This is a genomic window from Jiella endophytica, assembly GCF_004519335.1.
Classification (GTDB): Bacteria; Pseudomonadota; Alphaproteobacteria; order Rhizobiales; family Rhizobiaceae; genus Jiella; species Jiella endophytica.
The window spans coordinates 1-112,503 of record NZ_SOZD01000005.1; the positions used below are offsets into that span (position 1 = coordinate 1).

General features: G+C 66.2%; 102 protein-coding genes, 2 tRNA genes and 1 rRNA gene (1 of these 105 only partly in view). 61 read left to right on the forward strand and 44 right to left on the reverse strand.

Annotated features, from left to right (window positions below; translation table 11 throughout):
* Positions 1–454: 454 nt before the first annotated feature.
* From rrf to E3C22_RS15925, 9 genes are all read left to right on the forward strand, one after another.
* Positions 455–569, forward strand: a 5S ribosomal RNA gene (rrf, locus tag E3C22_RS15885).
* Between the two features lie 380 nt (positions 570–949).
* Complete coding sequence (gene ppa, locus E3C22_RS15890; RefSeq protein WP_134763321.1) at positions 950–1,492, forward strand: inorganic diphosphatase; 543 nt, start codon at positions 950–952, stop codon at positions 1,490–1,492.
* Between the two features lie 408 nt (positions 1,493–1,900).
* Positions 1,901–1,977, forward strand: a tRNA-Met gene (locus E3C22_RS15895).
* 306 nt (positions 1,978–2,283) lie between these two features.
* Positions 2,284–4,239, forward strand: coding sequence for a DNA primase (gene dnaG, locus E3C22_RS15900; protein WP_134763050.1), 1,956 nt, complete (start codon positions 2,284–2,286; stop codon positions 4,237–4,239).
* A gap of 335 nt (positions 4,240–4,574) precedes the next feature.
* Positions 4,575–6,569: an RNA polymerase sigma factor RpoD gene (rpoD, locus tag E3C22_RS15905; RefSeq protein WP_134763051.1), complete on the forward strand. Its 1,995-nt coding sequence runs from the start codon at positions 4,575–4,577 to the stop codon at positions 6,567–6,569.
* Positions 6,570–6,582: 13 nt separating this feature from the next.
* Positions 6,583–6,858: a DUF4160 domain-containing protein gene (locus tag E3C22_RS15910; protein WP_134763052.1), complete on the forward strand. Its 276-nt coding sequence runs from the start codon at positions 6,583–6,585 to the stop codon at positions 6,856–6,858.
* 13 nt (positions 6,859–6,871) lie between these two features.
* Positions 6,872–7,135: a DUF2442 domain-containing protein gene (locus E3C22_RS15915; protein ID WP_167591797.1), complete on the forward strand. Its 264-nt coding sequence runs from the start codon at positions 6,872–6,874 to the stop codon at positions 7,133–7,135.
* 52 nt (positions 7,136–7,187) lie between these two features.
* A complete protein-coding gene (locus E3C22_RS15920; protein ID WP_134763054.1) occupies positions 7,188–7,808 on the forward strand; it encodes a Uma2 family endonuclease in 621 nt (206 codons plus the stop codon).
* Positions 7,809–7,892: 84 nt separating this feature from the next.
* On the forward strand, positions 7,893–8,189 hold the full coding sequence (locus E3C22_RS15925) for an HlyU family transcriptional regulator (protein ID WP_134763055.1): 297 nt from the start codon (positions 7,893–7,895) through the stop codon (positions 8,187–8,189).
* A gap of 46 nt (positions 8,190–8,235) precedes the next feature.
* Here the strand turns inward: E3C22_RS15925 and E3C22_RS15930 are convergent, their stop codons facing one another.
* Positions 8,236–8,757, reverse strand: a complete 522-nt coding sequence (locus E3C22_RS15930; protein ID WP_167591798.1) for an RICIN domain-containing protein — start codon at positions 8,755–8,757, stop codon at positions 8,236–8,238.
* Positions 8,758–9,059: 302 nt separating this feature from the next.
* Between E3C22_RS15930 and rirA the strand changes: the two genes are divergently transcribed.
* Together rirA and E3C22_RS15940 are read left to right on the forward strand one after the other, a co-directional pair.
* Complete coding sequence (gene rirA / locus E3C22_RS15935) at positions 9,060–9,521, forward strand: iron-responsive transcriptional regulator RirA (protein WP_134763057.1); 462 nt, start codon at positions 9,060–9,062, stop codon at positions 9,519–9,521.
* Complete coding sequence (locus tag E3C22_RS15940; protein ID WP_134763058.1) at positions 9,518–9,826, forward strand: DUF1289 domain-containing protein; 309 nt, start codon at positions 9,518–9,520, stop codon at positions 9,824–9,826. Before rirA ends, E3C22_RS15940 begins: the two co-directional genes overlap by 4 nt.
* Before the next feature lie 68 nt (positions 9,827–9,894).
* Here the strand turns inward: E3C22_RS15940 and E3C22_RS15945 are convergent, their stop codons facing one another.
* Positions 9,895–11,127, reverse strand: coding sequence for an MFS transporter (locus E3C22_RS15945; RefSeq protein ID WP_134763322.1), 1,233 nt, complete (start codon positions 11,125–11,127; stop codon positions 9,895–9,897).
* A 200-nt stretch (positions 11,128–11,327) separates the two neighbouring features.
* Complete coding sequence (locus E3C22_RS15950) at positions 11,328–12,371, reverse strand: aldo/keto reductase (protein WP_134763059.1); 1,044 nt, start codon at positions 12,369–12,371, stop codon at positions 11,328–11,330.
* Between the two features lie 200 nt (positions 12,372–12,571).
* Between E3C22_RS15950 and E3C22_RS15955 the strand changes: the two genes are divergently transcribed.
* Both E3C22_RS15955 and E3C22_RS15960 read left to right on the forward strand, forming a co-directional pair.
* Positions 12,572–13,960, forward strand: coding sequence for a M20/M25/M40 family metallo-hydrolase (locus E3C22_RS15955; protein ID WP_134763060.1), 1,389 nt, complete (start codon positions 12,572–12,574; stop codon positions 13,958–13,960).
* Between the two features lie 501 nt (positions 13,961–14,461).
* Positions 14,462–15,292: a MipA/OmpV family protein gene (locus E3C22_RS15960; RefSeq protein WP_134763061.1), complete on the forward strand. Its 831-nt coding sequence runs from the start codon at positions 14,462–14,464 to the stop codon at positions 15,290–15,292.
* Between the two features lie 54 nt (positions 15,293–15,346).
* Here E3C22_RS15960 and E3C22_RS15965 read toward each other — a convergent pair whose 3' ends face one another.
* Positions 15,347–16,144, reverse strand: coding sequence for an SDR family NAD(P)-dependent oxidoreductase (locus E3C22_RS15965; protein WP_134763062.1), 798 nt, complete (start codon positions 16,142–16,144; stop codon positions 15,347–15,349).
* Between the two features lie 369 nt (positions 16,145–16,513).
* Here E3C22_RS15965 and E3C22_RS15970 point away from each other — a divergent pair, with 369 nt between their 5' ends.
* Both E3C22_RS15970 and dnaK read left to right on the forward strand, forming a co-directional pair.
* Entirely contained in the window at positions 16,514–18,760 is a 2,247-nt protein-coding gene (locus E3C22_RS15970) for a transglycosylase domain-containing protein (RefSeq protein WP_134763063.1), read from the forward strand.
* A 520-nt stretch (positions 18,761–19,280) separates the two neighbouring features.
* Entirely contained in the window at positions 19,281–21,212 is a 1,932-nt protein-coding gene (gene dnaK, locus E3C22_RS15975) for a molecular chaperone DnaK (protein ID WP_134763323.1), read from the forward strand.
* Positions 21,213–21,695: 483 nt separating this feature from the next.
* Here dnaK and purB read toward each other — a convergent pair whose 3' ends face one another.
* Positions 21,696–23,027: an adenylosuccinate lyase gene (gene purB, locus E3C22_RS15980; RefSeq protein ID WP_134763064.1), complete on the reverse strand. Its 1,332-nt coding sequence runs from the start codon at positions 23,025–23,027 to the stop codon at positions 21,696–21,698.
* 573 nt (positions 23,028–23,600) lie between these two features.
* On the opposite strand from purB, the gene E3C22_RS15985 reads away from it, so the two are divergent.
* Positions 23,601–23,690 (forward strand) — tRNA-Ser (locus E3C22_RS15985).
* Between the two features lie 208 nt (positions 23,691–23,898).
* Here the strand turns inward: E3C22_RS15985 and E3C22_RS15990 are convergent.
* Positions 23,899–25,446 carry a UxaA family hydrolase gene (locus E3C22_RS15990; protein ID WP_134763065.1) on the reverse strand — a complete coding sequence of 516 codons (1,548 nt, stop codon included), beginning with the start codon at positions 25,444–25,446 and terminating at the stop codon, positions 23,899–23,901.
* A gap of 618 nt (positions 25,447–26,064) precedes the next feature.
* Between E3C22_RS15990 and E3C22_RS15995 the strand changes: the two genes are divergently transcribed.
* Positions 26,065–26,346 (forward strand): usg protein, encoded by a 282-nt coding sequence (locus E3C22_RS15995; RefSeq protein ID WP_134763066.1) that lies wholly within the window; start codon positions 26,065–26,067, stop codon positions 26,344–26,346.
* Between the two features lie 3 nt (positions 26,347–26,349).
* Here E3C22_RS15995 and arsH read toward each other — a convergent pair whose 3' ends face one another.
* The 5 genes from arsH to E3C22_RS16020 are packed head-to-tail and all read right to left on the reverse strand — an operon-like array spanning position 26,350 to position 29,148.
* Positions 26,350–27,081 (reverse strand): arsenical resistance protein ArsH, encoded by a 732-nt coding sequence (arsH, locus tag E3C22_RS16000; protein ID WP_134763067.1) that lies wholly within the window; start codon positions 27,079–27,081, stop codon positions 26,350–26,352.
* Between the two features lies 1 nt (position 27,082).
* Entirely contained in the window at positions 27,083–27,490 is a 408-nt protein-coding gene (gene arsC, locus E3C22_RS16005; RefSeq protein ID WP_134763068.1) for an arsenate reductase (glutaredoxin), read from the reverse strand.
* Between the two features lie 23 nt (positions 27,491–27,513).
* Positions 27,514–28,221: an MIP/aquaporin family protein gene (locus tag E3C22_RS16010; protein ID WP_134763069.1), complete on the reverse strand. Its 708-nt coding sequence runs from the start codon at positions 28,219–28,221 to the stop codon at positions 27,514–27,516.
* Complete coding sequence (locus tag E3C22_RS16015; protein ID WP_134763070.1) at positions 28,218–28,742, reverse strand: arsenate reductase ArsC; 525 nt, start codon at positions 28,740–28,742, stop codon at positions 28,218–28,220. Before E3C22_RS16015 ends, E3C22_RS16010 begins: the two co-directional genes overlap by 4 nt.
* A gap of 43 nt (positions 28,743–28,785) precedes the next feature.
* Positions 28,786–29,148: an ArsR/SmtB family transcription factor gene (locus E3C22_RS16020; RefSeq protein ID WP_134763071.1), complete on the reverse strand. Its 363-nt coding sequence runs from the start codon at positions 29,146–29,148 to the stop codon at positions 28,786–28,788.
* A gap of 1,679 nt (positions 29,149–30,827) precedes the next feature.
* Between E3C22_RS16020 and E3C22_RS16025 the strand changes: the two genes are divergently transcribed.
* Entirely contained in the window at positions 30,828–31,328 is a 501-nt protein-coding gene (locus E3C22_RS16025; protein ID WP_245515056.1) for a fasciclin domain-containing protein, read from the forward strand.
* Between the two features lie 1,453 nt (positions 31,329–32,781).
* Here E3C22_RS16025 and sthA read toward each other — a convergent pair.
* Both sthA and E3C22_RS16035 read right to left on the reverse strand, forming a co-directional pair.
* On the reverse strand, positions 32,782–34,206 hold the full coding sequence (sthA, locus tag E3C22_RS16030) for a Si-specific NAD(P)(+) transhydrogenase (RefSeq protein ID WP_134763072.1): 1,425 nt from the start codon (positions 34,204–34,206) through the stop codon (positions 32,782–32,784).
* 112 nt (positions 34,207–34,318) lie between these two features.
* The gene (locus tag E3C22_RS16035; protein WP_134763073.1) at positions 34,319–34,681 is read right to left on the reverse strand and encodes a VOC family protein; all 363 of its coding nucleotides are present in this window, start codon (positions 34,679–34,681) and stop codon (positions 34,319–34,321) included.
* Between the two features lie 189 nt (positions 34,682–34,870).
* On the opposite strand from E3C22_RS16035, the gene gshB reads away from it, so the two are divergent.
* The 10 genes from gshB (at position 34,871) to E3C22_RS16085 (ending at position 45,410) form a co-directional block, all read left to right on the forward strand.
* Complete coding sequence (gene gshB, locus E3C22_RS16040) at positions 34,871–35,809, forward strand: glutathione synthase (RefSeq protein ID WP_134763074.1); 939 nt, start codon at positions 34,871–34,873, stop codon at positions 35,807–35,809.
* Between the two features lie 160 nt (positions 35,810–35,969).
* Positions 35,970–36,650: an SH3 domain-containing protein gene (locus E3C22_RS16045; RefSeq protein ID WP_167591799.1), complete on the forward strand. Its 681-nt coding sequence runs from the start codon at positions 35,970–35,972 to the stop codon at positions 36,648–36,650.
* A gap of 280 nt (positions 36,651–36,930) precedes the next feature.
* Entirely contained in the window at positions 36,931–38,241 is a 1,311-nt protein-coding gene (glyA, locus tag E3C22_RS16050) for a serine hydroxymethyltransferase (RefSeq protein WP_134763076.1), read from the forward strand.
* A 247-nt stretch (positions 38,242–38,488) separates the two neighbouring features.
* On the forward strand, positions 38,489–39,010 hold the full coding sequence (gene nrdR / locus E3C22_RS16055) for a transcriptional regulator NrdR (RefSeq protein ID WP_134763077.1): 522 nt from the start codon (positions 38,489–38,491) through the stop codon (positions 39,008–39,010).
* On the forward strand, positions 39,000–40,136 hold the full coding sequence (gene ribD / locus E3C22_RS16060) for a bifunctional diaminohydroxyphosphoribosylaminopyrimidine deaminase/5-amino-6-(5-phosphoribosylamino)uracil reductase RibD (protein WP_134763078.1): 1,137 nt from the start codon (positions 39,000–39,002) through the stop codon (positions 40,134–40,136). The genes nrdR and ribD overlap by 11 nt, the downstream gene beginning before the upstream one ends.
* Complete coding sequence (locus tag E3C22_RS16065) at positions 40,137–40,751, forward strand: riboflavin synthase (RefSeq protein WP_245515058.1); 615 nt, start codon at positions 40,137–40,139, stop codon at positions 40,749–40,751.
* Between the two features lie 140 nt (positions 40,752–40,891).
* The gene (locus E3C22_RS16070) at positions 40,892–41,341 is read left to right on the forward strand and encodes a 6,7-dimethyl-8-ribityllumazine synthase (RefSeq protein WP_134763080.1); all 450 of its coding nucleotides are present in this window, start codon (positions 40,892–40,894) and stop codon (positions 41,339–41,341) included.
* A gap of 2 nt (positions 41,342–41,343) precedes the next feature.
* Complete coding sequence (gene nusB, locus E3C22_RS16075; RefSeq protein ID WP_134763081.1) at positions 41,344–41,871, forward strand: transcription antitermination factor NusB; 528 nt, start codon at positions 41,344–41,346, stop codon at positions 41,869–41,871.
* Positions 41,868–43,106 carry an MFS transporter gene (locus E3C22_RS16080; RefSeq protein WP_134763082.1) on the forward strand — a complete coding sequence of 413 codons (1,239 nt, stop codon included), beginning with the start codon at positions 41,868–41,870 and terminating at the stop codon, positions 43,104–43,106. Before nusB ends, E3C22_RS16080 begins: the two co-directional genes overlap by 4 nt.
* Before the next feature lie 153 nt (positions 43,107–43,259).
* The gene (locus tag E3C22_RS16085; protein WP_134763083.1) at positions 43,260–45,410 is read left to right on the forward strand and encodes a sodium-translocating pyrophosphatase; all 2,151 of its coding nucleotides are present in this window, start codon (positions 43,260–43,262) and stop codon (positions 45,408–45,410) included.
* A gap of 654 nt (positions 45,411–46,064) precedes the next feature.
* Here E3C22_RS16085 and E3C22_RS16090 read toward each other — a convergent pair.
* From E3C22_RS16090 to ahcY, 4 genes are all read right to left on the reverse strand, one after another.
* Positions 46,065–46,811 (reverse strand): nucleotidyltransferase family protein, encoded by a 747-nt coding sequence (locus E3C22_RS16090; protein WP_134763084.1) that lies wholly within the window; start codon positions 46,809–46,811, stop codon positions 46,065–46,067.
* Positions 46,812–46,818: 7 nt separating this feature from the next.
* Entirely contained in the window at positions 46,819–48,411 is a 1,593-nt protein-coding gene (gene tsaE, locus E3C22_RS16095; RefSeq protein ID WP_134763085.1) for a tRNA (adenosine(37)-N6)-threonylcarbamoyltransferase complex ATPase subunit type 1 TsaE, read from the reverse strand.
* Positions 48,408–50,984: a sensor histidine kinase gene (locus tag E3C22_RS16100; protein ID WP_245515035.1), complete on the reverse strand. Its 2,577-nt coding sequence runs from the start codon at positions 50,982–50,984 to the stop codon at positions 48,408–48,410. The genes tsaE and E3C22_RS16100 overlap by 4 nt, the downstream gene beginning before the upstream one ends.
* Positions 50,985–51,249: 265 nt before the next feature.
* A complete protein-coding gene (gene ahcY, locus E3C22_RS16105; protein ID WP_134763086.1) occupies positions 51,250–52,650 on the reverse strand; it encodes an adenosylhomocysteinase in 1,401 nt (466 codons plus the stop codon).
* Between the two features lie 248 nt (positions 52,651–52,898).
* Here ahcY and E3C22_RS16110 point away from each other — a divergent pair, with 248 nt between their 5' ends.
* The 14 genes from E3C22_RS16110 (at position 52,899) to E3C22_RS16175 (ending at position 67,659) form a co-directional block, all read left to right on the forward strand.
* Positions 52,899–54,869 (forward strand): SEL1-like repeat protein, encoded by a 1,971-nt coding sequence (locus E3C22_RS16110; protein WP_134763087.1) that lies wholly within the window; start codon positions 52,899–52,901, stop codon positions 54,867–54,869.
* A 204-nt stretch (positions 54,870–55,073) separates the two neighbouring features.
* A complete protein-coding gene (locus E3C22_RS16115) occupies positions 55,074–55,679 on the forward strand; it encodes a 50S ribosomal protein L21 (protein ID WP_134763088.1) in 606 nt (201 codons plus the stop codon).
* 79 nt (positions 55,680–55,758) lie between these two features.
* Entirely contained in the window at positions 55,759–56,028 is a 270-nt protein-coding gene (rpmA, locus tag E3C22_RS16120) for a 50S ribosomal protein L27 (protein WP_134763089.1), read from the forward strand.
* A 130-nt stretch (positions 56,029–56,158) separates the two neighbouring features.
* Positions 56,159–56,746, forward strand: a complete 588-nt coding sequence (locus tag E3C22_RS16125; RefSeq protein WP_245515036.1) for a GNAT family N-acetyltransferase — start codon at positions 56,159–56,161, stop codon at positions 56,744–56,746.
* Positions 56,743–57,360: a DUF3833 family protein gene (locus E3C22_RS16130; RefSeq protein ID WP_167591800.1), complete on the forward strand. Its 618-nt coding sequence runs from the start codon at positions 56,743–56,745 to the stop codon at positions 57,358–57,360. The genes E3C22_RS16125 and E3C22_RS16130 overlap by 4 nt, the downstream gene beginning before the upstream one ends.
* A 104-nt stretch (positions 57,361–57,464) precedes the next feature.
* Positions 57,465–58,505, forward strand: a complete 1,041-nt coding sequence (gene obgE, locus E3C22_RS16135; RefSeq protein ID WP_134763091.1) for a GTPase ObgE — start codon at positions 57,465–57,467, stop codon at positions 58,503–58,505.
* A complete protein-coding gene (proB, locus tag E3C22_RS16140) occupies positions 58,505–59,704 on the forward strand; it encodes a glutamate 5-kinase (RefSeq protein WP_134763092.1) in 1,200 nt (399 codons plus the stop codon). Before obgE ends, proB begins: the two co-directional genes overlap by 1 nt.
* A 13-nt stretch (positions 59,705–59,717) precedes the next feature.
* Positions 59,718–61,004, forward strand: coding sequence for a glutamate-5-semialdehyde dehydrogenase (locus E3C22_RS16145; RefSeq protein WP_134763093.1), 1,287 nt, complete (start codon positions 59,718–59,720; stop codon positions 61,002–61,004).
* 101 nt (positions 61,005–61,105) lie between these two features.
* Positions 61,106–61,678: a nicotinate-nucleotide adenylyltransferase gene (locus E3C22_RS16150; RefSeq protein ID WP_134763327.1), complete on the forward strand. Its 573-nt coding sequence runs from the start codon at positions 61,106–61,108 to the stop codon at positions 61,676–61,678.
* Between the two features lie 42 nt (positions 61,679–61,720).
* A complete protein-coding gene (gene rsfS, locus E3C22_RS16155; protein ID WP_425364991.1) occupies positions 61,721–62,179 on the forward strand; it encodes a ribosome silencing factor in 459 nt (152 codons plus the stop codon).
* Between the two features lie 225 nt (positions 62,180–62,404).
* Positions 62,405–62,887, forward strand: coding sequence for a 23S rRNA (pseudouridine(1915)-N(3))-methyltransferase RlmH (rlmH, locus tag E3C22_RS16160; protein WP_134763095.1), 483 nt, complete (start codon positions 62,405–62,407; stop codon positions 62,885–62,887).
* Between the two features lie 332 nt (positions 62,888–63,219).
* The gene (locus E3C22_RS16165; RefSeq protein ID WP_245515037.1) at positions 63,220–65,034 is read left to right on the forward strand and encodes a murein hydrolase activator EnvC family protein; all 1,815 of its coding nucleotides are present in this window, start codon (positions 63,220–63,222) and stop codon (positions 65,032–65,034) included.
* Positions 65,024–66,370 carry a S41 family peptidase gene (locus tag E3C22_RS16170; RefSeq protein ID WP_134763096.1) on the forward strand — a complete coding sequence of 449 codons (1,347 nt, stop codon included), beginning with the start codon at positions 65,024–65,026 and terminating at the stop codon, positions 66,368–66,370. The genes E3C22_RS16165 and E3C22_RS16170 overlap by 11 nt, the downstream gene beginning before the upstream one ends.
* Positions 66,371–66,507: 137 nt before the next feature.
* On the forward strand, positions 66,508–67,659 hold the full coding sequence (locus E3C22_RS16175) for a divergent polysaccharide deacetylase family protein (protein ID WP_134763097.1): 1,152 nt from the start codon (positions 66,508–66,510) through the stop codon (positions 67,657–67,659).
* Positions 67,660–67,707: 48 nt separating this feature from the next.
* Here E3C22_RS16175 and pobA read toward each other — a convergent pair whose 3' ends face one another.
* The 4 genes from pobA to pcaC form a co-directional block, all read right to left on the reverse strand.
* Positions 67,708–68,910: a 4-hydroxybenzoate 3-monooxygenase gene (pobA, locus tag E3C22_RS16180; protein WP_134763098.1), complete on the reverse strand. Its 1,203-nt coding sequence runs from the start codon at positions 68,908–68,910 to the stop codon at positions 67,708–67,710.
* Positions 68,911–68,984: 74 nt separating this feature from the next.
* Positions 68,985–69,611: a protocatechuate 3,4-dioxygenase subunit alpha gene (gene pcaG, locus E3C22_RS16185; protein WP_134763099.1), complete on the reverse strand. Its 627-nt coding sequence runs from the start codon at positions 69,609–69,611 to the stop codon at positions 68,985–68,987.
* Positions 69,611–70,333 carry a protocatechuate 3,4-dioxygenase subunit beta gene (gene pcaH, locus E3C22_RS16190; RefSeq protein ID WP_134763100.1) on the reverse strand — a complete coding sequence of 241 codons (723 nt, stop codon included), beginning with the start codon at positions 70,331–70,333 and terminating at the stop codon, positions 69,611–69,613. The genes pcaG and pcaH overlap by 1 nt, the downstream gene beginning before the upstream one ends.
* Entirely contained in the window at positions 70,330–70,734 is a 405-nt protein-coding gene (gene pcaC / locus E3C22_RS16195; protein ID WP_134763101.1) for a 4-carboxymuconolactone decarboxylase, read from the reverse strand. The genes pcaH and pcaC overlap by 4 nt, the downstream gene beginning before the upstream one ends.
* 90 nt (positions 70,735–70,824) lie before the next feature.
* On the opposite strand from pcaC, the gene pcaQ reads away from it, so the two are divergent.
* Both pcaQ and E3C22_RS16205 read left to right on the forward strand, forming a co-directional pair.
* Positions 70,825–71,742 carry a pca operon transcription factor PcaQ gene (gene pcaQ / locus E3C22_RS16200; RefSeq protein ID WP_134763102.1) on the forward strand — a complete coding sequence of 306 codons (918 nt, stop codon included), beginning with the start codon at positions 70,825–70,827 and terminating at the stop codon, positions 71,740–71,742.
* A gap of 105 nt (positions 71,743–71,847) precedes the next feature.
* Positions 71,848–72,402: a hypothetical protein gene (locus E3C22_RS16205; protein ID WP_134763103.1), complete on the forward strand. Its 555-nt coding sequence runs from the start codon at positions 71,848–71,850 to the stop codon at positions 72,400–72,402.
* On the opposite strand, the gene E3C22_RS16210 is transcribed toward E3C22_RS16205, so the two are convergent.
* The 4 genes from E3C22_RS16210 to queF all read right to left on the reverse strand — a co-directional run bounded on the left by E3C22_RS16210 (position 72,377) and on the right by queF (position 75,638).
* Positions 72,377–72,793, reverse strand: a complete 417-nt coding sequence (locus tag E3C22_RS16210) for a hypothetical protein (protein ID WP_134763104.1) — start codon at positions 72,791–72,793, stop codon at positions 72,377–72,379. The genes E3C22_RS16205 and E3C22_RS16210 overlap by 26 nt on opposite strands.
* A gap of 216 nt (positions 72,794–73,009) precedes the next feature.
* Complete coding sequence (locus E3C22_RS16215; RefSeq protein WP_134763105.1) at positions 73,010–73,429, reverse strand: hypothetical protein; 420 nt, start codon at positions 73,427–73,429, stop codon at positions 73,010–73,012.
* 512 nt (positions 73,430–73,941) lie between these two features.
* Complete coding sequence (gene ribB, locus E3C22_RS16220) at positions 73,942–75,075, reverse strand: 3,4-dihydroxy-2-butanone-4-phosphate synthase (RefSeq protein ID WP_134763106.1); 1,134 nt, start codon at positions 75,073–75,075, stop codon at positions 73,942–73,944.
* Between the two features lie 104 nt (positions 75,076–75,179).
* Positions 75,180–75,638, reverse strand: a complete 459-nt coding sequence (gene queF, locus E3C22_RS16225; protein ID WP_134763107.1) for a preQ(1) synthase — start codon at positions 75,636–75,638, stop codon at positions 75,180–75,182.
* A 183-nt stretch (positions 75,639–75,821) separates the two neighbouring features.
* Between queF and E3C22_RS16230 the strand changes: the two genes are divergently transcribed.
* The 7 genes from E3C22_RS16230 to E3C22_RS16265 all read left to right on the forward strand — a co-directional run bounded on the left by E3C22_RS16230 (position 75,822) and on the right by E3C22_RS16265 (position 83,393).
* Complete coding sequence (locus tag E3C22_RS16230) at positions 75,822–76,706, forward strand: LysR family transcriptional regulator (protein ID WP_134763108.1); 885 nt, start codon at positions 75,822–75,824, stop codon at positions 76,704–76,706.
* 140 nt (positions 76,707–76,846) lie between these two features.
* On the forward strand, positions 76,847–77,338 hold the full coding sequence (locus E3C22_RS16235) for a formate dehydrogenase subunit gamma (protein ID WP_134763109.1): 492 nt from the start codon (positions 76,847–76,849) through the stop codon (positions 77,336–77,338).
* A complete protein-coding gene (locus E3C22_RS16240) occupies positions 77,335–78,888 on the forward strand; it encodes a formate dehydrogenase beta subunit (protein ID WP_134763110.1) in 1,554 nt (517 codons plus the stop codon). Before E3C22_RS16235 ends, E3C22_RS16240 begins: the two co-directional genes overlap by 4 nt.
* Positions 78,885–79,103, forward strand: coding sequence for a DUF4287 domain-containing protein (locus E3C22_RS16245; protein ID WP_134763111.1), 219 nt, complete (start codon positions 78,885–78,887; stop codon positions 79,101–79,103). The genes E3C22_RS16240 and E3C22_RS16245 overlap by 4 nt, the downstream gene beginning before the upstream one ends.
* 10 nt (positions 79,104–79,113) lie before the next feature.
* Positions 79,114–81,975 carry a formate dehydrogenase subunit alpha gene (gene fdhF / locus E3C22_RS16250; RefSeq protein WP_134763112.1) on the forward strand — a complete coding sequence of 954 codons (2,862 nt, stop codon included), beginning with the start codon at positions 79,114–79,116 and terminating at the stop codon, positions 81,973–81,975.
* A 313-nt stretch (positions 81,976–82,288) separates the two neighbouring features.
* Positions 82,289–83,113 (forward strand): formate dehydrogenase accessory sulfurtransferase FdhD, encoded by an 825-nt coding sequence (gene fdhD / locus E3C22_RS16260; protein ID WP_245515040.1) that lies wholly within the window; start codon positions 82,289–82,291, stop codon positions 83,111–83,113.
* A gap of 13 nt (positions 83,114–83,126) precedes the next feature.
* Complete coding sequence (locus tag E3C22_RS16265; protein WP_134763114.1) at positions 83,127–83,393, forward strand: formate dehydrogenase subunit delta; 267 nt, start codon at positions 83,127–83,129, stop codon at positions 83,391–83,393.
* 112 nt (positions 83,394–83,505) lie between these two features.
* Here the strand turns inward: E3C22_RS16265 and E3C22_RS16270 are convergent, their stop codons facing one another.
* The gene (locus tag E3C22_RS16270; protein ID WP_167591801.1) at positions 83,506–84,087 is read right to left on the reverse strand and encodes a DUF1353 domain-containing protein; all 582 of its coding nucleotides are present in this window, start codon (positions 84,085–84,087) and stop codon (positions 83,506–83,508) included.
* 300 nt (positions 84,088–84,387) lie between these two features.
* Here E3C22_RS16270 and E3C22_RS16275 point away from each other — a divergent pair, with 300 nt between their 5' ends.
* On the forward strand, positions 84,388–85,236 hold the full coding sequence (locus E3C22_RS16275) for a polysaccharide deacetylase family protein (protein WP_134763116.1): 849 nt from the start codon (positions 84,388–84,390) through the stop codon (positions 85,234–85,236).
* Between the two features lie 103 nt (positions 85,237–85,339).
* Here the strand turns inward: E3C22_RS16275 and E3C22_RS16280 are convergent, their stop codons facing one another.
* A complete protein-coding gene (locus E3C22_RS16280) occupies positions 85,340–86,221 on the reverse strand; it encodes an AraC family transcriptional regulator (RefSeq protein ID WP_134763117.1) in 882 nt (293 codons plus the stop codon).
* Between the two features lie 120 nt (positions 86,222–86,341).
* Positions 86,342–87,292: a metallophosphoesterase family protein gene (locus E3C22_RS16285; protein ID WP_134763329.1), complete on the reverse strand. Its 951-nt coding sequence runs from the start codon at positions 87,290–87,292 to the stop codon at positions 86,342–86,344.
* A 160-nt stretch (positions 87,293–87,452) separates the two neighbouring features.
* Here E3C22_RS16285 and E3C22_RS16290 point away from each other — a divergent pair, with 160 nt between their 5' ends.
* Positions 87,453–87,914, forward strand: a complete 462-nt coding sequence (locus E3C22_RS16290) for an NUDIX domain-containing protein (RefSeq protein ID WP_425364990.1) — start codon at positions 87,453–87,455, stop codon at positions 87,912–87,914.
* On the opposite strand, the gene E3C22_RS16295 is transcribed toward E3C22_RS16290, so the two are convergent.
* Positions 87,905–89,026 carry an alpha/beta hydrolase family protein gene (locus tag E3C22_RS16295; RefSeq protein ID WP_245515042.1) on the reverse strand — a complete coding sequence of 374 codons (1,122 nt, stop codon included), beginning with the start codon at positions 89,024–89,026 and terminating at the stop codon, positions 87,905–87,907. The two genes, E3C22_RS16290 and E3C22_RS16295, sit on opposite strands and share 10 nt — an antisense overlap.
* Positions 89,027–89,172: 146 nt before the next feature.
* Here E3C22_RS16295 and E3C22_RS16300 point away from each other — a divergent pair, with 146 nt between their 5' ends.
* Positions 89,173–90,279 carry a helix-turn-helix domain-containing protein gene (locus E3C22_RS16300; protein WP_134763118.1) on the forward strand — a complete coding sequence of 369 codons (1,107 nt, stop codon included), beginning with the start codon at positions 89,173–89,175 and terminating at the stop codon, positions 90,277–90,279.
* Between the two features lie 19 nt (positions 90,280–90,298).
* Here E3C22_RS16300 and E3C22_RS16305 read toward each other — a convergent pair whose 3' ends face one another.
* On the reverse strand, positions 90,299–91,291 hold the full coding sequence (locus tag E3C22_RS16305) for a glutathione S-transferase family protein (RefSeq protein WP_134763119.1): 993 nt from the start codon (positions 91,289–91,291) through the stop codon (positions 90,299–90,301).
* A 347-nt stretch (positions 91,292–91,638) separates the two neighbouring features.
* On the opposite strand from E3C22_RS16305, the gene E3C22_RS16310 reads away from it, so the two are divergent.
* From E3C22_RS16310 to E3C22_RS16320, 3 genes are all read left to right on the forward strand, one after another.
* Positions 91,639–92,145 carry a GNAT family N-acetyltransferase gene (locus tag E3C22_RS16310; RefSeq protein WP_134763120.1) on the forward strand — a complete coding sequence of 169 codons (507 nt, stop codon included), beginning with the start codon at positions 91,639–91,641 and terminating at the stop codon, positions 92,143–92,145.
* Positions 92,146–92,220: 75 nt separating this feature from the next.
* Positions 92,221–92,631, forward strand: coding sequence for a RusA family crossover junction endodeoxyribonuclease (locus tag E3C22_RS16315; RefSeq protein WP_134763121.1), 411 nt, complete (start codon positions 92,221–92,223; stop codon positions 92,629–92,631).
* Positions 92,628–93,275, forward strand: coding sequence for a hypothetical protein (locus E3C22_RS16320; RefSeq protein WP_134763122.1), 648 nt, complete (start codon positions 92,628–92,630; stop codon positions 93,273–93,275). The genes E3C22_RS16315 and E3C22_RS16320 overlap by 4 nt, the downstream gene beginning before the upstream one ends.
* A 7-nt stretch (positions 93,276–93,282) precedes the next feature.
* On the opposite strand, the gene E3C22_RS16325 is transcribed toward E3C22_RS16320, so the two are convergent.
* The 4 genes from E3C22_RS16325 to E3C22_RS16340 are packed head-to-tail and all read right to left on the reverse strand — an operon-like array spanning position 93,283 to position 100,163.
* Positions 93,283–95,367 carry a hypothetical protein gene (locus E3C22_RS16325; RefSeq protein WP_134763123.1) on the reverse strand — a complete coding sequence of 695 codons (2,085 nt, stop codon included), beginning with the start codon at positions 95,365–95,367 and terminating at the stop codon, positions 93,283–93,285.
* Positions 95,364–98,219: a DUF4159 domain-containing protein gene (locus tag E3C22_RS16330; RefSeq protein WP_134763124.1), complete on the reverse strand. Its 2,856-nt coding sequence runs from the start codon at positions 98,217–98,219 to the stop codon at positions 95,364–95,366. Before E3C22_RS16330 ends, E3C22_RS16325 begins: the two co-directional genes overlap by 4 nt.
* Entirely contained in the window at positions 98,216–99,127 is a 912-nt protein-coding gene (locus E3C22_RS16335; RefSeq protein WP_134763125.1) for a DUF58 domain-containing protein, read from the reverse strand. Before E3C22_RS16335 ends, E3C22_RS16330 begins: the two co-directional genes overlap by 4 nt.
* Positions 99,128–99,155: 28 nt before the next feature.
* Positions 99,156–100,163, reverse strand: a complete 1,008-nt coding sequence (locus E3C22_RS16340) for an AAA family ATPase (protein WP_134763126.1) — start codon at positions 100,161–100,163, stop codon at positions 99,156–99,158.
* A 200-nt stretch (positions 100,164–100,363) separates the two neighbouring features.
* Between E3C22_RS16340 and E3C22_RS16345 the strand changes: the two genes are divergently transcribed.
* Genes E3C22_RS16345 through E3C22_RS16355 form a run of 3 tightly spaced genes read left to right on the forward strand, consistent with a single transcriptional unit; the run spans position 100,364 to position 102,860 of the window.
* Entirely contained in the window at positions 100,364–100,957 is a 594-nt protein-coding gene (locus tag E3C22_RS16345; protein WP_134763127.1) for a DUF1285 domain-containing protein, read from the forward strand.
* Positions 100,954–101,607: a CoA pyrophosphatase gene (locus E3C22_RS16350; RefSeq protein ID WP_134763128.1), complete on the forward strand. Its 654-nt coding sequence runs from the start codon at positions 100,954–100,956 to the stop codon at positions 101,605–101,607. Before E3C22_RS16345 ends, E3C22_RS16350 begins: the two co-directional genes overlap by 4 nt.
* Complete coding sequence (locus tag E3C22_RS16355; protein ID WP_134763129.1) at positions 101,604–102,860, forward strand: CCA tRNA nucleotidyltransferase; 1,257 nt, start codon at positions 101,604–101,606, stop codon at positions 102,858–102,860. Before E3C22_RS16350 ends, E3C22_RS16355 begins: the two co-directional genes overlap by 4 nt.
* A 108-nt stretch (positions 102,861–102,968) precedes the next feature.
* On the opposite strand, the gene E3C22_RS16360 is transcribed toward E3C22_RS16355, so the two are convergent.
* Entirely contained in the window at positions 102,969–103,163 is a 195-nt protein-coding gene (locus tag E3C22_RS16360) for a DUF1059 domain-containing protein (RefSeq protein WP_134763130.1), read from the reverse strand.
* Positions 103,164–103,266: 103 nt separating this feature from the next.
* A complete protein-coding gene (hemF, locus tag E3C22_RS16365; RefSeq protein WP_134763131.1) occupies positions 103,267–104,175 on the reverse strand; it encodes an oxygen-dependent coproporphyrinogen oxidase in 909 nt (302 codons plus the stop codon).
* Positions 104,176–104,381: 206 nt separating this feature from the next.
* Here hemF and E3C22_RS16370 point away from each other — a divergent pair, with 206 nt between their 5' ends.
* Positions 104,382–104,648 (forward strand): hypothetical protein, encoded by a 267-nt coding sequence (locus E3C22_RS16370; protein WP_134763132.1) that lies wholly within the window; start codon positions 104,382–104,384, stop codon positions 104,646–104,648.
* Positions 104,649–104,952: 304 nt separating this feature from the next.
* Here E3C22_RS16370 and E3C22_RS16375 read toward each other — a convergent pair whose 3' ends face one another.
* The 8 genes from E3C22_RS16375 to E3C22_RS16410 form a co-directional block, all read right to left on the reverse strand.
* Positions 104,953–105,951, reverse strand: coding sequence for an acetamidase/formamidase family protein (locus E3C22_RS16375; RefSeq protein ID WP_134763133.1), 999 nt, complete (start codon positions 105,949–105,951; stop codon positions 104,953–104,955).
* A 48-nt stretch (positions 105,952–105,999) separates the two neighbouring features.
* The gene (locus E3C22_RS16380; RefSeq protein WP_134763134.1) at positions 106,000–106,722 is read right to left on the reverse strand and encodes an ABC transporter ATP-binding protein; all 723 of its coding nucleotides are present in this window, start codon (positions 106,720–106,722) and stop codon (positions 106,000–106,002) included.
* Complete coding sequence (locus tag E3C22_RS16385) at positions 106,715–107,431, reverse strand: ABC transporter ATP-binding protein (RefSeq protein WP_134763135.1); 717 nt, start codon at positions 107,429–107,431, stop codon at positions 106,715–106,717. Before E3C22_RS16385 ends, E3C22_RS16380 begins: the two co-directional genes overlap by 8 nt.
* Positions 107,431–108,507, reverse strand: a complete 1,077-nt coding sequence (locus tag E3C22_RS16390) for an ABC transporter permease subunit (protein WP_134763136.1) — start codon at positions 108,505–108,507, stop codon at positions 107,431–107,433. Before E3C22_RS16390 ends, E3C22_RS16385 begins: the two co-directional genes overlap by 1 nt.
* Before the next feature lies 1 nt (position 108,508).
* On the reverse strand, positions 108,509–109,381 hold the full coding sequence (locus tag E3C22_RS16395; RefSeq protein ID WP_134763137.1) for an ABC transporter permease subunit: 873 nt from the start codon (positions 109,379–109,381) through the stop codon (positions 108,509–108,511).
* A 148-nt stretch (positions 109,382–109,529) separates the two neighbouring features.
* Positions 109,530–110,771: an urea ABC transporter substrate-binding protein gene (locus tag E3C22_RS16400; RefSeq protein WP_134763138.1), complete on the reverse strand. Its 1,242-nt coding sequence runs from the start codon at positions 110,769–110,771 to the stop codon at positions 109,530–109,532.
* 23 nt (positions 110,772–110,794) lie between these two features.
* Positions 110,795–111,451 carry an ANTAR domain-containing response regulator gene (locus E3C22_RS16405; RefSeq protein WP_134763139.1) on the reverse strand — a complete coding sequence of 219 codons (657 nt, stop codon included), beginning with the start codon at positions 111,449–111,451 and terminating at the stop codon, positions 110,795–110,797.
* Positions 111,451–112,503: the 3' portion of a transporter substrate-binding domain-containing protein gene (locus tag E3C22_RS16410; RefSeq protein WP_134763140.1), read on the reverse strand. It continues 105 nt past the right edge of the window; the window shows 1,053 of its 1,158 coding nt (coding positions 106–1,158); its start codon lies beyond the right edge, outside the window; its stop codon occupies positions 111,451–111,453. Before E3C22_RS16410 ends, E3C22_RS16405 begins: the two co-directional genes overlap by 1 nt.

Consider the following 112,503-nt stretch of genomic DNA (forward strand, 5'->3'; position numbering starts at 1 on the left):
TGTGGAAGCGTGGCAACACGTGAAGCTTACCGGTACTAATCGCTCGATCGGCTTGATCGTTCTCATTCGTCAATGATCATCCCGCCGGGATGATCATTGTCTTCATTCTTGGCTTCAATCGCCAGCGGGCCCATCCGGGCCCTCGGCTAACGCGCCATCAGGCGCGCCGCCTCGTTCGAGGCGGGGCTGTCCTTGCCATGTGCCGCTTCGCGGCGGGCTCGGACGGTGACAGGGTCGGTGACGTGATTGAAGAAGGCTGCGGCGACGCAGTCAAATGAAAGACCAGGCTTCAGGAAGGGTGCCGTCCGAGCGCCCGCCCGTAAGGGCGGACATCGCGAGGACAGCCCCAGCGCGAATGCGCGTCGTGCCTTATGGCACGGAAAGCCAAGAGCCCGGATGGGCTCGCCGGCGCCTGAGGCCCAGCTTCTCGAATGCAAATTTTGCGATTGGCCGACCTGGTGGTTACAGCGGGGCGGCCGCACCCGATCCCATTCCGAACTCGGCCGTGAAACGCCCCAGCGCCTATGATACTTCGTCTCAAGACGCGGGAAAGTCGGTCGCTGCCAGGTCTGCCAATCGCAAAATCCAGCTTCTTCACACCATCACCCCAACAATACGCCCCGCTCGGTCCCAACCGGCGGGGCGTTTTTGCGTCCGCGACGTCAGAACGCGGGACGGCGCGGGGCAAAAGGACAAGGGCACGGGGCCAATAGGCGTAGGATGCCGGGGCATGAGGGCGAGGGCAGAGGCGAGAGGCCAATAGGCGAGGAACAGCCGGTGAGGCGGCGCCAGGACCCCCCGGTCACCAAGATCCGCCGTCGGCGTTGCAACGCCTTTCTCCAGCGGCTAAGCAGCCAGCCATCGGACCGTCTTCCGTCCTTGCACCACATGGGGGCTGCCGGGCGGTTGGCGGCATCAGGCCGGAACGGCCGAATTCATGGAGATCTTCATGCGCATCGACGCGATCAAGCGCGGCATCAATCCCCCGGAAGACATCAACGTCATCATCGAGGTGCCGGTCGGCGGCCAGCCGATCAAATACGAGATGGACAAGGACGCCGGCTGTCTCGTCGTCGACCGTTTCCTCTACACGCCGATGACCTATCCTGGAAATTACGGCTTCGTGCCGCACACGCTTTCCGATGACGGCGATCCGATCGACGTCCTCGTCTGCAACACCCGGCCGCTCTTCCCGGGCTGCGTGATCAACTGCCGGCCGATCGGCGTTCTCGTCATGGAGGACAACAAGGGCCAGGACGAGAAGATCATCGCCGTGCCTTCGCCGGAGCTAACCCAGCGATACGCCAAGGTATCGGAGTTTTCCGACCTGCCGGAGATCACCCTGAAGCAGATCGAGCATTTCTTCGAACACTACAAGGATCTCGAACCCGGCAAGTGGGTGAAGATCGGCGACTGGGGCGGCAGCGACATGGCGCGCAAGCTGATCGTCGACGCGGTCAACCGTGCCGATGCGGAGAAGACGAAGGCCTGAGGTAACGCTTTTTCGTCGCCCGCTCGCGCCGATGCGTCGCGCGCGGGCGACGAACGGCGCTGCCAGGGTTTTGGCGACCGACGAGGGCAGATGCCCCCACTCCAGCCGCTCTTGTCGCCGGCTGCTGCCGGATCGGCCGGGATCGTGCGATTCGCGCGTCCCTCCTGCCGAGAGGCGGCAGAAAAGAGTGGCGCAGCCTGGGATAACCTCCCGCTTTGGCTGGTTTTCTCCCGAGTGGAATATGTTTCCATCGAAAATTCAGTCGCTTGGGTCGGTTTCTGCGTACGAATGCGGGTGAGGGGATGGGAGGTCCGAAAAAACTCCGGCGAATGGCTCTGCCCCCCTTTTCATTCATCCAACTGTCGCATACATAGCTGCCACCGACGGAGCCAAGCGCGGCGTCGCTGACGCGGGGTGGAGCAGCCCGGTAGCTCGTCAGGCTCATAACCTGAAGGTCAGAGGTTCAAATCCTCTCCCCGCAACCAACTGACAGCGCTTCGCTTTGTCGAATGGATCGGTCGTCCCGGAAGGGGCGGCCGATTTTTCGTTTCAGCGTTCCGCAGTGGTCGGTTCGTGTCCCCAGCTGCTCGGAAGCGACAGGCCGCGGGCATGTCCAACTGGGCCACGGCTGTCCGACGACGGCCGGATCTTTTAAAGGATGAGGGTCGGTTCCTGCACACAGGAAAATGCCCGTGCCGGGCCGCCCTCCGACAGCGGTTTCATCGCGGCGGCTGCCAGATGATCGCGGATCGGGCCTCGCCTCCCGGCGTCACTCGTGGCAAGGAACAGTGATGCGCTTTCCACCCGCCTTTCTCGACGAGATCAGAGACCGGATCCCGATTTCCGACGTGATTGGCCGGCGGGTCACCTGGGACCGCCGCAAGTCGCAGCCCGGCCGCGGCGACTGGTGGGCCTGCTGCCCGTTCCATGGCGAAAAGACGCCGTCCTTCCACTGCGAGGATTCCAAGGGCCGCTATCACTGCTTCGGCTGCGGCGTGTCCGGCGATCACTTCCGCTTCCTCACCGAACTCGAGGGCCTGTCCTTTCCCGAGGCGGTGGAGCGTCTCGCCGGCGAGGCCGGCCTGCCGATGCCGGAACGCGATGCCGCCGCCGAGGCGCGCGAGGCGCGGCGCGGCACCATTCTCGATGCGCTTTCCGAAGCGGCCGCCTTTTTCCGCCAGCAGCTGCACGAGGCGGACGGGGCGAAGGCGAGAGCCTATCTGCGCGATCGCGGCATGGATCCGCGCACCCAGGCGGCATTCGGGCTCGGTTTTGCGCCGAATTCCCGCAACCGTTTGAAGGAATATCTCGCCGGCAAGGGGCTCGGCAAAGAGGAGATCGAAGGCGCCGGCCTCGTCGTCCATGGCGAGGGGATCGCCGTCTCCTACGATCGGTTCCGCGACCGCATCATGTTTCCGATCCACGATGCCGGCGAGAAGGTGGTCGCCTTCGGCGGCCGCGCGATGGCCGCCGACGCGCAGGCGAAATATCTGAACTCCCCGGAGACCGACGTCTTCCACAAGGGCGAGATGCTGTTCAATCTCGCCAAGGCCCGGCGTGCGGCGCGCGAGGCCGGCACGCTGGTCCTCGTCGAAGGCTATATGGACGTCATCATGCTCGCCCAGGCGGGCTTTTCCCACGCCGTCGCGCCGCTCGGCACCGCCATGACCGAACGCCAGCTCGAGCTCCTCTGGCGGACCGCCAGTGAGCCGATCCTCTGCTTCGACGGCGATGCGGCGGGGCTGAAGGCCGCCAATCGCGCGGCAGAACTGGCCCTGCCGGCGCTGAAGCCCGGCCGCTCGCTGCGCTTTGCGCTGCTCCCCGAAGGCAAGGATCCGGACGATCTTGTGCGTGACGGTGGCCCGGAGGCCTTTTCCGAGGTGCTCGCCGCCGCAAGGCCGCTCGCCGATCTCGTCTGGATGCGCGAAACACAGGGCGGCAGTTTCGATACGCCCGAGCGCCGGGCGGATCTCGAATACAAGCTTAAGGGGCTGTTCCGCACGATCGGCGACGAGGCGGTCCGCCGGCACTATCTCGACGACGCCTCGGCGCGGCTCGCCGCCTTTTTCGGTGCCGGCGCGCCGGCGGGGCGCGGCCATCAGGGCGGGTGGCAGGGCCGCGGTGGTGGCGGCCGCGGCGGCTATGGCAGGCGCGACGGCCAGAAGGGCAGGGGCCAGCCGGGACGGGCGGCGATCTCCGACCGGCTCGCCCGCTCGCGGCTCGCCTCGCCGTCGAACCTGCCGGCGCCCTCCCTGCGCGAGATCGCCATCGTCGTCGGCTTCGTCAATCATCCGCTGCTGATGGAAGAAGAGTTCGAGGTCTTTGCCAGCCTCGACCTTGCCAAGGGTGACCTGTCGCGGCTTCGCTCCTCGGTGCTCGATGCCCATGCGACGAACCCGCCGGACGGCCGCGAGGCGTTGCTCGCGGAGCTTGGCAGGCACGGGACCGCGGGCCTCTTCGAGGCCTTCGAGGCCAAGCTGAAGGCCGTCCGCCTCTGGCCGGTCCTCGCCGAGGCTGCCTTCGAGGACGCCCGCGAGGCGCTGCGCCAGATGCTGCACCTCCAGCACCGGTTCCAGGCGCTTCGACGGGAGCTGCGGCTGGCCGAGGAAATCTTCGGCCGCGAGCCGACCGAGGCGGCCTATGCGCACATGATGGAGATCAAGAGTGAAATCGAGCGTGTCGACGGCACGGAAGCGCTGATCGATGGCTTCGGCCTCTTGTCAGGACGCCCCATGAAGGCCATTTGAAGGCTTCATCTGGGATGCTCGTTCGGCGCTGGACATCGGTCGCGGCCAGACGAATTGCCTCAGGCCATTGCGCCAATGCGCTTGACAGAACATATCCGTTCGGTCGAGACGGCAAACAATCAGGTCCAGAGCTTGAAAGATCGCGCGACTGCGCCTTTTTAGATGCGCTGTCCGGCACCATTGAAGTCGTGTGCCGCAAGGATGCGTTCGAGTTATGGTTAAGCCGTCGTTAACGGCAGATGCTGCATATGGTGGCCTTGCGGGTCGCAGCGTGGCGCCCGCCCTTGATTTGCAAGGGCCCGCCCGACGGGCATGCGAACTGGAGAATGAAACGTATGGCGACAAAGGCCAAGGAAAGCGAAGCAGCGGTCGAAGAGCGTAACGACAACACGCCGGACGGACCGCTGCTCGACCTTTCGGACGACGCCGTCAAGAAGATGATCAAGGCCGCGAAGAAGCGCGGCTTCGTGACCATGGACAAGCTGAACTCGATGCTGTCCTCCGACGACGTGACGTCGGAGCAGATCGAGGACATGATGGCCATGCTCAACGACATGGGCATCAACGTCGTCGAGGACGACGAAGAGGGCGGCGAAGAGGAATCGAACGAATCGGAATCGACCGAGGTCGCCGAGACCGGCACCACGCAGGTCGCGGCGGCGCCGAAGCGCGAGGCCGGCGACCGCACGGACGATCCCGTTCGCATGTATCTGCGCGAGATGGGCTCGGTGGAGCTTCTGTCCCGCGAAGGCGAGATCGCCATCGCCAAGCGCATCGAGGCCGGCCGCGAGACCATGATCGCGGGCCTCTGCGAGAGCCCGCTGACCTTCCAGGCGATCATCATCTGGCGCGACGAGCTCAACGAGGGCAACATCATGTTGCGCGAGATCGTCGATCTCGAAGCGACCTATGCCGGCCCCGAGGCGAAGGCGCCGGCGGCGGCCGCCCAGCCCGCGAACGAGGGCAATTCGTCGAACCAGTCCGAGAACGGCTCGGGCCTCAACGGCGAAGCGCAGTCCGGCAGCGACGACGACGAGGACGAGGACGATCTCGAGAACAGCCTGTCGCTTGCCGCGATGGAAGCCGAGATCAAGCCGCAGGTCATGGAGATCTTCGACCAGATCGCCGAGGGCTACCGGCGTCTGCGCAAGCTGCAGGACCAGCAGGTCGAAAACCGTCTCGCCGCGCAGGGGACGCTGTCGCCGAGCCAGGAGCGCTCCTACAAGAAGCTCAAGGAAGACCTTGTCGCCGCGGTGAAGAGCCTGTCGCTCAACCAGAACCGCATCGACGCGCTGGTCGCCCAGCTCTACGACATCAACAAGCGCCTCGTCGGCAACGAGGGCCGGCTGTTGCGCCTTGCCGAATCCCACGGGGTGAAGCGCGAGGAGTTCCTGCATGAATATCAGGGATCCGAGCTCGATCCGAACTGGACCCGCCATGTCGCCAATCTCTCCGGCAAGGGCTGGCTGAAGTTCGTCCAGAACGAGAAGGACGGCATCAAGAACCTTCGCCAGGAAATCCAGAATCTCGCCACCGAGACCGGCCTCGAGATCATCGAGTTCCGCCGCATCGTCCAGATGGTGAAGAAGGGCGAGGCTGAGGCGCGTCAGGCGAAGAAGGAAATGGTCGAGGCGAACCTGCGCCTCGTCATCTCGATCGCCAAGAAATACACCAATCGCGGCCTGCAGTTCCTGGATCTCATCCAGGAGGGCAACATCGGCCTGATGAAGGCGGTCGACAAGTTCGAGTATCGCCGCGGCTACAAGTTCTCGACCTACGCCACCTGGTGGATCCGCCAGGCGATCACCCGGTCGATCGCCGACCAGGCGCGGACGATCCGAATTCCGGTGCACATGATCGAGACGATCAACAAGATCGTCCGGACGTCGCGCCAGATGCTGCACGAGATCGGCCGCGAGCCGACGCCGGAGGAACTCGCCGAGAAGCTGGCGATGCCGCTGGAAAAGGTCCGCAAGGTCCTGAAGATCGCCAAGGAGCCGATCTCCCTCGAAACGCCGGTCGGCGACGAGGAGGATTCGCATCTCGGCGACTTCATCGAGGACAAGAATGCCGTGCTGCCGATCGACGCGGCGATCCAGGGGAACCTGCGCGAGACGACGACCCGTGTGCTCGCCTCGCTGACGCCCCGCGAGGAGCGTGTTCTCAGAATGCGCTTCGGCATCGGCATGAACACCGACCACACCCTCGAGGAGGTCGGACAGCAGTTCTCGGTGACCCGCGAACGCATCCGCCAGATCGAGGCGAAGGCGCTCCGCAAGCTGAAGCACCCGTCGCGGTCGCGCAAGCTCAGGAGCTTCCTCGACAGCTGACGGTGAGAATGCGATGCCGACGATTTCGATCTTCTACGGTATCGTCATTCGCATGTACTACTTCGATCATAATCCTCCGCATTTCCATGCCCAGTATGGCAGTGCGCGGGCGCTGGTGAGGCTGTCGGACGGTGAGGTCCTTGCTGGACACTTGCCGACGACCGCCGAAAGGCTCGTGCGGCAATGGGCGGTCGACCGACACAATGCTCTCCTGCTAAACTGGCAGAGGGCATCCGCGGGAGAGCCTCTCGAACGTATCCCCGGGCCTGACGGTGACGGCAATGAGTGATCCGCAGTTTCCGATGGTCGATGTCCTTGCAGTGCGCGCTCTGCCGAACCATCGCCTCTATCTTCGCTTCTCGACCGGCGAGGAAGGCGAAGTCTCCCTGCAAGACCTGATCGATACGGATGCGCCGATGCTGCGTCCGCTGAGAGACGAGGCGGAGTTTTCGCGCGTGTTCCTCGAAATGGGCAATCCTGCCTGGCCCCATGGGTTCGATCTCGACGCAATCGCTCTCTACATGAGTTTGAGCGAGCAGGGGCTGCTCCGACGATCCGCGGCGTAGATCGGAGTCGAGGCCTCCTCCGCTCGGGCCATATTCGTGCTATGTCGATGGCATGAGCGCGCTGGAACACTATCCCGAACCAGTCCTGTCGTCCCGCGAGGGATCGCTTCCCCGTACCACCCAGGCGGCGGAGGGTCTCTTGCGCCGTCCGTTCACCGTCGCCGAGATCGAGGCGATGGTGGCGGCGGGGATCATGGACGAGCATGAGCGCGTCGAACTGATCGGCGGGGAGCTCGTGCCGATGTCTGCCAAGGGGATCCGCCACGAGCGGCTGAAGACCTTCGTGATGATGGAGCTGGCGCGCAAACTACCCGAAGATCTCACCTTCACGCCGGAAACGACGTTTCGCCTGTCGATCGATACCTTTCTGGAGCCGGATTTCGTCGTCTACGAAAAGGCCGGCGGCCTCGAGACGCTGGACGGCTCGAATGCCCTCCTGGTGATCGAGATCGGCGATTCCAGCCTCGGTTGGGATCGCGGCCGCAAGGCGGCAATCTATGCCGGCTTCGGCGTCCGCGAACTCTGGGTCATCGATGCCGTGCGCCTGCAGACGCGGGTTTTTCGCGAACCGGCGCCGACCGGCTATCGCCGGATCGTCGACCTCGGGGCCGACGCGGCGCTGGAAGCTGCCGCGATCCCGGGGCTCGCCATCCGCCTCTCCGACCATAACTGATCGCTCATGGCCCTGACGATACGGGCCTCGTGACCAAGGCCGGCCAGTCGACCCGCATCGTCCGGGGCCGAGCGAGGAGTTTGCATGTCCTTCCTGAAGAAGCTGTTCGGCGGCTCCGGCGGCCAGCCATCCGCCGCGGGCGAGCCCTCCGTCGCCGACAGCCGCGACTATGCCGGTTTCACCATCAAGGCGACGCCGATGCCCGAGGGCGCGCAGTTCCGTCTAGCCGCGCTGATCGAGAAGGAGATCGGCGGCGAAACCAGGTCGCACCGGATGATCCGCGCCGATCTGTTTTCGTCGAAGGATGAGGCCGCGCAATTTGCCTTCCGCAAGGCCGAGCAGATGATCGACGAGCAGGGCGAGGCGATCTTCCAGAGCTGAGCCGCGTCATGCGGCCCGGATGGCGATGCGATCTGCCGCCGTCCCGTCAGCGCGCTTCCTTCCAGGTCGGCGAGACCTGCCAGAACTGCCCGGAATAATTGGCGCAGCGGGTGAGATGCGGCTCGTTGTCGTCGGCCCCGCCATTGTAGATGTCGAGGCACATCTTCGGCCCGCGGAACTGCGTCGTCAGGCGATAGGTCTCGCCGTCCCGCTGGAAGCGCCAGAACTGGCCAGAGTAGTTCCCACAGGGAGCGAGATGGACCTGATTGTTGCGTTGCCCGCCGTTGAAGACGTCGAGGCACATGCCTTGCCCTCGGAACATCGTCGTCAGCCGGTAGTAGCCGTTGCCGGCGGGCGTCAGCTTCCAGTACTGGCCGGAGACGTCCGCCGCCGGCGCGAGATGCGTCATGTCGTTCTTCGGCCCGCCGTTGTAGACGTCGAGGCGCATGTCGCCGCCGCGGAACTCCGTCGACAGCGTCTGGAAATAGCGGAGATCGAACTGCTGCGCCGAAGCGCTGCCCATGGCACACAGAACGAGACCCATCGTGGCGGCAAGCCCACGCAGCATTTTTCGCATCCCCCGATCGTTGCGGAACGCCGAATAGCATCTGACCTTACGTAAAGAAAGTCCTGCGTCGAAATTATCCGCTGCGTAGGGCGCCGCTGAAGTGGCGATATCGGCTCGGCTGTGGCAGTTCAGGCAGACCGTCAGACGCCACGACAGGTCGTTCGAGCCGCAAATAACGGGGATGACGGCGGCCCCACTGGCGAAGGGGTTTGCCTTCTACCTTTTAATTGCTCTAAAAAGCCTTAATTGAGGGGTCAGGAGGAGAAGCGGCAGCGCCGCTTCGTGACAAGGGCAGATCATCAATGCGACTCACGCGCCAGACCAACTACGCCATCCGGATTCTGATGTATCTTGCGACGAATCCCGGGCGGTTGAGCAAGCTTGGCGACGTCGCCAGATCCTATGCGGCGCCAGAGCCCTTCATGTTCAAGATCCTCCAGCCGCTGGTCGGCTCCGGTCTCGTCGAGACCGTGCGCGGCCGCAACGGCGGCATCCGCCTCGGACGTCCGGCCGCGACGATCACGCTGCGCGAGGTCGTGGTGCTGATGGAAGAAAACTTCGCCATGGCGGAATGTTTTGATGGCGGCACGACGGACTGCCCGCTGGTCTTCCATTGCGAGCTGAACGCCGCGCTCCGTCAGGCGCTCGAAGCGTTTCTGTCGACGCTCGGCCGCTTCTCGATCGCCGATCTCGTCGAAAACCGACCCTTCCTGTCAGAGACTCTCGGCATTCCGATGGCGACGGAGCACGCGGCGCTTTCATGAGTTCGACGAGCAGCGCAGCGGCGCAGCCGGAAGACGACGACGCGGTCTGGGAGACCGCTCCCTCGCCCTGCATCGACGTGTGCAAATACAAGCGGCAGGGGCGCTGCATCGGCTGTTCGATGACCAAGGCCGAGAAGGACGCCTTTCCGCACCACGGCGGCGGCGCCGCCAAGCGCGCGTTTATCGAGGCGCTGATCGCAAGGCTCGAGGAAAGCGGCCGCAACCCTGCCTTCTGGGCCTATACCTACCAGCACAAATGCAAGCGCGAAGGCGTTCCCTGCCCGGTGGAGATCGCCGAGGAATAGCCGGAGGGACGAGGCAGCGGCCAGCATCGGCTTTGCTGCGACCGCTGTCTAATAGCCTCAGGTGCGTACTAGTCGCGCGCCAGGCGCTGCGCCTTCCGCAATTGCGGGAACATCCAGGCCCACAGACCTGCGACCGCAACCGTCGCCGCGCCGCCGACGACGACCGCCGGCACGGCGCCGATGAGCTTTGCCATGCCGCCGGCGCGGAACTCGCCGAGCTCGTTCGACGCGCCGATGAAGACCATGTTGACGGCGTTGACGCGGCCGCGCACGTCGTCGGGCGTCCATAGCTGCATCAGCGTCTCGCGCACATAGACGCTGATCATGTCGGATGCCCCCATCACCATCAGCGCCGGCACCGACACCCAGATCGTTGTCGAGATGCCGAAGACCATGGTGAAGGCGCCGAACAGCCCGACGAAGACGAACATGATCGCGCCGGCATGGTTGCGGATCGGCCGGGCGGCGAGATAGAGCGCCATCGGCAGGGCGCCGAAGCCCGGCGCGGCCCTGAGGAGCCCCAGTGCGAAGGGGCCTGCGTCGAGGACGTCGCGGGCATAGACCGGCATCAGCGCGACGGCGCCGCCGAGGAGCACGGCGAAAAGATCGAGCGAGATGGCGCCGAGAACGATCGGCTCGCTCCAGATGAAGCGGAAGCCGGCGACGATCGTCTCGAGGCTCGCCGGTTCGCTGGTGCGGCGGTGTGCGGGCGCTTCGATGGCGAGGACGAAGACGGCGCTCGCCAGGAACAGCGCGGCACCGGCGCCATAGGCGACGAGCGGCGAGAGGCCGTAGAGGAGGCCGCCCGCCACCGGCCCGACGATTGCGGCGACCTGCCAGGAGGAGGAGTTCCAGGCAATGGCGTTGGCGAGTTCTTCCTTGGTGACGAGATTGACGACAAGGGAACTCGAGGCCGGGCCGAAGAAGGCCCGGGCGATACCGAAGAGGATCAGGATCGCGAAGATGGGATTGGGCGAGGCGAGACCGAGATAGGTCACGGCGACGAGGACGAGGGTGCCCAGTCCCTCGACGGCGACGGCGATGCCCATGATGTGCCGGCGCGGGAAGCGGTCGGCGGCGGCGCCGGTGACGAGGACGAGGAGGAATGCCGGGACGAACTGGCACAGCCCGACGAGGCCGAGATCCCACGGATCACGCGTGATGTCGTAGATCTGCCAGCCGACCGAGACGACGACGATCTGGGTCGCGAAGGTCGCGGCGAAACGCGACAGCCAGTAGAGCAGGAACTGCCGGTTGCGGAAGGCGGCGAAGCGGTCTTCGCCATGCGGGCCCTGCGGCACCTTGGGCGCCGGCGTCGTGGCGGAGGGCAGGGAAGTCGGTTCGTCGGTCACGTCGGATGCCTGAGGTCGGCAGGGCGCAAAGGGCGCTCCGCCGCTCGGGGCAGGGGCGTCGAACGTCCAGGTGGAAAGGTGTCGCTTCGGCCGTCAGGCGGCGAACCGGTGGGAGGCGGAGCAGAAGGGCGCTCCGCCCGGGCGCTTCCTTACAGCGGAAGCGGGTGGCGGCGATAGACCGCCGCGATGTCGGCCATCACCTCGTCCGACAAAGTGAGGTCGGCCGCGCCGATGGCGTTCTTCAGCTGGTCGAGCGTGGTCGCGCCGATGATCACCGAGGTCATGAACGGACGGGTCAGGCCGAAGGCGATCGCCATCTGCGCCGGATCGAGACCATGCTTGCGCGCGATCTCGCAATATTCGTCGGCGACGATCGTCGCATATTCGGTGTGGCGCCCGCCGAGGCCCTTGTTGATCGAGCCCCGCGAGCCGGGCGGCACGGCGCCGGCGGTGTATTTCCCCGTCAGAAGACCTGCGGCGAGCGGCGAATAGGCGAGCAGTCCCACCTGTTCGTTCAGCGCCGTTTCGGCAAGGTCGAGATCGAAGAGCCGGCACATCAGCGAATATTCGTTCTGGATCGAGGCGACGCGCGGCGTGCCGTCGCGCTCGGCGATCGACACATACTGCGTGATGCCCCAGGCACTTTCGTTGGAAAGCCCGACATGGCGGATCTTGCCGGCCTTCACCTGCTCGCCGAGTTCGTCGAGGACCTCCTCGATGTTCGCCTTCACCGCATCCGGCTGCTGGCCGCTCGGATCGAAGGTCCAGTTCTGGCGGAAGTGGTAGGAGCCTCTGTTCGGCCAGTGCAGCTGGTAGAGATCGATGCGGTCGGTCTGGAGCCGCTTGAGACTGGCGTCGAGCGCCCGGCGGATCGAATCGGCGGTGATCGGCTCGCCGCCGCGGACCTTCTGGTTGCCGGCGCCGGTGATCTTCGAGGCGAGCACCACGTCGTCGCGCCGGTCGTTTGCGGCGAACCACGAGCCGATGATCTCCTCGGTGCGGCCGACGGTCTCGGCCTGCATCGGCGTCGTCGGATACATCTCGGCGGCGTCGAAGAAGTTCACCCCCATCTCGACGGCAAGGTCCATCTGGGCGTGGCCTTCGGCTTCCGTGTTCTGCGAGCCCCAGGTCATGGTGCCGAGGCAGATCTCGCTGACGGAAAGGCCGGTGCGGCCGAGCGGGCGATATTGCATGAAGAATTCCCGGAAAGTGGAGCGTGTCGGATGGCGGCGGCCGCGCTGCGGCAGGGCCTTGCCGCGAACATAGCCGGATCGCGCATCGGTGCAATGGTTCGGTGTGGCGGCAGAATCTACGCTCTGTCTTGCCGAAACCCCGGGCCGGCCGATACTCCCTGCCTGACAAGATCTCCCGATTCCAGCCAAGGACCCGACCCATGGCCAATCTCGACAGCGTCCTCGCCTGTCTCGACCTCAATCTCGACCGCTCGCTGGAGCGACTGTCGGCGCTGCTGCGCATCCCGTCGATCTCCACCGACCCGGACTATGCCGAACAGTGCCGGCTGGCCGCGGAGTTCCTTGCCGGCGACCTTGGCGCGATCGGCTTCGAGGCGGCGGTGCGCGAGACGCCGGGCCACCCGATGGTCGTCGCCCATCACGACGGCCCGGAAGGGGCGCCGCATGTCCTCTTCTACGGCCATTACGACGTTCAGCCGGTCGATCCGCTCGACGAGTGGAAGACCGGGCCGTTCGAGCCGGTCGTCAGTCAGATGCCGGACGGGACGAAGCGCATCGTCGCCAGGGGCTCGGCCGACGACAAGGGCCAGCTGATGACCTTCATCGAGGCCTGCCGGGCCTTCAAGGCCGAGACCGGCGGTCTGCCCTGCAAGGTGACGATCTTCCTCGAAGGCGAGGAAGAATCCGGCTCGCCTTCGCTCAACCCCTTCCTCGACGCCAATCGGGACGAACTCTCCGCCGACGTGGCGCTGGTCTGCGACACCAATATGTGGGACCGCGAGACGCCGGCGATCTCGACGGGGCTGCGCGGCCTCGTCGGCGAGGAGATGGTCGTCAGGGCCGCCAGCCGCGATCTGCATTCCGGCTATTATGGCGGCGCGGCGCAGAACCCGATCCATGTGCTCGCGAAAATTCTCGCCGAGATGCGCGATGCCGACGGCGGCGTCACCATTCCCGGCTTCTATGACGGCGTCGAGGAGCCGCCGGAGAGCGTCAAGGCGAGTTGGCGGGCGCTCGGCATGTCCGACGCAGCCTTCCTCGGCGAGGTCGGCCTCTCGGTCCCGGCCGGCGAAAAGGGCCGCTCGGTGCTGGAGCAGACCTGGTCGCGCCCGACGGCGGAGGTCAACGGTATCTCCGGCGGCTATACCGGCAAGGGCTTCAAGACGGTGATCGCCGCCGAGGCGACGGCGAAAGTCTCCTTCCGGCTCGTCGCCGGCCAGGATCCGGCGAAGATCCGCGCAGCGTTCCGAAGCTTCGTCGAGGAGCGGCTGCCGGAGGATTGCAGCGTCGAGTTCCATCCCCATGGCGGCTCGCCGGCGATCCAGCTGCCCTTCGATTCGCCGCTGCTCGACAAGGCCCGCCAGGCGCTGTCCGACGAATGGCCGAAGCCTGCGGTGATGATCGGCATGGGCGGCTCGATCCCGGTGGTCGGCGAGTTCAAGTCGAGGCTCGGCATGGAATCGCTGCTGATCGGCTTCGGCCTCGGCGACGATGCCATCCACTCGCCGAACGAGAAGTACGAGATGACGTCCTTCCACAAGGGACAGCGGTCCTGGGCGCGCATTCTCGCAGCGCTCGGGGCGAGGTAAGGGCGCCTGTCGGTGCGTTTGCGCCAGCCCCGCGCAAGGCGGCGCATCTATTAACCGGTTCTTAACGGATCGGCGCTAATTTGAATGGAATAGGGGACACCGAAAAAGGCACGACATCGCGAGGGGTGATCGATTTTTGGTCACGATCATGCGATAGGCCGATTTGCGGTGTGGGGATGACCGTACCTCGAAAGAGGCAGCGGGGGACAGCTGGAAGGGTGCGGCAATCGGGGGATCGCCGCACCCTTCTTGCATTTGCCCTGCCGCATCCCGAATTCCATCGACCTGCGACGGCGAATCCTTTCGGCTGCAACCGTCTGTCACCCTCCTGCAACGGCGCGATTCGAATGATGCGACGGGTGCCGCTTTTTGCCGGTGTGTGAATTGCGCTCTGTCGATCCGTCCGGCATGTGTTGACCCACAGCATGCCCGACGGGGCGCTCGGCCGGCGCTCCGCAGCAGTCAGAACGAGGCATGCGAAAAGGCTGGAGTATCAGACCCATGGCTTTGCGCTTTGCCTCGGCGGTTTTCGCCATGCTGCTTGGTTCGACCGTCCTGGCGAGCGCGGCCGATGCCGTGGGCCCGTACGATCCCGCGCCCGCTGCACCGCAGCCGGCGGCCGTCGACTATGGCGGCGACGACTTCGTCTTCGAACTTGGCATCAAGGGCGTCATCGATCCGGAGTATCTCGGCTCCGACGACTATCGCATCCTGCCCGGCGCGATCTTCTCCGTCGAATATCTGAACCTTCCCGGCCTCGGCTCCTTCGGCGGGCCGGACGGCCTCGGCTTCTCGATCGGCCCCGCCTTCAACGTCGTCGGCGAGCGCAAGGTGTCTGATCACCCCGAGCTCAACGGCCTGGACGACGTCGACACCACCTACGAGGCCGGCATCAAGGTTTCCTACGAGTGGCAATATGCCGAGGTCTACGGCTCGGCCCGCTATGCCTTCGGCGGCGCGGAAGGCTTCGTCGGCGATGCCGGCGCCAATCTGATCGCCCGGCCGACGGACACGGTGACGCTGAAGCTCGGCCCGACCGTCAGCTTCGCCTCGAAGGAATACATGGAGACCTATTTCTCCGTCAGCCCGGGCGAGGCGGCAGCCAGCGGCGGCAAGTTCTCGACCTTCGAGGCCGACGGCGGCGTCAAGAGCGTCGGCGTCGCGGCCTCGGCCCGCTACGAGTTCTCGCCGGACTGGTTCCTCAACGCGGACGCGTCCTGGGACAAGCTGGTCGGCGACGCCAAGGATTCGCCGATCGTCAAGGCCGGCGACGACGACCAGTATTCCTTCACCCTCGGCGTTTCGAAGAAGTTCTCGCTCGACCTCTGGTGACCGGGTGAGTGCGGGCGGCCTGACGCCGCCCGCCCCGCGCACTTCACTGCAGCCTCACGGCACGATCGAATCGACGACGCCGCCATCGACGCGCAGCGCTCCGCCGCTGGTCGCCGAGGCTTCCTTCGAGCAGGCATAGACGATCATGTTGGCGACCTCCTCGACGGTCGCCGGGCGCCCGAGCACCGAACTCGGCCGTTCCGATTTCACGAACATCTCGCCGGCTTCCTCGACCGAGACACCCTTCTCCTCGGCCATCTCCTTCAGCATCTCCTTGACGCCCTCCGACATGGTCGGGCCGGGCAGCACAGAATTGACCGTGACGCCGGTGCCGGCCGCGAGCTTGGCAAGACCGCGGGAAATCGACAGGAGCGCCGTCTTGGTGAAGCCGTAATGGATCATGTCGGCCGGGATGTTGAGCGCCGATTCCGACGACAGGAACACGACGCGCCCCCAGCCGTGCTCCATCATCTTCGGCATGTAGGCGCGGGCGAGCCGGACGCCGGACATGACGTTCAGCTGGAAGAACGTCTCCCAGGTCTCGTCGCTGATCTCGAAGAACGGCTTCGGGCCGAAGATCCCGACATTGTTGACGAGGATGTCGGCTTCCGGAGCTGCCTTGACGAAGCTGTCGCAGCCCTCGGCGCTGCCGAGGTCCGCGGCGATGCCGGAAACGTCGGAGCCCGGCGCGGCCTCGAGGACGGCGCGGATCGCGGTCTCGACGCGGTCGCTCTCGCGGCCGTTGACGATGACGCGGGCGCCGGCCCGGGCGAGGCCCTTGGCGGCGGCAAGTCCGATGCCGCCCGTCGAGCCGGTGACGATGGCGGTCTTGGTGGAAAGGTCGATCTGCATGGGGCTCTCCTGTCGTCTCGTCCCGCCGTTGCGGGTTTGAGATCGCAAGTAGCGCCGGCGCGGCGATCGCCAGGGCAGGGGCAAGCAACGGTGCGTTCGCGAAGCTTGCGTCCGGCCGGCCGGCATTCCTTAAAGCCCCGTTAAATCGCCGCAATTACCATCGACAAGCGAGACTGCCGATTCCGGTACGGCGGCGTTGTCGATGCCGCGCCAGTGGCCTGTGGGGACAGGCATTCCGGAAGGATGACCCGGCACCGCCGATCAAAGGCGGGTCGGTGGTCGCGGCGAATGGGGAAATTTCAGGAGGGGGTTCGCGAGCGCCGGCACGGCGGCACCGCGTCGCCCGTCATCAGAACGAGGGGCTGCGGCATGGCGGCACGGCGCGAGCGGATCGAACCGAGTTTCGATCGTCACGAGCAGGAGAGCGAGGACGAGCTGTCGATCAGCTCGGACGACCGTGCCGTGCCGACCGCGGCCAACGACCGGCAGCGCAAATCCTCCGCAAGGCCGGCCAAGGGTGCCGCAAAAGCCAAAGGCACCCGCTCGGCGGGCGGTGGCCGTGGATCGCGGGGCGGCGGCTCCGGCAGTGGCGGCGACGGGCGCCGACGCCGGCGCAGCTTCTTCGGCCATGTCGTTCGGCTCGGTCTCGCCTGCGTCCTCTGGGGCACGCTCGCCGTTGCGGCGGTGGTCGGCTATTTCGCCGTCAAGCTGCCGCAGGAAGCCTGGGAAATTCCGGCGCGGCCGCCCAACGTCAAGATCGTCTCGGTCGACGGTGCGCTGCTCGCCAATCGCGGCCTGACCGGCGGCAAGGCGGTCTCGCTCGACGAGATGAGCCCCTACATTCCCGAGGCGGTGGTCTCGATCGAGGATCGGCGGTTCTACGACCACTGGGGCATCGATCCGATCGGCATCGTGCGCGCCTTCATGACCAACTGGCAGGCCGGCGGAACGGTGCAGGGCGGCTCGACGCTGACCCAGCAGCTCGCCAAGAACATCTTCCTCAATCCCGAGCAGACCATCCAGCGCAAGATCCAAGAGGCGATCCTCGCCGTCTGGCTGGAGCACAAATTCACCAAGGATCAGATCCTCGACATGTATCTGAACCGGGTCTATTTCGGCTCGGGCGCCACCGGCGTGGAGGCGGCGGCAAGGCGCTACTTCAACAAGCCGGCGAGCGAGGTGACGCTGTCCGAGGCGGCGCTCCTGGCGGGGCTCCTCAAGGCGCCGTCGCGGCTTTCGCCGGCGCGCGACCCGCAGGCCGCCAAGGCCCGCGCCGAGGTCGTGCTCGCGGCGATGCGCGACGAGGGCAAGATCTCCCAGAGCGACTATGCCGACGCGGTGGCCCAGAAGCCGACCAAGCCGAAGAGCTACTGGGACGGTGCCCAGCACTATGCCGCCGACCTGGTGATGCGCGACATCAAGGACCTGATCGGCGAGGTGAAGCAGGATGTTGTCGTCGAGACGACGATCGAGATGCCGCTGGAGAGGCTCGCCGAAAAGGCCATCCGCCACACCGTCGACAGTTCCAAGCAGAATGTCAGCCAGGGCGCGCTGGTCTCGATCGACGGCACCGGCGCGATCCGCGCGCTGGTCGGCGGCCGGGACTATGCGGAAAGCCAGTTCAACCGCGCCGTCGATGCCAAGCGCCAGCCCGGCTCGACCTTCAAGCCCTTCGTCTACACGACGGCGATCGAGCATGGCTGGCGGCCCGAGAGCATCATCGTCGACGGACCGGTGCAGATCGGCAAGTGGAAGCCGTCGAACTACGAGAACACCTATCGCGGCCCGGTAATGGTGGCAGATGCCCTGCGTTTCTCGCTGAACACCGTCGCTGCCAAGCTGATCGACAATGTCGGCACGCAGGCGGTGATCGACACCGCCCATCGCCTCGGCATCAAGTCCGACATCGTCGACAATCCGTCGATCGCGCTCGGAACGTCGGAAGTCTCGCTGCTCGAGCTGACCAGCGCCTTCGCGCCCTTTGCCAACGGCGGCTACGAGGCGGCGCCGCATCTCGTCAACAAGATCACCACCGAGGACGGCAAGGTGCTGTGGGAGCGCGGCGCCGAGGTTCCGCCGAAGGTGCTGTCGGAAGAGGTGCTCGGCATGATGAACGCCATGCTGAAGCGGGTGGTCTCCTCGGGCACCGGGCGCCGCGCGGCGCTCGACGGCTTCGAGGCGGGCGGCAAGACCGGCACCACCCAGGACTTCAAGGACGCCTGGTTCGTCGGCTACACCGCCGAACTCGTCACCGGCGTCTGGCTCGGCAACGACAACGGCGCCAAGATGAAGCGCGTCACCGGCGGCAGCCTGCCGGCCGAGGCCTGGCACGACTACATGCAGGCGGCCCTGAAGGATACGCCGAACGTCCCGCTGCCCGGCAACTACACGATCGGCGAGCCGCAGGCGCCGCTCGTCGCCGACGGCAATGGCGAGGACTATTACGACACCGAGATGCCGCGCGACGACGGGGTTCCCTATGAGGGGCAGGGCGACGGCCTGGGGCGGGTGATCTACGACCGCTCGCCGCCGCCGGGCGTCGTCGTCGAGCAGCGGGTCTCGCCGCGCCGGCGCGACGACGACCGCAGCCTGTTCCGCAAGATCTTCGGCGGCTGACGGCCGGCCGCGCGACCGGCTCTCGAGAGCCGACGGACAAAGAAAAAAGGCGCCCGCGGACAAGCGGTGCGCCTTTTTTGGTTCTTGGGAGGGATGCGGGTCAGACGACGCCGAGCAGCGACAGGACCACGACGACGACCACCACGAGGCCGACGAGATAGATGATATTGTTCATTGATACTCCGATCGGGTTCGGTTCGGCAGGGTCGCAGCGGCGCGACCATGTGTTGGATAGCGCGCGAGACGGCCTGTGGTTCCTGCGATCGTTGCGGTTTCGTCGGATTCGCCGTCACGGCGTCCTCGGCATCGACCCGGGAATGCGTCCTCACGAAAGCGTCAGAACCCGCCTTGCGCCGGTTTGGAGCCGTTCATATATAGCCGCCATCACCGTTCGGCCGGACGGCTTTTCGCGGAACCGAGCCGGCCCCATGCGATTTCGAAGACGCCACGTGGGGGTCGCCCAACGGGAATGCCTCGACGAGGGTCCCGGGCGGCCCGCTGTAAGAAGGAGACAATGAACATGGCGAAGGTTATCGGTATCGACCTCGGTACGACCAATTCCTGCGTCGCCGTCATGGACGGCAAGAATTCCAAGGTCATCGAGAACGCCGAAGGCGCCCGGACGACACCGTCGATGGTGGCCTTCACGGACGATGGCGAGCGCCTCGTCGGCCAGCCGGCCAAGCGCCAGGCGGTCACCAACCCCGAGAACACGCTGTTCGCCGTCAAGCGGCTGATCGGCCGGCGCTACGACGACCCGACCGTCGCCAAGGACAAGGGGCTCGTTCCTTACAAGATCGTCAAGGCCGACAATGGCGATGCCTGGGTCGAGTCCTCCGGCGAGAAATATTCTCCCTCGCAGATCTCGGCGATGATCCTTCAGAAGATGAAGGAAACCGCCGAATCCTATCTCGGCGAGAAGGTCGAGAAGGCGGTGATCACCGTTCCCGCCTATTTCAACGACGCCCAGCGCCAGGCCACCAAGGACGCCGGCAAGATCGCCGGCCTCGACGTCCTGCGCATCATCAACGAGCCGACCGCGGCAGCGCTCGCCTACGGCCTCGACAAGAACGACGGCAAGACCATCGCGGTCTACGACCTCGGCGGCGGCACCTTCGACGTGTCGGTGCTCGAGATCGGTGACGGCGTCTTCGAGGTGAAGTCGACCAATGGCGACACCTTCCTCGGCGGCGAAGACTTCGACATGCGCCTCGTCGACTATCTGGCGACGGAGTTCAAGAAGGATCAGGGCATCGACCTGAAGAACGACAAGCTCGCCCTTCAGCGCCTCAAGGAGGCGGCCGAGAAGGCCAAGATCGAGCTGTCGTCGGCTTCCCAGACCGAGATCAACCTGCCCTTCATCACCGCCGACCAGACCGGCCCGAAGCACCTCAACATCAAGCTCACCCGCTCGAAGTTCGAGGCGCTGGTGGACGATTTGGTGCAGCGCACGGTCGGCCCGATGCAGTCGGCCCTGAAGGATGCCGGCCTGTCGCAGTCGGACATCGACGAGGTGGTTCTCGTCGGCGGCATGACCCGCATGCCGAAGGTCCAGGAGACGGTGAAGAACTTCTTCGGCAAGGAGCCCCACAAGGGCGTCAACCCGGACGAGGTCGTCGCCATGGGCGCCGCGATCCAGGCCGGCGTGCTGCAGGGCGACGTCAAGGACGTGCTGCTCCTCGACGTCACGCCGCTGTCGCTGGGCATCGAGACGCTGGGTGGTGTCTTCACCCGCCTGATCGATCGCAACACGACGATCCCGACGAAGAAGTCGCAGACCTTCTCGACCGCCGAGGACAACCAGAACGCCGTGACCATCCAGGTCTACCAGGGCGAGCGCGAGATGGCGGCCGACAACAAGTCGCTCGGCCGGTTCAACCTCGAGGGCATTCCGCCGGCACCGCGCGGCGTGCCGCAGATCGAGGTGACCTTCGACATCGACGCCAACGGCATCGTCAATGTCTCGGCCAAGGACAAGGGCACCAACAAGGAGCAGCGGATCACCATCCAGGCGTCCGGTGGCCTGTCGGACGCCGACATCGAGCAGATGGTCAAGGATGCCGAGGCCAATGCTGAGACCGACAAGAAGCGCCGGGCGGCGGTCGAGGCCAAGAACCAGGCCGAGAGCCTCGTCCATTCGGCCGAGAAGTCGCTGGAAGATTATGGCGACAAGGTCTCCGAGGCCGATCGCGCCGCGATCCGCAGCGCCATCGACGATCTGAAGGCCGAGCTCGAGAAGCCCGATGCCGACGCTGAAGCGATCAAGGCCAAGAGCGACACGCTCGCCCAGGCCTCGATGAAGCTCGGCCAGGCGATGTACGAGGCGGCCCAGGCGAGCGAAGGCGAAGCCGGCGAGGGCGCCTCTGCCGAGGCCCCGGGAGAGGCCAAGGACGACGTGGTCGACGCCGACTACGAAGAGGTCGACGACGACCAGCAGAAGAAGTCGGCCTGATCCGGCTTCACGCTACGGATGACAAGAGCCCCGGCGCGATGCGCCGGGGCTTTTTATATTCGGCTGCAACGCGGATTCCGGTGGTGGGACCGTCAGATGCAAATACCTTTGAATCTCGACGCTGCAGAACGAGAATTGCCGGCGTCATCGAAAAGTCGGGCCTGGGGTCTTCTACCCGCAGGGTTCACACATATTGCCGCGCCGTGAAGTGCCGGCAATTCCGTAGGTTTCCCGCGGGCGTCAGCCTGGACGCGCGGGTGCAGCAATCAACGCTTCGTCATCCCGGCCGCCGAGCCGGGATCCATTCCTCCGCGTTGAGACAGTCTCTCCAACCCAGAGCTATCAATGGGATAGGCCTGGGTGCTCGCTCCAGCGTCGACGATTTGGAACGGATCCCGGGTCAAGCCCGGGATGACGAGGTTTTCGTGTCGTCGGCCATTCGGAAACGTCGAGCCAAGACCACAGAGGGCCAGCGCTTGCGGCTCACCCCTCGCGGCCGAACACCCGCCGAAAGATCGTGCCGACATGCTTGGTGTGGTAGCCGAGGTCGAAGCGCTTGCGGATTTCTTCCTCGGGCAGCGCCGCGCGGACTTCCGGGTCCTTCAGGAGTTCTTCCAGGAAGTCGACCGTCGCCGAGCCGGCGACGTGATAGCTCTCCCAGACCTTCATGGCGTTGCGCTGGACGAGGCGATAGGCGTCTTCCCGGCTGACGCCTGCCTGGGTCAGCGCGAGGAGGATGCGCTGGGAATGAACCAGGCCGCCGAGCCGATTCATGTTGTTTTCCATCCGCTCGGGATAGACCAGCAGCTTGTCGACGACGCCGGTGAGGCGGGCGAGGGCGAAGTCCAGCGTGATCGTCGCGTCCGGGCCGATATAGCGTTCCACCGAGGAGTGCGAGATGTCCCGCTCGTGCCAGAGGGCGACGTTCTCCATGGCGGGCAGGGCGTATGAGCGCACCATGCGGGCAAGGCCGGTGAGGTTTTCCGTCAGCACCGGGTTGCGCTTGTGGGGCATCGCCGAGGAGCCCTTCTGGCCCGGCGAGAAATACTCCTCCGCCTCCAGCACCTCGGTGCGCTGCAGGTGGCGGATCTCGGTCGCCAGCCGCTCGACCGACGAGGCGACGACGCCGAGGGTCGCAAAGAACATCGCATGGCGGTCACGGGGGATCACCTGCGTCGACACCGGTTCGGCCTTCAGCCCCATGGCCTTGGCGACATGCTCCTCGACGAAGGGGTCGATATTGGCGAAGGTGCCGACGGCGCCGGAGATTGCACAGGTGGCGATTTCCTCCCGCGCCGCCACGAGCCGCTCGCGGCAACGCTGGAACTCGGCATGGGCCAGCGCCAGCTTGACGCCGAAGGTGGTCGGCTCGGCATGGATGCCGTGGGAGCGGCCGATGGTGACGGTGTCGCGATGTTCGAAGGCACGCCGCTCCAAGGCTTGCAGAAGCGCGTCGAGATCGGCGATGAGAAGGTCGGCGGCCCGGGTCAGCTGCACGCTGAGGCAGGTGTCGAGAACGTCCGACGAGGTCATGCCCTGATGGACGAAGCGGGCATCCGGCCCGACGATTTCCGACAGATGGGTGAGAAAGGCGATGACGTCGTGCTTGGTCTCGCGTTCGATGGCGTCGATGCGGTCGATGTCGAAGGTGGCGGCGCCGCCCTTCTCCCAGATCGTCTTCGCCGCTTCCTTCGGGATCACGCCGAGCTCGGCCAGCGCGTCGCAGGCATGCGCCTCGATCTCGAACCAGATGCGGAATTTGACCTCCGGCGACCAGATGGCGACCATGTCGGGGCGGGCGTAGCGGGGGATCATCGGCGGGTACCATGGAGTGGACGGAAAGACTGCCGTCTAACAGAGCCGGCGAAGCGCCTCAATGTGAATGCGCCGAAGTCCGCGGGACGGATCGAGTTTCGGTGCCGCGCAAGGGACGTGGTTTTACGCAGTGTCGCCCTCGGCAACCGCGATGCATGCAACTGCGGCTACGGCATCGGCCGCAAAGTCGGCATCTACTTCGGGAGGGCACGGTGCGGCGCTTCAAAGAGCGAGAGCGTCCACTATTTCCCGCTTCCCCGCTTCCCCGCTTCCCCGCTTCCCCGCTTCCCTGTTCCTCTGTTTCCCTGCTCGTCCGCTCGTCCGCTCGTCCGCTCGTCCGCCCGTCCGCCCGCCCGCCCGTCCGCCCGTCTGTCAGTTCGTCCGTTCCTCCGTTTACCTGTTCGTCCGTCTGCCCGTCTGCCCGCTCGCACCGACGGCGCTCTGGTCGCAAGGGTGAACCCGGCCTCCGCCGGCACCGAAAAGCCTCCGCGGCGCGGAAGTTGCGTGAGCGCGCCGAAACGCCGCCGCGAGGGGTTGCGCAGATTGGCCCGATGAGCCTAGAAGGGCGGCCACGGAGAGGTGGCCGAGTGGTCGAAGGCGCTCCCCTGCTAAGGGAGTATACCGGAGACGGTATCGAGGGTTCGAATCCCTTCCTCTCCGCCATCGGATGTCCACTCTCCGCCAATCGAATCCCCGCATTTTCGGTATTCTTGCCCTTCGGGAGTGTTTCGGATGTACAGGTCAGGGCGCGTATCGTGCGGGGGTAGACGGCCGCACGGCAACCGCTGACATGGCGGGTGGCTGCATGACGCGGGGGTGATTGCGGCCGATCAAACCGTGACAGGGAAGGCGCCTTGCAGTGCTTGCCGCGCTACATCACCGCGCCGATCTGCCAGGGCACGAACTCCACCGCGCCGAAGCCCTGCGCCTCGCTCTTGGTCTTCTCGCCTGAAGCGACGCGCAGGAGGAGGTCGAAGATCTCCTCCCCCTTGGCCTCGAGACTGGTGCCCTCGAGGATCTCGCCGCAATTGACGTCCATGTCAGGCTGCATCCGCTGCCAGAGATCGAGATTGGAGGCGATCTTGATCGACGGGACGGGCTGGTAGCCGGAGACGCTGCCGCGGCCGGTAGTAAAAGCGATGAGATTGGCGCCGGAGGCGACCTGGCCGGTCACCGAGCAGGGGTCGTAGCCGGGGCTGTCCATGAAGACGAAGCCCGGCTGGTCGATCGGCTCGCCATAACGGTAGACGCCGGAAAGCGGCGCCGTGCCGCCCTTGGCGACGGCGCCGAGGCTCTTTTCGAGGATCGTCGTCAGGCCGCCGCGCTTGTTGCCGGGGGAGGGGTTGTTGTCCATCTCGCCGTCGTTGCGGGCGGTGTAGTTTTCCCACCAGTCGATGAGGTCGATCAGCTTGCGGCCGGTCGGCGCGTCGACGGCCCTCCGGGTGAGGAGGTGTTCGGCGCCGTAGATCTCGGGGGTCTCCGAGAGGATCGAGGTGCCGCCATGGCGCACCAGGAGGTCCGAGGCGACGCCGAGGGCGGGGTTGGCGGTGATGCCGGAATAGCCGTCCGAGCCGCCGCACTGCATGCCGAGGACGAGCTTCGAGGCCGGAGCAGGCGCCCGCGTCGCCTTGTTTGCCTCGGCGGCGAGTTCGCGCAGGATGGCGCTGCCGCGCTCGACCGTCGCCCGGGTGCCGCCGGTCTGCTGGATCGTCATATAGCGGAAGCGGGCGGTGTCCTTCAGCGCCTCGCGGTCGACGAGATCGGCGATCTGCATGACCTCGCAGCCGAGCCCGAGCAGCAGGATGCCGCCGAAATTGGCGTGGTGGCCGTAACCGGCAAGGGTGCGGAACAGCGTTTCGAAGCCTTCGCCCCTGCCGGACATCCCGCAGCCGGTGCCGTGGACGATCGGCACGATGCCGTCGACATTCGGGAATTCTTCAAGAAGGCTCTCGCGGGCCATCGCCTCGGCGATGAAGCGGGCGACGGAGCCCGAACAGTTCACCGAGGTGAGGATGCCGAGATAGTTGCGCGTGCCGACCCGGCCGGACGACCGGTGATAGCCCATGAAGGTCGCGGGATCGAGGATCGGCGCGAGCGACGTCGCGGCGGTGGCGAAGCCGTAGTCCTGCTGGTGGTCCGACATGCCGAGATTGTGGACATGCACCAGCGCGCCGGGAGCGATCTCCGCCGTCGCCGCGCCGATCACCTGGCCGTATTTGACGATCGGTTCGCCGGGCGCGATCGGCCGTGCCGCGATCTTGTGGCCGGAATTGATCGCTTCCGCCGCGCTCAGCCCCTCGGTCAGCGGCGCTCCCGCGGTCAGGCTGCGCAGGGCGACGAGGACATTGTCCGTCGGGTGCAGGCGGAGGGCGACGGTCGGCGGGGTCGAAGGATCGGTGATGGGGGCGATGTCGTTCATGGTGTCACGCTGGTTCTGGCGGTAGGCTCGCGGCGGCCGGCGGGGCGCAAGAGGGCTCTTGCGGGCCGAGAGAAAAGTGGATCGTCCGGTTGCGGCGGAGCGCCGCAGGTGCCTCACGCCGGGGCAGGGCGGACCGCCCGGTCTCACGGCCGATCGCCCGAATAGGCGCGGCGGCGCCCGGCACATTGGCGCCCGGCAAACTGGCGCCCGGGACGCTGGCGCCCGGCGTCGTCCTCCCCGTTCCGCTGCCTCTGGCTATTTGCAAAGTGATGAGCCAGCCCCGGCAGCGTGTCAATTGCTTCCGGCAGGTGCCGCTGCCGCCGTCGCCGGCCAGAGGGCATCTCCCGCAGGGGCGTAACGGACGCCGCAACTCGCTGCTGCCGATTTGTTGTGCGCCGGCAACGGCTGCCGGAAAATGCGGCGATGGTCGCCGCCGCCGCTGGCCTCCCGGCAGCAAACCGGCGTCAATGCCATGGCGGGAGTTAAGCTCCCGTTAACCCAAGCGGCGCAGCATCGATCCCGTCGGCCTTCGACGAATTCCTGCTGAAACAACCAAGGTCTGGAAATCATCAGGGCGCTGGACGGTCGAATTTCGTTGCCTTTCCAAGAGGTGTTGCCATGTCCTCTCGAACTGTCGATGATTCCTTCTGCCGGATGCTGCAGGGATACAGCCTGACATCGGCCGAAGTCTTGTACCGCATGCCGGATCATCCGACGCTGCTGCAGACATTTCTTTGGCAGTTCGAAGATCTGGCGCCGGACTATCCGCGGCTGAAGCGTTTCCTCGACCACTGGGAGCGGGAGATCGAGGCGATCATCCATTCGGTCCGCGTCATGCATCAGGGGCTGATCACGCCGAAGGAAATCCGCATCGTGAAGAGCGGCGGCCATCTCCACTGAGGCTCAGATGCCGCGCTGGTTCACCCGGCGCGACAGCTCCGCAGCGCTCTCCACCCGCTCGGAGTAGCGGTCGGTCAAGGCGGCGGACCGGCCTCGGGTCAGATAGGTGAACTTCGTCAGCTCCTCGCAGACATCGACGATGCGGTCGTAATAGGACGACGGCTTCATCCGGCCGGCCTCGTCGAATTCGTTGAAGGCCTTCGCCACGGACGACTGGTTGGGGATCGTCACCATGCGCATCCAGCGGCCGAGGATCCGCAGCTGGTTGACGGCGTTGAAGCTCTGCGAGCCGCCGGAGACCTGCATCACCGCCAGGGTCTTGCCCTGGGTCGGCCGGACGGCGCCCTGAGCCAGCGGGATCCAGTCGATCTGCGCCTTCATGATGCCGGTCATCGCCCCGTGCCGTTCGGGGCTCACCCACACCATGCCCTCGGCCCATCTGGCGAGATCGCGCAGCTCCTTGACCTTCGGATGGTCGGGGGATGCGGCGTCCGGCAGCGGCAGGCCGTGTGGATCGAAGCTCTTCACCTCGCAGCCGAGATAGCCGAGCAGACGGCCGGCCTCCTCGGCGACGAAGCGGGAATAGGAGCGCTCGCGCAGCGATCCGTAGAGCGTCAGGATGCGCGGCGGATGCACGGGATCCCCCGGTGCCGCATAGAGCGCCGGATCGACCGGGGCGAGGGCGCCGGGGGCGAGGTTCGGCAGGGCGCCCGCCGCGATGCTGCGATCCACCATGTCAGGCGGCGGGCGGGACGACTTCGCCGTCCTCCTTGGTGAAGGCGCCGATATCGGGGTTCGGCAGGATCTCGAGCACCTTCTCGGAGGGCCGGCAGAGCCTGACGCCCTTGTCGGTCACCACGATCGGCCGGTTGATCAGGATCGGGTTCTCCATCATCGCCTGCAGCAGCTCCTCGTCGGACAGCTTGTCGTCGTCGAGGCCGAGCTCGTGATAGGGCGTGCCCTTCTCGCGCAAAAGGTCGCGCGGCTTCATCGCCATCATGTCGAGGAGCTCGATCAGCGTCTCGCGGCTCGGCGGCGTCTTCACATATTCGATCACCTCCGGCTCCTCGCCGGACTGCCGGATCATCGCCAGCGTGTTGCGGGAGGTGCCGCATTGCGGGTTGTGATAGATCGTGACTGTCATGTCTGGTGTCTCTCGATGGGCGCTCATTTCGCCGGGCGAAAGAGCGCGGAGCGGATGGTCAGCCGGGTGCCGGGTTCGAGCAGCCACCCGAATATCACGACCGCGACGACCGCGCCCAGGCATTCGGCGACGACGAAGCCGGGCACGTCGATTGGCCGGATGCCGGAAAAGCTGTCGGTGAAGGCCCGTGCGACGGCGACGGCGGGGTTGGCGAAACTCGTCGAGGCGGTGAACCAGTAGGCCGCGGTGATGTAGAGCCCGACCAGCCAGGGGATCGCCGGGCCGTTGAATCTCAGGCCGCCGAGAATGGTGCCGACGAGACCAAATGTCGCGATCACTTCGGCGAGCCACTGGGCAGGTCCCACGCGCACATGGGTCGAAAGGGCGAGCGGCGCCAGCTCGAACATCAGATGGGCGGCGATCGTGCCGGCAAGGCCGCCGAGGATCTGTGCAAGGAGATAGGCGAAAGCGGCTCGGCGGGCGATCGCGCCGCGCAGCAGCATGGCCAGCGTAACGGCGGGGTTGAAATGCGCCCCGGAGATCGGCCCGAGAATGGTGATCAGCACGACGAGGATCGCGCCTGTCGGCAGCGTGTTGCCGAGGAGGGCAAGGGCGGTGTCCTCTGTCAGCCGCTCGGCCATGATGCCTGAGCCGACCACCGTCGCAACGAGCAGCGCCGTGCCGAGCGCCTCGGCGACGAGCCGGCGGGGCAGATCGAATTCGGCGGTCAAGCGACTTGGTCCTGCGGATCGTGGTCAGTGTCGCCGATCATCTCCAGGCTCTTTTTCAGGCTGATTCGGTCGAGGCTTTCGATCGGCAGGCTGGCGAAGATCGAGATGCGGTTGTTCATCTGCCGGAAGGTCTCGGCAAAGGCCAGCGACCGTTCGGCGCCGCTGCCTTCGACCTTCGCCGGATCGGGCACGCCCCAGTGGGCGCTCATCGGCTGGCCGGGCCAGGCGGGGCAGGCTTCGCCGGCCGCATCGTCGCAGACGGTGAAGACGAAATCGAGCTGCGGCGCGCCGTCCTTTCCCGCCGCGAACTCCTCCCAGGACTTCGACCGCAGCCCCTCGGTGGCGAAGTTCAGGCGCCGCAGCAGGTCGAGCGCCAGCGGATGCACCGCGCCGCGCGGCTGGCTGCCGGCCGAATAGGCGCGAAAGCGGGTGGAAAAGTCGCGGTTCATGATGCTTTCGGCGATGATCGAACGGGCCGAATTGCCCGTGCACAGGAACAGAACGTTGTACGGCCTCGTCATTGTCGCTTCCTCCCAAGATCGACGGTACGGCCCGGCAGCGTCGTCAGCGTTCGAATGCCTTCTCCCTGATGGCGTGACTGTTGGAGCAGGACGGCGGGGCGGCCACACCGCAGATCTCCGGATGGCCGTCACAGCAATCCTCCGCCAGGAAGGCCAGCAGCGCCCGCATCGCCTCGAAGCGCACGGCATAGCGAACCAGCCGGCCCTCGCGCCAGGAATGGACGAGACCGGAGCGGTCGAGCCCTGCCAGGTGAAAGCTCATCCGCGTCGGCATGATCGAAAGCCGCTCGGCGATCTCGCCGGACGGCAGCCCGTTCGGCCCGGCGGTCACCAGCAGCCGAAACGCCCGCAGGCGGTCGGCATGGGCAAGGGCGGCGAGGGCTGTGACGGCGCGGGTGTCTTCCATGGCTGCGAGTATACAAGGATTGTTGGAGAATGGAAGGGCGGGATTGCTTGTCTAGGGGGCGAGTGTGCGCCCTTATGGGTCGTTCAGGCTTCCCTTCGATGATCTCAAAAACCGCCGTTGATATACCTGTTCGAACATCAACGAGCGCAATCAGAAATTGCTCGTGCCCGGGGGAATGAGCGAGCTTAGACACTTTTTAGCAATGGCTCAGTCCAAGCACTTGGCTCGGCATGCCGTCCTCCTGATCCATGTCGGAACGAGGGATTTAGAAAACCGAGGCAATGGCGAAATTTTTCGGGGTGTCCTAATGGCGCGGATAGTATATCATTCGGAATGATCAAGGAAGTCCGGGAATATCCAATTGATGGCTATGGGCATACAACGACGAACGGCCCAATATGCCGGTCGGCGTCTTCACGCCTAGCATGAAAATCAAACAGGCCGCCCGTCCAGAACATGATCCGGTTCAAAGTCGCGATTACCCATGAACACGCATTTAAGCAAGCTCACTGAGGCATTAATAGCGCTTGTTCCGGCCGCATTCGCTTTCATACTAGGTTGGGCATATCTTACTTCATACCTTTCTGGATTTAGTATAGATATCACTGAATTAGAAATCCCACTCATAACGACGTTCATATTTTCATATCCAGTCATTTTAAGGATCGATTTTATCATAATATCAATATTTTCTTTGATTTTGTTGTTTCAAGCGAAACGACTACGAACACAAAATGTTCTAGCCAGTTATTTTTGCTACATGTTTTGCTTCATAGTTATTATTGTTCTCTTTCCATTGATATCAGACGTTGCGGCGAGGCAAAAAGCTAACGCAGTCTGGCAGGGTTCATCGTTTGAAGTACGTCTTAGTGTGAAAGATGAAGGCAATAAAGAATGGATTTCTGATTATAAGAAATGCGCGGCAGAGCGTCGGATTAGATTCGTATTTGGAACGCCCAAGTCGACAATCCTAGTCTGCCGTTCGAGGTACAATCCCTGCGTTTACGGAGATGTCTACACCGTTGGTTCTGGTGGAAGCATAACAAGCCGGAGAGGAGTGCATCATGAGAATCAGAACATTTTGTTTTATGGTAATCGGTTTGGCCGTTTACTTGATTCTCCTGCGAGAGTACTCATTAGCTCAGGAGAGCGCGACATTAAGTCCCGAAATGTCGGCCAATGTGACAGCTCAAAGAATTGAGGCGTTCTTCGAAACTACCGATGGGTCAGCGCAGGTCGGCGTCATTCTTTCGGAGTTCGACAACGGTCAAGTCAGTTTTCAGCCCTGCGGAGGGGGGGCCTTCACGTTGCCTAGATCCGAGGTTCGAAGCAGTAGTGCAACGTGTATCGGCCTTATCGGACCGAAGGGACCGACATGGCCATCGATCATTGCAAGCGTAAATTGCAATGATCTGCCGGAAACGGTGCTCGCTGCGGCAAGTGACATCTTGGGCGGCGATAAGTCTGCTACGGGAGCGATATACCGTGCTGAGGACAACGGCATTGCGGTAATTGCTAACGGGGTGCGCGTGCAACAAAAGCAAATAGACGCATCAGCCTTCTGCGCAGCCCTAGGTTTTCAGAGCGCCACGATTGAGATGATAGAACTTCCCGGCGACGATGGCGCGATAGAAAAAACAGTTGGCATTTTTATAAACGAGATGGCCACAAACAGCCTTATGCAAATGGCCGGCGACATGCCGATGGTCGGCGGTGCGCCGATGGATCCGCAGAAGACGATCATCGAGAATGCTTCGGCCGCTGACAATCTGACCACGCTGGTCGCTGCCGTGAAGGCAGCCGGGTTGGCAGAAACCCTCAGCGGTGATGGGCCCTTCACAGTCCTCGTGCCAACAAATGCGGCCTTCGCGAAGCTTCCGGCGGGAACGGTCGATGACCTTCTGAAGCCGGACAACAGGGACAAGCTGACCAAGATCCTAACCTATCATGTGGTACCGGCCAATGCGGGGTCGGAAGCTACCATGCAGATGATCGAGGACGATGGCGGCAAGCATCGGGCGAAAACCGTCGAGGGAGAAGAGATCACTTTTGCCATGGATGGTGACAAGATCGTCGTGATGGACGCCTCCGGCGGCACGGCCACCGTCACCGAGGCCGACGTCATGGTGTCGAACGGCGTCGTCCACGTCATCGACACCGTTCTGATGCCGAAGTTGTAACCGCGCTCCGTACGGTCGGTCTTCGCGAAACGCGGTCGTATTTCGGCTCCGTCCGCCCCCAACCACGCGGTCGGAACTTGGGCACCTTATGTTATGGGTATTTAGCCCCGAAGCCGTCTGGTGTAGACGGAAACGGAGAAAACCGACCAGCGAGCTGATTCTCAAAGGACGGTGGCTGCCCCCAATATGGCTTCATCCTAGTTGGCGTACGTTTTGTCTCGATGGTGACGCGAGGATCACGCCAAGCGGCAGAAGTGGATGCAAAGGGGTCGCTTGCCGACAGGCAGCACTCCGCCAGTGCACAACCAAAAGCCCCCGGTCGGCTTCCGGCTTTATCAAAGCCAGTAGAGATCGCCGGCAGCTAGCCTTTCGCCTGATCCTGCAAAGTTGACGCCCGTGCACGTCCTCCGGCAGATCGGAGCATTCCCGTCAACGACGCCGATATCGTGTGCGGCGGCAGGCGGAAGGGCGCCCTCTCTCCCCGTTGTGGGAGAGAAAGCGATTTCATCGTCTTAGACGCGAAGCGGCTAAGTGATTGAAATCGCAAGAGAGGGGTTTCACCGGTAAAACCGCTGCCTCGTTGGCAGGCTGGGCAGGCGGGCCTATGGCGGAAACGGGGATACCCCTCTTCTGCCATTCTCAAGGTTTGGTCGCCGCTGCGCGCCGCCCAACTCTTGGAATGGCTTTCTCTCCCACGAAGGAGAGAGGGGCGCGCGGATCTGAAGCGTGCCTCGCTTTGACGGGTTTCACCGGTGAAACCGCTGCCTCGCTTCGACAGGCGGGCATATGGGGGGAAGGGGGATACCCCTCTCTTGCCATTCTCAAGGTTTGGACGCCGCTGCGCGCCGCCCAACTCCTTGGAATGGCTTTCTCTCCCGCGAAGTGGAGAGAGGGCGCGCGCGAGCTGAAGCGGGCCCCCCTTCGAAGAAAGATATCCCCACCCCCTCGCGCCGCCCGTATCATCCCCCGACCGCCGGCCCACGGAACGGGCACGAATGATCACCGGGATCGTTCGGGGGCCGGCGGGCGGGTCCGTCCGCATGCGCCGTCCGGAGGCGCGGCGGGGGGACGGAGCGAGCCGGGCCGGCCTTCCGTATCTGCGGGGAGGGTGGCACGCCGCCGGCCTGGAGGTCGTGCTCCTCCCGGCGGCTTCCCGAACTCCGGCGCGCCCGCCTTGCGGCGGGCAGACCGGGGAATGGTCCGGCGACGCGAGGGGAACGAGAGCCCTTGCGCGTTTCGACAAACCCGCGCGGGATGCCGGAGGCGGACCGTATGACACACAATCGGAGGGTCTGCCTCCGGCATCCCGTCGCCCGCCCCGTGCGGAGCCGCGGGCAAAACGACGCTTCATCCCTTCGCGGCGCATTCGCCGGCGAGGCGGTTTTCGCGCGGCTGCCGGTGAGACGGGCCGGTTCGTGAGGGACGGGCGGCTGCGGGCCCGTCCCGCCAGCCCTTACTCGTCGCCGGACATATGCGGGGCGACGTCGGCGCCGCCCATGCGGTTGAAGGCGTCGAGGGCGGCGACCTTGTAGGCCTCGGCCAGGGTGGGATAGTTGAAGGTGTTCTCGACGAAATAGTCGAGCGTGCCCTTGAGGTTGAGGACCGCCTGGCCGATGTGGATCAGCTCGGTGGCGCCTTCGCCGACGATGTGGCAGCCCAGCAGCCGGCGGGTCTTCAGGCTGAAGATCATCTTCAGCATGCCCTTGTCGAGACCCATGATGTGGCCGCGCGAGGTCTCGCGGAAGCGCGCGACGCCGACCTCGTAGGGGATGCCCCGTTCGGTGACCTCCACCTCGGTCATCCCGACGGTGGACATTTCCGGCACCGAATAGATGCCATAGGGGAAATAGTCCGGCGGCTCGATCGAGGCGACGCCGAGGGCGTGGCAGGCGGCGACGCGGCCCTGTTCCATCGAGGTGGAGGCAAGGCTCGGAAAGCCGATGACGTCGCCGGCGGCATAGATGTGCGGCACTTCGGTCTGCAGGGTCTTCGGATCGACCTTTAGCCGGCCGCGGTGGTCCGTCGACAGGCCGCAGGCGTCGAGATTGAGCGCCTTGGTGGAGCCCATGCGCCCGGCGGCGAACAGGATCATCTGGGTGCGCACGTGCCGCCCGCCTTCCAGCAGGATGTCGCACTTGCCGTCTTCCTGGCGGGTGACCTTCTCCACCTTGTGGCCGAAGCGCAGCGCCATGCCGCTGTCGCGCAGCTGATAGGTGAAATCCTCGAGCAACTCGGCATCGATGAAGTCGAGCATCGAGTTGCGCGGCTCGATCAGCGTCACCTTGACGTCGAGGGCGTTGAAGATGGTGGCGTATTCGACGCCGATGACGCCGGCGCCGATGATCGCCATTGAGCGGGGCAGGGAGGGCAGCTCGATGATCTCGTCGCTGTCGAGCACCGTCTTGCCGTCGAAGGGAATGTAGTCCGGCCGGAACGGCTGGGTGCCGACGGCGATGAGGAAGCTGTCGGCGGTGAAGTGATGGGTCTCGCCCTCGTCGCCATGCACCTCGATCGAATGGGCGTCGAAGAAGCGGGCCTCGCCGCGCATCGTGTCGACGCGGTTGCGGGCGAACTGGTGCTCGAGCACCTCGACCTCGTGGCCGAGGGTGAGATGCAGGCGGGTGCGAAGGTCGTTGGCGGTGATGTCCTTCTTGACCCGGTAGGCCCGGCCGTAGAAGCCGCGCTCGCGCCAGCCGGAAAGATTCAGCACCGTCTCGCGCAGGGTCTTCGAGGGGATCGTCCCGGTATGGACGGAGACGCCGCCGACCTTGCGGCCGCGCTCGACGACGAGCACGTCGCGGCCGAGCTTGGCGGCCTGGATGGCGGCGCGGCGCCCGGCGGGGCCCGAGCCGATGACGATGAAGTCGTAGTGATCCACGCTTTGGCCTCGATGATCGGTTGGATGGCGTGCGGGCAAGCCGGACGAACCGCTGTTCTGCCGGCCTGCAAGAAACGTGCCTAGGCTTGTATGGGCCTTGAGGGAAAGCGCTCTAAGGTTGCGACGTTTCGTGGCAGAGGATGTTGACCAGCCGGCCGAAGGGATCGCGCAGAAACACCCGCCTGACGCCCCAGGGCTCGGCGGCCGGCCCGTATTCGATCGCAATCGCCTTCGCGGCAATCCGTTCCAGGACCGCGTCGAAATCGTCGACCTCGACGGAGATGTCCGGCACCGGGGTTCCGGAGCCGCCTTCGCTGGCGATGCTGATCTGCGGCGTCGTCGGAGAGGCGGATCCGAAGGTGACGATCCAGCCGAGATCCATCACGACGCCCATGCCGAGAATTTCGCCATAGAATGCACTCGCCTGCGCAATGTCGCCCGCGGCGATGTTGGTGACGATCCGCTTCACGGCCATCGAAGGCTCCTTCCGCCGGTCTGCCGGGTGTCCGCGATCGATCGCCGATCATCGTGACGGCAACCTGCGTCGATGCACTGCATCGGTGCCGGACGGTGACTGTGCCGTCAACGCCGGCGCCATTGCCACCCCGGCGGCCGGACGCTACCACCTCCGGCAACGATCACTCTCTCTCGCGGGGTAGCCGCCATGGCGCTCGATGTCGCCGTCCAGATGGACCATGTCTCCTCGATCTCGATCAAGGGCGATTCGACCTTCGCCATCTGCCTCGAAGCCCAGAAGCGGGGGCACCGGCTGTTCCACTACACGCCGGACCGGCTGTCGCTGCGCGACGGCAAGGTAACGGTGCGCGGCGAGACGATGGAGCTGCGCGAGGAACAGGGCAACCACTTCACCCTCGGCCCGACCGAGAAGCGCGACCTCGGCGAGACGGATGTCGTGCTGCTGCGCCAGGACCCGCCCTTCGACATGGCCTACATCACCTCGACTCACATTCTGGAGCGGGTGCAGCCGAAGACCCTGGTGGTCAACGACCCGGCCGAAGTGCGCAATGCGCCGGAGAAGATCTTCGTCACCGACTTTCCCGACCTGATGCCCGAGACGCTGATCACCAAGGACCCGGCGGAGGTCGCGGAGTTCCGCAAGGAATTCGGCGAGATCGTGATGAAGCCGCTTTATGGAAACGGCGGGGCGGGGGTGTTCCACATCACCAGGGAGGACCGCAACATCACCTCCTTCATGGAGACCTTCGCGCTGCTCTTCCGCGAGCCCTTCATCGTCCAGCGCTATCTGAAGGACGTGCGAAAGGGTGACAAGCGGATCATCCTCGTCGACGGCAAGGTGGCCGGCGCCATCAACCGGGTCCCGGCGGAGACCGACGCGCGCTCCAACATGCATGTCGGCGGCATCGCGACGGCGACGGAGCTGACCGACCGCGAGCGCGAGATCTGCGAGCGCATCGGCCCGGCACTGAAGGAGCGCAACCTGCTCTTCGTCGGCATCGATGTCATCGGCGGGCTTTTGACCGAGATCAACGTCACCTCGCCGACGGGAATCCGCGAGGTCGCCCGCTTCGGCGGCAACGACATCGCGGCGATGATCTGGGACGCCATCGAGGCGCGCCTCTGAAGCGCCGGCGTCCTCGGCGCCGAGCACTTCTCCCGGCACACGCCCAGATGAACGGCAGATGAAGATGCCGTTCCGGAACCGTTGGGCCGCGCTATGTTTTCTTCCTGTCGAAGCGGTCAGGAAATCCCGGCCCGCAAAATTCGGCAGGAGGACACCCATCATGAAGAAGACCCTTTTGGCTGCGGCCGCACTGGCTGGCGTCGTCGCACTCCCGGCGGGCTCGGCGCTCGCCTCCGAGCGGGCGATCGCCACGACCGACGTCAATCTCAGGGCCGGCCCGTCGACCGACTATCCGGTCGTCGACGTCCTCGTCGCCGGCGAACAGCTGCGGGTTTTCGGCTGCCTGCAGACCCGCTCCTGGTGCGACGTGCGCTTTCGCGGCCAGCGCGGCTGGATCTCGGCGAACTACATCGCGCTGACCGGCGGCAGCTATGCCGGCCGGCATGACTTCGACCCCTATTCGGCGCCGGTGGTAACGTTCTCGATCGACAACTACTGGGGCAGTCACTATCGCTCGCGCAACTTCTATCGCGACCGGGACCGGTTCGACGATCGCCGGCCTCCGCGTCACGACCCGAGGCGGGATCACCACGACCGCCGCGACTATGGCGACCGGGATGGCCGCGGCGACCATGACGACTACGACCGTCGCCGCCGTCACGACGACCGCGCGGACTTCGACCGCCGCGACGATCATCGCGGCGACCGCTACGACGGCAGAGGCCGCCACGACGGCCGCCACGACGATCGCGGCAGCCACAAGCGTCGCTATCAGGTCCCGGGGCCGGGCGGAATCGACCCGAATGCCGGCCCGCCGCGACCGGTCTATCGGGTGGACTGATACGGCGAGGCTTGCCTCCCGACACCCGTCGGAAAAGTGATCGTCATGCACGAAGCGGCCGGGCCTTGCGCCCGGCCGCTTTTTCGCGGGCGCCGGCTACTTTTTTGTTGAGACCGCGGCGGGCCTGAGGGCGCGGCTCTGCAGCGCCTTTGAGATCGTCACGCAAGCTTGGAGATGCCCGGCCCGTGTGCTAAGGCGCTGGCCGGCCAAGCGGTGAATTTTCGCGCTTGGGACACGGCGCCGCCGCAGAGCGGCCATTTCTCACAGGGAGAGTGCGAGCATGAGCCAAAGCGCCGACGCAACGAGCGAAATTTCCGGCTTCTTCACCACACCCGTCTCCGAGCGCGACCCCGACGTGTTCTCCGCCATGGAGAAGGAACTTGGCCGCCAGCGCCACGAGATCGAGCTGATCGCCTCGGAGAACATCGTCTCGCGCGCCGTTCTCGAAGCGCAGGGCTCGGTGCTCACCAACAAATATGCCGAGGGCTATCCCGGCCGGCGCTATTACGGCGGCTGCCAGTATGTCGACATCGTCGAGGAACTGGCGATCGACCGGGTGAAGCAGCTGTTCGGCTGCTCCTTTGCCAACGTCCAGGCAAATTCCGGCAGCCAGGCCAATCAGGCGGTGCTGCTTGCCCTCTCGAAGCCCGGTGCCACCCTGCTCGGCATGAGCCTCGATGCCGGCGGCCACCTGACCCACGGGGCCAAGCCGAACCTTTCCGGCCGCTGGTTCGACGCCGTGCAGTACGGCCTCGATACGTCGACCGGGCTCATCGACTACGATCAGGTGGAGAGCCTCGCCCTCGACCACAAGCCGGAGGTGATCGTCGCCGGCGGGTCGGCCTATTCGCGGCAGATCGATTTTGCCCGCTTCCGCGCCATCGCCGACAAGGTGGGTGCCTATCTCTGGGTCGACATGGCGCATTTTGCCGGTCTCGTCGCCGCGGGCCACCATCCGAGCCCGTTTCCGCACGCCCATGTCGCCACCTCGACGACCCACAAGACGCTGCGCGGCCCGCGCGGCGGCATCGTTTTGACCAATGACGAGGAGATCGCCAAGAAGATCAATTCGGCGATCTTCCCGGGCCTGCAGGGCGGTCCGCTGATGCATGTCATCGCCGGCAAGGCCGTCGCTTTTGGTGAGGCGCTGCAGCCGGCCTACAAGTCGTATATCGGCGCCGTCTGCGAGAACGCCAAGGTGCTCGCCGAGACGCTGCGCGAGGGCGGCCTCGACATCGTCTCCGGCGGCACCGACACCCATCTGATGCTCGTCGATCTCAGGCCGAAGAACCTCACCGGCAAGGATTCGGAAAAGGCGCTCGGCCGGGCGAACATCACCTGCAACAAGAACGGCGTTCCGAACGATCCGCAGAAGCCGATGGTCACCTCCGGCATCCGCCTCGGCACGCCGGCGGCGACCAGCCGCGGCTTCGGCGCCGCCGAATTCCGCGAGGTCGGCAGCCTGATCATCGAAGTGCTCGATGGCTTGCGCAAGGCCAATTCCGAGGAAGGCAATGCCGATGTCGAGGCCTCGGTAAAGGAGCGGGTCATCGCGTTGACCGACCGTTTCCCGATCTACCAGGCGATCTGAGCGGTCGGGTTTTGCTGGCCGCGCAGCCCCTCGGCGCGCCGTCATTCTCGGGCCCCGTCCCGAAAATTCAGGGGCCTTAGGGCTCCGGTCATTGCGGCTGCGAGGGGCGGCAGCGGCCATGCTGCGGCGGCTGTCCTTGGATTGTCGGCACGGGGCCGAGAATGACGGCGCGTGGGTGTGACGGGCTTCTCCGCCTTTCGGCCTTCGAGCCGAAAGCATTGGTGCGAGTTGATTGAAAGGACGGGGCATGCGCTGTCCCTATTGCGGCTCACAGGACAGCCAGGTGAAGGATTCGCGCCCTGCCGAGGATGGCGCGGCGATCCGCCGCCGGCGGGTCTGCCCGGACTGTTCGGGGCGTTTCACCACCTTCGAGCGGGTCCAGCTGCGCGAGCTCCACGTTCTGAAGAAATCCGGCAAGCGGGTGCCGTTCGATCGCGACAAGCTGGCGCGATCGGTCGAGATCGCGCTCAGAAAGCGCCCGGTCGATCCTCAGAGGGTCGAGCGGATGATCTCCGGCATCGTCCGGCGGCTGGAGCAGATGGGCGAGCCGGAGGTCCGCTCCGAGGCGATCGGCGCGATGGTGATGGAGGCGCTGAAGGGTCTCGACGACGTCGCCTATGTGCGGTTTGCCTCGGTCTATCGCGACTTTGCCGAGGCAAGCGACTTCGAGTCGGTGATCGGCGAGCTGGCGCGTTCGCACAAGGATGTCTCGATCGAGGCGGCTGCGGTCGTCCGGCCGGCCGACGAAGGGCCCTCCCATGACGGTTGAGAGAGGCGCATTTTCGCCGGAGCGCCCCGAGGACCGGCGCTTCATGGCAGCGGCGATCCGCTATGCCATGCGCAATGTCGGGCGCACCGGCACCAACCCGTCGGTCGCCACGCTGATCGTGCGCGACGATGGCGACGGCCCGCGCATCGTCGGCCATGGCGTCACCGCCCTCGGCGGCCGGCCGCATGCCGAGGCGGGCGCTCTCGCCGAAGCCGGCGACCTCGCACGAGGGGCGACCGCTTATGTGACGCTCGAGCCCTGCGCCCATCACGGCCGCACGCCGCCTTGCGCCGAGGCTCTGGTGCGCGCCGGGATCGCCCGCGTCGTCTCTGCTGCTGCGGATCCCGATCCGCGGGTCGACGGCAAGGGCCACGGGATGCTGATGGATGGCGGCGTCGCGGTGACGCGACAGGTCATGGCGGCCGAGGCCGCCCGCACCATCGAGGGCTATCTGACCCGCCACCGCTGCGGCCGGCCGGGCGTCACGCTGAAGATGGCGTTGTCGCGGGATGGCCGCATCGGCGTCAGGGGTGGCGGGCAGGTGAAGATCACCGGACCGGTCTCCGATGCCCAGACCCACCTCGTCCGGGCTCGCCATGATGCGATCATGGTCGGCGCCGGTACGGCGCTGGAGGACGACCCCCGCCTCGACTGCCGGCTGCCGGGCATGGCGGATCGCTCGCCGGCGCGGATCATCCTCGACCCGAACCTGCGCATTTCGCCCGAGATGACCGTCGCCCGCACGGCGCGCGACGTCTCGACGATGATCGCCACCTTCGAGACATCCGATCCGGCGCGCCGGGCGGCACTCGCGGCGGCGGGCGTCTCCTTCGTCGCCTGTGTCGCCGATCCCGAGACGGGGCGGGTGGCGCTCCCGGAACTTCTGGAAGACCTTGCAGCGACGGGCATCACCTCGATCCTCGTTGAAGGCGGTGCGATGATCGCCGAGAGCTTTCTCGATGCCGGTCTCGTCGACCGGCTGATCCTCGTTCGCGGCGCCGTGGAGATCGGCGACGAGGGATTGCTGGCACCGATCGACGTCGACAGCGCGCGCCAGCGCTACAGGTTGCTGCGCCAGGACGTCTTCGGCGCCGACTGCTGGTTCGACTTTGCCTGCGAGGCTTGACTGATGTTCACCGGAATCGTCACCGACATTGGCCGCATCGAAGCGGCAGAGCCGCGCGAGAAGGGCAGGGCCTTCCGCATCGCCACCGACTACGACCCGGCCGGGATCGACATCGGCGCTTCGATCGCCTGTGCCGGCGTGTGCCTGACCGTCACGGCGCTACCGGAGCGCAGTTCCAACGCCCGCTGGTTCGAGGTCGAGGCCTGGGAGGAGGCGCTGCGGCTGACGACCGCCGGCGGCTGGCAGGCGGACACCCGGATCAATCTCGAGCGCTCGCTCAAGGTCGGCGACGAGCTCGGCGGCCATCTCGTCTCGGGCCATGTCGACGGCCTTGCCGAGATCGTCTCGCGCGAGGACGAGGGCGAGGCGGTGCGCTTTCGGCTCCGAGCGCCGCAGGATCTGAAGCGCTACATCGCCCGCAAGGGCTCGGTCTGCCTCGACGGAACGTCGCTCACCGTCAACTCCGTCGATGACGACGTCTTCGACGTTCTCCTGATCCGCCATTCGCTGGCGGTGACCACCTGGGGCGAGCGCCAGCCGGGCGAGCGGGTCAATCTTGAGATCGATCAGATTGCGCGCTATGCGGAGCGCCTGTTCGGCGGGCCGGCCGGCTGAAGCGTGACGTCGGGCCCGCTGCGGGGACCAATCGTCTTCGATCTGTCGCTCAGCAACGGCCACATGCACAAAAATCTTGGGTTCCGTCGGATGCAGCATGCGCCGACCGGAACGAAAGGTCTTGAAAGGACCAGAACCCCATGGCTTCCAAGCCGACTATCCTGATCGTCGAGGCGCGCTTCTACGATCACATCGCCGATCACCTGCTGGCTGGCGCCAAGGCGGCGCTCGAGGCTGAAGGCGCGACCTTCGAGGTCGTCACCGTGCCGGGCGCGCTCGAGATCCCGGCGGCGATCGGTTTCGCGCTCTCCGGTGCCGACGAGGGCGGCGCCGACTTCGACGGCTTCGTCGCGCTCGGCTGCGTCATCCGCGGTGAGACGTTCCATTTCGACATCGTTGCCGGGGAATCGGCCCGGGCGCTGATGATGCTCTCCGTCGACGAAGGCATTGCCCTCGGCAACGGCATCCTGACCGTCGAGAACGAGGAGCAGGCGCTCGTGCGCGCCGATCCCGCCCGCAAGGACAAGGGCGGCGAGGCGGCCAAGGCGGCGCTGGCGATGATCGCCATCAGAGACCGGTTCGGAGGCTGACGATGACCGACCCTCATCAGCCGCAACGGCCGGTGAAGGCCGCCAACAAGCGCGGTGCTGCGCGTCTCGCGGCCGTGCAGGCGCTCTACCAGATGGATGTCGGAGGCACGCCGCTGCTCGAGACCGTCGCCGAATACGAGTCCTTCCGGCTCGGTCGCGAGATCGATGGCGAACAGTACCGCTCGGCCGACGCCGCGTGGTTTCGTGATGTCGTGTCCGGCGTGGTGCGCCAGCAGACGACGATCGATCCGCTGATCCATGGCGGTCTGCCGAAGGATTGGCCGCTCGCCCGCCTCGACACGACGCTGCGGGCGATCCTGCGCGCCGGCGTCTTCGAGATCCGGGCGCGGCCAGACGTGCCCGTGGCGGTGATCATCAACGAATATGTCGATGTCGCCCGGGCCTTCTACACCGACGAGGAGCCCAAGCTCGTGAACGCCGTGCTCGACCGGATCGCCCGGCAAAGCCGTGGCGAGACCGGCGAGCGCACCGGAAAGGACGGACCGCAGGACCAGGGCGAGCCGTCGTGACCACGCTCGGGGCGGCACCGGCATCGGTCGTCGGGGCGGCGACGGCGCGGAGGAACGCCTTCGTCCTTGCGGCGGCCCAGGCCATCGTCGGCTCGGCGGCGCCGGTGGCGATTTCCACGGGCGGGCTTGCCGGCACCTGGCTCTTGCTCGAGGACAAGTCGCTGGCGACGCTGCCGGTGACCGGCTTCAATGTCGGCGTCGCGCTCGGGGCCCTTCCCGCCGCGGCGCTGATGCGGGCGATCGGCCGGCGCCTCGGTTTTTCCGCCGGTGCCCTGGTCGTTTCGATCGCCGGGCTCTGCGCGGCCTTCTCGCTGCTCGCCCAGTCCTTCTGGCTGTTTGTCCTGTCGCTGATGCTGCTCGGCTGCGGCAACGCCTTCACCCAGCAATACCGCTTCGCCGCCACCGACGGCGCGCCGCGCGACTTCCAGGCGCGGGCGATCGGGCTGGTGCTGGCCGGCGGCATGTTCTCCGCCGTCATCGGCCCGCAGATGGTCAACTACACCACCGGCCTGTTCCGGCCGGCGGAGTTCGCCGGCGGCTTCTTCGGCGTCTGCATTCTCGGCCTTGCCGGCGTCTTCGTCCTCTCGGCGTTGCGGGTGCCCGACATTTCCGCCGCGCATGAGGACGACGCAACCGCCGAACCGGCACGGCCGCTTTCCGAGATCGTGCTGCAGCCGCGCTTCCTCACCGCGCTCCTCTGCGGTGTCGGCAGCTATGCGATGATGAGCTTCGTGATGACCGGCGCGCCGCTCGCCATCGTCGCCTGCGGCCATCCGCAGGAGGTCAGCTTCTTCGGCATCCAGTGGCACGTGATGGCGATGTTCGCGCCGAGCTTCTTCACCGGCAAGCTGATCGCGCGCTACGGCAAGGAGCAGGTGATCGGCGCCGGGCTGCTGTCGCTGCTCGCAAGCTTCGCGGTGTTCCTTTCCGGCATCGAAGTGTGGCAGTTCTGGCTGGGCCTCGTCCTTCTCGGCCTCGGCTGGAACTTCGGCTTCATCGGCGCGACCGCGATGGTCGCCGACACCTATCGGCCGTCGGAGAAGAACAAGACGCAAGGCTTCCACGACCTCGTGCTCTTCACCACCGTCGCCTTCTCCTCCTTCATGTCCGGCCGCGTCTTCGTCGCCGAGGGCTGGGAGACGATGAACGTCGTCGCGCTGCCGGTCGCGCTCGTCTGCATCGCCGCCGTGCTTTTCGAGGCGCGGCGCGCCGGCGCGAGGCTCATTCCCGGCTGAGCCCCCCATTCCTCACTCGCGCTTGACGCGGCGACTGCCTCATATAACCTCCGCTTGCCCAAGGCCGCGGGGGGAGCAAGGTCGGCCGGGGCTCACGAAGCAAAAACGGGATAGCCGCCGGCCCGAAGGCCCGCGACGAAGTGAGGAAACGGCATGCAGACAATACTACTCGTGGTAGCCCTGTGCGGGCTGCTCGCGGTCGTCTACGCCATCTGGGCGACCCGCTCGATCCTCGCGGCCGATCAGGGATCGGCGCGGATGCAGGAGATCGCCGGGGCGATCCGCGAGGGCGCCCAGGCCTATCTCGCGCGGCAGTATACGACGATCGCCATGGTCGGCGTCGTCGTCTTCGCGCTCAGCTGGTTCCTCCTTTCGATCTACGCCGCCGCGGGCTTTGCCATCGGCGCCATCCTCTCCGGCCTCGCCGGCTTCATCGGCATGAACGTCTCGGTCCGGGCGAATGTCCGCACGGCGCAGGCCGCCGCCCGCTCGCTCGGCCTCGGCCTCTCCGTCGCCTTCAAGTCGGGCGCCATCACCGGCCTCCTCGTCGCCGGGCTCGCGCTGCTCGGCGTCACCCTCTACTTCTTCGCGCTGACCGGCTGGCTCGGCTTCCAGCCGGCCGACCGCACGGTGATCGACGCGCTGGTCTCGCTCGGCTTCGGCGCCTCGCTGATCTCGATCTTCGCCCGTCTCGGCGGCGGCATCTTCACCAAGGGCGCCGATGTCGGCGGCGATCTCGTCGGCAAGGTCGAGGCGGGCATTCCGGAGGACGACCCCCGCAACCCGGCGACCATCGCCGACAATGTCGGCGACAATGTCGGCGACTGCGCCGGCATGGCGGCGGACCTTTTCGAGACCTATGCGGTGACGGTCGTCGCGACCATGGTGCTCGGCGCGATCTTCTTTGCCGGCACCGACGCGATCGAGGGCGTGATGATCTATCCGCTGGCGATCTGCGGCGCCTGCATCGTCACCTCGATCATCGGCACCTTCTTCGTCCGGCTGGGTTCCAACGGTTCGATCATGGGCGCGCTCTACAAGGGCCTGTGGGTGACGACGCTCCTGTCGATCGTCGGCCTTGCCGCCGCCAACTGGGCCACCGTCGGCTTCGGCGATGTCGGCCAGTCGACGGCCGGGGTGACGATCAACGGCCTCAACCTGTTCATCTGCGGCATCGTCGGCCTCGTCGTGACCGGGCTCATCGTCTGGATCACCGAGTTCTACACCGGCATCGGCTTCCGGCCGGTGCGCTCGATCTCCGAGGCGTCGGTGTCGGGCCACGGCACCAACGTCATCCAGGGCCTCGCGGTGTCGCTGGAAGCCACCGCGATGCCGACCATCGTCATCGTGGCCGGCATCATCTCGACCTATCAACTGGCGGGCCTCTACGGCACCGGCATCGCGGTGACGGCAATGCTCGGCGTCGCCGGGATGATCGTCGCCCTCGACGCCTTCGGCCCGGTCACCGACAATGCCGGCGGCATCGCCGAGATGGCGGGTCTGCCGGCCGACGTGCGCCGCTCGACCGACGCCCTCGACGCCGTCGGCAACACCACCAAGGCGGTCACCAAGGGCTATGCGATCGGCTCGGCCGGCCTCGGCGCGCTGGTGCTGTTCGCCGCCTACAACTACGACCTCAAATTCTTCATCCAGCAGGCGGAAGCCGGCAACGACTACGGCTATTTCAAGGGTGTTCAGCCGGACTTCGCCCTGACCAACCCCTATGTCGTCGTCGGCCTGCTGCTCGGCGGCCTCATCCCGTTCCTCTTCGGCGGCATCGCGATGACGGCGGTCGGCCGGGCTGCGAGTTCGGTGGTCGAGGAAGTGCGCCGGCAGTTCCGGGAGAAGCCGGGGATCATGGAGGGCACCGAACGGCCGGACTATGCCCGGGCGGTCGATCTCCTGACCAAGGCGGCCATCAAGGAGATGGTGGTGCCGTCGCTCCTGCCGGTGCTGGCGCCGGTGGTGGTCTATTTCGCCGTCTACCTGATCTCCGACAAGAGCCAGGCCTTCTCGGCCGTCGGCGCGATGCTGCTCGGCGTCATCGTCACCGGCATCTTCGTGGCGATCTCGATGACGTCAGGCGGCGGCGCCTGGGACAACGCCAAGAAGAGCTTCGAGGACGGCTTCGTCGATGCCGGGGGCACCCGGCACATGAAGGGCTCGGAGGCCCACAAGGCCTCGGTGACCGGCGATACGGTGGGCGATCCCTACAAGGACACCGCCGGCCCGGCGGTGAACCCGGCGATCAAGATCACCAACATCGTCGCGCTGCTGCTTCTGGCGATCCTGGCCCATCAGTGAGGGGGGAGCGCTTCTCCGACTTTCGGATTTGGTCCCTAGGCAACAAGCGCGATCGCCCTGGATCTGGGGCCGCACTCGACGAGATCGTCATCCTCGGGCTTGTCCCGAGGATCTACTGATGGCTAATCGTCGGACCAATCGGGGGCGATATGGCATTTTTGAAGGTTCTGTAGCGGCGGCGGCAGTAGATCCTCGGGACAAGCCCGAGGATGACGCGACTTCAACGGCTTTCCCCGAATTTTACACGCCGATTTGGGGAGCTGGTAGCGCGGCTCGATGGTTTGCAGGCGCGTCCGAAGCGCGTTGGCTCGAGGGCAGGCAAACCGCACCTTCTGTTGCAGCCAAACTTTCGAAAGTTGTCGTCTCGGTCACCGCATGGTGGTGGCGCTGGGATGACCTCTCCCGCAGCCGCGCTGGCGACGGAACGCGACGCTTCGTCATTCTCGGGCCCCGTCCCGAGAATCCAGGCATCGTAGGGCGCTCCGCTCTTCATCTGAGAAAGCGGCTAGGCCGCTCATTTGAGAAAGGGGTGAGGCCGCCGAGGCTGCGGCCTCCGCCCCTGGATTCTCGGCACGGGGGCCGAGAATGACGAAGCTTCGAGGCTCGCGCATTCGTTGACTAGCGTTACCGAAGTGCCGCTACGGGTCCGTAGTATCACGCAGCGGCGCTGGCGACGAACGCCTCTTCGGCGAGCTTGATCGCCGGCGGCGTTCCGACGGTGATCCAGACCCCGTCGAGCCGGACGCCATAGAGCCGCTCGGCCTCGATGGTCTCGTCGAAGATGCGGTTCAGCGAGAAGCGCTCCACCGCCCGGCCTTCGAACAGCTCCGGCTTCATGATCGCGCCGCCGGCATAGATGAAGGGCGAAACGACCCGTTCCGGCACGCGCGTCAGGCGGCCGGAGGGATCCATGGTGAAGTCGCCATTGCCGTCGTAGCCGGTGGCCTGGCGCATCTCGGCGATCAGCAGCGAGACGTCCATCCGGGCCGGATCCCAGAGTTCGGCGAGAAGGTCGAGATTGTCGCGGTAGCCGTCGATCCAGAAGGTGTCGGCATTGAGCAGGTAGAAGGGCTCCGATCCGAGATCTGGCAGTGCCTTGACGATGCCGCCGCCGGAATCCAGCAGCTGGTCGGTCTCGTCGGAGATGACGATCTCCATGTCCTTGCGCTTCCTCAGATGCGCGCGCATCAGGTCGGCCATGTAGTGGACGTTGACCACCACCTTTTCGACGCCGTTGCGGGCCAGCGCGTCGAGGCCATAGTCGATCAGCGCCCTGCCGCGGATCTCGATCAGCGGTTTCGGCATGGTGGAGGTGATCGGGCGCATACGCTTGCCGAGACCGGCGGCGAGGATCATCGCGGTCTTCGGCTTCAAACGGGTCGTCAGGGTGTGAACGGTCATGGTGTCTTCAGTCGTTCGAACGGTGTCGCTCCTCGACGATCCCCCAGACGCCGTAGAGATGGCGGAGCGCCGAGAGCGAGGGATGGCCGAGCGTGCGGGCGAGATAGCCCTTAAGCCGCGGTATGTGACGTAGATATTGCGGCTTGCCGTCTCTTTTCAGGAGTCGGACGAAAATTCCGAGGATCTTCGAGGCGCGCTGGGCCGCCATGATGGCGTAGTCGCGCTCGAAGGCGAAGGCGTCGAAGCCCGGGTCCTCGGCCCGCCGCCGGGCCAGATAGGCTGCCGTTGCCGCCGCTTCGAGCTCCGCCGAGACGTCGACGCGGGCGTCCTGCGCCAAAGATGCGACGTCGTAGGCCGAAGGGCCGATCATCGCGTCCTGGAAATCGATGAGGCCGATCTTCTGGACGCCTGTCGCATCCGGCCGCCAGATGACGTTCGGCGAGTGGAAATCGCGCAGGACGAGGCTCGTCTCGGCGGTCTCCAGTTCGTCGAAGATCGCGCTCCAGCATTCGGCAAAGAGCTCGCGCTCGTCGCCCGTCGCCGGCCGACCCTTGAGGTCGGGGAGGTACCAGTCGACCAGCAGCCCGACCTCGGCGGTCATCGCCCGCCGGTCGTAATGCGGCACATGATGGATCGGCCCGTCGGGGACGGGAAGTTCCGACGGCCAGGCGACGCCGTGAAGATCGGCGAGGCAGAGAACGGATTCGAGATACCGCTCGGGGATCGGGCGGCGCTCGGCATCGACGATCTGTTCGGCGCCGAGATGCTCGATCAGCAGGATGCCGCGGTCAAGGTCCGCCCGGTGGATCGCCGGTGCGGCGAACCCGGCCTTGCGCAGCGCCGTCGCCAGCGCGACGAAGGGCGTCACGTCCTCGGCGAGATGGGCGATGCGGCTGTAGGGCAGGCCGTCCCTGATCGGCGGCCCGTCCGGCTGGCGCGGCGCGTCCATGAGAACGAGGGTCTCGCCGTCCCGCGTGACCGTTTCGTAGCGACGCGACGAGGCGTCGCCGAAGAACCGCCTGCGTGGGACGTCCGGCAGCCCTGCGCCGCCGAGGAACTCGCGGATGACGAGGCTGCGGGCGATCCGGGAAGATGTACCAGGTGCCGCGGAGATCACCGCCTGGCGGCCACCTTCCGTCGGCAGGGAAAGCTCGATTGAAATGGTCGCGGCGCCGACGGCTTCGGCGGCGCGCTCCGGCCATTCGACGAGGACGATGCCGGCCTCAGAAGCTTCGGAAAAGCCGAGCTCGTCGAGCTCCTCGCCGCCCGCCAGCCGGTAGAGGTCGAAATGGGCGACCGGCGGTTCGCTCTCGTAGCTCTGGACGAGCGTGTAGGTCGGCGAGGGGACTTCGAGCTCCTGGTCGGCCGCGAGCGCGCGGATCAGCGCGCGGGCGAGCGTCGACTTGCCGGCGCCAAGGTCACCCGACAGCGCGACGACGTCGCCGGCCGAAAGCACCATTGCGAGGTCGGCGCCGAGGCGCTCGGTGGCGGCGGCGTCGGCGAGGAAAAGCGTTGCGACCGTCTCCAACCCCGCCGGGCGGGCGTGGCCGGGGCTGTCGTCCGAGGGTCTTTTGCCGATGTCGCCGCCGGATGGGATCATTCGGCCGCGCTCTTGAAGCCGGGCGAGTTGAGGTCTTCCTCCTCCGGAGGGAGCGTGCCGAGCGGGAAGTGGCAGATCACGGCGGTGCCGGCGCCCGGCGACGAACGGACCTCGACATAGCCGTCATGCAGCTCGACGAAGCTCTTGACGATCGACAGGCCGAGGCCGGCACCGGACTGGCGGCCGCCGCTGGGATTGGCCTCGAAGCGCTCGAACACCTTTTCCACCTGTTCCGACGCGATGCCGGGGCCGCGGTCGGAGACCTCGAAGGAGATCATCCCCTGATGGCGCCAGGCCCTGACGCCGACAGTGGAGCCGGCCGGGGCGAAGTTCGCCGCGTTGGAAAGAAGGTTGAACAGGATCTGGGTGAGCCTGTGGCCGTCGGCGAGGAAGCTGTCGCCGGCGCCGGTGAGATCGATCGACAGGCGGATGTCGGCTGCCTCGAAGCGGTCCCTCACGCCGTCGACCGCCTGCTCGACGGTCCTCGCGATATCGACCTCGGACAGGTCGAGCTCCATGATGCCGGCATCGACGGTGGCAAGGTCGAGAATGTCGTTGACGATGGTGAGCAGCGTCGATGTCGAGGACGAGATGTAGTCGAGATACTCGCTCTGGCGGCCGTTGAGCGGGCCGGTCTCGGGCGAGCGCAGCAGCGCCGAGAAGCCGATGATGTTGGTCAGCGGCGAGCGCAGCTCGTAGTTCACGTGCTGGACGAAATCGGTCTTGATCCGGTTCGCCTGTTCCAGGGCGTCGTTGCGTTCACGCAGCACGAGTTCTGCGGCGCGCGCCTCCGAGATGTTCGAGAATGTCAGCATCGTCAGACCGTTCGGCAACGGGACGATAGCGTAGTTGAAGATCCGCCCGTCGGACAGCTGCATCTCGCCGCGCAGCGTGTCGCGGCCGTGCTCGTCGAAGGCGGTGACCTGCTCGGAAAACAGCTGCCAGCCGGCGGAGATCCCCGGCGCCTCGACGCCGCCGGGCCCGCGGGTCGCCTGGACATGCACCTTGGCGAGGTCGGACAGCGTCTGGATGCGCGGCGAGGAAAGGAGCGGCTCGGGCTCGAAGCCCCACATTTCGGCGAAGGCGGGGTTGGAGAGCCGCAGCCGGCCATCGCTGCCGAACACCGCGACCGCCTCGTTCAGATAGTCGATGGTCTCGCGCTGCAGCCGGACGGTGGCCTTGACCTGGCTTTCCAGCTCGAGCTTCTCGGTGATGTCCTCGAACACCCAGGTGGCGCCGCCGCGCGGCTGCGGGGTGGCGATGACGCGCAGCGTCCGGCCGTCGGCGAGATGCCACATCGCCTCGGTCGGCTCGGCGGCGCGATAGGCGGCAAGGTCCTGCTCGCGCATTTCCGAGCGCAGCAGCTTTTCGGTCGGCAGGATGCCGCGGGTGCGCAGGTGATCGAGCAGCGCCACGTGGTCTGGCTCGGTCTCCAGATAGGCGTTGGTGAGATCGAACAGCCGCTGGAAGGCGGCGTTGTAGTAGCAGAGCCGCGTGCGCTCGTCGAAACGGGCGACGGCGGTTGCGAGCTGGTCGAGCGTCTCGGACTGGCTGACGATCGTCTGGTGCAGCTCCATGCGCACCTGCTCGGTCTCCGAGACGTCGACGGCAAGGCCCGCCGAGCCGACCGGACCGGAGGTCTCGACGACGTTGAAATTGCGCCGGTCGGCTTCGACGACGGTCGAGAGCTTCGCCTCGAAGGGCCTGCCCTCGGACAGCTTCTTGACGATGCGCAGCCTGTCCTGGGCGCTGAGGAATTCCAGCTGACGCTCGAGGGCATCGGCGACCGACGGAGCGTCGACCGACTTGGCATAGGCCTGGTTGACCCAGGCGAGCCGGCCGTTCCTGTCGCGCAGCCAGATCGCCAGCGGCGCCTGGTCGAAGAGCGACTGCATCGCCTCGACGGTCGCCTGCGCCCGCGACTGGGCGGTGGCAAGCTCGTTCAGCCGCTTGCGCAGGCCGCCCAGCGCGGTGAAGCGCACCATGGCGAGGCCGCCCGAGGTCCGCCCGGCGGCTTCGACGACGCAGTCGGCGTCGAGATCGATCGCCAGGCGGAAAGGCTTGGCGCTTTCGATGAGTTCGGCGATCGCGGCTTCGAGCCCCGCCACCTGTTCGGCGGGCATCCAGTCGGCGAAGATCAGGAAGCGCTCGGGATCGGCGGGGATCTGACGGATCGAGGCGATCTCGCCGATGACTTCGGGTGCCTCGGCTCCGGCAAAGACGAGGATGCGCTCTTCCCCCGAGACGAGCAGCGCCGTGCGGGCGTCCGCTTCCTGCTGCGCCTGGTGAAGTTCGCTGCGCAGCGCCTCGTTGTCGGAGTGGAGGGCCGCCCGCTGCCGGACGAGGAAGGTCGCCGCGACCATGGCGGCGCCGATCAGAAAGGCGATCGAGGAGAGATAGAGGATGTCGAGGTCGGACAGCATCCGGCCGACATCTGCCGCAAGGTTCGGCTCCTGAGCGGCCGCGACCGACGGCGCCAGGATCGCCGCGAGTGTCTCGAACCCCACCGCCGCCCCGGCGATCGCCGCGACGTCGACGATGGCCGCCGCCGTCATGTTTCGCCCGGAATCCATGCGCAACCCGTTGGCGCCCCCGCGCCCGGGTCGGATGTCTTTCGACATGTGATCGTGCCCTCGTCTTTGCCGCCGCTATCGAGACTGAACTCAACGCGTCTCTATCGAGGCTTTCAGGTCCGCATCGGAAAGCCTTGATTCGGACATATTAGCGGCTGGCGACTCGGGTGCAATCGGTAATATTTGACTTTAATTGAAACGAAACGGTCCGGCGAGGCTTGCGCTTCGCCGGACCTTGTGAATCGGCCTTGGGCCGGGCTGCAAATCAGTAGCGATAATGCTCTGGCTTGTAAGGACCCTGAGGCGTCACGCCGATATAGGCGGCCTGTTCTTCCGAGAGCTCGGAGAGCCTTGCGCCGAGCTTGCCGAGGTGAAGTCGAGCGACCTTCTCGTCGAGATGCTTGGGCAGGACATAGACCTGGTTCTGGTACTGGCCGCCCTTGGTGAACAGCTCGATCTGCGCCAGCGTCTGGTTGGTGAAGGACGCCGACATCACGAAGCTCGGATGACCGGTGGCGTTGCCGAGGTTGAGGAGGCGACCTTCCGAGAGCAGCAGCATGCGGTTGCCCTTGGGAAACTCGACCATGTCGACCTGCGGCTTGATGTTCGTCCACTTGAGGTTCTTCAGGGCGTCGACCTGAATCTCGTTGTCGAAGTGGCCGATATTGCCGACGATCGCCATGTCCTTCATCTCGCGCATGTGCTCGATGCGGATGACGTCCTTGTTGCCGGTGGTGGTGATGAAGATGTCGGCGGAAGCGACGACGTCCTCGAGCTGCACCACCTCGAAGCCGTCCATCGCCGCCTGCAGCGCGCAGATCGGATCGACCTCGGTGACCTTGACGCGGGCGCCGGCGCCCTGGAGCGAGGCGGCCGAACCCTTGCCGACGTCGCCATAGCCGCAGACGACGGCGACCTTGCCGGCCATCATCACGTCGGTGCCGCGGCGGATGCCGTCGACCAGCGATTCCTTGCAGCCGTACTTGTTGTCGAATTTCGACTTGGTGACGCTGTCGTTGACGTTGATCGCGGGGAAAGGCAGCAGGCCCTTCTTCTGCAGCTGATAGAGGCGGTTGACGCCGGTGGTCGTCTCCTCGGTGACGCCCTTGATGGCATCGCGCTGCCTGGTGAAGAAGCCCGGGGTCTCGGCCATGCGCTTCTTGATCTGGGCAAAGAGGATCTTCTCCTCCTCGCTACCGGGATTGGACAGGACGTCCTCGCCCGCCTCGGCGCGCGCGCCGGTGAGGATGTACATCGTGGCGTCGCCGCCGTCATCGAGGATCATGTTCGACGGCTGGCCGTCCGGCCACTGGAAGATCTTGTCGGTGTAGGTCCAGTATTCCTCGAGGGTCTCGCCCTTGATGGCGAAGACCGGAACGCCGGCGGCGGCGATCGCGGCGGCGGCGTGGTCCTGAGTCGAAAAGATGTTGCAGGAGGCCCAGCGGACATCGGCGCCGAGGGCGACGAGCGTCTCAATGAGAACGCCGGTCTGGATCGTCATGTGGAGCGAGCCGGTGATCCGGGCGCCCTTCAGCGGCTTGTCGGCGCCGAATTCCTCGCGGCAGGCCATCAGGCCCGGCATTTCGGTCTCCGCGATGTCCAGTTCCTTGCGGCCGTAGTCGGCGAGCGCAATGTCCTTGACGATGTAGTCGGTCTGTTCGCTCATACTGTCGGAACTCCCTTTCTCGATGCGGTTGTTCGGAAAACGCGGCGCATGGACGCCTGATCGTTGGCGCCGGCTTTAGCAGGGGAGGAGCAGCGGGACAAGAGGATATAAACATTTGTTTATGTCTTGATCGGATTTTTCGCCGGTGGGATTCCCGCCCGGCCTTGGCTACAATCGATCCCGGAATCGCAGGTGGTGCCGGCCGGCATGGGCGTCTTTTGAATGTCGGCGGGAATGGGAGGAAGACGATGATGCGAAGATTCGCCGCGCGTTTCGCGGCGGCGCTGATCTTGGCCGTTGCGATGGCCGGTCCGGCCCCTGCCCAGACGGCGGCACCGACGCCGGCGAAGATCGCCGAGGACGCCGGCGGACTGTCCGATCTCGTCCTGCCCTACGCACCCTATCTCTTCGACTTCGCCGTCACCTCGCTCAGAAGCGTTGCCCAGATCACCTATTCCGGCCGGCGCTACGATCCGATCACCCGCTCGCTGGTGGTGAGCGGGCTGCAGGTCGACCGCGACAAGGTGCATTTTCGCGTCGGCCAGATGCGGATCGCCGCCGACCAGCTGATCCTCGACGACGTCGCGGTCGACACCCGGCCGCTGCCGCTCGACCCCACCGTGCGTGACGTTCTCGACAAGCTCGGACGCAGGATCGTCGTCGGCAACGTCACCATCGGTTTCACGCTCGACGCGCCCCGGGCCGACTATCTCGTCGAGGCGACGGCCCGCTTCGACGGCATCGGGGCGATCGACCTCGATGCCGACCTCCGGGGCTTTCACTTTCTTGCCCCGCTCGACAGCATCGAGGGGGACGCCGCGGGCGGCAAGCCCGAGATCCGCGGCCGCCTGCGAACGGCGGACTTCGCCTTCACCGACATGGGCCTCGTGCCGGTGCTTTATGACGTGCTCGGAGGCCAGCAGGGTCTCGATCCCCAGGCCGCGAAAGGCGCTGCCGGGCTGATCGCCGGTGCCGCTGTCGCCGGGGTCTTCGAAAAACTGCCGGGCGGACCGACGCCGGCCCTGACGCAGCGGGCGGGCGCCTGGTCGGCGGCCGTCCAGGCCTTCCTCAAGGCCCCCGACCGGCTGTCGGTTTCCTTCCGGCCGCAGGAGCCCTTCGACCTTTCGCGCCTGACCGACGGGGCCGTCACCGCCGAAGACGTCGAAGCCCTCCAGCCGGACGTTGCCGCCGGGCAGACGCCGCGCCAGGCACTGCTCTCGCCCCAGGAGGTCCAGCTCGCGCCGGATGCGCCGCTGGCAGATGTTCTCGGCCTTGCCGAAACGCTGCTGGAAGGACGCGGGACGCCGCAGAATGCCGGCCGGGCGCTCGCGCTGATCATGCCCGCGGCGATGGACGGCAATCGCGCCGCCGTCGCGCTGCTCGCCCGGACGATCGCCACCGATCCCTACATCGCCATCGGCCAGGACAAGCTGGTGCCGAGCTATGTGGCGCTCGACCTGGCGCTGGCCGAAGGGCTGCCCCATGCCGCCGAGAGCCTCGTCGCGGTCGGGCGGCGGCTGAGCCCGGCGGAAATCGTCGGCGCCGAGGACGAGGCCGTCGCGACATGGCGGCAGACGCCGGTCGGCGAGCGCCAGCGGGCGACGGAGATCGAGGCTTTCCGCAGCCGCGACTGGCCGACGATCCGCCGCCTCGCCTATGCCTATTACGAAGGCGCCGAGATGCCCCGCAACATCATGCGGGCCTATGGCTGGGCGTCGATCGCGGCGGCCGGCGGCGACCGCACTGCGGCCCGGCTGCGCGACGAGCTGACGAGGGCTGCTGGCAGCGGCAGGCTGGTGCTGCCGCTCGATCAGGCGCGCAAGGCGACGGACGACCTCTGGGCGCTGATTCTCGGCGGCGACAAACCACCGAGCGGTGACAAGCCGGCTGGCGGCGACGCGCCGGCGGATGCAGGACGCGGGGAGGGCGCGGCGGCGCCCGCCACCGGAAGCGGCGACCCTGCGACCGACGGCGGTCCCGTGGCCCCGCAGGCGGCGCCGTCCGTGCCGGTTGCTCCTTCTGCCGAAAGTGGTGCCGGGGCTGGCGTCCCAAGCGCCGATCCGCGCGGCGGCGCGTCCTCGTCGCCGGCGCCGGAAACGCCGCCGGCAAAGGGTCGGACGTCGGGCGAGGCGGTCGATCCGCCGCCGGCCCCGGCCGAGAGCGAGGACAGCGAGCGGGAGACCGCTTTTGTGACGGAGCGGCACCAGATCCCGCGCTGATCGGCGGCAGGGCCGTGGGTGATGCCGCATCGGCTGTGCGCAAGGGGCTGCGGCGCCTTGACCTTGCGGATTTCAACCACTATAGGAACCGCATTCTAGGGGTAGGTGTGTCCGTACCCCATTCGCCCAATCCGCAACCGACTGAACAAGAAGACGGCCCGCGCCCTTCGCGGCACGAGAGCTGGTCTGACGAACGGAGAAAAAATGTTCGCAGTCATCAAGACCGGTGGCAAGCAGTACCGCGTCGCCGCCGAAGACAAGTTCACCATCGAGCGCATTCCCGGCGAGGCCGGTGATCTCGTCACCCTCAGCGAGGTGCTGATGGTCGGCTCGTCGATCGGCGCTCCCTTCGTCAAGGGAGCGAGCGTCAGCCTCGAGATCGTCGAGCAGACACGTGGCAAGAAGGTCATCTCCTTCAAGAAGCGCCGTCGCCAGAACTCCAAGCGCACCCGCGGCCATCGCCAGGATCTGACGATGGTTCGTGTGGCCGAGATCCTGACCGACGGCAAGGCGCCGTCCGGCAAGGCCAAGGCCGCCAAGCCGCAGAAGGAAGAGGCCGCGGAAGCCGAGGTCGCCGCACCCGAGACGCCGATGTTCACGGCACCCGCGGGCGACGCCGACAAGCTGACCAAGATCAAGGGCATCGGCCCGGTCGCGGAGAAGCAGCTGAACGCGCAGGGCATCACCACCTTCGCGCAGATCGCCGCCTTCACCGACGAGGACATCGAGCGGATCGACGCCGCGATGCCCTTCTCGGCGGCGCAGATCAGCGACTGGCGCGAGCAGGCGAAGGCCCTTGGCGCCAAGTAAGGCGCCGGCGGTCCAGAAACGAAATTCGAAGGACCTCTCCGGACGGTCCGCTGCCTGAGACAGGCAAGGAGATTGAACGATGGCACATAAGAAAGCTGGCGGTTCCTCGCGCAACGGTCGCGACTCGGAGTCCAAGCGCCTCGGCGTGAAGAAATTCGGTGGCGAAGCCGTGATTGCCGGCAACATCCTCGTACGTCAGCGCGGCACGCGCTGGCATCCGGGCGCCAATGTCGGCCTTGGCAAGGATCACACCCTTTTCGCCAAGGCGGAAGGCACAGTCGCCTTCCAGAAGAAGGCCAATGGCCGAACCTACGTCGCGATTATGCCGAAAGCCGAAGCCGCCGAATGACCGGAGCTTCTGAGCGCCGGCGTTCCAACGACCCGGCGCTCAACCAGCCAGAAGGCATTGCCTGACGGATCGAGCGGAAGGGGAGATGGATCGCCGTCTCCCCTTTTCGCTTGAGAGGAAGGACGATGCGATGACCGAAGAGATGACGGAAAGGCCGAGACCGCGGACGGGCGCGCCTCGGGCTCTCGTCTCCCCGAGGCTGAGGCTGCGGCCGCCGGCGCCTGACGACGCCGAAGCGATCGCCGAACTGCTCGACGACTACGACGTCGTGAAGATGCTGTCCCGGGTGCCCTGGCCCTACACGCGGGACCATGCGGAGGACTTCATCCGCGACCATGGCGACGAGACCGTCTTCGCCATCTGCCTGAAGGCGACCGGCGATCTCGTCGGGATCTGTGGCGTTCAGCCGGACGACAGGCGGCCGAAGCGCGGCGAACTCGGCTTCTGGATCGGCCGTCCCTTCTGGGGCAACGGCTATGCCACCGAGGCGGCCCATGCGGCGATCGACTACGGCTTTACCGCGCTCGGTCTCGACGAGATCACCGTCAGCTGCCGGGTGATCAACGAGGCCTCGCGCCGGGTCATCTGGAAATGCGGCTTCCGCTTCTCCGGCAACGGCATGATCGAAACGGTGTCGGCCGGGCGTGTGGCGTCGGAGCATTTCAGCCTCGACCGCAGCTGCTGGCGGTCGCTGAAATCCTGGGGAGAGGCACGATGATCGCGAATGCTGAAGCAACCGCTCGGCGGTGGTGCCGTGAGGCCGTTTTCATGCTCGCCATTGCTGCGGGCATGATCCTGAATGTGGCCGTTTCCCCGGCTGCCGCCGCAAACGCAGGAGCGTCTTCCGCTGGTGGCCGCGGTGCGACCTCTGCCGCGTCGCTGTCACTTCTCGCCTTCTTCGATGGTCGAGCCACCTCCAGCGGTACAACCACGACACTTCTCTTTTCGAAGAGCCACTTCACTGCTGCGTTTTCCGGCAAGGTGAGGGGGGGTCGCCTGCATCTCGACGAGCGGTTCCAGTTCGATGATGGCAAACCCCTGCAGCAGTGGGATCTCGTGCGTGCGTCCGATGGGAGCTATCGCGGGTCGGTTACGACGGAACTCGGCGACGGGACCATGGCGCCGCCAGTGCCGGTCGAAGGCCACAGCTTTGCGGGCGGCGTCGTCCTCTCCTATGACGGTTATGCGCCAGGTGGCGGCCACTCGATCCTGGGGTTTCGCCATGAGATGGCATGGTGTGCACCGGACATGGTTGCGAACCGAGTGACGATCTCGAAATTCGGAATACCGGTCGCGGTCTCCGACGTGATTTTCGAGCGCGGGAAGCGGTAAGACCAATAAGTGTTCGGTCGCGCGCCATGCGCCGACCGGCGACGAAAAAGACGTGACGCGGGCCGATGATGGGCCCGCTGGCGACGGATGAAGACGGTAGAACGATGAAGTTCCTCGACCAGGCGAAAGTCTATGTGCGCTCCGGCGACGGCGGCGCGGGCTCGGTCTCGTTCCGGCGGGAGAAGTTCATCGAGTTCGGCGGCCCGGACGGCGGTGACGGCGGCCGCGGCGGCGACGTCTGGATCGAGGGTGTCGCCGGCCTCAACACGCTGATCGACTATCGCTACCAGCAGCACTTCAAGGCCAAGACCGGCATGCACGGCATGGGCCGCAACCGCAACGGCGGCAAGGGCGCCGACGTGACGCTGAAGGTGCCGGCAGGAACGCAGATCTTCGCCGAGGACAACGAGACGCTGATCTGCGACATCACCGAGGTCGGCGAGCGGCATCGCATCGCCGCCGGCGGCAATGGCGGCTTCGGCAACGCGTATTTCAAGTCGTCGGTGAACCAGGCGCCGCGCCACGCCAATCCCGGCCTGCCGGGCGAGGAACTGACGATCTGGCTGCGTCTGAAGCTGATCGCCGATGCCGGCCTCGTTGGCCTGCCCAATGCCGGCAAGTCGACCTTCCTCGCCTCGGTGACCAGGGCCCGGCCGAAGATCGCCGACTATCCCTTCACGACGCTGCATCCGGGCCTCGGCGTCGCGAAAATCGATGACGCTGAATTCGTCATTGCCGACATCCCAGGCCTGATCGAGGGTGCCCATGAGGGCGTCGGGATCGGCGACCGGTTTTTGGGCCATGTCGAGCGGACGGCGACCCTGCTGCATCTCGTCTCGGCGATGGAGGAGAACGTCGGCAAGGCCTATCGCACCGTGCGCCGCGAGCTCGAGGCCTATGGTCACGGCATTGCCGACAAGCCGGAGATCGTCGCCTTGTCGCAGATCGATACGATCGCCGGGGAGGACCGCGCGGCAAAGCTTGCCGAACTCCGCGAGGCCGCAGGTGTCGAGCCGCTGGCGCTTTCGGCGGTCAGCGGCGAGGGGATGACCGAGGCGCTCCGCCGCATGCGCGCGGAAATCGCCGGTCTCGCTCCGTCGGACGAGGCGGTCGCGGCGGATGGCGCTGCGGCGGGAAACGCGTGATGGGCAATCTCCTCCAGGGCCATCAGCGGATCGTCGTCAAGATCGGCTCGTCGCTGCTCGTCGACCGCGAGCGCGGCATGAAGCGCACCTGGCTGGAATCCCTCGGCGAGGACATCGCCCGGCTGGTCTCCGAGGGGCGGCAGGTGCTCGTCGTCTCCTCCGGCGCCATCGCCATGGGCCGCAAGCTCCTGAAGATGCCGCGCGGCGCGCTGCGTCTCGAGGAGAACCAGGCGGCGGCGGCGGTCGGCCAGATCGCGCTGTCGCGGACCTATTCCGAAATTCTCGGCCGCCACGGGCTCGAAACCGGTCAGATCCTGCTGACCATCGGCGACACCGAGGAGCGCCGGCGCTATCTCAATGCTCGCGCCACGCTGGCGACGCTGATCGACATGGGCGCGGTGCCGGTGATCAACGAGAACGACACGGTCGCGACCAGCGAGATCCGCTACGGCGACAACGACCGCCTGGCGGCCCGCGTCGCCACCATGGTCGATGCCGACCTCCTGATCCTGCTTTCCGACATCGACGGGCTCTACACCGCCCCGCCATCCGAGGATCCGGACGCCGCCCATATCCCTCTGGTCGAGCATATCACTCCCGAAATCGAGGCAATGGCCGGCAGCGCCGGGTCGGAGCTGTCGCGCGGCGGCATGAAGACCAAGATCGACGCCGGCAAGATCGCCACCGGCTCCGGCACCGCGATGATCATCACTGCCGGCCAGCGTCTCTATCCGCTCTCTGCCATCGAGCGCGGCGAGCGGGCGACGATGTTTCTGCCCTCCGGCACCCCGCGCAGCGCCCGCAAGCGCTGGATCGCTGGCCATCTGCAGATGAACGGGGCGCTTGTCGTCGACGAGGGCGCGATCGCGGCGCTGACGTCGGGCAAGAGCCTGCTCGCGGCCGGTGTCGTCTCGGTGCATGGTGCCTTCTCGCGCGGCGATCCGGTGATGATCACCCGCCGCGACGGCTCGGAGGTGGCGCGCGGCATCGTCGCCTATGATTCCGACGACGCCCGCAAGATTGCCGGGCTGCGCTCGTCGGCGGTGAGCGAGGCGCTCGGCTACGAGGCCCGCGCCGCCATGATTCATCGCGACGACCTGGTGCTCAGCCAGGCCGTCGAAAGCATAGCTGCGGAGGTCGCCAGCCTGATCGCGGAAGACGACGAGCTGGCCGGCCGCAATGCGGTCGAAGCAGGATAGAGGGAAACGCCAGATGCTCGACAGGGCAGAGACAGACGCCGGCTCGGTCGGCGCGATCATGGACGATATCGGCCGGCGCGCCCGCGCCGCCTCCCGCATTTTGGCGCTTTCGCCGCGCGAACAGAAGGACGCGGCGCTGAACGCCATGGCGGACGCCGTCAACGCCGCCATGCCGGCGATCCTCGAAGCCAATGGCGAGGACGTCGCGGCAGCTCAGGAGGCCGGCATGACCGCGGCCTTCCTCGACCGGCTGACGCTTAACGCCGCCCGGATCATCGCGATGTCCGAGGGGCTGCGGGCGATCGCCGACCTTCCCGATCCCGTCGGCGACACAATCGCCGCCTGGGAGCGGCCGAACGGCCTGAAGATCGAGCGCGTCAGGACGCCGCTCGGCGTCATCGGCGTCATCTACGAGAGCCGGCCGAACGTCACTGCCGATGCCGGCGGCCTCTGCCTGAAGGCCGGCAATGCGGTGATCCTGCGCGGCGGCTCGGACTCGGCGCGCTCGTCACGGGCGATCCAGGCGGCGCTGGCGGACGGGCTGAAGGCCGCGGGCCTGCCGGGCGACGCGATCCAGATCGTCCCGGTGACGGATCGGGCGGCGGTGGGCGAGATGCTGAAGGGCCTTGCCGGCAACATCGACGTCATCGTGCCGCGCGGCGGCAAGTCGCTTGTGGCCAGGGTTCAGGACGAGGCGCGGGTGCCGGTCTTCGCCCATCTGGAAGGCCTCTGCCACGTCTATGTCGACGCGTCGGCCGACCTCACCATGGCGGTCGAGGTGGTGGCGAATTCGAAGATGAGGCGGACCGGCATCTGCGGTTCGGCCGAGACGCTGCTGGTCGACAGAAAGGTGGCGGCGAGCCATCTTGCGCCGATCCTCGACGCGCTCGCCGAAAAAGGCTGCGAGATCCGCGCCAGCGCGGAGGTGAGGGCGCTCTATCCGAAGGCCGGCCTTGCGGACGAGACCGACTTTTCCACCGAATATCTCGACGCGATCATTTCCGTCGCCCTGGTCGACGGTGTCGAGGGGGCGATCGCGCATATCGAGACATATTCCTCCCACCATACCGAGGCGATCCTTGCCGAGGACGAAGCGGCGGTGGCGGCCTTCTTTGCCGGCATCGACTCGGCGATCCTCCTCCACAACGCCTCGACCCAGTTCGCCGATGGCGGCGAGTTCGGCATGGGCGGGGAGATCGGCATCGCCACCGGCAAGATGCATGCCCGCGGGCCGGTGGGCGTCGAGCAGCTGACGAGCTTCAACTACCGCGTCCGCGGCAGCGGCCAGACGCGGCCGTGATGGAACCGGGGGAGACCAGCTGGAAAGAGGCGCGTCCGGCCGGGCCGTTCGATGCCGCCACGGCGGGCTCGGCGCTGGCGATCCCGCCCGGCAACGGCCAGATGATCGTCGGCGTCTTCGGCGGCTCGTTCAACCCGCCCCATGAAGGCCATCGCCTCGTCGCCGAAACGGCCGTGCGGCGGCTCGGCCTGACGCGCATCTGGTGGGTGGTGACGCCCGGCAACCCTTTGAAGGACCACGGCGCGCTGCGACCGCTCGACGAGCGGATCGACCTCGTTCACCAGTTCGCCTCGCCGGCGAAGTCGACGGTCACCGCCTTCGAGGCCCGCTACAAGGTGCGCTTTACCGCCGACACGCTGGCGCTGGTGAAGCGTCGCCGGCCGGACATGCGGATCGTCTGGGTGATGGGCGCCGACTCGATGGCGAGCTTTCACCGCTGGCAGGAATGGCGCTGGATCGCCGACAACGTGCCGATCGCCGTCGTCGACCGGCCGGGGATGACCTTTCCGGCGCTCGCCTCGCCCTTTGCCCGGCGCTACGCCTTCGCGCGGGTCGCACAGGAACGCGCAAGCATCCTGCCCTATCGTCAGGCGCCGGCCTGGACCTTCCTGTTCGGGCCACGCAACGAAGCCTCTTCGACGAGGCTTCGCAATGCCGTTGCCGGAACGTCTTGAAACGGACACGGAACATTGCCTACATTATTGCTGCCAGCATCGCTGGGATGCCGGCAAGTTGACCCCGGGAAAGGGAAAACGACACTGAGACAAGCGGCTGAAGCGAAGGGGGTCTTCGAGACTTCTCCTTCTGAAGCGCCTGCGACCGACATCTCGGCCGGCGGGACCGCCATCGACCTCGTGATCCAGAGTCTCGAAGACTCCAAATGCGAGGACCTCGTCTCCATCGATCTGACTGGCAAGTCGGCGATCGCCGACTTCATGGTGGTCGTCTCCGGACGGTCCAACCGCCACGTCATGGCCATTGCCGATCACCTCCTGCGTCACATCAAGGAGCATGGTCTCGGCAGCGCCAAGGTCGAAGGCCTCCAACACGGCGACTGGGTGCTGATCGATACGGGCGACATCATTGTCCATATCTTCCGCCCCGAAATCCGCAGCTTCTACAATATCGAGAAGATGTGGACCGTCGGCGACGGCGGAGACGCGACGATCCACTGATCGTCGCGGACGGGCGAAGAAGCGGGTTTTCGGCGCGGAAACGGTCCGCGCGCACCGGCTTTTGCGCGGGTTTTTCGGTAGCCGGCCCCTCGGCAGCGGCGGGCAGGCGCCATCGCCGTTGCGGCTGCGTCCGGCCAGCGCCGAAGCGTCCTGCTTCGAACGGCGAGGCGGAACGCCTGCGGCCGATCATTCCTTCCAGACATGGCCCGTCAAAGGGCGATCGACATGCGTGTGACCATCGCCGCCGTCGGGCGGATGAAGAAGGGCCCGGACCAGGCGCTGGTCGAGCGCTATCTCGGCCGGCTCGAAAAGGTCGGCGGGCAGGTCGGCCTCGACTTTCGCGGCACGCGGGAAATCGTCGAATCGCGGCTGCAGACCGTCGCCGAAAGGCGGAAGGAGGAGGCGGCGAAACTTGCCGCCGGCCTCGATGCGGATTGCGTGCGCATCGTCTTCGACGAGCGCGGCGACAGCCTGTCTTCGGAAGAATTTGCAAGCTTCGTCGGCGATCTCCGCGACGCCGGGCGGCGCGACGCCTGTTTCATCATCGGCGGTCCCGACGGCCATGACCCGGATTTCGCCGCAACGGCGGAGAGGCGGCTCTCCTTCGGCCGGATGACCTTTCCGCACCAGATCGCCCGGCTAATGCTCGCCGAACAGCTCTACCGGGCCGCGACCATCCTTTCCGGCCATCCCTATCATCGCGCCTGAGGGCGGCACGCCGGAATTGGCGGCCGGCCCCTTGGTCGGTTCACTGTGCGGCGGGGCGGCAGGCCCTGGCCCCTGGAGATGGGGCTATCTCGCTGAAGGCGCATCGCGGCTGTCACGAACCACGCGAATTCGGCATTGTCGCCCTACGACCACAGGCCGAGGACTGGGAAATGTGCTATCGCAGTGGTTCGCCCGCGATGGACGGGCTTTCGCTGCTTGAGGTGCAGCGATAGCTCGCAGCGTGGCATTCGGTCGCCGGGCCGCAATGATGGTTGATCGATTGTTAACGGCTTGATTCTATCGTCGGCGGGGTGAGGACAGGACGAAGCGGCGTGACTGCAGGACCGAGAAGCGGCGGGGGTGTCGAAGACCCCGACGACCTGCGCGGCAAGCGTGCCCGCCCGGCCATGCTGCTCGCCGGCTCCATGCTGGCGGCACTGCTCATCCTCGTCGGCCGACCTGCTGCGGCACCCGCCAAATCCGACACCGATCCGACCGAAGTCGCGGCCATCTCCAAGGCGGCGATGGCCGGCCCCGACGCCTCGATCTCGATGTCGGCCGGCGCCATCGAGGCGCGGCGGAAGAAGACGGCCGCCGACCTTGCCGACCTTGCCTCCCGCATCGAACTTTCCGAATCGACGATCCGCTCGCTCGACGACGAACTCGTCTCGATCGCCGCCGACCGGGACAAGCTGGCGGCAGCCCTCAAGGAGGCGACGCAGTCCCAGCGGCGGATCAGCGCCGGGCTCGATGCGACCGAGGAGCGGATCACCGGCCTCGATCGCCAGGAGGCGGAGATCCGCGCCTCGCTCGCCTCTCGCCGCGGCGTCCTTGCCGAAGTGCTCGCCGCGCTGGAGCGGATGGGGCGCAAGCCGCCGCCGGCGCTGCTGGTGCGCCCGCGCGACGCCCTCGGCGCGGTGCGCAGCGCGATCCTCCTTGGCGCCGTCGTTCCGAAGATGCGCAAGGATGCCGAGGCACTCGTCGCCGATCTCGAAAAGCTGCGGGGCGTCAAGACGGCGATCGTCGCCGAGAAGGATCGCTTCGTTGCCCAGATGAAGGAGCATCGCGAGGAGGAAGCGCGGCTCGAGAACCTGTTTGCGGAAAAGCGTCGGCTCGAAGCCGACAGCCGCGAGCGCCGCAAGGCCGAGACCGAGAGGGCGGCCGAACTCGCCCGCAAGGCGGAGGGGCTGAAGGACCTCATCGCCTCGCTGCAGGCCGAAGCGGACGCGGCAAAGGCCCGAGAGGCGGCACGGCAGGCGGCGGAAGCCAAGAAGATCGCCGAGGCCGAAGCGCGCGCCTCGAAAGCCAATCGCGACGTCGCCGATGCGCATGAAAGGCTCGCTCTCGACCGCTCGAAGAGCGACGGGGAGGGGGCAGCGACCCGGACAGCAGAAGGACAGACCGGCCGGGTGACCGCCAAGAGCGGCGAAGGCGAGGACGCGCCGACAGAAATCGCGGGAGCGACCGGCCCGCAGCCGCCAGATGCGGGCGCCGAGCCACCGGCGACGGATCTCGCTGCGCGAGAACCGGCTCCGGGTGAATCACCCGATGCCGGCCAACCGGACGCAGGCGAGGTGGCTTCGACGGAGCCTGAAGAGGCGACCCGCGTCGCCGCGCTCGAGGACGACGCCCCGGACCGAAAGGCCTATGACATCGCGGCTTTGAGAAACAACACGATGTTACTTGAACCTGCCGCCGCATTTTCGACACTCAAGGCTCGTTTGTCGAAACCCGTGCTCGGGAGACAGATCATTGGATTCGGTGAGAAGGACGACATCGGCAGGCCATCGACCGGACTGTCCTTCGCGTCTCGGCCCGGCGACGTCGTCATCGCGCCGGCGGACGGCCGGGTGCTCTACGCCGGACCCTTCCGCTCTTATGGCGAACTCTTGATCCTTGATGCCGGCGATGGCTATCATATCGTCTTGGCCGGCATGGACCGTATCGACGTGTCGAGTGGCCAGTTCGTTTCGGCAGGGGAGCCGGTGGCGCTGATGGGTGCGCGGCGGCTGGCAAGTGTTCAGGTGGCGGAGTTCGGCGCGGCCGAGCCTGCGCTCTACGTCGAATTTCGCAAAGACGGGAAACCGGTCGATCCGACCCCCTGGTGGACGGAAGAACCCTCTGGAAGGACGAGGAATGATTCGTAAGCTATCGATACTCTTCGCCGGCGTGCTGATGGGAGCCACGGCGATGACCGTGGTCAGCCAGAGCCCGGGCGTCGCCAACGCCGCCGGGTCCGATACCTATCGCCAGCTTGCGATCTTCGGCGACGTCTTCGAACGTGTCCGCGCCCAGTATGTCGACAAGCCCGACGATCAGAAGCTGATCGAGACGGCGATCAACGGCATGCTCACCTCGCTCGACCCGCATTCGAGCTACATGAACGCCAAGGAAGCCGCCGAGATGCGGACCGAGACCCGCGGCCAGTTCGGTGGCCTCGGCATCGAAGTCACCATGCAGGACGAGCTCGTCAAGGTGGTTTCGCCCTTCGAGGGCACCCCGGCGGACAAGGCCGGCGTTCTCGCCGGCGACCTGATCGCCGAGATCAACGGCGAGCAGGTCCGCGGCCTGACTCTCGGTGAAGCCGTCGACAAGATGAAGGGCGACATCGGCTCCAAGGTGACGCTGACGATCATCCGCGAGGGGGCGACCAAGCCGGTGCGCCTGACGCTGACCCGCGCCGAGATCAAGGTTCCGTCCGTCCGTCACTCGGTCGAGGGCGACGTCGGCTACATCAAGCTGCTGAAGTTCAACGAGCAGACCACGGTCGGCCTCGAGGACGCCATCGCCGACATCAAGGAGAAGGTCGGCGAGGACAAGCTCAAGGGCTACATCGTCGACCTGCGGCGCAATCCGGGCGGCCTTCTCGACGAGGCGGTGTCGGTGTCCGACGCCTTCCTCAACAATGGCGAGATCGTCTCGACCCGCGGCCGCAACTCCGACGAGACCCGGCGCTACAACGCCCGCTCCGGCGACGACATCGACGGCAAGCCGCTGGTGGTGCTGGTGAACGGCGGATCGGCCTCGGCTTCGGAAATCGTCGCCGGTGCGCTGCAGGATCAGCGCCGCGCGACCATCGTCGGCACAAGGTCCTTCGGCAAGGGCTCGGTCCAGACGATCATCCCGCTCGGCCAGAACGGCGCCCTGCGGCTGACGACGGCGCTCTACTACACGCCGTCCGGCAGCTCGATCCAGGGCCGCGGCATCAATCCGGACATCACCGTCGAGCAGCCGCTGCCGAAGGAGATCCGCGACCAGATGGGTCTCGACGGCGAGGACGAGATCGTCCGCGGCGAGTCCTCCCTGCGCGGCCACATCCCGGGCAAGGAAGAGACCGACGAGGGCTCGGGTTCGCTCGACTACATCCCGCCGGAAAAGAAGGACGACCTGCAGCTCCAGTATGCGCTCGACCTTCTGAACGGCAAGAAGACCAACGCGATGTTCCCGCCCAAGCAGGAAGCCAACGCCAGCGTCAACAACTGATCCGGCGCGGGCGCCAGCCGCCCGCCCGATCCGGCACCAAAACAGCCCGGTCGCCAGTGCGGCCGGGCTTTTTCGTCGGTTGATTCCGCAACGGCATGGCGAGCCCCGCGAAAGCTTGCGCCGATAGTCGTTGATGCATGTCCATCGAAGGCGAACTCTATCGGCCCCTGGGGCTCGACCGGCCGCGGCGGCGCGCAGCGCTGCCGCTGCCCCGGCTGTCGTCCGTCCTCGTCTTCGCGGCCGCCGCGGCGATCGTCTGCGGCTCGGCCGAGACGGCCTTCGAGGGTCAGGCTCCCCGCCGCTTCGTCGATGTCCTCGCCGAACCTCCCGCAAGCCCGGCAGCCGACGTCGCGAAGGTGGCGCCGCAGCCGGTCGTCGCCAAGCCGCTGCCGCGGCCGAGCGGACCGACGATCATCAGCCCGAACCCGCAGACCGGCCGGGTGACCTTTCATGTCGAGGAGGCGACCTCCTACCGCCAGTCGCCCACCGTCGCCCATCTGCCCGATCCCGATTTCATCGAGGACAGCCAATATGGCCCGCTGCCGGTCCGCGCGGCGGACGGCAGGCGGCCCTTCGACGTCTATCGCGGCGCATCGAGCGGCAAGCCGGCGACCCGCATCGCCATCGTCGTCGGCGGCGTCGGCATCAGCCAGAGCGGCAGCATGGAGGCCGTCGACCAGCTTCCGGGCGGCGTGACCTTCGGCTTTTCGCCGGCCGGCAACAGCCTCGATCGCTGGATGCAGGCGGCGAGGCGCGGCGGCCACGAGCTCGTCCTGCAGGTGCCGCTCGAGCCGGTCGGCTATCCCGATGTCGATCCCGGTGCCGACACGCTCACGGCCAAGGCGGCGGCGGAGGGGGACTTCTCGGCGCTCTACGCCTCGCTCGGCAAGATCACCAACTATGTCGGCGTGATGAACTACATGGGCGCGGGCTTTACTGGTGACAAAGCGGCGATGGACCCGTTCATCGCAGAGCTCGGCCGGCGCGGCCTGATGTATCTCGACGACGGCACGTCGGCGCGCTCGCGCGGCAAGGACACCGCGCTTCTGGCTGGCGTGCCGGCGGCGACAGCGGACGTCCTGCTGGACGCTCAGCAGGATCCCGCGGCAATCGCCAGCCAGCTCGACATGCTGGAAAAGGTCGCGCGCGCGCAGGGCTCTGCCATCGGCGTCGCCTCGGCCTTCGACCAGTCGATCGACGTGATCGCCCGCTGGATCCCGGCGGCCGAACAGCGCGGCATCGAGATCGTGCCGGTTTCCGCGCTGGCCTACGACCCGGAGGGGCGCTGACGGTCGGTCGCTGTGCCTGAGAGCGCTACCGGTTGCGGCGCCGGGTCATCAGAATGGCAGGCCGACATAGTTCTCGGCGAGCGCCGTCTGAGCCGCCTTCGAGCTTGCGAGGAAGTCGAACTCGGCTTCCTGAATCCGCTGGCCGAAGCTGCCGTCGTCCTCGAAGCGGTGGATCATCGAGGTGAACCACCAGGAAAAGCGCTCGGCCTTCCAGACGCGGGCGAGGGCGTCCGTCGAATAGCTGTCGAGCAGGCCGGAATCCTTCTCCAGATAGTGGGCGACGAGGGCGCGCGAGAGGTAGAAGATATCGGAGACGGCGAGATTGAGCCCCTTCGCGCCGGTCGGCGGCACGATGTGGGCGGCATCGCCGGCGAGGAACAGGCTGCCGAAGCGCATCGGCTCGGCGACGAAGGAGCGCAGCGGCGCGATGGATTTTTCGACCGACGGGCCGCGCTGGAGATTGGCCGCGATGCGCTCCGGCAGCCGCGCGGCGAGCTCGTCGAAGAAGCGCTCGTCCGGCCAGTCCTCGATGCGATCCTCGAGGCTGCACTGCACATAGTAGCGCGACAGATGCGGATTGCGCAGCGAGCAGAGGGCAAAGCCCCGGGTATGATGGGCGTAGACCAGCTCTTCCTGGATCGGCGGCTGGCGGACGAGGATGCCGAGCCAGCCGAAGGGATAGACCCGCTCGAAGGTCTCGATCCTGTCGTCCGGAATGATCGTGCGGCAGACGCCATGGAAGCCGTCGCAGCCGGCGACGAAGTCGCAGTCGATCCGCTGATCGCCCCCCGCCTCGGTTCGAAAGGTGACGAAGGGCCGCCCGGTGTCGATGTCCTGCGGGCGGGCGTCCAGCGCCTCGTGGACGACCGGCACGCCGGCCTCGTCGAGGGCATCGTAGAGATCGTGCGTCACCTCGGTCTGGCCGTAGACCATCACGGTCTTGCCGCCGGAAAGTTCGCGCAGGTCGATATGCAGCGTGTCGCCCCGCCAGGCGATGTCGAAGCCGTCATGGACGAGGCCCTCGCGGTCCATCCGCGCGCCGACGCCGGCGGTGCGCAACAGATCGGTGGTGCCCTGTTCGAGGACGCCGGCGCGGATCCGCGACAGGACGTAGTCGCGGCTGCGCCGTTCGAGCACGACGCAGTCGAGCCCCGCGCGGTGGAGGAGGAGCGCCAGCAGCAGGCCGGCAGGGCCGCCGCCGACCACCACCACCTGCGTCCGCTTCGGCAGCTGGACGGCATCTGCGTTCATGCATCCTCCCTGTGACATCGCCCATCGCGAAGACCGCCGGCCGAAGGCCTCCTCCGGCCGGTCCGCCGCGGCGGTCAGATGTCGAAAAAGATCGTTTCCCTGTCGCCCTGCAGATAGATGTCGTGGCGGTAGGTCGGCAGGCCCGCCTCGACGGTCTTCGGGGCGATCAGCGTTGCGACCCGCGAGCGGTGCTCGATCCGCGACAGGATCGGGTCGGCCTCGTTGGCGGCCTCCTCGTCGCCGAAATAGAGACGGGTGTGCAGGCCGAGATTGATGCCGCGCGCGACGATCCACAAGGTGACATGCGGGGCCTGCGGCCGGCCGTCCTTGAACGGGACCTTGCCGGGCTTGACCGTGTCGAAGACGAACTCGCCGCTGGCCATGTCGCCGGGTGAGCGGCCGAAGCCGGAAAAGGCCGGATCGGCTTTGCCGCGGGTCTCCTGGGGCGACGGATAAAGGCCCGCGGCATCCGCCTGCCAGAGCTCGACGAGAGCGTCCTTCAGCGGCGTTCCGACGCCGTCGAAGACGCGGCCGACGATGCGGATGCGCTCGCCCTTCGTCTCCGGCTTCAGCATCGTGCGGCCGAGATCGTCCGGATAGACCCCCTCGATGCCGCAGAAATTCGGCGTGCAGCCGATATGAACGTAGGGGCCGGCGGTCTGCGAGGCGCTTTCCTTGAGCCGGTCGAGAGGCTGCACCATCAGTTGCCCTCCATCCGGTTCTCGAACAGCGTCGAGCGACGGCCGCGCAGCACGATGTCGAATTTGTAGGCGCGGCTGTCCATCGGCACGGTGTTGGCCATGTCGAGCGGCGCGATCAGCCTCTCGATCGCCGCCTTGTCGGGAATCGTCGCGACGATCGGGCACTTCCAGATCAGCGGGTCGCCTTCGAAATACATCTGGGTGATCAGCCGCTGGGCAAAGCCGTGGCCGAAGATCGAGAAATGGATGTGGGCCGGGCGCCAGTCATTGGGACCGTTCGGCCAGGGGTAGGGGCCGGGCTTGATGGTGCGGAAGCGGTAGGAGCCGTCCTCGCCGGAGATCGTCCGCCCGCAACCGCCGAAATTCGGATCGAGCGGTGCGAGGTAGGTCTCCTTCTTGTGGCGATAGCGCCCGCCGGCATTGGCTTGCCAGACTTCGATCAGCGCGCCGGGCACCGGGCGGCCGTCCTCGTCGAGCACCCTGCCATGAACGATGATGCGCTGACCGATCGGATCGCCGTCGCTGGCGAAATTGCGGATCAGGTCGTCGTCGAGGGTCCCGAGCGTCCCATGGCCAAACACCGGGCCGGTCATTTCGGACAGGGTGTTGTCGAGGGCGATCAGCGCCTTTTGCGGCGAGCGGGTGACGCTGGTCTTGTAGCCCGGCGTGAAGGCCGGCGGATGCCATGTGCGGTCGCGCTGATAGAAGGATCCGCCGCTCATTCTGCGCCTCCATTGTCTGCATCGATCTCGCCATAGACCTTCTTGGCGATCTTCAGCGCGTGATTGGCGGCCGGCACGCCCGAATAGACCGCGACGTGCATCAGCGCCTCGACGACATCCTCGCGGCTCGCACCGGTGTTGAGGGTGGCGCGGATATGCATGGCGAGTTCCTCGTCCTGGCCGAGACTGGCGAGCAGCGCGATCGTGACGATCGAACGCTCGCGCCTCGAAAAATGCGGACGCGACCAGACCGATCCCCAGGCGCCTTCGGTGATGAAGGTCTGGAAATCGCGGTCGATGGAGGAGATGCCAGCCTGGGCGCGGTCGACGTGGGCGTCGCCCAGCACCGCGCGGCGTGTCGCCATTCCGATTGCGTAGCGATCGTCGGCCTGTTGCGTCATATCGTCGATTCTCCTCCTGCCCACCAATATGAAAGCACGGAAAATTCATGTAAATTGAATAAGTTCCGGGTTTAGTATGACTGTTTAGTTATGGAAATTGACCGCCGTATCAAGATCCGCCACCTCAGGACGTTTGTCGAAGTGGCGCGAACGGCAAGTGTCGGACGGGCTGCGGAGGTGATGCACGTCTCCCAGCCGGCAGTTTCGAAAACCCTGGCGGAGCTGGAGACGGCGCTCGGCGCGAGGCTGATGGACCGCAACCGCAGCGGCGTGTCGCTGACGCCCGTCGGCCAAATGTTTCATGCCTATGCGAGTTCCAGCCTGGCGGCGTTGCGGCAGGGGATCGAGGGGATCACCGAGACGCTGGCCGCCGGGGGTTTGCGGCTCTCCATCGGGGCGCTTCCCTCGGTCGCGGCGCGCATCGTTCCGGACGCGACGGTGGAGATGGGCCGGGTCGCACCGGAGGTGGGGCTTGCAATCGTAACTGGACCGAATGGTTATCTACTATCCGAACTTGCGAGTGGCGCGCTCGACCTCGTCATCGGCCGACTCGGCAATCCGGAGGCGATGTCCGGGCTGAGTTTCTCGCAACTTTACTCGGAGCGCATTTCACTGGTTGTGCGCCCCGGCCATCCGCTGGTCGGCTGCACCGACGTCGCCGCCCTGTCGGACTACCAGATCGTCTTTCCCAACCGCGACGCGGCGATCCGCACCCTTGCCGAGCAGTTCTTCATCGCCCAGGGCATCCGCCAGGCCGGCCACCGCGTCGAGACGGTGTCGGAATCCTTCGGCCGCGCCTATCTGCGCAAGACCGATGCTGTCTGGGTGATCTCCTCCGGAGTGGTGGCGCTCGACGTCTCCGAAGGCATGCTCGTCGAACTGCCGATCGCGACGCGCGAGACGCTCGGCCCGGTCGGGCTGACCATGCGCGGCGACGGCGATCCGTCGCCCGCTTTGCGGCTTGTCATCGAGGCGGTGCGGCGCACCGTCACCAGGCTCGGTCTGTGAAGCTGATCCGGAACTGGCTTTTCGCGCCCGCTGTCAGGGCGACGCCGGCCGATTTAACGCAGCGTTAACCACGACGCTCGAATGTCGCCATCGGGGAGGCCCGGAATGGCGGCGCGTTCACTCTTTGTTGGGATATCTCTGTCGCTGGCGCTCGGCCTCGGCGGTTGCGCCTCGCGGCCGTCCACCTGCTACGTCACGCTGAGCTCTGCCGGACAGCCGACCGCCGAAGCCTGCGAGAGCGGGCCGGTGCTGATGGTCCGGCCGATTACCCCCACCAGCGCTGCCTATTACGTGCCGCCCTATGTGCTGGGTGCCTTGTCCTATGAGGGCTTCCTGGCCCCCGTCGAGGACACGCCGGATGCGGCCGTGCAAGAGCCGGAGGCGCCGGGTACGATCGTCGGAAGCTTCGCGGCCCGTTCGGGAGCCAAGGGCGAGCCATCCGAGGCGGCATCGGCGCTCGAAGAGGCGATCGTGCCCGACGGCGGCACCGTCGCGCCGGTGACCACCGCTGCCGATCCTTTCGCAAGCTGGATGGTGCGGGGTGCCGCACCGGCCAACCGGATCGCGCCGGAACATCCGCGGCTCGACGGCGAAGTGCGCTATCTGCGGCCCTATGAGGGGATGCCCACCCTGGCTATTTCGCCCGACCTCTTTCTATGAGGAGCGGCGTGCCGTTGATCAGCGCGTGGCCGGGCTTCAGCTTGCGAACGACCTTGGCCGGAAGACGGCCCGGCGATGCGTCGACGACGATCTGACCCTGCCGGACGTCGAAACTGTAATTGATGCCGTTGCAGACGACCGGCGTTCCGAACAGGCCCTCTGAAAAGGAATCGAGGTTGATCGTCTTGCAATTGCCGATCGGCGTCGACTGGCTGGCGCCATCGGCAAGATCGATGACGATCGCGTTGAGCCGGTAGCCTCCCGGGATCTCGGCAAATTCGAAGGCGGTCTCGAACCGCGCCAGTTCACCTTCGCTCGATGTCGGCTTCTGCTGCGGCGTATCGGCGAACGGAATGGCGATCGCGCCGGCGAGAAGGACGGTCTGGAGCATCTCGGTAGCCTCCCCAGTCGAAGCATGCCCCGGGCGGAGCATGGCTGGTCGGACGGTGGCGATCGCTCGGCACCCTATCGGCCGATTGTCGCGCCGCATTCTCCGGTTCTGGACGGCCGATCCTGCCCGAGCCAATCCTGCCCGTGCCGATCGCGTCCGGAGAAGGAGTGGAGGAGGGGGAAGACGTGACGCTCCCCCCTCGTCGATCGTCTTCGCTCAGCAGGGGACCAGGGTGTAGTGGTCCTTCTCGACGAGCTTCTTGGTCGTGATGTAAACGGCCGGGTTGCGGCGGTGGTAGATCATGCCACCGTCGACAACGTCGCCGTCCCACGACGTGCTCTCCGAGTGCACGAGCTTGCCGCGGGTGTTGTACTTGTAGGTCGACGGGACGTATTCGACGAGGTAGCACTTGCCGCCCCGTTCATCGACTTCCTTCTTGTACCATTTCGCTTCGGCGGTCCCCGCGAAGGAGACTGCACCGGCAGCGGCGATCAGCGTGAGCAGCACTTTGCGCATGAGAATAACGCCTCCGTGTTCGATGTTGCGCAACGGAAGCTTTAAATGACCGTAACCAAAGATCAATAGATTATCGCCATTTCCAATCCAAAAAGCGCGGATCGGTCGAATCTGTTCCATAACGAAACACTTTCTGTCCGATTTTGATCCATATCAACGCGTCAGTTTTCGGATATATGCTTGCTGCCGTTATCGATGCGCGCGCTGCAGAACGGGTTTCCATTTCGCAACTCGCTCGACCAGAGGCGCGTTCAGGTTGCCGGAATTGCCCGCTCATCCGGCGGCCAGACCGGCTGCCTGCTTGCGGACACGCGGTAGCCATTTCGGAAAGTCTGCAAAACGCAACGGTTTATGGCTGCCACTGTACGCGGGCATCAACGGATCGCTGAAACCGTCGCTGCATCCGGGTGCTCTACCGGCAGCGCGGCATACAACTGTGAGATCGGCGACCCTGTCTGCAGGCAGGTAAAGCCCTGATTGCAAATCAGTAAGAGATCAATAGCATTTTCGCTGTTATGCCGCAAGGGAAGAATGCCGGGTATCGACGCGAGCGGTCATGCCCTGCCGGTCTCTTTGGTCCGGACGAGAGCGAACTGGGATCGAGAATGCGGTCCCGGTCTGACCTTGCTGGGCTATTCTTCGACGATGACGGTGTCGCAGACCTCGATGCCGAAGCCCGTCAGTCCGACATAGGCCCGCTCGTGGGTGGCGAGGACGGCGATCGAGGAGACGCCGATGTCCCGCAGGATCTGGGCGCCGACGCCGACCTCGCGCCAGCGCTGGCGGCGCAGCCGGGCGCTGAGGTGCCGCTCGCCATCGGCGACCGGCTCGTCGGTTCCGCTCGGCCGGGTCTCCAGATCGTCGATCTGCGGCGAGCGCAGCAGCATGATGATGCCGTTGCCGCTCGCCTTCAGCTTTTCGACCGCGACATTGACCCAGCCTTTGCCGCCGCCGACGCGCGTCGCCATGTCGAGGATCGGCTGCTCGCGATGGATCCGGGTCGGTACGCCGTTGGCCTCGCGGACATCGCCATGGACGAAGACGACGTGCTGGGTCTCGTCGAAGGGGGTCTGGTAGATGCGGATCCGCCCGGCGAGGCCGGCGAGGGTGAAGTCCTCCTCGCGGACCAGGGTCACGAAGGATTCCCGCCGCGTGCGATAGGCAATGAGATCCTCGATCGAGATGATCTTCAGCCCGTGCTCGCGCGCGAAGGGAACGAGTTCGGGAAGCCGCTTGACGGTGCCGTCGTCATTGACGATCTCGGCGAGGACGCCGCCGGGCTCGAGGCCGGCGAGACGGGCGAGATCGGTGCCCGCCTCGGTGTGGCCGGAGCGGATGAGGACGCCGCCCTCCCGGGCGATCAGCGGGAAGACATGGCCGGGACGCACGAAATCCGTCGCCGCGCAGTTGGTGTTCATCAGCGCGCGGCACGTGTTGGCGCGCTCCTCGGCGGAGATCCCCGTCGTCATGCCGACCTTGTAGTCCACCGAGACGGTGAAGGCGGTGCGCATCGGGTCGAGATTGTTGGCGACCATCGGCGGCAGGTTCAATGCCTCGGCCCGCTCGCCGCTCATCGGCACGCAGATGATGCCGCTGGTATGGCGGATCATGAAGGCCATCTTTTCCGGCGTCGCCTTGGTGGCCGCCATGATCAGGTCGCCCTCGTTCTCGCGGTCGGCATCGTCGACGACGACGACGAGTTCACCCTCGGCGATTGCGGCGATCGCGTCTTCGATCGGGTCGAGGGTCAGGTCTTGCGAGGTCATGGTCTGTCCAGTGAAAGTGACCGCTGGCCGCTCTGTCCAGCTGAAGGGGTTCGTCCGCGAGGCTTCTACGACCTCGCCGGGCCGATGATCAATATTGGCCGGCGTCAGCCGCGGCCGCGATAGGGCGGAACGCCCTGCTCCGGCAGATAGACGCCATCGGGCGCCGGGCCGGTCTGCCAGAAGACGTCGATTGGGATGCCGCCGCGCGGATACCAGTAGCCGCCGATCCTCAGCCAGAGCGGCTTCGTTGCTTCGACGACGCGCCGGGCGATCATCACCGTGCAGTCCTCGTGAAAGGCGCCGTGGTTGCGGAAGCTGGTAAGGAACAGTTTCAGCGACTTCGATTCGACCAGCCGCGCATCCGGCGCGTAGTCGATGACGATATGGGCGAAGTCCGGCTGGCCGGTGACCGGGCAGAGCGAGGTGAATTCCGCGCAGGTGAAGCGCACGATCGCCGGCGGCCCGTCGCCGCGGGTATAGGGGACGGTTTCGAGTACGGCGTCGTCCGGAGAGGCGGCGGGCGCTGCGGCGCGGCCGAGCTGGGAAAGATTGCCAGGCTGCATGGCGGATTGCTCCGTATTGGCAAGTCGTTGAGATCCTGGCTTTAAGCGACTTGCCGCACCGCTTGGCAAGTGGTCGGATGGTCTCGGGTGGAGCACGGCTATCGTTCCGTGACCGGCGGAGCGGGTGGAGAGGCTTGGGGCGGCACTGGCAGCGCCAGGTCTGGGAGAGGGGCGCGAAGCGGAATGATCGACAAGCTGGAATATCTGATCGCGCTCGCTGCAGAGCGGCATTTCGGCCGCGCGGCGGACCGGCTGGGGATCACCCAGCCCACCCTCTCGGCGGGAATCCGTCAGCTGGAGGAGCGGCTCGGAACAACGCTGGTGAACCGTGGCTCGCGGTATCGCGGCCTGACCGAAGAGGGCGAGCGGGCGCTCTCCTGGGCCCGGCGGATCACCGACGACGTCCGGACGATGCGCGAGGAGATCCGCACGGTCAAACGGGGGCTGTCGGGTCACTTGAGGATCGGCGCGGTGCCGACGAGCCTGGCGATCGTCTCCCGGCTGACCGCGCCGTTTCATCGCCGGCACGAGGACGTGACCTTCGAGGTCACCTCGCAGACCGCGACCGAGATTCTGGCGGCGATCGAGAATTTCGAGATCGATGTCGGCCTCACCTATCTCGACGACGAACGACTGCGCCGGCTGGACACCCACGCCCTCTACGACGAGCGCTACTGCCTGGTGACCCGGCACGGCAGCGACTTCAGCGATCGCCAGCATGTGACCTGGGAGGAGGTGGCAAGCCTCAGCCTCGGCCTTCTCAGCCCGACGATGCAGAACCGCCAGATCCTCAACCGGCATCTCGGTGCCGAGGGGCGGCGGATCAGGGCGGTGATGGAATCGAACTCGATGATCGCGCTCCTGTCGCAGACCCGGCTCGCCGGCATCGCCACCGTGGTGCCGCTGCGCTCGGCCGCGGTGCTCGGTTTGGCCGACCCGCTCGTCGCGATCCCGATCACGGGGCCCGATGTCAGCTACCGAGTCGGCCTCGTCACCGCCCGACGCGAGTTGCGGCCGCCGATCGTCGCCGCGTTCTGGGAAGAAACTCAGCAGATCGACACCGTCTGACTGCGACGTCAAAGGCTTGTTCTGGCATGCCAGACGCGGCTTGGAGGGCGGTACGATAGAATCCTTCTATCGTAAGACGAGGATCGCGCCTTGATTCCTGCGCGATGCGGGTGTTCCGTCTCTGGAAGAATTCAAAATGCATGCTGGGAGGTAAGCGCTTGGTTTTTCAAGCGAGATACGACGAGGCCGAAGCCGCCGAGATCATCGGCGAGCACCGGCATCTGGAAGGGCCGCTGCTGCCGATCCTGCATGGCATTCAGGAGCGTTTCGGCCATGTTTCCGAAGAGGCCGTGCGACAGGTCGCTGCCGCGCTGAACCTGACCCGCGCCGAGGTGCACGGTGTCGTCACCTTCTATCATGACTTTCGCAAGGCGCCGGCCGGCCGGCACGTCCTCAAGGTCTGCCGGGCGGAGGCCTGCCAGGCGGCGGGCGGCGACGCGATCGCCGGCGCGATCGAGACGGCGCTGGGCGTGAAGTTCGGCGAAACGACGCCGGACGGGCAGGTGACCCTCGAGGCGGTCTATTGCCTCGGGCTCTGCGCGACGGCGCCCTCGGCCATGCTCGACCGGCGGATCGTCGGCCGGCTGTCGGAGGCGAAGATCGGCGCGCTCGTCGAGGAGGCCCGGCTGTGACGAAGCTGTTCATCCCGCTCGATTCCTTTGCCGTCGCCTGCGGCGCCGACACGATCGCGGAAGAATTCAAGCGCCTGGTCGCCGATCGCAAGCTTTCGATCGAGATCGTGCGCAACGGCTCCCGCGGCATGGCCTGGCTGGAGCCGATGATCGAGGTCGAGACGCCTGACGGGCGCATCGCCTACGGGCCCATCGAGCCCGGCGAGGCCGAGACGCTCGTCGATGCGGGCGTGCTGTCCGGCGCCGGCCATGAAAAGCGGATCGGCAAGGTCGAGGAGCATCCGTTCTTCCGGGCGCAGACGCGCCATACCTTCAAGCGCTGCGGCATCACCGATCCCCTGTCGCTCGACGACTACAAGGCCCATGGCGGGCTGAAGGGCCTCGAACGTGCGATCGGCATCGGCGCCGAAACGGTGATCGCGGAGGTCACCGATTCCGGCCTGCGGGGTCGCGGCGGCGCCGGCTTCCCGACCGGCATCAAATGGAAGACGGTCGCCGAGGCCAAGGGCGCACGGAAATACATCGTCGCCAATGCCGACGAGGGCGACAGTGGCACCTTCGCCGACCGGATGATCATGGAGGGCGATCCCTACTGCCTGATCGAGGGCATGGCGATCGCCGGCGTCGCGACCGGCGCCACCAAGGGCTACATCTATCTGCGGTCTGAATATCCGGTCGCGATCGACGTGATGCGCGAGGCGATCAGCCGGGCGCATCAGGCCGGAGTCCTCGGCGCGTCTGTCCTTGGTTCGGCCCACGTCTTCGACATCGAGGTGCGGGTCGGCGCGGGCGCCTATGTCTGCGGCGAGGAGACCTCGCTGCTCGACAGTCTCGAGGGCAAGCGCGGGCAGGTCCGGTTCAAGCCGCCGCTGCCGGCGATCCAGGGCCTGTTCGGCATGCCGACGGTGATCAACAACGTCATCACGCTGGCCTCGACGCCGGAGATCCTTTCGGCCGGCGCTGCGGCCTACAAGGACATGGGCATGGGCCGTTCGCGCGGCACCATCCCGATCCAGCTCGGCGGCAATGTCCGGCACGGCGGCCTGTTCGAGGCCCCCTTCGGCATGACGCTCGGCGAGATCGTCAACGAGATCGGCGGCGGCACGGCTTCCGGCCGGCCGGTGAGGGCGGTGCAGGTCGGCGGGCCGCTCGGCGCATACTTCCCGGTATCGCTGTTCGACACGCCATTCGACTACGAGGCCTTCGCGGCGAAGGACGGGCTGATCGGCCATGCCGGCATCGTCGTATTCGACGACACGGTCGACATGATGGCGCAGGCGAAGTTCGCATTCGAGTTCTGCGCGATCGAGAGCTGCGGCAAGTGCACGCCCTGCCGGGTGGGCGCGGTGCGCGGCTACGAGACGGTGAAGAAGATCATCGACGGCGAGCACCCGGCGGAAAACCTCGTTCTCGTCGAGGATCTCTGCAACACGATGAAGTTCGGTTCGCTCTGCGCGCTGGGCGGCTTCACACCTTATCCGGTAATGAGTGCGATCCGGCATTTCCCGGAGGATTTTCACGGAGAGCCGATGAGGGTCGCGGCGGAATGAGCGAAGCTCAGAAGGTCAAGGGCCCCGCGTCCTACTTTCCCTCGATCGAGAAAACCTACGGGAAACCGATCGATTATTGGAAGTCCCTGATCCGCGGCCGGAGCGGCATGAAACATATGGAGATCGTGAACTGGTTGAAGGCCGAGCACAGCCTCGGCCACGGCCACGCGAACGCTCTCGTCGCACATACTCTCGCTGAAAAAGCGGACAGCTAGGAGCCGATCCATGAGTCTGATCCAAGAAATCGACTACGGCACCCCGGTCTCGAAGGCCGAAAAGACCGTCACACTGACCATCGACGGCTGCGACGTCACCGTGCCCGAAGGCACGTCGCTGATGCGTGCGGCGATGGAGGCCGGCATCCAGGTGCCGAAGCTCTGCGCCACCGACATGATGGACGCCTTCGGCTCGTGCCGTCTCTGCGTCGTCGAGGTCGAGGGCCGGAACGGCACGCCCGCCTCCTGCACCACGCCGGTGGCGCCGGGCATGAAGGTCTCGACCCAGACCGAGCGGCTGAAGGCGATCCGCAAGGGGGTGATGGAGCTCTACATCTCCGACCATCCGCTCGACTGCCTGACCTGCGCCGCCAACGGCGACTGCGAGCTGCAGGACATGGCCGGAGCGGTCGGCCTGCGCGAGGTGCGCTACGGCTATGAGGGCGAGAACCACCTCGGCAAGGCGAAGGACGTCTCGAACCCCTACTTCCAGTTCGACCCGTCGAAATGCATCGTCTGTTCGCGCTGCGTGCGCGCCTGCAACGAGGTGCAGGGCACTTTCGCGCTGACGGTCGAGGGCAGGGGCTTCGACTCGATCATCTCGGCCGGCACCAGCTTCGACAATTTCTTCTCCTCCGAATGCGTCTCCTGCGGCGCCTGCGTCCAGGCCTGCCCGACCGCGACGCTCGAGGAGAAGGCGGTCGTCGAGATCGGCACGCCCGAGCACTCCGTCGTGACGACCTGCGCCTATTGCGGCGTCGGCTGCTCGTTCAAGGCCGAGATGCGCGGCGAGGAACTCGTGCGCATGGTTCCCTACAAGGACGGCAAAGCCAATCGCGGCCACTCCTGCGTCAAGGGCCGCTTCGCCCTCGGCTATGCGACCCACAAGGACCGCGTGCTCAACCCGATGATCCGCGATCACCATTCGCAGCCCTGGAAGGAGGTCTCCTGGGAGGAGGCGCTGTCCTTCACCGCGGCGAAGATCAAGGACATTCAGGCAAAATACGGCCGCGGCTCGGTCGGCGGCATCTCCTCCTCGCGCTGCACCAACGAAGAGGTCTTCGTCGTCCAGAAGCTGGTGCGCGCCGGCTTCGGCAACAACAACATCGATACCTGCGCCCGGGTCTGCCATTCGCCGACGGGCTACGGTCTCAACTCGACATTCGGCACATCGGCCGGCACCCAGGACTTCGACTCGGTCGAGGACACCGACGTCATCCTGGTCATCGGCGCCAATCCGACCGACGGCCATCCGGTCTTCGCCTCGCGGATGAAGAAGCGGCTGCGCGGCAAGCCCGGCCAGCCGGGCGCCAAGCTGATCGTCATCGACCCGCGCCGCATCGACCTGGTCGAGACGCCGCATGTGAAGGCCGACTACCATCTGCCGCTGAAGCCCGGCACCAATGTCGCGATGCTGACGGCGCTCGCCCATGTCATCGTCACCGAGGGCCTCGTCAACGAAAGCTTCGTGCGCGAGCGCTGCGAGTGGGACGAGTTCCAGGAATGGGCCGCCTTCGTTGCCGAGGAGCGGCATTCGCCGGAAGCCGTCGAGAGCGTCACCGGCGTTCCGGCCGATCTGGTGCGCAAGGCGGCGCGGCTCTATGCCACCGGCGGCAACGGCGCGATCTATTACGGCCTCGGCGTCACCGAGCACAGCCAAGGCTCGACCTCGGTGATCGCGATTGCCAACCTCGCGATGGCGACCGGCAATATCGGCCGCAAGGGCGTCGGCGTGAACCCGCTGCGCGGCCAGAACAACGTGCAGGGCTCCTGCGACATGGGCTCGTTCCCGCACGAATTGCCGGGATATCGCCACATCTCGGTCGATGCGGTGCGCGAGACCTTCGAGGATCTCTGGGGCGTCACGCTCGACAAGGAGCCGGGGCTGCGCATCCCCAACATGTTCGACGCCGCCGTCGAAGGGACGTTCAAGGGGCTCTACTGCCAGGGCGAGGACATCCTGCAGTCGGACCCCGACACCAAGCACGTCTCGGCCGGTCTCGCGGCGCTGGAACTCCTCATCGTCCACGACCTCTTCCTGAACGAGACGGCGAACTACGCCAACGTCTTCCTGCCGGGTTCGACCTTCCTGGAGAAGAACGGCACCTTCACCAATGCCGAGCGGCGCATCAACCGCGTGCGCAAGGTGATGGCGCCGAAAAACGGCTACGAGGACTGGCAGGTCACCCAGATGCTCGCACAGGCGATCGGCATGGACATGAACTATGCCCATCCCTCCGAGATCATGGCGGAAATTGCCGCGACGACGCCGTCCTTCGCCAATGTCAGCTATGAGCTTCTCGACGAGAAGGGCTCGGTGCAGTGGCCCTGCAACGAGGCCCATCCGGAAGGCTCGCCGATCATGCATGTCGACGAGTTCATGCGCGGCAAGGGCAAGTTCATCATGACGGAATATGTCGCGACGGACGAGCGGACCGGCCCGCGCTTCCCGCTGCTGCTCACCACCGGCCGCATCCTCTCCCAGTACAATGTCGGCGCCCAGACGCGGCGCACCGGCAACGTCGTCTGGCACGACCAGGACCTCCTGGAGATCCATCCGCACGATGCCGAGCAGCGGGGCGTGCGCGACGGCGACTGGGTGAAGCTCGAAAGCCGCTCCGGTTCGACCGCGATCATGGCGAAGGTGACCGACCGTGTCGCGCCGGGGGTCGTCTACACGACCTTCCACCACCCGATGACCCAGGTGAACGTCATCACCACGGACTTCTCCGACTGGGCGACCAACTGCCCGGAATACAAGGTGACGGCGGTGCAGATCTCGCCTTCCAACGGGCCGACCGAGTGGCAGGAGGACTATCGCGAGCTGACCATGGAGAGCCGGCGGATCGTGCCGGCGGAGGCGGCGGAGTAGACCTTCCGCCGGACGATATCCCGATGCGCCAGCACCCCCCTCTGTCCTGCCGGACATCTCCCCCTCAAGGGGGGAGATCGACGCTGCATAGAGGCTCGTCAAACAATCCAAGCGTAAGGGCTGTCCAGACGTCAGATTGCCGGCAATCAGCGGAAAAGCTTTCGATTTCCCCCCTCGAGGGGGAGATGTCCGGCAGGACAAAAGGGAGCATGGGGCTCTTCGTCAGTCAGAGGCTTACCGCGCATTGGCGCAGCGCCGAGGCCATTCTGTCATGACGGAGCAAACGCCTTCCACTGAAGCGCCGTGCAGCAGCGTGACCACGGTCGCCTATCGCAACGGGGCATTTCGCACCGAGACCAGAACCGTGCCGGCGGAAGTCGCCGTCGCGGTGTCGATCGGCGGGTCGACCCATGCGGTGATGATGGCAACGCCCGCCGACCTGGAAGACATGGCGGCCGGGCTGGTTCTGAACGAGGCGATCGTCGCCGGGATCGGCGAGATCGAGGAAATCGCCATCGTCGAGACCGAGGCCGGCATCGACTGCCAGATTCGGCTCGTCGAAGAACGGGCGAGGACCTACCAGACAAGGCGCCGGCAGATGACCGGGCCGGTCGGTTGCGGGCTTTGCGGCGTCGAGTCGCTGGAACTCGCGGCGCCCGCCTTGCCGACGATCGAAGCGACCGGTGCCGAACCGATCGCGCCGCAGGCAATCTGCGACGCCGTCGCGGCGATGGCGCGGCAGCAGGATCTCAGCCGGCTGACCCGGGCGGTCCATGCGGCGGCCTGGCACGACGCGTCAAAGGGCCTCGTCGTGACGCGCGAGGACGTCGGCCGGCATAACGCGCTGGACAAGGTGGCAGGACATCTCGCCCGGGCGGGGATCGACCCGCGGGGCGGCTTCCTGACGATCACCAGCCGGGTGTCGGTCGAGCTGATCCAGAAGGCCGCGCGGATGGGCTGCGGGTTGATCGCTGCGGTCTCGGCGCCGACGACTCTGGCGATTTCGCAGGCGCAGGCCGCCGGCATCACCCTCGTTGCGGTGGTGCGCGGCGCAGAATTCGAAGTCTTTTCGCATCCCGGGCGGATCGCCGGGGCGCTCGCCGGTCTGGACCGGGCGGCGAATGAACGAACAGTTTAGGGGAGAGCCGGCCATGGAGCGTGACAAGCTCGTCTATATGGCGAACCAGATCGCCAAGTTCTTCGAGTCGGCTCCGGAAGGGGCGCGTTCGAAGGGCGTTGCCGACCACATCAACAAGTTCTGGGAGCCGCGCATGCGCACCCAGCTGTTCGAGCGGTTCGACGCCGGGCGCACCAGCGAGATGAATCCGCTGGTCCTGGAGGCGATGGACGCGATCCGGCGGCCGGAGGCGCCGCAGTCTTCCGGCGCTCCCAATCAGGGCGATCCGTCGCTCGCCTGAGCGGGCCTCTGCCGTCGACACCGGTCTTCGATGGGCGCCACGGGGATACGCTCGCGCATCGCGGGGGGCTCGGTACCTGCGACCGGGTCTCGTTTTTGGTCCGCCGTTGGTTCTACATCGCCGGCACGGTATCGAGGGGAATTGCCGGCGTCACCTGCAATTTGCGGGCGATCCTCGCATCGATTTCCGCGAGCGACGGGTCGGTATCCTCGATGTCGTTCTTCAGCTCCATGAAATCGTCCATGGCCATGCCGGTGTCGAGTTCGAGGGCCCGACCGCTCTGGAAGGTCTCCAGCCCGTGGGCCGACACGACGGCCTCGTCGAGGGTCCAGTTCGGGCCGAACACGGCGACGGCGGCATACATCGACTTTGCGCGGATCAGCGAAACCCCGCCGGCACGGCAGGCGGCATAGAACATCCGGTGGACGTCCCGCGAGGGACGGGTCCTGACGTCGCAATAGTAGTCGTGGACGACCGAGGCGCGGCGATAATCGCCGACGAAGAGCGGGCCGAAGAGGGTCCAGAAGGTCTGCGGGATCGACGCGCCGTCGATGACCGCACCGCTCGGGACGTCCCAGCGGGTGCCGGCATCGTCGATGAAGGCGAAATGCTCCCGCAACTGCATGTTCCTGTCGGCGCCGCGATGCTCGATCCACGTCACCACGACCTGTCCGTCGAATCTGCCACCGGCCATTTCAGTCGCTCCCATAAGCTGCTCAAATTACACCTGAGGATTGTAGATGACGACGTTCGGTTGTCATCCCCATGGCATCGGCCCGACGATCGAAATCGATTTTCCAAAAAGCACGATGCGGTGATTCACGGAGTTGGAGCGTCCTTGGCGTGTCCGACTGGACGCATGACGCTCGGGGTGGCGCTGGCACGTGGCGTTCGAGACGGGGAGGCGGTCGGCGGGCTGGTCGCGGCGGCAACCGATGATTAACCTTAACGCCTTACCAATGCCGGGGTCAGTCACCGATCCGGGCCGGTCCCCATGCGCTTCAAGCGAGTTCTTCTTTCTGCTGCCGCCGCGGCCCTTCTTCTGTCGGGCTGTGCCAGCAACGACCGCAATTCGATGCGCCTTTCCGGCACGCCGGCAACGAGCGATTCGCCGGCTCTCGGCTACCAGCCGCCCGAGGCGGACCGGTCTTTCCCGCTTTTCCAGTCTTTCGAACCGGCCGTCGGTTCAAAGCTCACCGGCCGCACCATTGCCGTCGCCCGCTATTCGGATATCGCGCTGCGTCCGAAGGAAGTGGTGCTGACCTTCGACGACGGTCCGATGCCCGGCAAGACCCACAAGATCCTGCAAGCGCTCGGAGACTACGGCGTCAGCGCGACCTTCCTGATGGTCGGGCAGATGGCGAAGACCTACCCGAAAGTGGCCCAGGAAGTGGCGCGCGCCGGCCATACGATTGGTACTCACACGTTCCGGCACGCCAATCTCAGAACCATGAGCGACGCCGCCGCGATGGCGGAGATCCGGAAAGGCCAGATGAGCGTCGCCGAGGCCCTGCAGCCGATCGGCATGCGCCCGGCACCGTTTTTCCGCTTTCCCTATCTTGCCGATACCGCGCGGCTTCGCCACGAACTTTCGAGCGAGGGCATCGTCGCGATCGACGTCGACATCGATTCCAAGGACTACTTCCGCGATGCTCCGGCGACGGTGCGCGACAGGACGCTGCGCGCGCTCGACAAGCACGGCCGTGGCATCATTCTCCTCCACGACATCCAGGCGCGCACGGCGGCGATGCTGCCCGGCTTCCTCGCCGAGTTGCAGAAGCGCGGCTACAAGGTGGTGCGGCTGGTGCCGGCCGGAGAGGCGGCGCAGGTGGCAGGGCTCTGATACGCGCGGGCGCTGAAAGCTGCGGCCGATGCGTTTCCGCCGACTGGAAGGACCGGCGCCGTCCGCCATTGTCGAGGGGCGCGCATCCGCCCGTGCGGGATCGCTACTTTAAGGGCAGGAACAGATCCGCCATGGTCTCGTGCTCCGCCACATCCGGGAAAAAGCTCAGCCGCTGGCAGTAGATCGGAAAGTCGCGGACGTCTTCGCCACTTCGCGGAAGCCAGTCGCGATAGAGATAGAGCGCGGCGGGCTCGAGATTATCCGTATGGCCGACGACGCGCAGAACCGCACAGCGCCCGCCGGGAATCTCGCCAGCTTTCACGTCCACTGCAGTCTCCTCGGTTGGCCGGTCCATTCCGACGCAAAGGTCGACGGCATAGTCGTCCGGCGAGGTCGGGCGTCGCTCGGAACGCCAGATCGTGAAGGTGGACTCGATACTTGGATGCAGGCCGGCGGCTCTGCGCCAGACGATGAAACGCTGGATGGTCGCGCCGAGCGTTGCCGGGTCGCCCCGATGTTCCATGATCGCGACCGGAATGGCCGGCACGTCGCGGATCGTCACGTCCTCTGCGGTGAAGGTTCTCTGCACGAGCGTACTCCTCGCATCATCGAGTGGCCCGAAGGCTGCATACCAAGGCTGCCAGTCGGGAGAGTTGCGAAACGCCTTGGGCGATTGTCCGACCCGCTGGCGAAAGGCGCGGGCGAACGCTCCAGGCGCGTCATAGCCGGCATCCATCGCAATGTCGGTGACGCTATCGCAGTCCAGATAGGCGAGCCGGAACGAAGCGCGCTTCATGCGGGCGAGCTGGACGTAGCGATGCACCGACAATCCGAAGATCGCCGTGAACTGCCGGTGGAAATGAAACTTTGAAAAGGCCGCGACGGCGCTCACCGTGTCGAGATCCAGATCATCGTCGAGATGCCGGTCGATGTAGTCGAGCGCCCTCTGCATCCGGTCGTGATATGTCTGAAGCGCCGCTTTCATCGTCCCCGTCCTGTTTGACGGGACCATTTAGACGGCATCGGCCCTGGCGCGCTCGACCGATCTTGCGGTTCGATCAATCGCGCCGTTCCGCAGTGCTGCTACGTCGCTCCGACAGCGATCTCAGACCGCCGGCTTCGCGTCGGCGCGCGGCTCGGTGTCGACGGCGCGGCCGTCGGCCAGAAGCTCGCGCTCTCGCACCCAGCCGATGCCCGGCTCGTCCTCCCGCGCGCCGCGCTCGCGCTGGATCAGCTTCCATGTCGCCGGGCCGCCGGAGATTTCGAAGAGATTGTAGCGCGATGGCGGGTTTTCGCCGCCGGGCGCCTGGCTAGCCGAGGGAACGCCGACGACCGGGATCTGCTTGTCCGGCCCGTGCAGCCAGTAGAGCGTGTCGAGATGGGTGTGACCGTGCAGAACCAGCTCGGCCCCGACGTCGCGCATCACTTTGGAAAAGAACTGCTTGCCGATCAGCCGCTTGTGCCAGGCGGTGGAGCCGGAGATCGGCGGATGGTGGATCAGGACGACGCGGAACAGGCCGAGCGCTCGGGTGGTCTCCAGGAGTTTGGCAAGCCGCAGCGCCTGGCCGCGCTTGAACGTGCCGGTGGCGAAGAACGGCGCCGTCGCCTCGGCGGTCGAGACGCCGAGGATCGCGACGTTCTCGCGGATGCGGAGATAGGGAAAGGACTTGCCCGTCGAGTTCAGTGGATCGTCGCCGATCATGTAGGGATACCATTCGCGATAGGACCGTTTCAGCGCGCCCGGCACATAGGCGTCGTGATTGCCGGGAACCAGCGACACAGTCTGCGGCGTGCCGAGGTCGCGCAGCCAGATGCCCGAGGCGATCGTTTCCTTTTTGGTGGCGAGGTTGACGAGATCGCCCGTCACCGCGATGTGGTCGGGATTTTCGGCCTTGAGGTCGACGACGAGATCGCTCAGCGTGTCGCCGAACATCATCCGGCGACGGTTGCGCTGCCAGTTGTACCAGCCGGTCACCCGCTTGGAGGCGAGTTCGCGTAAGGAGAGTTGCGGTAGCGGCCCGAGATGAACGTCGGAGAGATGGGCGAGACGGAACATCAGGCGGCTTTCCTCGATTGCGGCGTTGCCGAGCCGGGCGGGATCCTGCTTGGACCAGTGGCTCTGACGGTGCAACGTCTTGTTTTCGTGGCACGACGGGCTCTCACCGCATGACGCGGACCACGCCCGGATTGTAGATGCGACAGGAGTGAGGGGAACCGTGCGGTTTCAGAAAATACTGGTCACGGCCATGCAGGGCGTGCATCTTCTGTCGCGGCCGATGACCCTCGGCGTGCGCGGCGCGGCCTTCGATGGCGAGGGGCGGATCTTCCTCGTGCGCCACACCTATCTGCCGGGATGGTACATGCCCGGCGGCGGGGTCGATCCCGGCGAGACCATCGAAGAGGCGCTGCACCGGGAGTGTGCCGAGGAGGGGAACCTCAGGCTGGCGGCACCGCCGGAGCTTTTTGCCGTCTACTACAATCGCGCCGCATCGAAGCACGACCACGTCGTCTTCTATCGCTGCGACGGCGTCACCCAGACCGAGCCGAAGCGCCCGGACCGCGAGATCGCCGAGTCGGGCTTCTTTGCCCCGGACGATCTGCCGCAGGGCATCACCGACGCGACCCGCCGGCGGATCGAGGAACTGGCCGGCGGGCGGGCGGTCGATCCCTACTGGTGAGCCGCGCTCGTTTCGCCGGGAACTGCGGCAAGGCCGAGGAACCGCGAGATGCGTTCGATCACCCTGGTGTGGATCGCCGCACGGTCGGAGCCTTCGGGATCGGTACAGACCGGATCGTCCTGCTCCTCGGCGAGGAGCCTCGCCGCTTCCGGCTTGCAGAGGCCGAGGAAGGTGAAATGGACGGCGGGCCGGATCATCTCGTAGGTGGCATCCGGCAGCCGCGCGGCGAGATCGGATCCGGATGCAGATACGTCGACGCCCCGCCAGGCGTCCGGCGACCCGAGACCGATCAACTGGACCGGCAGCGTCATTGCCCCGATGCTGTCGTCGGACAGCGCGTCGGTCATGCCGGGTTCGACGGCGACGATGGAAGAAATCCGCGGGTCGCGGACATCGGCCTCCATGCCCTCCGGCAGACGATCGAGATCGACGCCACCCTTCCGGAAGAAGACGCAGTCGCCCTGATCGGCGAAGGTCTTGCAGTAGTCGCGATATTTTTCGCGCTCGAAACGACCGCCGGCAAGATCGAGGACCGTCGTGCCGCCGAGCGAAAAGCCGAGGGCGGTGATCCGCTTCCCGTCGATCAGCGGCCCGAAGCTCGGATCGGCGAGGATCGTGTCGAGGGCCGCTGAGAGATCCTTCGCCCGCTCGTCGAGCCGGGTGGTGCGCCGGGGCGAGGAGTCGCCGGAGGTGGTGCCGGGGTGATTGACCGCGACGACCAGCGCGCCTCTCAGTGCAAGCTGTGACGACAGCCAGCCGAGACCGTCCATGTTGCCGCCGGAACCGTGGGAGAGGAGGACCAGGGGATGGCTGCCGGGCGCAGCGGCGGCGCCGACGAGGGCCATCGTGCTTTCGAAGACCGCATTGCCGCCGACCGGCGCGGCATAGATCCGGTCGCTCGCCGGATACCAGATCGAGGCCGCCACCAGGACACCGCGATGGGCTGCCCTGACGTCGAACCGGTCGTAGCCGGCCAGCGGCTCGATCCGGCTCGGGGCCGGAGGCTCGGCCGAGGGAACCGGCGCCTCATCGGAGGCGGCTTGCGCCTGAGCGCCGGGGAGGCTGGCGGCGAGGATGGCGAGGACTGCGAGTGACGAGAGCCGAAGTGTCATGACGGGTTCCTTGATGCGGGACGTTCGGGACGATGCCCGGCACCCGGGATGGACCCCTCCATCGGTTTCGCGCGTCCTGAAACCGGTTCGAGGTCGCGCAAAGCGGGTTCGAGGCCTATCAGGAAGAGACCGGAGCGGAGTTGCCGATGCTTGCCCTGCCGATCTCGATCGTCATGTCCCTTGGCCTTGCCTATCTCCTGGCGCGCCTGCTCGTCGCACGGCGGATCGCCATGCCGATGGCGGCCCTTCTCCTCGCCTGCATCATTCAGGGTTTCGTCAACGCCCTGGCGCAGTATTACGGGGTGAGGGCCTTCCTCTTCGCCCAACCCGTGACGGCCTGCTGCATCCCGCCGCTGGCCTTCCTGGCATTGAAGGCGGCTCAGGATCGCGGCGAGGTGCATGCGGCACAACTGGTGCATCTTCTCGCCCCGGCCTTCATGGGCTTCTGTCTTTGGACAGCCCGTGAGGTCATCGACGCCGCTGTCGTCGTGATCTTCGCCGGCTACGGGGCGGCGATGCTGCTCGCGCTGCGCGCCGGCGCCGACGCGCTGCCCGAGGCAAGGCTCAATGCCGGCGACTGGCCACCACTGATCTGGCGGGCGATCGCGGTGATCCTGATCGTTTCGGCATTGAGCGACCTGGCGATCGCGCTGGCGATGATGGCGGGTGCCGGCTGGCTGAAGATCTGGATCGTCAGCTTCGGCTCGAGCGGAATGCTGCTCCTGATCGGCGTCCTCGCGGCGACGCGAAGCATTGCCGAGCCGGCGGCCGATGCGGATGTCGCTGGTGCTTCTCAAGCGGCCGTTGCGGACGGGGAGGACGCTGCCGCAAGCGAGCGCGACGCGGCCATTCTCGACGATGTCGACCGGCTTCTGGTCGGCCAGAAACTCTATCGCGACGGCGACCTGACATTGTCGAGGCTGGCAAGACGCCTGGGCCTTCCGGCCAAGCGCGTTTCTGAGGCGATCAACCGCCAGACCGGCGAAAACGTCTCGCGTTATGTCAACGGCTTCCGCATCAGGGACGCCTGTGCCGCCCTGGACGCCGGCCGGTCGGTGACCGAGGCGATGCTGGCAAGCGGCTTCGTCACCAAGTCGAATTTCAACCGTGAATTTCGACGGGTGACCGGGCGGGCGCCGACCGCCTGGGCCGACGGCAGAGGTCCGAAGGCCCTCGCAGATGGATCGCGGGCCGTCGCGCTGAGGGTCCGCCTTTCAGCCGCACCAGCCGGCGCGGCCCCGCCGCAGGATTGATCCCGCCGGGCCCCTCTGGTCAGCTTGCAAAAGCGACGCTTTCCCGGCCATGGGGGCGAGCCAGATCGAGCTCGGGGCCGAGGGGCACGATGCCGGTCGGGTTGATGGTCTTGTGGCTCGAATAGTAGTGGCCCTTGATGTGCTCGAAATTCACCGTCTCGGCGATGCCCGGCCACTGGTAGAGCTCCAGCATGTAGGCCTGGATCGCCGGATAGTCGGCGATGCGCCGCAGATTGCACTTGAAGTGGCCGTGGTAGACCGCGTCGAAGCGGATCAGCGTGGTGAAGAGCCGCCAGTCGGCCTCGGTCGGCGCCTCCGAGGGAACAAGATAGCGCTGTGCCGACAGCCGGTCTTCCAGCATGCCCAGCGTCTCGAACAGCGGGTGGAAGGCCTTTTCGTAAGCCCGCTGCGTCGTCGCGAAACCGCATTTGTAGACGCCGTTGTTGACGGTGTCGTAGACGAGCGCGTTGATCTCGTCGATCGCCGCGAGATGCTCCGGCGGCGTGATGGTGACGGAATTGTCGGCAAAGGCTGAAAAGCCGGTGTCGAGAATGCGGATGATCTCGGCCGACTCGTTGTTGACGATGGTGCCTTGCTGCTTGTCCCAAAGCACCGGCACGGTGACGCGGCCGGTATAGGTCGGCTCGGCCTCAATGTAGACCTCGTAGAGCCGCTGCTTGCCGAGGACGCTATCGGGGATCGCGCCCGGCCGCTCGGAGAACACCCAGCCTTCTTCGCCCATGTGGTAGTCGACGATCGAGAGCGAGATGACGTCCTCGAGCTTCTTCAGCTTGCGGGCGATCAGCGTCCGGTGGGCCCAGGGGCAGGCGAGGGAGACATAGAGGTGGTAGCGCCCGGCCTCGGCCGGAAAGCCGCGCTGGCCGTCCGGGCCGGGCGAGCCGTCAGGCGTGATCCAGTTGCGGAACGTGGTCGTCGTCCGCTCGAAGCTGCCGCCGGTCTTCTTGGTGTCGTACCACTTGTCCTGCCACTTGCCGTCGACGAGAAGTCCCATGGCAATCGTCTCCCGAATCTCCGCTGGCCGGCCCTCGCCAAGCCCGAATGGTCTCTGCCGGCATATGATCCGCGTTCCCGGCAAGGACAATGCGAGCGCTTCCATGCGCCGGCGCGACAGTGCGTCACCACTTGCGGTGAGGAATGGTCCGGGACAGTGGACCGGACCTGCGGAAGGTGCTAACCGCAACCGCGCAGCTTGAAGGGGAAGACCGCGATGACGATCCTGCGACGACGAAAGAGGCCGAGCGCGCTGACGCGCTGACCATCCGTCGTTGGCTGCCGGTCGTTATGCGTCCGGGCGTGCGAGCGGCGGGACCGCTCGACTGACCATTTCCGGACGCCCCCATGTTTCACCTGAGCGACGTCAGGTTCCTGCCTGAACTGCCCGACCATCACGCCGCGATCGAGGCGATCGCCGACGAGGCCTTCGGGCCGGGACGCTTCGCCCGCGCCGCCGAGCGGGTGCGCGAGATGGCGGCGCACGACCCGGCGCTTTCCTTCGTCGCCGAGCATTCCGGCGCGATCATCGGATCGGTGCGGCTGACGCCGATCAGCGTCGGCGAGGCGCCGAGCCTTCTGCTCGGGCCGCTGGCTGTGCGCCCGGATTACAAGAACCGCGGCGTCGGCAAGGCGCTGATGCGGCTTGCCGCCGAGGCCGCGAAGGCAAGCGGCGAGGGCTCGATCATCCTCGTCGGCGACCCGCCCTATTATCAGCCGCTCGGCTACCGGCCGCTGACGCAGGGCAGCGTGACCATGCCGGGGCCGGTCGACCCGCGGCGGCTTTTGGGGCTGGAACTCGCCGATGGCGGGCTCGACGGCCTTGCGGGAGTGATCGGCCCGCGGCCTGTCTGAAATTCTGCCTGGTGGACGAAAGGCAATCGCGACGGCTATGCTGCAGCTTGTCGTCGTGTCGAGTGGTCCAGACGGTTGTATCCGGAGCTTCCCTTTGAATCGCTGATCCCGGGAATTCCTGTCAGCCATCAGGCAAAAGGCCGAGGAAGCCTTCAGCGATGGAAGGCCCATGTCACGACGAAGATGCGCGAAGACCTGCCGGAAGGAAACTTCGCATTCGAACGACCGCTGGCTGTCAGGCTCTACTTCTTTCCACAGGCGCGGCTGGAGGCCGATATCGACAATTGCGCCAAACCCATCCTCGATGCCATGGGCGGCTGCGTCTATCTCGACGATCGACAGGTCGAGTGCCTGCTGGTGCAGAAGTTCGAGCCGGGTCGCCCGTTGCCCGTCGACGACGTGACGGGCTGTCTGAAGACACCGATGGAAGCGGAAGAACCCGTCATCTATGTTAGGGTCGACGCCGCTCCCGGAGATGAAAGATGACCCTTTCGACGATTACTCCGGAAGAGGCGGCACTCGACGTGCTGGAGCCTCAATTGGTTCGCGACGGCTTCACCGTTCTTCGACAGCCGACGGCGGAGCAACTGCCGAAGTTCCTGACCGGTTACCTGCCAGATGCGGTTGCCTATGGCGCCGGCACGAACCTTGCGATCGAAATCAAGTCACCGAGGCGGAGCAGATCCGAACCTGACGCCGATGCCATCCGCAAGCTGTTCGAGGGTCACCCCGACTGGCAACTTCGCTTCATCTACTACGCGCCCTCCGAGCCGCTCCTGCAGACCGTTTCAGATGCGCGCCTCAAGGACAGGATCGCAGAACTGCGCAAGCTCGCGACCCTGGATCCGCAGGCGGCACTCGTGATGGCCTGGGCCGCCCTGGAAGGAACCCTTCGGGCGATCGAGCCGGGGGCGGGAGAGCTTCGCGGCCCTCGCTCGGTCGCGAGCTTCCTTGCCTCGCAGGGATATGTCGACATCGAGCAAACGCGACGGCTTCTCTCGCTTGCCGACCTGCGCAGCCAGATTGCCCACGGCGAAATCGATCGCGAACCGGCGGTCGCCGATGTCACATTCGTGCTCGATGTCGCGGACGGCCTCCGACAGGAGGCCGGGCTTCGGGACGCCGGCTGAAATCCGGTCAGCGCCCCTCGCGGTACCAAGTCGCCGACAGCACCAGAAGCAGCACCGCGAGGCCGAGGAAGCCGGCAAAGAGCGGCGTGCGGTCGACGCCCCTGAGGATCGTCTCGTCGGTGGTCTTGAGGCCGATCCAGTCGCGGCCGTCGCCATCCGCGCGGCCGCTGATCGGCACGATCCGCGGGATCGAGACATCGCTCGATCCGTCGCGGCCGATGCGCCGGACGCTGCCGCGTGTCGCCTCGGCGATCGGCGAGAGCTTCTCGCCGGTGGAGATCGCCTCGCGATATTCGCGGGGATTGACCGGACCGACGGTGCCGAGGGCGCGCAGATCGCCGTTGGCGGCCTGGAAGAGCCCCATCTCGCCGGTCTTCAGGACGCCCTCCCAGATGCCCGGGCTGACATTCTTCAGAGGCAGGTTCTCCGCCTTGCCGGACGGGGTGATCACCGTCGCCGGGCCGGGATCGTCGCCGATCGTCTGGCGGGTGACGACGAGATCCGAACCGCGCGCCTCGGCGTCGAGCGCCTCCTCGTCGAGCTCGGGTTCCTTCATCAGCCAGTGGGCGACGCGCCGGAACAGCGCGACATGCGGCCCGCCACCCTCGAAGCCTCGCGACCACAGCCACTCCTGATCGGAGAGGAGAAGGGCGATGCGGCCTTCGCCGACACGGTCGAGCACCAGCAGCGGCTTGCCCTCCGGACCGGTCATCACCGTCTCGCCCTTCGGCTCGCCGACGTCGATCGAGCGGAACCACGGGCTCCAGTCCGGCGGCTCGGCATTCGAGCCGGGGAGGTTGCGGGTGACCGGGTGCTTCTTTCCGAGATCGGAGACTTCCGGATAGTAGGCCTTCTCTTCGATCTGACCGGTCGGCTGGGCCGGCAGGATCCACTGCAGCGGCGTGCGGGCGATCGACTCGTTGCCGGAAAATTCCGGCCCGGCGGCGATCAGCATGGCGCCGCCGTTTTCGACATACTGGGCGATGTAGTCGAAATAGAGCGAGGGAAGGACGCCGCGCTCCTGGTAGCGGTCGAAGATGATCAGGTCGAAGTCCTTGATCTTCTCGACGAAGAGCTCGCGGGTCGGAAAGGCGATCAGCGACAGTTCGTCGATCGGCGTGCCGTCCTGCTTCTCCGGCGGGCGCAGGATGGTGAAATGTACGAGATCGACCGTCGCGTCGGATTTTAAAAGATTGCGCCAGGTGCGCTCGCCGGCATGCGGCTCGCCCGAGACGAGGAGCACACGCAGGTTCTCGCGGATACCGTCGACGACGGCGATGGCCTTGTTGTTGACGGCGGTGATCTCGCGGTCGTCGCGGGCGACCGAAAGTTCGATGATGTTCTTGCCGGCGCGGGGGAGGGTGAAGTCGACCGTCTCGTCCTGGCCGGGCGTCGCCTGCTCGCGGGTGACGAGGTCGCCGTTGAGGAAGACCTGCACGGGGACCGGGGAGGTGCCTGCCCCGGCGCCTTCCTCGATGACGCGATAAGTCAGGCGCTGGTTTTCGTCGACGAGCCCGAAGCGGGGCGCGTTCAGCACCTCGATGCGCCGGTCGAACTCGTCGTCCCGGCCGGTGATCAGTCCGTGGACCGGCGCGTCGAAACCGAGCTTCGAGGCTTCCGAGGGGATGTCGTGGATCTGGCCGTCGGTGACCATGATGGCGCCGGCGACCCGGCCGGGCGCGACGTCCTTCAGGGAATCGGAAAGGGCGCCGAAGAGCGCGGTGGTCGCATCGTCCGACGGCGTTCCGGCGGACTTCGCCTCGACGGTGCGCACCTCGAACTCCGGGAAACGCGCAAGGCTCGCCTTCAGCGCCGCTTCGGCCTTGTCGGTCTGGGCGGTGCGGTCGCCGATCGACTGGCTCTGGCTGCGGTCGACGACCAGCGAGACGACGCTCTTCATCGGGTCGCGCTCTTCGCGCAGCATCACCGGATTGGCGAGGGCGAGGATCAGCGCGGCGATCGCCATGATGCGCACGATCGCCCCGGGCGTGCGGGCGACGAGAAGGACAAGCGCCAGGATCGCCGCGGGGATGCCGAGCGCGGCAAGGACAGGCCAGGAGAAGAACGGATCGAAGGCGATGGACCAGGTCATTGGCCGAGCCTTTCGAGGAGGGCCGGGACGTGCACCTGATCTGCCTTGTAGTTGCCGGTGAGGACATACATCACGATGTTGACGCCCGCCCTATAGGCAAATTCCCGCTGCGAGGGATCCGAGGAGTCGGTCGGATAGAGGAACAGCCCCTTGTCGTCGACCGCCCAGGCTCCGGCGAAATCGTTCGAGGTGATCATCAGCGAGGAAACGCCGTCGCCGCCGCGCGCCGGGCGGGCCGTGCCGCTGGCGTCGGGCACCAGCGATTCCACCCACAGGGGCGAGTCCGAATGCAGCCCCGGAAACGAGCTGAGAATATAGAACGCCTTTGTCAGCACGTGATCCGGCGGAACCGGCTCGAGCGGCGGGATGTCGAGATCGCCGAGGATGTCGCGCAGCCGCCGCTGGCCCGGGGAAACACTGCCGGAGAGCGACGAGAGGGCATCGTCGTCGACGTCGAAGATCACCGTCCCGCCCTGCTTCATATAGGCGTCAATGCGGCTGATCGCGTCGCGCGGGGGCATCGGCGCATCGGCGCTGACCGGCCAGTAGATCAGCGGGAAGAAGGAGAGCTCGTCCGAGCCGATGTCGACGCCCATCGGGGCTCCCGGCTCCAGCGCCGTCTTTGCCGCGATGTATTGCGACAGGCCGCGAAGACCGGCGCGCGAGCGGTCGTCAAGGGACGTATCGCCGGTCTCGACATAAGCGAGATGGGTCTCCGAAGTCGCCTCGATCGCCCGGGCGACGTCGAATTTGTCCGATTGCACGATGGTCTCGGCGAAGGCGGCCGCAGGAGCGAGGAAATGTCCCGCGCCTGCAAGACCTGCGAACGCGAAGAGCACGACCGGCACCGCCGTCCCGGCCGAGCGGCCGGCAAGACGACCGCGCAGGCGGCTGAAGCCGCCATTCAGCCAGAGCATGGCGAAGGCATCCAGGGCAAAAAGCACGAGAGCGGCGGCGAAGAGATAAGGCCTGAGATCGAGGCTGTCCTCGCCGGCATAGGGGCGGGCATCGGTGGCGGTACCGAAATCAAGGGTCGGAAGCGGCGCCAGCCGGGACGAGGCGCCGAGGAGGTTGTGCGCGACATAGCCGTCCTCGCTGCCATAAAGACCCGGCGGGTTCTTGAGGTCCACCGGGGCCGGCGGATCGGAAGCGAGTACCAGCGGCTGGACCTCGGGGCCGGGCGCCGTCAGCCGGCCGGTGCCGTCGAGAACCCGGTAGGGCGGCAGGCTCTCCGCCGCGGTGCGCCCGTCCGGCGCTGCGGCATTGGCGCGCGACAGGGAGACGATCCGCCTCAGCATCGAAACGAAGGCGCCCGAGATCGGTAGGTTCGACCAGGTGGCCTCTGCCGTGACGTGGAAGAGGACGATGGTCCCGGCGCCCTGCGTGCGGGCGGTGACGAGGGGCGTGCCGTCGGCAAGGCTTGTCCAGGTGTGGTCGGCAAGGTCCGCCGACGGCTCGGCAAGGATCTGGCGGGACACGGTGACGTCTTCCGGCACCGCGATCCCGGCGAAGGGGGTCGCCTCGTTCATCGGAGCGAGCTTCTGCGGCTCGGACCAGGACATCGCACCGCCCAGCTGCCTTTCGCCGGCGCGAAGCCGCACGGGGACGAGCGTGTCCTCGCCGGTCGTCGCGGCGAGGCGCGGGCCGGCAAAGCGGACGAGATAACCGCCGTTCTCGACGAACTTCTGGAGCGCGGCGCGTGCTTCGTCCGGCACGACGCCGATATCGGCGAGAACCACGACTGAAGGCTTGCGCTCGAGGAGCTCCGGGATCGCCTCGGCGAGATTGGCCGTCGAAGGCCTGACGATGTCGGCGAAGGGTTCGAGCGCCCGCGAGATGTAGTAGAGCGGCGAGAGCAGCGGCTGCGCCTCGTCGGCGGACTCGCCCGAGACCAGCGCGACGCGGCGGCGACGGAAGGAATCGTCGAGCAGCCGGACGGCGCCGGCGGTCGGGACGCCCTCGACCTCGATGCGGGCGATGTCGTTGCGCATTTCGACCGGGATCTGGAAGCGGGCCTCGCCCGTCCCGTCGCTGCCGGAAAAGTCGACCGGCGCCGAGCCTATGGCGCGCGACTGGGCGTCGCGGGCGACGAGCTGGAATGCGCCGACCGGCGTGCCGGTCGGACGCACGGCCGAGACCACCAGCGCCTCGGTGGAATTGTCGGCGTTGGTGAGGCCGATCACGCCATCGAGGGAAGGCTGATAGACGATCGCCTGGCCTGGCGTGAGCGCCGCGAGGGCCTGCGCGGCCGCTTCCGCGTCGGAGGAATCGAGACCATCGGAGAGAAACACCAGCGAGCCGGGCCGCTGGCCGGCGAGGGCTGTCGCGATCCTTTGCGCGGCGGCGAGCCGGTCCGTCGGAACCGGGCGCGGCGTTGCGGCGGCGAGGCGCTCCAGCGCCCTCGCGGCCTCGACGGGCGAGGCATCGTCATTGGCGCCCTCGGCGGAAAAGGCGAGCGATACCGTCCGGCCGGCCTCGCCGGCCTGGCGGATGATCGCCTCGGCGGCGCTGCGGCGCCGGTCGAAATTGCCGCCCGAGGACCAGCCGTTGTCGACCAGGAGCGCTACCGGCCCGGTGCCGGAAATCAGCGTCTCGCGCGGATTGAGGGTGGGGGCGGAAAGCGCGAAGATGACGAGGGCGGCGAGCAGCAGCCGCAGGAGCGTCAGCCACCAGGGGCTCTTCGACGGCGTCTCCTCGCTCCTCAGGACCCGCTGCAGGATACGCAGGGGCGGGAACGCCTCGACCTGCGGGCGCGGCGGCGTCAGCTTCAGGAGCCACCAGATGACCGGCAGGGCCAAAAGGCCGGCAAGGACGAAGGGAGCTCCGAAACTGAGGGCGAGAGAGCCGATCACGGGCGCGGCCCCGCGACCTGGGGAACGCCCGACAGCCGGGAATGCAGGGCCACCAGCGCCTCGGAGGCGAGCCTGTCGGTCCGGTGGAAGAGGAAGCTCCAGCCGAGGCGACGGCAATGATCGGAGAGGATGTCCCGCCGCGCCTTATAGAGTTCGGTGTATTCGTCCCGCAGCGTCTCGGCGCGGCCGGCGGTCAGCCGCCCGCCGCCCTCCGGATCGCGGAATTCGGTGCGGCCGGCATAGGGAAAGGTTTCCTCGGCGGGATCGGCCACCATCACCAGATGGCCGCGAATGCCGCGCCGGCCGATCCGGTCGACGAAAGCGAGGATATCGTCCAGGGGATCGAGGCAGTCGCTGACGATGACGATCTCCGAGAAGCGGCGCAGCCGGTCGTCCGGCGGGAAGTGATGGGCCGGGCGGTCGTTCATCAGCGCCGCGGCGAGGCGCTCGGCGGCATTGCGCGCGGCGATCGGCTCGATGACGCCGGGATAGCCGATCCGCTCGCCGGAGCGCGACAGGAGTTCGGCAAGGGCGAGAACGAGGACCAGGGCGCGGGATTCCTTCGACACCGGCGCGGCACCCGACTGGTAGCGCATCGAGGACGACGGATCGGCCCAGAGCCAGACCGTGTGGGCGGCCTCCCATTCGCGGTCGCGCAGATAGACATGGTCGTCACGGGCGGAGCGGCGCCAGTCGATGCGCGACACCTGCTCGCCCTCGACGAAGGGGCGGAACTGCCAGAAATTCTCGCCGATGCCACGACGTCTGCGGCCATGCCAGCCGGCAATGACCGTCGAGACGATGCGCCGCGCCTCGACCAAGAGGTCGGGCAGCAAGACAGCGCGCTGGCGGGCGCGGACGAGCGCGTCGGAAGCGTTGGTGAGTTCGACCGTCGAGCCGACCGGCATCAGATCCGCCTTCTCGAAGATCGGGCGATCAACCGACGTCTCGCTTCAGCGAGGCGATGACGTCCCGGACACTCATGCCCTCGGCCCTGGCGGCGAAATTGAGCGCCATGCGGTGCTGGAGGATCGGCTCGGCCAGCGCCATGACGTCGTCGATGGACGGCGCCAGGCGTCCCTCATAGAGGGCGCGAGCACGCACGCAGGTCATCAGCGACTGCGAGGCGCGCGGGCCCGGGCCCCAGGCGATGTGGGTGTCGGCCTCCTTGTGGCCGCTGCCGGGCCGGGCCGAACGCACGAGCGTGAGGATCGCGTCGACGACGCTTTCCGGAACCGGCATGCGGCGGACCAGCGTCTGGATCTCGCGCAGCCTTTCGGCGGCGAGCACCGGCTTGGCATGATCCTCGACGCCGCCGGTCTCGAGCAGGATGCGGCGCTCGGAGGCGAGATCGGGATAGTGCACGTCCACCTGCATCAGGAAGCGGTCGAGCTGCGCCTCGGGAAGCGGGTAAGTACCTTCCTGCTCCAGCGGGTTCTGCGTCGCCAGCACGTGGAAGGGCGCCGGCAGGTCGTAGCGCTCGCCGGCGACGGTGACGTGGTACTCCTGCATCGCCTGCAGCAGCGCCGACTGGGTGCGCGGCGAGGCGCGGTTGATCTCGTCGGCCATCAGGAGCTGGGCGAAGACCGGGCCCTTCACATAGCGGAAGGAGCGGCGGCCGGTCTCTTCCTGGTCCATGACCTCGGTGCCGATGATATCGGAGGGCATCAGGTCCGGGGTGAACTGGATGCGGCGGGCGTCGAGGCCCATGGCGACGCCGAGGGTGTCGACAAGCTTGGTCTTGGCAAGGCCGGGCACGCCGACGAGGAGAGCGTGGCCACCGGCGAGGATGGCAATCACCGTCTGCTCGACGACACTCTCCTGACCGAAGATGACGCGGCCGACGGAGGCCTTCACCCGCGCGATGTCGGCAAGGGCGGCTTCGGCGAGGCCGACGATGGCTTCCTCGCTGAGCGTCGATTCCTGCGGGGCGAGTATCGTCATGAGTGGTCGTCTCCAATGCCGGAACCGGGCCGAAGCCGGGCTTTGCCGCTGCGTGCCGCCAAGGCCTCGACGGCGGGCCAAAGAGTCGGGGCAGGTCCGTCAATCAATACGATCGGGAATCCCGGTGGCAAGCGGCGAATGTCCAACTATTTCGTGAGGAAGAAGGCGGGCAAAAATGAGACCGGCCGCAATCCGGACGGATGCAGCGAAGCAAAACGGAACGCATGACGAATCAAGCCTCTAATCAGACAGTCAGCCTCGCTGCGCTGATTTCGCGCGCCGAGCGGGCCGGGCGCGGAGCGCCGCCCGTGGAGCGCTGGAAGCCGGATTTCTGCGGCGATATCGACATGGTGATCAGGGCCGACGGCACCTGGCTCTATCAGGGAACACCGATTCGCCGCGAGGCGCTGAAGCGGCTGTTCTCTTCGGTGCTGCGCAAGGACGAGGACGGGCGGACCTATCTCGTCACGCCTGTGGAAAAGCTCGGCATCATCGTCGATGACGCCCCCTTCGTCGCCGTCGAGATGACCCGGGAAGAAACGGGCGAGGGGCCGACGCTGACCTTCAGGACCGACGTCGGCGACGTCGTCAAGGCAGGCCCTGACCATCCGATGCGGTTCGCCGTCGGCGAAGAGGGCGCGTTCCGGCCCTATCTTCTGGTTCGTGGGCGGCTGGAAGCAGCGCTGACGCGATCGCTCGCCTTCGACCTCGCCGAGTGGCTCGAAGAGGACGAGCGCGGCTTCTTCCTCACCTCGAACGGCGCGCGATTCGACGTGCCGCAGGTGGCGGCGTGACGGAGTTGCAGGCGCGGGCATTGACGGCGGCGGACCTGCGGGCGCGCTTTGCGGCGCTCGGCGACGAAAGCGAGCGTTTCGCCGGAGCCGCGGCGGCGGAATATGGGGACCATCGGCTTAATCCGGATCTCGTCGCGGCGATGAGCCGGGCCGAGTCCCGCAGGGCGGCCGTCCTCGTGCCGGTGGTCGACCGCGGCGAGGACGAGGCGACGGTGATCCTGACGACCCGCACCCGCTCGCTGCGCCAGCATTCGGGCCAGATCGCCCTGCCGGGCGGGGCGATCGACGACACCGACGCCTCGCCGGAGGCAGCGGCAATGCGCGAGGCCATGGAAGAGGTCGCGCTCGATCCCCGCTTCGTCGAGCCGATCGGCCGGCTGCCGCGCTATCTGGCACGGACCGGCTTCCACATCACGCCGGTGGTCGGCGTGGTCGCGCCGGGATTCGTGCTGGAGCCCAATCCCGGCGAAGTCGAGGATGTCTTCGAGGTGCCGCTCGGCTTCCTGATGGATGCAGCCAACCACCGGCAGGAAAGCCGGGTTCTCGACGGCCTGACGCGTCACTATTTCACGATGCCCTTCGGCGAGCGCTTCATCTGGGGCGTCACCGCCGGCATCATCAGGACACTCTACGAACGGTATTACGCATGACGACGATTTCCGCCGACTGGCTGAAGGCCGAACCGCTGCAGGCATTGCTGGCGGCGCTCTCCGCCGATGGGCAAGCGGCGCGGGTGGTCGGCGGCGCGGTGCGCAACACGCTGATGGACCGGCACGTCACCGACATCGACATCGCGACGACGACGCTACCCGAGGAGACGATCCGCCGCGCCGAGGCGATCGGGCTGAAGACGGTTCCGACCGGGATCGAACACGGCACCATCACCGTCATCGCCGACCACCGGCCCTATGAGGTGACGACGCTGAGGCGCGACATCGAGACCGACGGGCGGCATGCGGTGGTGACCTTCGGCCGCGACTGGCAGGCCGATGCGGAGCGGCGCGACTTCACCATCAACGCCCTCTATGCCGACGCTAAGGGCGAGGTGCTCGACCTCGTCGGCGGGATCGCCGACATCGAGCGTGGCAATCTGCGCTTCATCGGCGAGGCCGAACAGCGCATCCTCGAAGACCGGCTGCGGATCCTGCGGTTCTTCCGCTTCTTTGCCTGGTACGGGCGGGGGCGGCCGGACGCCGACGGGCTGCGCGCCGTCACGCGGCTGCGGGACGGGCTGACGCAGCTTTCCGCCGAGCGGGTGTGGAACGAGCTTCGCCGGCTGCTGGTGGCTCCCGATCCGTCCCGGGCGCTTCTGTGGATGCGGCAGACGGGAGCGCTGACGGTCGCGTTGCCTGAGAGCGAGCGCTGGGGCATCGACCATATCCATGCGCTCGTCCAGAGCGAGGCGGCGCGGGGATGGAAGCCCGATCCACTGATCCGGCTGATGGCCATCGTGCCGCCCGATCCGGCGCGCCTCGGCGAGCTTTCCAAGCGACTGAAGCTCGCCAATCACGAGCGCGACAGGCTGCTGGCATTCGGCAACGAGCCGGCGCCGCAACCGGACGAGAGCGAGCGGGCACTGCGGGCGCGGCTTTATTTCGGCAATCGCCAGGCGAGCGAGGACGTGTTGCGACTGGCGCTCGCCAAGGCGCAGGGCAAGATCGGCAGCGATACCGACGCCCTCGAGACGGTCGCCAAGCTCTCGGCCCGGCTCCAGATCGCCGAGGCGTTCTCGGCGCCGGAATTTCCGCTCAGCGGCGAGGAGCTGAAGCAGAAGGGATTTGCGCCGGGGCCCGATCTCGGACGTGAACTCGACAGGCTGAAGCGGATCTGGGCCGAGGGCGGATTTCAGGCGTCTGTGGATGAGTTGCTCGCCAAGGCCGAGGCCGGCGGTACCGGCGCGTAGGGTGCAGGCGCCGGACGAGGCCGATCCGGCTCGCATGTTCCGACAAACGAAAACGGCGGCATCGCCCCGATGCCGCCGTCGATCGACTTCAGATCGTCAGCCAGCCGTTCAGGCCGCGCGTTCGCCGGTCTCGGGCTTCTCGACCATCTTCTCGCGCATCGAGTCCATCATCGAAGGGCTGATATGCTCGATGCCGAGGGCGTTGGCCTGGGCGATGGCCCGGCGAATGACGCCAGCCTTTGTGTCGGCGCGGATGACGCGCCCGCATCCCGGAAACACGGCGCTGCAATCGAGTTCATACATGGTGGTGCCTCCCATTTTGTTTCAGCTTTTTATATGGGGAGAGAACGCCGATTTATATATAAAGGTTCAATGAGATACAGGTTTTTTCAGTCGCGGCGATAGATCAAGGCCATTTAACTATCGGCGGCATGGAAGACAGGATCGACTGGACATTGCCGCCGGTCTTCAGGCCGAAAAGCGTGCCGCGGTCGTAAAGGAGATTGTACTCGACATAGCGGCCGCGACGGACCAACTGCTCTTCGCGGTCCTCCTCGGTGAAGGGCAGCGCGGCGTTCTGCCGGACGATGTGCGGATAGACCACCAGGAAAGCCTTGCCGACGTCGCGGGTGAAGGCGAAATCCTCCTCCCAACCGCCGGCGTCCTCGGCCGAATGCAGCCAGTCGTAGAAGATGCCGCCGACGCCCCGCGGCTCGTCGCGATGCGGCAGGTAGAAATACTCGTCGCACCACTCCTTCAGCTTCTCGTAGTCGGCAACGCGGCGGTGGCGGTCGCAGACGAATTTCAGCGCCCGGTGGAAGGCGACCGCATCGGCGTCGTCCTCCTTGCGGCGGCGGTCAAGGGTCGGCGTCAGATCGGCGCCGCCGCCGAACCACTGGCGGGTGGTGACCACCATGCGGGTGTTCATGTGAACGGCCGGGACGTTCGGATTGCGCAGATGCGCGATCAGCGAGATGCCGGAGGCCCAGAAGGTGGGATCCTCCTCGGCGCCGGGAATCTGCTGGCGGAACTCCGGCGAGAATTCGCCATGCACCGTCGAGACATGGACGCCGACCTTCTCGAACAGCCGGCCGCGCATCATCGACATGACGCCGCCGCCGCCATCAATGTCGCGGAACCACTCGGTCCGCTCGAACCGGCCGGGCTCCGGCGAGACCTCTTCGCCGAACTCGTCCTCCAGCGCCTCGAATGCGGCGCAGATGCGATCGCGCAGCGCCTCGAACCAGGCCCGGGACATCGCCTTCTTGTGTTCGAGATCGTCCGGCAGGCCGGTCGGCAGCTCAGCTCGTTCCATCGTCTTCAGTCTGTTTCCCCCGGGGCGCCTGGCGGCATTTTAACATGCGCCTGAGCTTTTACGGCAGGGGGCGACGCCAATGGTGCGCGTCCCGAACCGCGACCGCCTTCCCATCGAGGCGGCGCGCCCGTCCGATTCGTCATTTCTTCGCGGCGACACTATCTTTTCGGAAGTTCGAGACAAACCCGCTTTTGACCGGAGTCCCCATGTCGTCGCTCGGAAGGCCGCCGCTCGACGGGCTGAAGCGCCAGCTCCTGCGTGCCCGCGATCATCGGTCGCAAGGCGCGGCGGGCGCGGCCGACAATTTCGTGCGCGAAACCTTCACGCTGGAGCGCGGTGCGGCGCGGCTGAAGGCGCGGGAGTGGTTCGAGAAATTCCCCAAGGCCGCCTACTGGACGCAGGTCGAGAGCTGGCGGCAGCTGCCGGACGAGCGCATCGAATTCACCATGCGGCGGCTGCCGACCGCCGACTGAGGCGCACATCGCAGATGGGGCGGGGGGATGATGCCGCTGCCGTTCCAGCCTGGTCGGTGAGACGAGGCGGCTAGTGGAGCGAATTCGACATTTGAGTCCCGGCCAATGTGGGCTTCGCATCAAATGTCGAATTCGAAAGCTCCACTAGAAACAGAGATTTACCTAGTGGTTCTTTGATTCCGACATTTGCCGCGAGCCTGATACAAGATGGACGCAGATGTCGGAATCGAACCACTGGTCGTGGCCGCCCCCGGCGGTTCGAGGCCGGGGGACGGGTCTGTCCGATCGTGGGTGGCGCCGCTCGTCAGGCGGCGATGCCGGAGATCGACTTCAGGATCGAGGCGCCGACGGTGTATTTCGGATCGACCATGTTGCCGAGGCGGATGCGGCCGCACTGGGTGAGCAGCATGTAGGCGTCGATCTCGTCGAAGCCGAAATCGGCGGCCATCCAGCGGATCAGCTCGCGATAGGCGCCTCTCGCCGCGTCCTCCATCGGCCGGGCCGAGCCGATCGTCATGTAGAAGCGCTCGTTTTCGAGCCGCGGCGTCTTGATCGTCCAGCCCTTGATCAGGTCGACCCGCAGGGTGGTCACCGTCGGATGCTCGATGGCGACGCCGCAGAGTTCGCCGTCACCCTGTGCAGCATGGCAGTCACCGACATAGAGATAGGCGCCTTCCGTATTGACCGGCAGGTAGATCACCGCGCCCGGCGCGACGTCCGGCAGGTCCATGTTGCCGCCGTAATAGTCCGGAACCAGCGACGAGATCGCCTCGATCTCGGGCGCCGTGCCGATCGTGCCGATGAAAGGCTCGTAGGGCAGGGCGATCCGGTCGTTCCAGACGGTGCCCTTTTCCTCGGTGATCTCCAGCTTCTTCACCCGCTCCGGGAGTGGCGCGGTCAGCATGGCGGTGTCGCCGGTCGGCACGAGGCCGCCGAATTCCGGCATGATCACCGTCGTGCCGCGGGGCTGCGGTCCGCGTGGCACGACGCTTTCGATATAGACCGCCAGGCAGTCGCCCTTTTCGGCGCCGTTGACGAAGATCGGGCCGTTCTGCGGGTTGAGATAGGGAAAGTTGAGGATCTCGCTCGGCTTGTCGGTCTCGTGCTTGATCGCCCCCTCGAAGGCGTCGTGGGTCTCGGCCGAGACGACGGCGCCGGGATCGACGGTGAGCACCGGCTCGACGAAGGCGCCGTAGACATAGTGATACTTGCCCTGGCTCGCTTCGGTGATGGAATGGCTCGTCAGCGCCTTGCCCTTTGCGACGGCCTTGCGCGCCATGATGGATTGGTCGAACCAGCTCATGGGTCTTTCCTCTCTTCGGTTGAATGGTTTCCGGCCGGCGTCGATTGCCTAGACGGCGAGATAGCGCCGGACCGCATCCCGGTCCTGCAGGACCTCGGCGCCGATCTCCGCGATCACCGCGCCCTTGTCCATGACGTAGCAACGCTCGGTCATCGCCCGGATCATGTCGAGGTTCTGCTCGACGAAGACGACGGTGATGCCGGTTTCGCGGTTGAGCTCCACCATGATGCGGGCGATGTCCTGAACGATGTTCGGCTGGATGCCTTCGGAGGGCTCGTCGAGGAGGATCAGCGAGGGGCCTCCCATGAGCACCCGGCCGATGGCGAGCTGCTGCTGCTGACCGCCGGAGAGCGTGCCGGCGCGCTGGTCGCGGCGCTCCTCCAGGATCGGGAAATAGCCGTAGATCTGTCCGAGCCGCTTCCTGGCGTCGGCCTGCCCCGATCCGTCGATCGACTGGCCGACGAGGAGGTTCTCGACGACGCTCATGCGCGGAAAGACGTCACGCCCCTGCGGCACGTAGCCGATGCCGAGCCGGGCGCGCCGATGGGCGGACAGAGCGCCGATCTCGGCACCTTCGAACAGGACCGAGCCGTTCTGGGGTGGCAGGAGGCCGATCAGGCTCTTCATCAGCGTCGACTTGCCGACGCCGTTGCGGCCGATCACCGCGACGATCTCGCCCTGGCGGACCGACATGTCGACGCCCTGCAGCACCGGCTTGCCGCCGTAGCCGGACCTCAAGGCGATGGTTTCGAGCATCACTTCCTTACGCATGGATCTCGCCCAGATAGATCGCGGCGACGCGCTCGTCGGCGACGATCTCTTCGATCGTCCCCTGCGCGAAGACCTTGCCGAAGTGCAGAACGGTCACCCGCTGGGCGATCTGGCGCACGAAGGCCATGTCGTGCTCGACCGCGAGCACGCTGACGCCGTCGGCATTCAGCGCCTGGACCATCTCGCCGGTGGCGTGGGTCTCGTCGGGGGTCATGCCGGCGGTGGGCTCGTCGAGAAGCAGGAGCCGGGGCTTCAGGGCGATCGCCATGCCGATCTCCAGCCACTGCTTCTGGCCATGGCTGAGCGAGCCGGCAAGCTGCTTCTCGGTGTCTTTCAGCTTGAGGAATTCCAGCAGCCGGTCGATCTCCTCGTCGAGAGAGGCGCCCTGAAGGTGGTGCTGCAGGGCGATCTGCAGGTTCTGGCGCACCCGCAGCGCCTGGAAGATGCCGGGCACCTGGAACTTCACCGAAATGCCGCGGCGGATGCGCTCGTAGGATTTCGTCCGGGTGATGTCCTCGCCATCATAGAGAATCTCGCCGCCGGACGGCGCGTGCTCGCCGAGAACGAGCTTGAAGAAGGTGCTCTTGCCGGCGCCGTTCGGGCCGATCAGGCAGTGGACCTCGCCCTGTTCGAGGGCGAAATCGACATTGTCGGTGACGTGGAGGCCGCCGAACCACTTGTCGAGCTTGCGGGTCTGAAGGATCGCCATCAGCTCCTCTCCCGCGCCAGACGCCGCCTCAGCCCCTTTGAAAACAGCGACCCGACGGTGATGAAGATGCCGCTCGGGGCGGCGAGAATGGTGACGACGAGGAGAAAGCCCATGACGACGAGGGCATACTGGCTGCCGTAGATCGTCAGATACTGGAAGCCGGCAAGGACGAGGAGGGTGCCGAAGAGCGTCGTCGTCAGGTCGCTGCGGCCGCCGACCGCCACCCAGACGACGGGGAGCGCGGCCGCCGACATGCCCATCGAGGAGGGCGTGATGTAGTTGCCCCAGGCGGTGTAGAGGACGCCCGACAGGCCGGCGAGGCCGGAGCCGACGACGAAGGCGCCGAGCTGGTAGCGGCGGATGTCGTAGCCGAGCATCTCCGCCCGCTGCGGGTTCTCGCGGATGGCGACGAGGACGTTGCCGAAGCGCGAGTTCACCAGCATCCGCAGCGCCAGATAGACGATCACCAGGAGCGCCAGGGTGAGATAATAGAGCGTCACGTCGGGATAGAGCACGATGTCGCCGCCGGGCCAGGGGATGGTCAGGGACGGCATGCCGCCCATGCCGTTGAAGCCGTTGAGGCGGGCCGAGCCGATCGCCCATTCGGGGCCGGCGGTCTGCGACATGAACCGTTCCAGCACCAGCGTTACCGACAGTGTGACGATGCCGAGGAAGACGCCGCTGATCCGACCGAAGAACAGGAAATAGCCGAGGACCGCGGCAAACAGCGCCGAGAGCCCGACGGCGGCTATCAACGAGACGAAGGTCAGGCCGTAGGCGTCGCCGATATTGATGGTGAGGACGCCATAGGCATAGCCGGCGACGCCGAAGAACGCCGTCTGGCCGAAGGAGAGGGCGCCGCCATAGCCCCAGATCAGGCTGAGGCCGAGGGCCATGAAGGCCCAGTTGAAGAAGTAGACATTGTTGCCGACGTCGTAGCCATCGGCAAACAGTGGATAGGCGCAGGCAAGCGCCAGGACGACGAGGAAGCCGGACCAGAAGCCCACGCCCTTGCCGAGGGTCTGCGGACCTTCGAGAAGCCCGAGCGTCGAGGTGAGGAGATTGCGCGAAGCCACGTCAGGCCCTTTCCCGCAGGATGAAGCCGGTGAGACCGCGCGGCAGGATGCGGATGACCACGATGACGGCGACGAGGAGGCCGATCTGGCCGGCGAGCTGGCCCTGCCAGGAGGTGAGCCCCGCCTTGACGAAAGCGAGGATCGCGGCGGCCGGGGCCGTGCCGAGGAAGATGTCGGCACCGCCGACGACGACGGTGACGAAGGCTTCGACGACGAAGGCCGAGCCCATGGTCGGCACCAGCGTCATCGTCGGTGCGTAGAGGCCGCCGCACAGGCCCGCCAGCGCGGCGCCGAGGCCGAAGGTCAGGCTGTAGATCAGCGAGGTGTTGACGCCCAGCGCCTCGGCGATGTGCGGGACCTGGATGGTCGCGCGGGCGAGAATGCCGAATCTCGTGCGGGTGAAGATCAGCCAGAGGCCGGCAAGCGTTGCGACGGCGGCGAGCATCAGCACCAGGCGATAGACGGAATAGCCGTAGCCACCGACCGCGAAGCTGCCGAAGGGGGTGCCGGTGCCGGCGATCGACGAGCCGAGGAGGATCAGCGTGCCCTGGGTGGCGATCATCGAGATGCCCCAGGTGACGACGATGGTGTCGAGGGGCCGCGAATAGAGGTGGCGGATGATCGCCCGCTCCAGAAGCATACCGACGAGGCCGGCGACGATGGCCCCGAGGCAGATCGACAGAGGCAGCGGCAGGCCCATGCGGGCGGCGGTAGTCGAGACATAGGCGCCGCAGAGGATGAACTCGCCATGGGCGAGATTGATGACGCCCATCATGCCGAAGATCACCGCGAGCCCGCAGGCCGACAGCACCAGAAAGGCGAAGGCGTCGCCGGTCTGGTAGAGAAAGGAGAAGAGGCCGGACAGAAAGTCCATGGACGGTCCTTCGATGATTGCCGTCGGTGGCCGGGCGGGCGACGCGAAACGAGATGCTCCGCCCGGCGATTGCATCAGGCTCGGGCCGGTGCACCCGAAGCCGATCGGCAAGAGGAGGCGGCAGGCGAGGAGCCGCCGCCGTGGTCGATCACTTCGACGCGGCCTTCGGATTGTCGGAAGGCGTGTACTGGGCTTCCGGATTTTCCTTGGTCAGGTCGCAGCCGACATCGCCGAGCCAGTAGGGCTTGATGTCGTCCCAGACCTTCGGGAAGCTGATCGAGTGATCCTCGTTCACCTTCGCCAGATAGATCGTGTGCGACATGTGCTGGCTCTTGGGGTCGATGCAGACGTGACCCTCCGGGGCGTCCATGCAGACGTCGCCCTCGGCGATGACCTTGCGGATCGCGTCGTGGTCGGTGGAGCCGGCGCGTTCGACCATCTGCTTGTAGAGATAGACGGCGATGTAGGAGTTCTCGGCTTCCTGATTGATGTAGGGCTCGTCCGGGAACTTCTTGTGCCACTTCTCGACGAAGGCCTTGCTCGCCGGGTTGTCGACTTCCTCGATCCAGTTGGTCGTCACATACATGTTGGCGAGGGAGGGCGGCGTGAAGCGCTTGTGCTCGTAGCCCTGGCCGACATTGACCGAAGAGGCCATCGGCAGATCGACATTGGCCGAGGCGGCCTGCTCGTAATAGGAGGCCTGGGCCGTGCCGACGAGCAGCGTCACCAGGAAGTCCGGCTTGGCCTTCTGGATGTTCTGGATGGTCTGGGAGAACTGCGAGACGCCGAGCGGGATGAACTCCTCGCCGGCCATGGTGCCGCCGTTCTCCTTGACGATGTCGCGCACCCATTCGGCGGAGATCTGGCCGAAATTGTAGTCGGCGGCGATGGTGTAGACGTTCTTGCCGAACTTCTCCATCATGTAGGGAATGAGGGTCGAGAACTGCTGTTCGGGGACGGCGCCGGTGACGATCATGTTGGCGTCGCAGACGCCGCCCTCATACTGGTTGTTGTAGAAGGCGAGGCCCTTGAACTGATCGACGATCGGCCGGTACGCCTCGCGCGAGGCGGAGGAGAAGCCGGCGAAGACGACGTCGACCTTGTCGCGCTGCAGGACGCGGCGCATGAATTCTTGATAGCGCCGGTTGTCGGACTGGGTGTCGTAAGTGACGAGCTGGATCGGCCGGCCGGCGATGCCGCCTTCGGCGTTGATCTCCTCGGTCGCCAGTTCGATGCCGTGAACCTTGCCGATGGTGGCGAGGGCGAAATCGCCGGACTGATCCTCGAGGACGCCGAGCTTGATCGGCTCGCCATCCTGCGCGAAGGCTGCCGTCGAGAGGGCAAAAAGCGTCGCCAGCGCCGCCAGGGCGCCTGAAGCTCTGATCTGCATGGTCTTCTCCGTGTCGGGGGAAATTATTCCGCGGACCTCAGCCGGACCGCCGGCTCCGGTTCGCGATCGTCTCTCGCCGCACTTCGTTGGACGACGAATTGGCAGTAGCTTTCGATGCTGACCCGCGCGTGCATGCTCTGATTGCGCAGGAAGGCGAAGGCTGCGTCATCGTCGCAGCCGCGCTCGCCCATGACCTTCAGCACCGCCTTGATGACGTAGCGGCGCTGGCGCCTTCGCTGCTCATGGGCTTCGAGGGCGCTCGCGAGGCCGACCTTGCGGGCATGCTCGTTGACCGCGAGATAGAGCGCCGAATAGACCGAGCCGGCGTGGATGGGCTTTGCCAGGAAGGCCGTCGCGCCGAGCTGCATCAGCGTCTTCAGCCGGCTCGGCGCCTCGACGCCGACAAGGCCGACGACGGGAACGAGCGGGGACTGCTCGTCCGGCCGGATGCGGGGGATGAGCGGCATGCGCGCGAGGTCGCCGTCGACGAGGACGATGTCGAGCGCGGTGTCGAGATCGGCGGCGCCGAGCTCCAACGGCGCCTCGGCCGTCGAGCGCTGGCAGAGGGTGAGGCCGAGGCGAGAGAGGATCGGCGACAGCACGGCGCCGAGCCTTTGGTCATCGCTGACCAGCAGCGCGCGGCGGCGGGAGAAGTTCTGGACGTATCGCGGCGCGGCCATCAGACCACCCTCAGCTTCGGACGGCGGGAAACGGTCTCAAGCAGCGGCGCCTCCCGGACGAGATAAGGATCCGGGCGAACCGGGCAGGCGGCCTCGACGAGGATGTCGAACTGGTAGTCGCGGCGCGAGCGGCCGATGCGCGGCGTCAGGAAGCTGTGCATCGTCTCCGGATCGATGGTCACTCGCCCCTGCGGGGCATCGACGGACTGGCCGCGGGTGGCGGCAAGGACGGCGCGCCGCTCGTCGGTGCCGGCGCCGGCGAGGCCGAGAGCGAGGAAGCGGACGGCGAGATAGGCCGATTCCGCCTCGGCCGAGACAGCCGGCCCTTCCGGGAACATCGCATCGTAGGTCTCGACGAAGCGACGGTTCGCCGGCTTGTCGATGGTGGCGAAATAGACCGAGGAGCTGAGATGGCCGTCGACCGCCTCCGGGCCGATCTCGTGAAGCTCCGGCTCGGAAAGATTGCAGCTGGCGATCGGAAACCGCGTCGGCTGGTGGATGCCCCGGGCGTTGCAGGCGGCGCGGAACTGCCGGAAGAACGCATAGGCGGACTGGCCGATCAGGGCATTGAAGACGAAGTCCGGCGCTGCCTCGAAGATCGCCTCGATGATGGCCGAAAAATCGGTGTCGCCGACGGCGAAATAGCGCTCCGACAGCACCTGCCCGCCGCGCTGGGTGAGGTCCTCGCGCAGCACCCGGCTGCTCTCCCAGCCCCAGATGTAGTTCGAGCCGATGCAGAAGGCCCGCTTGCCGTGGTTGAGGACGAGATGGTCGATCAGCGGCGCCATGTGATGGTTGGGCGCCGTGCCGGTGTAGACGACGTTGGCCGAACTCTCGAAGCCCTCGTAGTGGGTCGGGTACCAGAGCACCGCGTCGCGCTTTTCGAAGAGCGGGATGACCTCCTTGCGGCTCGACGAGGTGTAGCAGCCGACGACCTGACGGATGCCGCGATCGAGCATCGCCTGTGCCGCGGGCGCATAGGCGTAGAGCTGGCTCGCCGGATCGGCGATCACCGGATCGAGGGCGATCGTCGCCGCGGGATCGGCGTTGAC

Excerpts from the sequence above, each read along its gene's own strand:
- ppa (WP_134763321.1), top strand. The coding sequence starts at position 950 with ATGCGCATCGACGCGATCAAGCGCGGCATCAATCCCCCGGAAGACATC.
- dnaG (WP_134763050.1), top strand. The coding sequence starts at position 2,284 with ATGCGCTTTCCACCCGCCTTTCTCGACGAGATCAGAGACCGGATCCCG.
- rpoD (WP_134763051.1), top strand. The coding sequence starts at position 4,575 with ATGGCGACAAAGGCCAAGGAAAGCGAAGCAGCGGTCGAAGAGCGTAAC.
- E3C22_RS15910 (WP_134763052.1), top strand. The coding sequence starts at position 6,583 with ATGCCGACGATTTCGATCTTCTACGGTATCGTCATTCGCATGTACTAC.
- E3C22_RS15915 (WP_167591797.1), top strand. The coding sequence starts at position 6,872 with ATGGTCGATGTCCTTGCAGTGCGCGCTCTGCCGAACCATCGCCTCTAT.
- E3C22_RS15920 (WP_134763054.1), top strand. The coding sequence starts at position 7,188 with ATGAGCGCGCTGGAACACTATCCCGAACCAGTCCTGTCGTCCCGCGAG.
- E3C22_RS15925 (WP_134763055.1), top strand. The coding sequence starts at position 7,893 with ATGTCCTTCCTGAAGAAGCTGTTCGGCGGCTCCGGCGGCCAGCCATCC.
- E3C22_RS15930 (WP_167591798.1), bottom strand. The coding sequence starts at position 8,757 with ATGCTGCGTGGGCTTGCCGCCACGATGGGTCTCGTTCTGTGTGCCATG.
- rirA (WP_134763057.1), top strand. The coding sequence starts at position 9,060 with ATGCGACTCACGCGCCAGACCAACTACGCCATCCGGATTCTGATGTAT.
- E3C22_RS15940 (WP_134763058.1), top strand. The coding sequence starts at position 9,518 with ATGAGTTCGACGAGCAGCGCAGCGGCGCAGCCGGAAGACGACGACGCG.
- E3C22_RS15950 (WP_134763059.1), bottom strand. The coding sequence starts at position 12,371 with ATGCAATATCGCCCGCTCGGCCGCACCGGCCTTTCCGTCAGCGAGATC.
- E3C22_RS15955 (WP_134763060.1), top strand. The coding sequence starts at position 12,572 with ATGGCCAATCTCGACAGCGTCCTCGCCTGTCTCGACCTCAATCTCGAC.
- E3C22_RS15960 (WP_134763061.1), top strand. The coding sequence starts at position 14,462 with ATGGCTTTGCGCTTTGCCTCGGCGGTTTTCGCCATGCTGCTTGGTTCG.
- E3C22_RS15965 (WP_134763062.1), bottom strand. The coding sequence starts at position 16,144 with ATGCAGATCGACCTTTCCACCAAGACCGCCATCGTCACCGGCTCGACG.
- E3C22_RS15970 (WP_134763063.1), top strand. The coding sequence starts at position 16,514 with ATGGCGGCACGGCGCGAGCGGATCGAACCGAGTTTCGATCGTCACGAG.
- dnaK (WP_134763323.1), top strand. The coding sequence starts at position 19,281 with ATGGCGAAGGTTATCGGTATCGACCTCGGTACGACCAATTCCTGCGTC.
- purB (WP_134763064.1), bottom strand. The coding sequence starts at position 23,027 with ATGATCCCCCGCTACGCCCGCCCCGACATGGTCGCCATCTGGTCGCCG.
- E3C22_RS15990 (WP_134763065.1), bottom strand. The coding sequence starts at position 25,446 with ATGAACGACATCGCCCCCATCACCGATCCTTCGACCCCGCCGACCGTC.
- E3C22_RS15995 (WP_134763066.1), top strand. The coding sequence starts at position 26,065 with ATGTCCTCTCGAACTGTCGATGATTCCTTCTGCCGGATGCTGCAGGGA.
- arsH (WP_134763067.1), bottom strand. The coding sequence starts at position 27,081 with ATGGTGGATCGCAGCATCGCGGCGGGCGCCCTGCCGAACCTCGCCCCC.
- arsC (WP_134763068.1), bottom strand. The coding sequence starts at position 27,490 with ATGACAGTCACGATCTATCACAACCCGCAATGCGGCACCTCCCGCAAC.
- E3C22_RS16015 (WP_134763070.1), bottom strand. The coding sequence starts at position 28,742 with ATGACGAGGCCGTACAACGTTCTGTTCCTGTGCACGGGCAATTCGGCC.
- E3C22_RS16020 (WP_134763071.1), bottom strand. The coding sequence starts at position 29,148 with ATGGAAGACACCCGCGCCGTCACAGCCCTCGCCGCCCTTGCCCATGCC.
- E3C22_RS16025 (WP_245515056.1), top strand. The coding sequence starts at position 30,828 with ATGCAAATGGCCGGCGACATGCCGATGGTCGGCGGTGCGCCGATGGAT.
- E3C22_RS16035 (WP_134763073.1), bottom strand. The coding sequence starts at position 34,681 with ATGGCCGTGAAGCGGATCGTCACCAACATCGCCGCGGGCGACATTGCG.
- gshB (WP_134763074.1), top strand. The coding sequence starts at position 34,871 with ATGGCGCTCGATGTCGCCGTCCAGATGGACCATGTCTCCTCGATCTCG.
- E3C22_RS16045 (WP_167591799.1), top strand. The coding sequence starts at position 35,970 with ATGAAGAAGACCCTTTTGGCTGCGGCCGCACTGGCTGGCGTCGTCGCA.
- glyA (WP_134763076.1), top strand. The coding sequence starts at position 36,931 with ATGAGCCAAAGCGCCGACGCAACGAGCGAAATTTCCGGCTTCTTCACC.
- nrdR (WP_134763077.1), top strand. The coding sequence starts at position 38,489 with ATGCGCTGTCCCTATTGCGGCTCACAGGACAGCCAGGTGAAGGATTCG.
- ribD (WP_134763078.1), top strand. The coding sequence starts at position 39,000 with ATGACGGTTGAGAGAGGCGCATTTTCGCCGGAGCGCCCCGAGGACCGG.
- E3C22_RS16070 (WP_134763080.1), top strand. The coding sequence starts at position 40,892 with ATGGCTTCCAAGCCGACTATCCTGATCGTCGAGGCGCGCTTCTACGAT.
- nusB (WP_134763081.1), top strand. The coding sequence starts at position 41,344 with ATGACCGACCCTCATCAGCCGCAACGGCCGGTGAAGGCCGCCAACAAG.
- E3C22_RS16085 (WP_134763083.1), top strand. The coding sequence starts at position 43,260 with ATGCAGACAATACTACTCGTGGTAGCCCTGTGCGGGCTGCTCGCGGTC.
- E3C22_RS16090 (WP_134763084.1), bottom strand. The coding sequence starts at position 46,811 with ATGACCGTTCACACCCTGACGACCCGTTTGAAGCCGAAGACCGCGATG.
- tsaE (WP_134763085.1), bottom strand. The coding sequence starts at position 48,411 with ATGATCCCATCCGGCGGCGACATCGGCAAAAGACCCTCGGACGACAGC.
- E3C22_RS16100 (WP_245515035.1), bottom strand. The coding sequence starts at position 50,984 with ATGGATTCCGGGCGAAACATGACGGCGGCGGCCATCGTCGACGTCGCG.
- ahcY (WP_134763086.1), bottom strand. The coding sequence starts at position 52,650 with ATGAGCGAACAGACCGACTACATCGTCAAGGACATTGCGCTCGCCGAC.
- E3C22_RS16110 (WP_134763087.1), top strand. The coding sequence starts at position 52,899 with ATGATGCGAAGATTCGCCGCGCGTTTCGCGGCGGCGCTGATCTTGGCC.
- E3C22_RS16115 (WP_134763088.1), top strand. The coding sequence starts at position 55,074 with ATGTTCGCAGTCATCAAGACCGGTGGCAAGCAGTACCGCGTCGCCGCC.
- rpmA (WP_134763089.1), top strand. The coding sequence starts at position 55,759 with ATGGCACATAAGAAAGCTGGCGGTTCCTCGCGCAACGGTCGCGACTCG.
- E3C22_RS16125 (WP_245515036.1), top strand. The coding sequence starts at position 56,159 with ATGACCGAAGAGATGACGGAAAGGCCGAGACCGCGGACGGGCGCGCCT.
- E3C22_RS16130 (WP_167591800.1), top strand. The coding sequence starts at position 56,743 with ATGATCGCGAATGCTGAAGCAACCGCTCGGCGGTGGTGCCGTGAGGCC.
- obgE (WP_134763091.1), top strand. The coding sequence starts at position 57,465 with ATGAAGTTCCTCGACCAGGCGAAAGTCTATGTGCGCTCCGGCGACGGC.
- proB (WP_134763092.1), top strand. The coding sequence starts at position 58,505 with ATGGGCAATCTCCTCCAGGGCCATCAGCGGATCGTCGTCAAGATCGGC.
- E3C22_RS16145 (WP_134763093.1), top strand. The coding sequence starts at position 59,718 with ATGCTCGACAGGGCAGAGACAGACGCCGGCTCGGTCGGCGCGATCATG.
- E3C22_RS16150 (WP_134763327.1), top strand. The coding sequence starts at position 61,106 with ATGATCGTCGGCGTCTTCGGCGGCTCGTTCAACCCGCCCCATGAAGGC.
- rlmH (WP_134763095.1), top strand. The coding sequence starts at position 62,405 with ATGCGTGTGACCATCGCCGCCGTCGGGCGGATGAAGAAGGGCCCGGAC.
- E3C22_RS16170 (WP_134763096.1), top strand. The coding sequence starts at position 65,024 with ATGATTCGTAAGCTATCGATACTCTTCGCCGGCGTGCTGATGGGAGCC.
- E3C22_RS16175 (WP_134763097.1), top strand. The coding sequence starts at position 66,508 with ATGTCCATCGAAGGCGAACTCTATCGGCCCCTGGGGCTCGACCGGCCG.
- pobA (WP_134763098.1), bottom strand. The coding sequence starts at position 68,910 with ATGAACGCAGATGCCGTCCAGCTGCCGAAGCGGACGCAGGTGGTGGTG.
- pcaG (WP_134763099.1), bottom strand. The coding sequence starts at position 69,611 with ATGGTGCAGCCTCTCGACCGGCTCAAGGAAAGCGCCTCGCAGACCGCC.
- pcaH (WP_134763100.1), bottom strand. The coding sequence starts at position 70,333 with ATGAGCGGCGGATCCTTCTATCAGCGCGACCGCACATGGCATCCGCCG.
- pcaC (WP_134763101.1), bottom strand. The coding sequence starts at position 70,734 with ATGACGCAACAGGCCGACGATCGCTACGCAATCGGAATGGCGACACGC.
- pcaQ (WP_134763102.1), top strand. The coding sequence starts at position 70,825 with ATGGAAATTGACCGCCGTATCAAGATCCGCCACCTCAGGACGTTTGTC.
- E3C22_RS16205 (WP_134763103.1), top strand. The coding sequence starts at position 71,848 with ATGGCGGCGCGTTCACTCTTTGTTGGGATATCTCTGTCGCTGGCGCTC.
- E3C22_RS16210 (WP_134763104.1), bottom strand. The coding sequence starts at position 72,793 with ATGCTCCAGACCGTCCTTCTCGCCGGCGCGATCGCCATTCCGTTCGCC.
- E3C22_RS16215 (WP_134763105.1), bottom strand. The coding sequence starts at position 73,429 with ATGGAACAGATTCGACCGATCCGCGCTTTTTGGATTGGAAATGGCGAT.
- ribB (WP_134763106.1), bottom strand. The coding sequence starts at position 75,075 with ATGACCTCGCAAGACCTGACCCTCGACCCGATCGAAGACGCGATCGCC.
- queF (WP_134763107.1), bottom strand. The coding sequence starts at position 75,638 with ATGCAGCCTGGCAATCTTTCCCAGCTCGGCCGCGCCGCAGCGCCCGCC.
- E3C22_RS16230 (WP_134763108.1), top strand. The coding sequence starts at position 75,822 with ATGATCGACAAGCTGGAATATCTGATCGCGCTCGCTGCAGAGCGGCAT.
- E3C22_RS16235 (WP_134763109.1), top strand. The coding sequence starts at position 76,847 with ATGCTGGGAGGTAAGCGCTTGGTTTTTCAAGCGAGATACGACGAGGCC.
- E3C22_RS16245 (WP_134763111.1), top strand. The coding sequence starts at position 78,885 with ATGAGCGAAGCTCAGAAGGTCAAGGGCCCCGCGTCCTACTTTCCCTCG.
- fdhF (WP_134763112.1), top strand. The coding sequence starts at position 79,114 with ATGAGTCTGATCCAAGAAATCGACTACGGCACCCCGGTCTCGAAGGCC.
- E3C22_RS16265 (WP_134763114.1), top strand. The coding sequence starts at position 83,127 with ATGGAGCGTGACAAGCTCGTCTATATGGCGAACCAGATCGCCAAGTTC.
- E3C22_RS16270 (WP_167591801.1), bottom strand. The coding sequence starts at position 84,087 with ATGGCCGGTGGCAGATTCGACGGACAGGTCGTGGTGACGTGGATCGAG.
- E3C22_RS16275 (WP_134763116.1), top strand. The coding sequence starts at position 84,388 with ATGCGCTTCAAGCGAGTTCTTCTTTCTGCTGCCGCCGCGGCCCTTCTT.
- E3C22_RS16280 (WP_134763117.1), bottom strand. The coding sequence starts at position 86,221 with ATGAAAGCGGCGCTTCAGACATATCACGACCGGATGCAGAGGGCGCTC.
- E3C22_RS16285 (WP_134763329.1), bottom strand. The coding sequence starts at position 87,292 with ATGTTCCGTCTCGCCCATCTCTCCGACGTTCATCTCGGGCCGCTACCG.
- E3C22_RS16295 (WP_245515042.1), bottom strand. The coding sequence starts at position 89,026 with ATGACACTTCGGCTCTCGTCACTCGCAGTCCTCGCCATCCTCGCCGCC.
- E3C22_RS16300 (WP_134763118.1), top strand. The coding sequence starts at position 89,173 with ATGCTTGCCCTGCCGATCTCGATCGTCATGTCCCTTGGCCTTGCCTAT.
- E3C22_RS16305 (WP_134763119.1), bottom strand. The coding sequence starts at position 91,291 with ATGGGACTTCTCGTCGACGGCAAGTGGCAGGACAAGTGGTACGACACC.
- E3C22_RS16310 (WP_134763120.1), top strand. The coding sequence starts at position 91,639 with ATGTTTCACCTGAGCGACGTCAGGTTCCTGCCTGAACTGCCCGACCAT.
- E3C22_RS16320 (WP_134763122.1), top strand. The coding sequence starts at position 92,628 with ATGACCCTTTCGACGATTACTCCGGAAGAGGCGGCACTCGACGTGCTG.
- E3C22_RS16325 (WP_134763123.1), bottom strand. The coding sequence starts at position 95,367 with ATGACCTGGTCCATCGCCTTCGATCCGTTCTTCTCCTGGCCTGTCCTT.
- E3C22_RS16335 (WP_134763125.1), bottom strand. The coding sequence starts at position 99,127 with ATGCCGGTCGGCTCGACGGTCGAACTCACCAACGCTTCCGACGCGCTC.
- E3C22_RS16340 (WP_134763126.1), bottom strand. The coding sequence starts at position 100,163 with ATGACGATACTCGCCCCGCAGGAATCGACGCTCAGCGAGGAAGCCATC.
- E3C22_RS16345 (WP_134763127.1), top strand. The coding sequence starts at position 100,364 with ATGCAGCGAAGCAAAACGGAACGCATGACGAATCAAGCCTCTAATCAG.
- E3C22_RS16355 (WP_134763129.1), top strand. The coding sequence starts at position 101,604 with ATGACGACGATTTCCGCCGACTGGCTGAAGGCCGAACCGCTGCAGGCA.
- E3C22_RS16360 (WP_134763130.1), bottom strand. The coding sequence starts at position 103,163 with ATGTATGAACTCGATTGCAGCGCCGTGTTTCCGGGATGCGGGCGCGTC.
- hemF (WP_134763131.1), bottom strand. The coding sequence starts at position 104,175 with ATGGAACGAGCTGAGCTGCCGACCGGCCTGCCGGACGATCTCGAACAC.
- E3C22_RS16370 (WP_134763132.1), top strand. The coding sequence starts at position 104,382 with ATGTCGTCGCTCGGAAGGCCGCCGCTCGACGGGCTGAAGCGCCAGCTC.
- E3C22_RS16375 (WP_134763133.1), bottom strand. The coding sequence starts at position 105,951 with ATGAGCTGGTTCGACCAATCCATCATGGCGCGCAAGGCCGTCGCAAAG.
- E3C22_RS16380 (WP_134763134.1), bottom strand. The coding sequence starts at position 106,722 with ATGCGTAAGGAAGTGATGCTCGAAACCATCGCCTTGAGGTCCGGCTAC.
- E3C22_RS16385 (WP_134763135.1), bottom strand. The coding sequence starts at position 107,431 with ATGGCGATCCTTCAGACCCGCAAGCTCGACAAGTGGTTCGGCGGCCTC.
- E3C22_RS16395 (WP_134763137.1), bottom strand. The coding sequence starts at position 109,381 with ATGGACTTTCTGTCCGGCCTCTTCTCCTTTCTCTACCAGACCGGCGAC.
- E3C22_RS16400 (WP_134763138.1), bottom strand. The coding sequence starts at position 110,771 with ATGCAGATCAGAGCTTCAGGCGCCCTGGCGGCGCTGGCGACGCTTTTT.
- E3C22_RS16405 (WP_134763139.1), bottom strand. The coding sequence starts at position 111,451 with ATGGCCGCGCCGCGATACGTCCAGAACTTCTCCCGCCGCCGCGCGCTG.